111 protein-coding genes, 4 tRNA genes and 2 pseudogenes (2 of these 117 only partly in view) are annotated in these 112,190 nt (G+C 64.0%); 70 read left to right on the top strand and 47 right to left on the bottom strand.

Translation table 11 applies throughout. From position 1 onward, the window contains the following. The 8 genes from BLS52_RS10140 to rpmH form a co-directional block, all read right to left on the bottom strand. Positions 1 to 1,431, bottom strand: the 5' portion of a protein-coding gene (locus BLS52_RS10140) for a ParB/RepB/Spo0J family partition protein (protein ID WP_175460143.1). It extends 3 nt beyond the left edge of the window; only the first 1,431 of its 1,434 coding nucleotides appear in the window; its start codon is at positions 1,429 to 1,431; its stop codon lies beyond the left edge, outside the window. 94 nt (positions 1,432 to 1,525) lie between these two features. Beyond that, positions 1,526 to 2,650 (bottom strand): ParA family protein, encoded by a 1,125-nt coding sequence (locus BLS52_RS10135; protein ID WP_245702788.1) that lies wholly within the window; start codon positions 2,648 to 2,650, stop codon positions 1,526 to 1,528. Positions 2,651 to 2,767: 117 nt separating this feature from the next. After that, the gene (gene rsmG / locus BLS52_RS10130; RefSeq protein WP_425425034.1) at positions 2,768 to 3,406 is read right to left on the bottom strand and encodes a 16S rRNA (guanine(527)-N(7))-methyltransferase RsmG; all 639 of its coding nucleotides are present in this window, start codon (positions 3,404 to 3,406) and stop codon (positions 2,768 to 2,770) included. Positions 3,407 to 3,444: 38 nt separating this feature from the next. Next, positions 3,445 to 3,984 carry a Jag family protein gene (locus BLS52_RS10125; protein ID WP_090586452.1) on the bottom strand — a complete coding sequence of 180 codons (540 nt, stop codon included), beginning with the start codon at positions 3,982 to 3,984 and terminating at the stop codon, positions 3,445 to 3,447. Next, positions 3,981 to 4,943 (bottom strand): membrane protein insertase YidC, encoded by a 963-nt coding sequence (yidC, locus tag BLS52_RS10120; RefSeq protein WP_090586451.1) that lies wholly within the window; start codon positions 4,941 to 4,943, stop codon positions 3,981 to 3,983. Before yidC ends, BLS52_RS10125 begins: the two co-directional genes overlap by 4 nt. Positions 4,944 to 4,956: 13 nt before the next feature. Continuing rightward, positions 4,957 to 5,310, bottom strand: a complete 354-nt coding sequence (gene yidD, locus BLS52_RS10115; protein ID WP_090586450.1) for a membrane protein insertion efficiency factor YidD — start codon at positions 5,308 to 5,310, stop codon at positions 4,957 to 4,959. Next, entirely contained in the window at positions 5,307 to 5,678 is a 372-nt protein-coding gene (gene rnpA, locus BLS52_RS10110; protein WP_090586448.1) for a ribonuclease P protein component, read from the bottom strand. The genes yidD and rnpA overlap by 4 nt, the downstream gene beginning before the upstream one ends. Before the next feature lie 63 nt (positions 5,679 to 5,741). Further along, complete coding sequence (gene rpmH, locus BLS52_RS10105) at positions 5,742 to 5,879, bottom strand: 50S ribosomal protein L34 (RefSeq protein WP_055854070.1); 138 nt, start codon at positions 5,877 to 5,879, stop codon at positions 5,742 to 5,744. 452 nt (positions 5,880 to 6,331) lie between these two features. Between rpmH and dnaA the strand changes: the two genes are divergently transcribed. The 11 genes from dnaA (at position 6,332) to BLS52_RS10055 (ending at position 18,024) form a co-directional block, all read left to right on the top strand. After that, positions 6,332 to 7,735 carry a chromosomal replication initiator protein DnaA gene (gene dnaA / locus BLS52_RS10100; RefSeq protein WP_245702787.1) on the top strand — a complete coding sequence of 468 codons (1,404 nt, stop codon included), beginning with the start codon at positions 6,332 to 6,334 and terminating at the stop codon, positions 7,733 to 7,735. Positions 7,736 to 8,190: 455 nt separating this feature from the next. Beyond that, on the top strand, positions 8,191 to 9,315 hold the full coding sequence (gene dnaN / locus BLS52_RS10095; RefSeq protein ID WP_090586443.1) for a DNA polymerase III subunit beta: 1,125 nt from the start codon (positions 8,191 to 8,193) through the stop codon (positions 9,313 to 9,315). A 41-nt stretch (positions 9,316 to 9,356) separates the two neighbouring features. Beyond that, entirely contained in the window at positions 9,357 to 10,250 is an 894-nt protein-coding gene (gnd, locus tag BLS52_RS10090) for a phosphogluconate dehydrogenase (NAD(+)-dependent, decarboxylating) (protein ID WP_090586439.1), read from the top strand. Between the two features lie 10 nt (positions 10,251 to 10,260). Next, positions 10,261 to 11,442, top strand: coding sequence for a DNA replication/repair protein RecF (recF, locus tag BLS52_RS10085; protein WP_090586437.1), 1,182 nt, complete (start codon positions 10,261 to 10,263; stop codon positions 11,440 to 11,442). After that, a complete protein-coding gene (locus tag BLS52_RS10080; RefSeq protein ID WP_425425033.1) occupies positions 11,426 to 12,019 on the top strand; it encodes a DciA family protein in 594 nt (197 codons plus the stop codon). The genes recF and BLS52_RS10080 overlap by 17 nt, the downstream gene beginning before the upstream one ends. A gap of 248 nt (positions 12,020 to 12,267) precedes the next feature. Further along, on the top strand, positions 12,268 to 14,322 hold the full coding sequence (gene gyrB, locus BLS52_RS10075) for a DNA topoisomerase (ATP-hydrolyzing) subunit B (protein WP_090586436.1): 2,055 nt from the start codon (positions 12,268 to 12,270) through the stop codon (positions 14,320 to 14,322). An 81-nt stretch (positions 14,323 to 14,403) separates the two neighbouring features. Beyond that, complete coding sequence (gene gyrA, locus BLS52_RS10070; RefSeq protein ID WP_090586434.1) at positions 14,404 to 17,049, top strand: DNA gyrase subunit A; 2,646 nt, start codon at positions 14,404 to 14,406, stop codon at positions 17,047 to 17,049. Continuing rightward, positions 17,046 to 17,600: a DUF3566 domain-containing protein gene (locus BLS52_RS10065; protein ID WP_090586433.1), complete on the top strand. Its 555-nt coding sequence runs from the start codon at positions 17,046 to 17,048 to the stop codon at positions 17,598 to 17,600. Before gyrA ends, BLS52_RS10065 begins: the two co-directional genes overlap by 4 nt. Before the next feature lie 74 nt (positions 17,601 to 17,674). After that, positions 17,675 to 17,748, top strand: a tRNA-Ile gene (locus BLS52_RS10060). 41 nt (positions 17,749 to 17,789) lie between these two features. Further along, positions 17,790 to 17,906, top strand: coding sequence for a DLW-39 family protein (locus tag BLS52_RS18680; RefSeq protein ID WP_217636741.1), 117 nt, complete (start codon positions 17,790 to 17,792; stop codon positions 17,904 to 17,906). Positions 17,907 to 17,951: 45 nt separating this feature from the next. Continuing rightward, a tRNA-Ala gene (locus BLS52_RS10055) sits at positions 17,952 to 18,024 on the top strand. Positions 18,025 to 18,081: 57 nt separating this feature from the next. Here BLS52_RS10055 and BLS52_RS10050 read toward each other — a convergent pair. Both BLS52_RS10050 and BLS52_RS10045 read right to left on the bottom strand, forming a co-directional pair. Continuing rightward, positions 18,082 to 18,918, bottom strand: a complete 837-nt coding sequence (locus tag BLS52_RS10050) for a glycosyltransferase family 2 protein (RefSeq protein ID WP_090586430.1) — start codon at positions 18,916 to 18,918, stop codon at positions 18,082 to 18,084. A gap of 109 nt (positions 18,919 to 19,027) precedes the next feature. Continuing rightward, on the bottom strand, positions 19,028 to 19,831 hold the full coding sequence (locus BLS52_RS10045) for a hypothetical protein (RefSeq protein WP_090586427.1): 804 nt from the start codon (positions 19,829 to 19,831) through the stop codon (positions 19,028 to 19,030). Positions 19,832 to 19,984: 153 nt separating this feature from the next. On the opposite strand from BLS52_RS10045, the gene BLS52_RS10040 reads away from it, so the two are divergent. Together BLS52_RS10040 and BLS52_RS10035 are read left to right on the top strand one after the other, a co-directional pair. After that, positions 19,985 to 20,527, top strand: a complete 543-nt coding sequence (locus BLS52_RS10040) for a peptidylprolyl isomerase (RefSeq protein ID WP_090586424.1) — start codon at positions 19,985 to 19,987, stop codon at positions 20,525 to 20,527. A gap of 6 nt (positions 20,528 to 20,533) precedes the next feature. Further along, positions 20,534 to 21,400, top strand: a complete 867-nt coding sequence (locus BLS52_RS10035; protein ID WP_090586422.1) for a rhomboid family intramembrane serine protease — start codon at positions 20,534 to 20,536, stop codon at positions 21,398 to 21,400. Positions 21,401 to 21,576: 176 nt separating this feature from the next. On the opposite strand, the gene BLS52_RS10030 is transcribed toward BLS52_RS10035, so the two are convergent. Next, the gene (locus BLS52_RS10030; RefSeq protein ID WP_342707443.1) at positions 21,577 to 22,287 is read right to left on the bottom strand and encodes a FadR/GntR family transcriptional regulator; all 711 of its coding nucleotides are present in this window, start codon (positions 22,285 to 22,287) and stop codon (positions 21,577 to 21,579) included. Positions 22,288 to 22,446: 159 nt separating this feature from the next. Between BLS52_RS10030 and BLS52_RS10025 the strand changes: the two genes are divergently transcribed. Continuing rightward, on the top strand, positions 22,447 to 22,959 hold the full coding sequence (locus BLS52_RS10025; RefSeq protein WP_090586421.1) for a gluconokinase: 513 nt from the start codon (positions 22,447 to 22,449) through the stop codon (positions 22,957 to 22,959). Positions 22,960 to 22,989: 30 nt separating this feature from the next. Next, positions 22,990 to 24,390, top strand: a complete 1,401-nt coding sequence (locus tag BLS52_RS10020; protein ID WP_026545278.1) for a GntP family permease — start codon at positions 22,990 to 22,992, stop codon at positions 24,388 to 24,390. 137 nt (positions 24,391 to 24,527) lie between these two features. Here BLS52_RS10020 and BLS52_RS10015 read toward each other — a convergent pair whose 3' ends face one another. Further along, a complete protein-coding gene (locus BLS52_RS10015) occupies positions 24,528 to 24,773 on the bottom strand; it encodes a cell division protein CrgA (RefSeq protein ID WP_026545277.1) in 246 nt (81 codons plus the stop codon). Between the two features lie 278 nt (positions 24,774 to 25,051). On the opposite strand from BLS52_RS10015, the gene BLS52_RS10010 reads away from it, so the two are divergent. Together BLS52_RS10010 and BLS52_RS10005 are read left to right on the top strand one after the other, a co-directional pair. Further along, positions 25,052 to 25,774 (top strand): class E sortase, encoded by a 723-nt coding sequence (locus tag BLS52_RS10010; protein ID WP_245702792.1) that lies wholly within the window; start codon positions 25,052 to 25,054, stop codon positions 25,772 to 25,774. Between the two features lie 160 nt (positions 25,775 to 25,934). Continuing rightward, a complete protein-coding gene (locus BLS52_RS10005; protein WP_026545274.1) occupies positions 25,935 to 26,588 on the top strand; it encodes an anthranilate synthase component II in 654 nt (217 codons plus the stop codon). On the opposite strand, the gene pknB is transcribed toward BLS52_RS10005, so the two are convergent. The 7 genes from pknB to BLS52_RS09970 are packed head-to-tail and all read right to left on the bottom strand — an operon-like array spanning position 26,577 to position 35,879. Then, a complete protein-coding gene (gene pknB / locus BLS52_RS10000) occupies positions 26,577 to 28,487 on the bottom strand; it encodes a Stk1 family PASTA domain-containing Ser/Thr kinase (protein WP_090586416.1) in 1,911 nt (636 codons plus the stop codon). The genes BLS52_RS10005 and pknB overlap by 12 nt on opposite strands. Positions 28,488 to 28,509: 22 nt before the next feature. Further along, entirely contained in the window at positions 28,510 to 30,255 is a 1,746-nt protein-coding gene (locus tag BLS52_RS09995) for a protein kinase domain-containing protein (protein WP_090586414.1), read from the bottom strand. Next, positions 30,252 to 31,694 carry a peptidoglycan D,D-transpeptidase FtsI family protein gene (locus tag BLS52_RS09990; RefSeq protein ID WP_090586411.1) on the bottom strand — a complete coding sequence of 481 codons (1,443 nt, stop codon included), beginning with the start codon at positions 31,692 to 31,694 and terminating at the stop codon, positions 30,252 to 30,254. The genes BLS52_RS09995 and BLS52_RS09990 overlap by 4 nt, the downstream gene beginning before the upstream one ends. Beyond that, positions 31,691 to 33,103, bottom strand: coding sequence for an FtsW/RodA/SpoVE family cell cycle protein (locus BLS52_RS09985; protein WP_175460142.1), 1,413 nt, complete (start codon positions 33,101 to 33,103; stop codon positions 31,691 to 31,693). The genes BLS52_RS09990 and BLS52_RS09985 overlap by 4 nt, the downstream gene beginning before the upstream one ends. Next, entirely contained in the window at positions 33,100 to 34,671 is a 1,572-nt protein-coding gene (locus BLS52_RS09980) for a PP2C family protein-serine/threonine phosphatase (protein WP_090586502.1), read from the bottom strand. The genes BLS52_RS09985 and BLS52_RS09980 overlap by 4 nt, the downstream gene beginning before the upstream one ends. A 3-nt stretch (positions 34,672 to 34,674) precedes the next feature. Continuing rightward, positions 34,675 to 35,151 carry an FHA domain-containing protein FhaB/FipA gene (locus BLS52_RS09975; protein WP_026545271.1) on the bottom strand — a complete coding sequence of 159 codons (477 nt, stop codon included), beginning with the start codon at positions 35,149 to 35,151 and terminating at the stop codon, positions 34,675 to 34,677. Continuing rightward, positions 35,148 to 35,879, bottom strand: coding sequence for an FHA domain-containing protein (locus BLS52_RS09970; RefSeq protein WP_026545270.1), 732 nt, complete (start codon positions 35,877 to 35,879; stop codon positions 35,148 to 35,150). Before BLS52_RS09970 ends, BLS52_RS09975 begins: the two co-directional genes overlap by 4 nt. 277 nt (positions 35,880 to 36,156) lie before the next feature. Here BLS52_RS09970 and BLS52_RS09965 point away from each other — a divergent pair. After that, a tRNA-Leu gene (locus BLS52_RS09965) sits at positions 36,157 to 36,239 on the top strand. An 89-nt stretch (positions 36,240 to 36,328) separates the two neighbouring features. Here BLS52_RS09965 and BLS52_RS09960 read toward each other — a convergent pair. From BLS52_RS09960 to BLS52_RS09950, 3 genes are read right to left on the bottom strand one after another with little or no spacing between them, the layout of a single operon-like run. Further along, entirely contained in the window at positions 36,329 to 39,736 is a 3,408-nt protein-coding gene (locus BLS52_RS09960) for an error-prone DNA polymerase (protein ID WP_090586500.1), read from the bottom strand. A gap of 44 nt (positions 39,737 to 39,780) precedes the next feature. Continuing rightward, positions 39,781 to 41,382 carry a DNA polymerase Y family protein gene (locus tag BLS52_RS09955; protein WP_026545268.1) on the bottom strand — a complete coding sequence of 534 codons (1,602 nt, stop codon included), beginning with the start codon at positions 41,380 to 41,382 and terminating at the stop codon, positions 39,781 to 39,783. Beyond that, positions 41,379 to 42,179, bottom strand: a complete 801-nt coding sequence (locus BLS52_RS09950) for a hypothetical protein (RefSeq protein ID WP_175460141.1) — start codon at positions 42,177 to 42,179, stop codon at positions 41,379 to 41,381. Before BLS52_RS09950 ends, BLS52_RS09955 begins: the two co-directional genes overlap by 4 nt. Positions 42,180 to 42,272: 93 nt before the next feature. On the opposite strand from BLS52_RS09950, the gene BLS52_RS09945 reads away from it, so the two are divergent. Next, positions 42,273 to 42,974, top strand: coding sequence for an SOS response-associated peptidase (locus BLS52_RS09945; protein ID WP_090586407.1), 702 nt, complete (start codon positions 42,273 to 42,275; stop codon positions 42,972 to 42,974). A gap of 3 nt (positions 42,975 to 42,977) precedes the next feature. Here the strand turns inward: BLS52_RS09945 and BLS52_RS09940 are convergent, their stop codons facing one another. After that, the gene (locus tag BLS52_RS09940) at positions 42,978 to 43,358 is read right to left on the bottom strand and encodes a DUF5997 family protein (protein WP_026545266.1); all 381 of its coding nucleotides are present in this window, start codon (positions 43,356 to 43,358) and stop codon (positions 42,978 to 42,980) included. Between the two features lie 37 nt (positions 43,359 to 43,395). Here BLS52_RS09940 and BLS52_RS09935 point away from each other — a divergent pair, with 37 nt between their 5' ends. Next, positions 43,396 to 44,106, top strand: a complete 711-nt coding sequence (locus BLS52_RS09935; protein WP_175460140.1) for a LysR family substrate-binding domain-containing protein — start codon at positions 43,396 to 43,398, stop codon at positions 44,104 to 44,106. An 8-nt stretch (positions 44,107 to 44,114) separates the two neighbouring features. Here the strand turns inward: BLS52_RS09935 and BLS52_RS09930 are convergent, their stop codons facing one another. Beyond that, on the bottom strand, positions 44,115 to 45,497 hold the full coding sequence (locus BLS52_RS09930) for a GH1 family beta-glucosidase (RefSeq protein ID WP_051470711.1): 1,383 nt from the start codon (positions 45,495 to 45,497) through the stop codon (positions 44,115 to 44,117). A gap of 105 nt (positions 45,498 to 45,602) precedes the next feature. Between BLS52_RS09930 and BLS52_RS09925 the strand changes: the two genes are divergently transcribed. Beyond that, positions 45,603 to 46,469 (top strand): CPBP family intramembrane glutamic endopeptidase, encoded by an 867-nt coding sequence (locus BLS52_RS09925; protein ID WP_026545264.1) that lies wholly within the window; start codon positions 45,603 to 45,605, stop codon positions 46,467 to 46,469. Here the strand turns inward: BLS52_RS09925 and BLS52_RS09920 are convergent, their stop codons facing one another. Continuing rightward, on the bottom strand, positions 46,470 to 46,991 hold the full coding sequence (locus BLS52_RS09920; RefSeq protein WP_090586402.1) for a DUF4262 domain-containing protein: 522 nt from the start codon (positions 46,989 to 46,991) through the stop codon (positions 46,470 to 46,472). 140 nt (positions 46,992 to 47,131) lie between these two features. Here BLS52_RS09920 and BLS52_RS09915 point away from each other — a divergent pair, with 140 nt between their 5' ends. From BLS52_RS09915 to BLS52_RS09905, 3 genes are read left to right on the top strand one after another with little or no spacing between them, the layout of a single operon-like run. Next, positions 47,132 to 47,944: an enoyl-CoA hydratase/isomerase family protein gene (locus BLS52_RS09915; RefSeq protein WP_026545263.1), complete on the top strand. Its 813-nt coding sequence runs from the start codon at positions 47,132 to 47,134 to the stop codon at positions 47,942 to 47,944. Between the two features lie 53 nt (positions 47,945 to 47,997). Next, on the top strand, positions 47,998 to 48,477 hold the full coding sequence (locus BLS52_RS09910; RefSeq protein WP_035778762.1) for a transporter substrate-binding domain-containing protein: 480 nt from the start codon (positions 47,998 to 48,000) through the stop codon (positions 48,475 to 48,477). Beyond that, positions 48,474 to 49,490: a cation diffusion facilitator family transporter gene (locus BLS52_RS09905; RefSeq protein WP_026545261.1), complete on the top strand. Its 1,017-nt coding sequence runs from the start codon at positions 48,474 to 48,476 to the stop codon at positions 49,488 to 49,490. Before BLS52_RS09910 ends, BLS52_RS09905 begins: the two co-directional genes overlap by 4 nt. Before the next feature lie 53 nt (positions 49,491 to 49,543). Here BLS52_RS09905 and BLS52_RS09900 read toward each other — a convergent pair whose 3' ends face one another. Continuing rightward, complete coding sequence (locus BLS52_RS09900; protein ID WP_026545260.1) at positions 49,544 to 50,023, bottom strand: Dps family protein; 480 nt, start codon at positions 50,021 to 50,023, stop codon at positions 49,544 to 49,546. A gap of 208 nt (positions 50,024 to 50,231) precedes the next feature. On the opposite strand from BLS52_RS09900, the pseudogene BLS52_RS09895 reads away from it, so the two are divergent. Next, positions 50,232 to 50,681: pseudogene (locus BLS52_RS09895) on the top strand (SRPBCC family protein); the annotation flags it as partial. A 185-nt stretch (positions 50,682 to 50,866) separates the two neighbouring features. Here the strand turns inward: BLS52_RS09895 and pstS are convergent. Both pstS and BLS52_RS09885 read right to left on the bottom strand, forming a co-directional pair. Next, positions 50,867 to 51,979, bottom strand: a complete 1,113-nt coding sequence (gene pstS, locus BLS52_RS09890; protein ID WP_090586399.1) for a phosphate ABC transporter substrate-binding protein PstS — start codon at positions 51,977 to 51,979, stop codon at positions 50,867 to 50,869. Positions 51,980 to 52,038: 59 nt separating this feature from the next. Next, positions 52,039 to 53,526, bottom strand: coding sequence for an FAD-dependent oxidoreductase (locus tag BLS52_RS09885; RefSeq protein WP_090586398.1), 1,488 nt, complete (start codon positions 53,524 to 53,526; stop codon positions 52,039 to 52,041). 127 nt (positions 53,527 to 53,653) lie between these two features. Here BLS52_RS09885 and BLS52_RS09880 point away from each other — a divergent pair, with 127 nt between their 5' ends. Genes BLS52_RS09880 through BLS52_RS09865 form a run of 4 tightly spaced genes read left to right on the top strand, consistent with a single transcriptional unit; the run spans position 53,654 to position 57,274 of the window. Further along, entirely contained in the window at positions 53,654 to 54,217 is a 564-nt protein-coding gene (locus BLS52_RS09880; protein ID WP_245702786.1) for a cysteine hydrolase family protein, read from the top strand. Continuing rightward, entirely contained in the window at positions 54,214 to 55,233 is a 1,020-nt protein-coding gene (locus BLS52_RS09875; RefSeq protein WP_090586394.1) for an acyl-CoA dehydrogenase family protein, read from the top strand. The genes BLS52_RS09880 and BLS52_RS09875 overlap by 4 nt, the downstream gene beginning before the upstream one ends. Beyond that, positions 55,230 to 56,585 (top strand): bifunctional PIG-L family deacetylase/class I SAM-dependent methyltransferase, encoded by a 1,356-nt coding sequence (locus tag BLS52_RS09870; protein WP_090586393.1) that lies wholly within the window; start codon positions 55,230 to 55,232, stop codon positions 56,583 to 56,585. The genes BLS52_RS09875 and BLS52_RS09870 overlap by 4 nt, the downstream gene beginning before the upstream one ends. A gap of 11 nt (positions 56,586 to 56,596) precedes the next feature. Further along, positions 56,597 to 57,274 carry a glycosyltransferase family 2 protein gene (locus BLS52_RS09865; protein WP_090586390.1) on the top strand — a complete coding sequence of 226 codons (678 nt, stop codon included), beginning with the start codon at positions 56,597 to 56,599 and terminating at the stop codon, positions 57,272 to 57,274. Here BLS52_RS09865 and BLS52_RS09860 read toward each other — a convergent pair whose 3' ends face one another. Next, on the bottom strand, positions 57,275 to 57,478 hold the full coding sequence (locus tag BLS52_RS09860) for a hypothetical protein (protein WP_090586388.1): 204 nt from the start codon (positions 57,476 to 57,478) through the stop codon (positions 57,275 to 57,277). Between the two features lie 271 nt (positions 57,479 to 57,749). Between BLS52_RS09860 and BLS52_RS09855 the strand changes: the two genes are divergently transcribed. Beyond that, positions 57,750 to 58,211 carry a DUF4383 domain-containing protein gene (locus BLS52_RS09855; RefSeq protein ID WP_090586386.1) on the top strand — a complete coding sequence of 154 codons (462 nt, stop codon included), beginning with the start codon at positions 57,750 to 57,752 and terminating at the stop codon, positions 58,209 to 58,211. A gap of 79 nt (positions 58,212 to 58,290) precedes the next feature. On the opposite strand, the gene BLS52_RS09850 is transcribed toward BLS52_RS09855, so the two are convergent. Together BLS52_RS09850 and BLS52_RS09845 are read right to left on the bottom strand one after the other, a co-directional pair. After that, positions 58,291 to 58,731: an Hsp20/alpha crystallin family protein gene (locus BLS52_RS09850; RefSeq protein ID WP_090586384.1), complete on the bottom strand. Its 441-nt coding sequence runs from the start codon at positions 58,729 to 58,731 to the stop codon at positions 58,291 to 58,293. A gap of 177 nt (positions 58,732 to 58,908) precedes the next feature. Continuing rightward, a tRNA-Val gene (locus BLS52_RS09845) sits at positions 58,909 to 58,982 on the bottom strand. A 204-nt stretch (positions 58,983 to 59,186) separates the two neighbouring features. Between BLS52_RS09845 and BLS52_RS09840 the strand changes: the two genes are divergently transcribed. Further along, a complete protein-coding gene (locus BLS52_RS09840; protein WP_090586381.1) occupies positions 59,187 to 59,795 on the top strand; it encodes a flavodoxin family protein in 609 nt (202 codons plus the stop codon). An 87-nt stretch (positions 59,796 to 59,882) separates the two neighbouring features. Continuing rightward, positions 59,883 to 60,710, top strand: a complete 828-nt coding sequence (locus BLS52_RS09835; protein WP_090586380.1) for a formate/nitrite transporter family protein — start codon at positions 59,883 to 59,885, stop codon at positions 60,708 to 60,710. 67 nt (positions 60,711 to 60,777) lie between these two features. Here BLS52_RS09835 and BLS52_RS09830 read toward each other — a convergent pair whose 3' ends face one another. Next, complete coding sequence (locus tag BLS52_RS09830; protein ID WP_026544483.1) at positions 60,778 to 61,029, bottom strand: hypothetical protein; 252 nt, start codon at positions 61,027 to 61,029, stop codon at positions 60,778 to 60,780. Beyond that, positions 61,026 to 61,868: a non-homologous end joining protein Ku gene (gene ku / locus BLS52_RS09825; protein ID WP_090586378.1), complete on the bottom strand. Its 843-nt coding sequence runs from the start codon at positions 61,866 to 61,868 to the stop codon at positions 61,026 to 61,028. Before ku ends, BLS52_RS09830 begins: the two co-directional genes overlap by 4 nt. Before the next feature lie 47 nt (positions 61,869 to 61,915). Here ku and BLS52_RS09820 point away from each other — a divergent pair, with 47 nt between their 5' ends. The 4 genes from BLS52_RS09820 (at position 61,916) to BLS52_RS09805 (ending at position 66,767) form a co-directional block, all read left to right on the top strand. Next, positions 61,916 to 62,395, top strand: a complete 480-nt coding sequence (locus BLS52_RS09820) for an SRPBCC domain-containing protein (protein WP_090586376.1) — start codon at positions 61,916 to 61,918, stop codon at positions 62,393 to 62,395. A 40-nt stretch (positions 62,396 to 62,435) separates the two neighbouring features. Continuing rightward, on the top strand, positions 62,436 to 64,889 hold the full coding sequence (locus BLS52_RS09815) for an ATP-dependent DNA ligase (RefSeq protein WP_090586373.1): 2,454 nt from the start codon (positions 62,436 to 62,438) through the stop codon (positions 64,887 to 64,889). 56 nt (positions 64,890 to 64,945) lie between these two features. Next, the gene (locus BLS52_RS09810) at positions 64,946 to 65,146 is read left to right on the top strand and encodes a hypothetical protein (protein WP_090586372.1); all 201 of its coding nucleotides are present in this window, start codon (positions 64,946 to 64,948) and stop codon (positions 65,144 to 65,146) included. A 139-nt stretch (positions 65,147 to 65,285) separates the two neighbouring features. Continuing rightward, a complete protein-coding gene (locus tag BLS52_RS09805; protein WP_090586369.1) occupies positions 65,286 to 66,767 on the top strand; it encodes a flotillin family protein in 1,482 nt (493 codons plus the stop codon). Between the two features lie 44 nt (positions 66,768 to 66,811). Here the strand turns inward: BLS52_RS09805 and BLS52_RS09800 are convergent, their stop codons facing one another. Continuing rightward, on the bottom strand, positions 66,812 to 68,059 hold the full coding sequence (locus tag BLS52_RS09800; RefSeq protein WP_090586367.1) for an MFS transporter: 1,248 nt from the start codon (positions 68,057 to 68,059) through the stop codon (positions 66,812 to 66,814). Positions 68,060 to 68,350: 291 nt separating this feature from the next. On the opposite strand from BLS52_RS09800, the gene BLS52_RS09795 reads away from it, so the two are divergent. The 7 genes from BLS52_RS09795 (at position 68,351) to BLS52_RS09765 (ending at position 76,489) form a co-directional block, all read left to right on the top strand. After that, the gene (locus tag BLS52_RS09795) at positions 68,351 to 69,127 is read left to right on the top strand and encodes an electron transfer flavoprotein subunit beta/FixA family protein (RefSeq protein WP_090586365.1); all 777 of its coding nucleotides are present in this window, start codon (positions 68,351 to 68,353) and stop codon (positions 69,125 to 69,127) included. Between the two features lie 10 nt (positions 69,128 to 69,137). Further along, positions 69,138 to 70,124, top strand: a complete 987-nt coding sequence (locus BLS52_RS09790) for an electron transfer flavoprotein subunit alpha/FixB family protein (protein WP_090586363.1) — start codon at positions 69,138 to 69,140, stop codon at positions 70,122 to 70,124. A 3-nt stretch (positions 70,125 to 70,127) separates the two neighbouring features. Next, on the top strand, positions 70,128 to 71,771 hold the full coding sequence (locus BLS52_RS09785; protein ID WP_090586498.1) for a cytochrome b/b6 domain-containing protein: 1,644 nt from the start codon (positions 70,128 to 70,130) through the stop codon (positions 71,769 to 71,771). A gap of 233 nt (positions 71,772 to 72,004) precedes the next feature. After that, positions 72,005 to 72,949: a phosphate/phosphite/phosphonate ABC transporter substrate-binding protein gene (locus BLS52_RS09780; RefSeq protein WP_245702785.1), complete on the top strand. Its 945-nt coding sequence runs from the start codon at positions 72,005 to 72,007 to the stop codon at positions 72,947 to 72,949. An 88-nt stretch (positions 72,950 to 73,037) separates the two neighbouring features. Continuing rightward, positions 73,038 to 73,880 carry a phosphonate ABC transporter ATP-binding protein gene (gene phnC / locus BLS52_RS09775; protein ID WP_090586359.1) on the top strand — a complete coding sequence of 281 codons (843 nt, stop codon included), beginning with the start codon at positions 73,038 to 73,040 and terminating at the stop codon, positions 73,878 to 73,880. Between the two features lie 18 nt (positions 73,881 to 73,898). Next, positions 73,899 to 75,629 (top strand): phosphonate ABC transporter, permease protein PhnE, encoded by a 1,731-nt coding sequence (phnE, locus tag BLS52_RS09770; RefSeq protein WP_090586356.1) that lies wholly within the window; start codon positions 73,899 to 73,901, stop codon positions 75,627 to 75,629. A gap of 122 nt (positions 75,630 to 75,751) precedes the next feature. Next, positions 75,752 to 76,489: a GntR family transcriptional regulator gene (locus BLS52_RS09765; RefSeq protein WP_175460139.1), complete on the top strand. Its 738-nt coding sequence runs from the start codon at positions 75,752 to 75,754 to the stop codon at positions 76,487 to 76,489. A 64-nt stretch (positions 76,490 to 76,553) separates the two neighbouring features. Here the strand turns inward: BLS52_RS09765 and phnF are convergent, their stop codons facing one another. Further along, a complete protein-coding gene (gene phnF / locus BLS52_RS09760; RefSeq protein ID WP_090586353.1) occupies positions 76,554 to 77,306 on the bottom strand; it encodes a phosphonate metabolism transcriptional regulator PhnF in 753 nt (250 codons plus the stop codon). A 155-nt stretch (positions 77,307 to 77,461) separates the two neighbouring features. Between phnF and phnG the strand changes: the two genes are divergently transcribed. Genes phnG through phnN form a run of 9 tightly spaced genes read left to right on the top strand, consistent with a single transcriptional unit; the run spans position 77,462 to position 84,616 of the window. Then, complete coding sequence (gene phnG / locus BLS52_RS09755) at positions 77,462 to 77,950, top strand: phosphonate C-P lyase system protein PhnG (protein WP_090586350.1); 489 nt, start codon at positions 77,462 to 77,464, stop codon at positions 77,948 to 77,950. Next, positions 77,947 to 78,612: a phosphonate C-P lyase system protein PhnH gene (phnH, locus tag BLS52_RS09750; RefSeq protein ID WP_090586347.1), complete on the top strand. Its 666-nt coding sequence runs from the start codon at positions 77,947 to 77,949 to the stop codon at positions 78,610 to 78,612. Before phnG ends, phnH begins: the two co-directional genes overlap by 4 nt. Next, on the top strand, positions 78,612 to 79,748 hold the full coding sequence (locus BLS52_RS09745) for a carbon-phosphorus lyase complex subunit (RefSeq protein WP_090586345.1): 1,137 nt from the start codon (positions 78,612 to 78,614) through the stop codon (positions 79,746 to 79,748). Before phnH ends, BLS52_RS09745 begins: the two co-directional genes overlap by 1 nt. Then, positions 79,745 to 80,626, top strand: coding sequence for an alpha-D-ribose 1-methylphosphonate 5-phosphate C-P-lyase PhnJ (locus BLS52_RS09740; protein WP_090586344.1), 882 nt, complete (start codon positions 79,745 to 79,747; stop codon positions 80,624 to 80,626). The genes BLS52_RS09745 and BLS52_RS09740 overlap by 4 nt, the downstream gene beginning before the upstream one ends. Next, positions 80,623 to 81,435 (top strand): phosphonate C-P lyase system protein PhnK, encoded by an 813-nt coding sequence (phnK, locus tag BLS52_RS09735; protein ID WP_090586341.1) that lies wholly within the window; start codon positions 80,623 to 80,625, stop codon positions 81,433 to 81,435. Before BLS52_RS09740 ends, phnK begins: the two co-directional genes overlap by 4 nt. Before the next feature lie 4 nt (positions 81,436 to 81,439). After that, complete coding sequence (phnL, locus tag BLS52_RS09730; RefSeq protein ID WP_245702784.1) at positions 81,440 to 82,207, top strand: phosphonate C-P lyase system protein PhnL; 768 nt, start codon at positions 81,440 to 81,442, stop codon at positions 82,205 to 82,207. After that, a complete protein-coding gene (locus BLS52_RS09725; RefSeq protein ID WP_090586340.1) occupies positions 82,204 to 82,881 on the top strand; it encodes a DUF1045 domain-containing protein in 678 nt (225 codons plus the stop codon). The genes phnL and BLS52_RS09725 overlap by 4 nt, the downstream gene beginning before the upstream one ends. Next, complete coding sequence (locus BLS52_RS09720; protein ID WP_090586337.1) at positions 82,881 to 84,059, top strand: alpha-D-ribose 1-methylphosphonate 5-triphosphate diphosphatase; 1,179 nt, start codon at positions 82,881 to 82,883, stop codon at positions 84,057 to 84,059. The genes BLS52_RS09725 and BLS52_RS09720 overlap by 1 nt, the downstream gene beginning before the upstream one ends. Continuing rightward, positions 84,056 to 84,616 carry a phosphonate metabolism protein/1,5-bisphosphokinase (PRPP-forming) PhnN gene (gene phnN, locus BLS52_RS09715; RefSeq protein ID WP_090586335.1) on the top strand — a complete coding sequence of 187 codons (561 nt, stop codon included), beginning with the start codon at positions 84,056 to 84,058 and terminating at the stop codon, positions 84,614 to 84,616. The genes BLS52_RS09720 and phnN overlap by 4 nt, the downstream gene beginning before the upstream one ends. 37 nt (positions 84,617 to 84,653) lie before the next feature. Here the strand turns inward: phnN and BLS52_RS09710 are convergent, their stop codons facing one another. Continuing rightward, positions 84,654 to 85,793, bottom strand: coding sequence for a TIGR03364 family FAD-dependent oxidoreductase (locus BLS52_RS09710; RefSeq protein ID WP_245702782.1), 1,140 nt, complete (start codon positions 85,791 to 85,793; stop codon positions 84,654 to 84,656). Positions 85,794 to 85,957: 164 nt separating this feature from the next. On the opposite strand from BLS52_RS09710, the gene BLS52_RS09705 reads away from it, so the two are divergent. Both BLS52_RS09705 and BLS52_RS09700 read left to right on the top strand, forming a co-directional pair. After that, positions 85,958 to 86,713 carry a GntR family transcriptional regulator gene (locus tag BLS52_RS09705; RefSeq protein ID WP_245702781.1) on the top strand — a complete coding sequence of 252 codons (756 nt, stop codon included), beginning with the start codon at positions 85,958 to 85,960 and terminating at the stop codon, positions 86,711 to 86,713. Between the two features lie 9 nt (positions 86,714 to 86,722). Next, positions 86,723 to 87,448, top strand: a complete 726-nt coding sequence (locus BLS52_RS09700; RefSeq protein ID WP_090586333.1) for a phosphonatase-like hydrolase — start codon at positions 86,723 to 86,725, stop codon at positions 87,446 to 87,448. On the opposite strand, the pseudogene BLS52_RS09695 reads toward BLS52_RS09700, so the two are convergent. Together BLS52_RS09695 and BLS52_RS09690 are read right to left on the bottom strand one after the other, a co-directional pair. Next, a pseudogene (locus BLS52_RS09695) lies at positions 87,423 to 87,647 on the bottom strand ((p)ppGpp synthetase); the annotation flags it as partial. The gene BLS52_RS09700 and the pseudogene BLS52_RS09695 sit on opposite strands and share 26 nt — an antisense overlap. A gap of 471 nt (positions 87,648 to 88,118) precedes the next feature. Further along, positions 88,119 to 88,796 carry an LbetaH domain-containing protein gene (locus BLS52_RS09690; protein WP_245702780.1) on the bottom strand — a complete coding sequence of 226 codons (678 nt, stop codon included), beginning with the start codon at positions 88,794 to 88,796 and terminating at the stop codon, positions 88,119 to 88,121. Between the two features lie 294 nt (positions 88,797 to 89,090). On the opposite strand from BLS52_RS09690, the gene BLS52_RS18305 reads away from it, so the two are divergent. Beyond that, positions 89,091 to 89,243, top strand: coding sequence for a hypothetical protein (locus BLS52_RS18305; protein WP_245702779.1), 153 nt, complete (start codon positions 89,091 to 89,093; stop codon positions 89,241 to 89,243). Between the two features lie 84 nt (positions 89,244 to 89,327). Here BLS52_RS18305 and BLS52_RS09685 read toward each other — a convergent pair whose 3' ends face one another. Beyond that, a complete protein-coding gene (locus BLS52_RS09685; protein WP_090586329.1) occupies positions 89,328 to 91,229 on the bottom strand; it encodes a metallophosphoesterase family protein in 1,902 nt (633 codons plus the stop codon). A gap of 146 nt (positions 91,230 to 91,375) precedes the next feature. After that, positions 91,376 to 92,461 (bottom strand): GTP pyrophosphokinase, encoded by a 1,086-nt coding sequence (locus tag BLS52_RS09680; RefSeq protein ID WP_090586327.1) that lies wholly within the window; start codon positions 92,459 to 92,461, stop codon positions 91,376 to 91,378. A 178-nt stretch (positions 92,462 to 92,639) separates the two neighbouring features. Between BLS52_RS09680 and BLS52_RS09675 the strand changes: the two genes are divergently transcribed. The 9 genes from BLS52_RS09675 to BLS52_RS09635 all read left to right on the top strand — a co-directional run bounded on the left by BLS52_RS09675 (position 92,640) and on the right by BLS52_RS09635 (position 98,017). After that, positions 92,640 to 93,392, top strand: coding sequence for an alpha/beta hydrolase family protein (locus tag BLS52_RS09675; RefSeq protein ID WP_090586326.1), 753 nt, complete (start codon positions 92,640 to 92,642; stop codon positions 93,390 to 93,392). Positions 93,393 to 93,436: 44 nt separating this feature from the next. Further along, positions 93,437 to 93,871 (top strand): PGPGW domain-containing protein, encoded by a 435-nt coding sequence (locus BLS52_RS09670; protein ID WP_090586324.1) that lies wholly within the window; start codon positions 93,437 to 93,439, stop codon positions 93,869 to 93,871. Between the two features lie 45 nt (positions 93,872 to 93,916). Next, positions 93,917 to 94,846: a carbohydrate kinase family protein gene (locus BLS52_RS09665; protein WP_090586323.1), complete on the top strand. Its 930-nt coding sequence runs from the start codon at positions 93,917 to 93,919 to the stop codon at positions 94,844 to 94,846. Beyond that, the gene (locus tag BLS52_RS09660) at positions 94,843 to 95,370 is read left to right on the top strand and encodes a YbhB/YbcL family Raf kinase inhibitor-like protein (protein WP_090586320.1); all 528 of its coding nucleotides are present in this window, start codon (positions 94,843 to 94,845) and stop codon (positions 95,368 to 95,370) included. The genes BLS52_RS09665 and BLS52_RS09660 overlap by 4 nt, the downstream gene beginning before the upstream one ends. Positions 95,371 to 95,393: 23 nt before the next feature. Beyond that, a complete protein-coding gene (locus tag BLS52_RS09655) occupies positions 95,394 to 95,621 on the top strand; it encodes a zinc-ribbon domain-containing protein (protein WP_090586318.1) in 228 nt (75 codons plus the stop codon). A 66-nt stretch (positions 95,622 to 95,687) separates the two neighbouring features. Continuing rightward, entirely contained in the window at positions 95,688 to 96,494 is an 807-nt protein-coding gene (locus BLS52_RS09650) for an HAD family hydrolase (RefSeq protein ID WP_090586316.1), read from the top strand. Positions 96,495 to 96,500: 6 nt separating this feature from the next. Then, positions 96,501 to 97,274: a glycerophosphodiester phosphodiesterase family protein gene (locus BLS52_RS09645; protein ID WP_090586314.1), complete on the top strand. Its 774-nt coding sequence runs from the start codon at positions 96,501 to 96,503 to the stop codon at positions 97,272 to 97,274. Positions 97,275 to 97,340: 66 nt separating this feature from the next. Continuing rightward, entirely contained in the window at positions 97,341 to 97,565 is a 225-nt protein-coding gene (locus BLS52_RS09640) for a hypothetical protein (RefSeq protein WP_090586312.1), read from the top strand. Continuing rightward, positions 97,562 to 98,017, top strand: a complete 456-nt coding sequence (locus BLS52_RS09635) for a MarR family winged helix-turn-helix transcriptional regulator (RefSeq protein ID WP_090586310.1) — start codon at positions 97,562 to 97,564, stop codon at positions 98,015 to 98,017. Before BLS52_RS09640 ends, BLS52_RS09635 begins: the two co-directional genes overlap by 4 nt. Positions 98,018 to 98,019: 2 nt before the next feature. Here the strand turns inward: BLS52_RS09635 and BLS52_RS09630 are convergent, their stop codons facing one another. The 5 genes from BLS52_RS09630 to pgm form a co-directional block, all read right to left on the bottom strand. Then, positions 98,020 to 99,027 (bottom strand): phosphotransferase, encoded by a 1,008-nt coding sequence (locus BLS52_RS09630; RefSeq protein ID WP_090586307.1) that lies wholly within the window; start codon positions 99,025 to 99,027, stop codon positions 98,020 to 98,022. A 4-nt stretch (positions 99,028 to 99,031) separates the two neighbouring features. Further along, positions 99,032 to 99,760 carry an aspartate/glutamate racemase family protein gene (locus tag BLS52_RS09625; protein WP_090586305.1) on the bottom strand — a complete coding sequence of 243 codons (729 nt, stop codon included), beginning with the start codon at positions 99,758 to 99,760 and terminating at the stop codon, positions 99,032 to 99,034. A 106-nt stretch (positions 99,761 to 99,866) separates the two neighbouring features. Beyond that, positions 99,867 to 100,658: a DUF2382 domain-containing protein gene (locus tag BLS52_RS09620; protein WP_090586302.1), complete on the bottom strand. Its 792-nt coding sequence runs from the start codon at positions 100,656 to 100,658 to the stop codon at positions 99,867 to 99,869. Between the two features lie 346 nt (positions 100,659 to 101,004). Then, positions 101,005 to 102,333, bottom strand: coding sequence for a uracil-xanthine permease family protein (locus BLS52_RS09615; protein ID WP_090586299.1), 1,329 nt, complete (start codon positions 102,331 to 102,333; stop codon positions 101,005 to 101,007). 117 nt (positions 102,334 to 102,450) lie between these two features. Further along, positions 102,451 to 104,082: a phosphoglucomutase (alpha-D-glucose-1,6-bisphosphate-dependent) gene (pgm, locus tag BLS52_RS09610; RefSeq protein WP_217636740.1), complete on the bottom strand. Its 1,632-nt coding sequence runs from the start codon at positions 104,080 to 104,082 to the stop codon at positions 102,451 to 102,453. A 142-nt stretch (positions 104,083 to 104,224) separates the two neighbouring features. Between pgm and BLS52_RS09605 the strand changes: the two genes are divergently transcribed. Genes BLS52_RS09605 through BLS52_RS09590 form a run of 4 tightly spaced genes read left to right on the top strand, consistent with a single transcriptional unit; the run spans position 104,225 to position 108,799 of the window. Further along, complete coding sequence (locus tag BLS52_RS09605; protein WP_175460138.1) at positions 104,225 to 105,667, top strand: extracellular solute-binding protein; 1,443 nt, start codon at positions 104,225 to 104,227, stop codon at positions 105,665 to 105,667. Beyond that, positions 105,667 to 106,626, top strand: a complete 960-nt coding sequence (locus BLS52_RS09600; protein ID WP_090586292.1) for a carbohydrate ABC transporter permease — start codon at positions 105,667 to 105,669, stop codon at positions 106,624 to 106,626. Before BLS52_RS09605 ends, BLS52_RS09600 begins: the two co-directional genes overlap by 1 nt. An 11-nt stretch (positions 106,627 to 106,637) precedes the next feature. Then, entirely contained in the window at positions 106,638 to 107,489 is an 852-nt protein-coding gene (locus tag BLS52_RS09595) for a carbohydrate ABC transporter permease (RefSeq protein ID WP_425425032.1), read from the top strand. Positions 107,490 to 107,512: 23 nt separating this feature from the next. Further along, positions 107,513 to 108,799, top strand: coding sequence for a glycoside hydrolase family 32 protein (locus BLS52_RS09590; RefSeq protein ID WP_090586289.1), 1,287 nt, complete (start codon positions 107,513 to 107,515; stop codon positions 108,797 to 108,799). A gap of 54 nt (positions 108,800 to 108,853) precedes the next feature. On the opposite strand, the gene BLS52_RS09585 is transcribed toward BLS52_RS09590, so the two are convergent. After that, positions 108,854 to 109,873: a LacI family DNA-binding transcriptional regulator gene (locus BLS52_RS09585; RefSeq protein WP_090586287.1), complete on the bottom strand. Its 1,020-nt coding sequence runs from the start codon at positions 109,871 to 109,873 to the stop codon at positions 108,854 to 108,856. Positions 109,874 to 110,711: 838 nt separating this feature from the next. Between BLS52_RS09585 and BLS52_RS09580 the strand changes: the two genes are divergently transcribed. Beyond that, positions 110,712 to 111,056: a DUF559 domain-containing protein gene (locus tag BLS52_RS09580; RefSeq protein ID WP_090586285.1), complete on the top strand. Its 345-nt coding sequence runs from the start codon at positions 110,712 to 110,714 to the stop codon at positions 111,054 to 111,056. Positions 111,057 to 111,179: 123 nt separating this feature from the next. After that, a complete protein-coding gene (locus BLS52_RS18510; RefSeq protein ID WP_175460137.1) occupies positions 111,180 to 111,335 on the top strand; it encodes a hypothetical protein in 156 nt (51 codons plus the stop codon). Here the strand turns inward: BLS52_RS18510 and BLS52_RS09575 are convergent. Further along, a protein-coding gene (locus BLS52_RS09575; RefSeq protein ID WP_090586283.1) for an amidase crosses the window boundary here: on the bottom strand, positions 111,332 to 112,190 show its 3' portion. 548 nt of this gene lie beyond the right edge of the window; 859 of the gene's 1,407 nt are visible here — the last part of the coding sequence; its start codon lies off the right edge, out of view — the gene reads right to left on this strand; the stop codon is at positions 111,332 to 111,334. The genes BLS52_RS18510 and BLS52_RS09575 overlap by 4 nt on opposite strands.

The following is a 112,190-nucleotide window of genomic DNA, read 5'->3' as shown; positions in this document are numbered from 1 at the left end:
AGAGTTGGGCGTCAGCACTCCCATAATTCGGTTGAGGTCGTCTACGCTGGCGAATTCGATGCTCACTCGCCCCTTCTTGGCACCCAGGGTGATCTTGACGTTGGTGTCCAGGCGGTCAGACAAGGATGTGGCGAGGTAGTCAAGACGCTCATGACGTGCACCGGCCCGTGGTGTTGCGGGCTTACTGGGTCGCCGCAGGCCATCACTCATCGCAACGATCTCCTCCGTGGACCGAACCGATAGTCCTTCCGCAACTATCCGTTGCGCCAGCTTCTCCATTTCCCCGGGATCCTGGAGACCCAGCAGCGCCCGAGCGTGGCCGGCACTCAACACGCCCGCAGCAAGGCGGCGTTGTACGAGGGGAGGCAGCTTCATGAGGCGCAGCGTATTTGATATCTGAGGGCGTGATCGACCGATCCGCGCCGCCAGCTCCTCCTGTGAACACCCAAAGTCCTCGAGGAGTTGCTGGTACGCCGCCGCTTCCTCAAGCGGATTCAGTTGACTGCGGTGCAAGTTCTCCAGGAGTGCATCCCGCAGAAGGTCATCATCGGTGGTATCCCGAATAATCGCCGGAACGGTCTCGAGTCCCGCTTCCCTCGAAGCACGCCACCGTCGCTCACCCATGACGAGCTCATACTGGTATTCGCCACCCTCCGGCGATGCACGAACCACAATGGGCTGAAGAACACCGACCTCGCGGACTGAATGGACGAGCTCAGCCATCTCGTCTTCGTCGAATACAGTTCGCGGTTGCTTCCGGTTGGCGTGGATCGAGCCCACTGGTACTTCGGCGAACCGGGCACCCGGTACTTCACGGAGGGTTTCACGTGAAACAGGGTCCTCGGCGGCCGTCGCTTCGGAACTGTCCTCAGCGTAAGCATCGCTCACATTTTGTTTGGCCTGCCGTTCTTCGTCACCAGGCTGGGAAAGAGCAGCGCCGCCAGCTTCTTCAGCAGTTCCATCTGCCATGGGTGCAGTATCCGCGACCTGCTCCTGCTCGTTCGAAGCGCCTTCAACAGGGGCCGATACCGGCGCAGTGGATGGTTTTTTGGCGGACCCTGCCGCGGGCTCAACAGCATCCGGCACGTCGCCGCTTACCGGTTCCTTCGGAGCTGGAGCCGAGGTACGGGGCTTCCGTGAGACGGGTTTCTTTGAAGCTCCCTGATTGCGGCCATTGGTCCGCTTTGAGGGGGCGGTGAGAGCGTCCTTGTTGATCGAGGACTTGCCGGCACTGCGGAGTGCGCCCTCCTGTACACCATTGCCGTCCTCAGATGAGGAGCCATTGGACACCGAGGAGGGGAAGAACAGATCTACTGGCCGTCCGCGCTCAGCAGAGCGTGTGCTGACACCTGCGGCGCCACCTTCCTGCTCCGCGCTACTCGGAATGAGCGCGCCCAGTCCTCGGCCTAGGCCTCTACGCTTCTCGGGCATTGGAACGGTTCCTCTCGAAGGAGAGCAGACAAACTGCAACGATTGATAATGCGTCCAGTCTACTGTGGGACTCGCGCCGAACCGCGCAGGCGCTCTAGGAGGACTTCTCGGTGTTAGCCCGCTCTGCGATCTCCGTCGCGGCCTCAAGGTAGGACAGGGCTCCGCTCGAGGACGGATCGTAGGTCAGCACCGTCTGTTGATAACTCGGAGCCTCGGAAATGCGCACTGACCGCGGTACAACCGCCTTCAAGACCTGGTCAGGGAAATGTTCCCGGACCTCAGCAGCAACCTGAGCGGCGAGATTCGTCCGGCCGTCATACATGGTGAGAAGGATGGTGGACACCACCAGGTCTGCATTCAGGTGCTTCTGAATCATCTCGATGTTCTTGAGGAGTTGGCTCAGCCCCTCCAGTGCGTAGTACTCACACTGGATCGGTATAAGGACCTCCCGGGCAGCGACGAATGCGTTGACTGTAAGCAGTCCGAGACTCGGCGGGCAATCGATGAAAATGTAATCGAGCCGTTCCTCGCCGTTGGACTCACGCTCTTTCGCATAGAGGTCGATCGCGCGTCGAAGACGCTGTTCGCGCGCGACCAGTGAGACCAACTCGATCTCTGCGCCAGCGAGATGAATAGTGGCGGGCGCGCAGATCAGGTTAGGCACATCAGGGCAGGGGGCCACCACATTCGCAAGCGGAAGATCGTCAATGAGAACGTCATAAATACTGTCAACTTCAGCATGATGCTCAATGCCAAGTGCGGTAGAGGCGTTGCCTTGCGGATCGATGTCGATGACCAGGACGTTGAGCCCTGCCGACGCAAGGGCGGCTGCGAGGTTTACCGTAGTGGTGGTCTTGCCCACGCCCCCCTTCTGGTTGCTGACGGTCAGAACCCGGGTGGCAGCAGGGCGGGGCAGTTTGCGACCGAGCAACTTCTCCCTACGCCGGTTTTCCGACGCCAGTTCGCGTGCTAGCGGGGTACTGTCATCGAGCACGTCCATAACGCTCTTGCTCCCATTGGACTTGCCGGCGCTTGCCTGGTTGGTGGTGCTAACGGTGTTCCGTCCGTTCGTTTCACGTGAAACGATGCCGGTATTGATCGGGTTTGAAAACACTTCCGGTTGAATATCAGCAATAGTGATCGCCAAGGACGAACCCATCATCGACGTAGGCTGATCACGTCGCGTGGCAGAATCTTTCGTCACAAGCGTCTCGCTCACTTTCAGGTGCGTATGGACCTCTCTAGGTTATCCGCTGCAACCCCAATACTCCTGCAGACAATCCGCAGTGTGCCGAACTTCCCGCGAAGCGCTGCGCTCAGCGAGCAACAACACCGCTCAGCGGGCAACGACAATACGTACCACGGTGGTGGGTTCCTCAAGCAGGGCACCACCCACCGTCTCCACACTGGTGGCAACCCCACCCAGCCGGCGGATAATCTTGGCAGCCTTAGTCACTTCCTCGCCCGCGCTCCGGCCCTTGATGGCCAATACCTCGCCCGAACCCTTCAGAAGGGGAATGGTGAGTGCCGCGAGACCGGAGAGGGCAGAGACGGCACGGGCCGTTACAACATCCACCTGGAACTTGCCTACCGCCTGTTCAGCACGACCACGGAATATCTCGACATTCTCCAACCCGAGATCATCGGTAACTTCCCTCAACCAATTGACCCGCCTCTCCAGCGGTTCAATGAGCACAAACATTGCATCGGGCCGCGCGATAGCCAACGCGAGCCCGGGCAGGCCCGCACCACTCCCTACATCAGCAACACGCGCCTTCTCAGGAATCAGCTCGGCAATTACCGCACAGTTCAGCACGTGGCGGTCCCATAACCGGGGCACCTCACGCGGCCCCAACAGCCCGCGATCGATCCCGGACGACGCCAGGTGCTCGACAAAACGCTCGGCGAGCGGCAGCCGGTCACCGAAAATCCGGCGCGCAGCCTCAAGCTCTTTGATACCGATATCAAGAGTCAAGACGATCCCTCCTTCGGGAAAGGCAGACCGACCGTCAGTCAGGAACCGGCTGACACTACGATGTGACGGCGAGACCCTTCGCCCTCGGATTCGCTGACCATGCCGAGGTCAGCGACGATGTCATGCACAATCTTGCGCTCATAGGCAGACATCGGCGCGAGTGCAACATCGGCGCCGCTCTCCTTCACCTTGTCGACAGCCTCCTCCGCAATCTCACGCAACTCCTTGTTACGGGCTTCGCGGAAGCCGTCGATATCCAGGACAAGACGCGAACGGTGCTCGGTAGAAGTGAGCACCGACAGGCGCGCAAGCTCCTGGAGCGCTTCGAGCACTTCGCCGTCGCGGCCCACAAGCGCCTGTAGTCCCTGGGAGTCACTGCCTTCGGAGACGATAGAAATGTAGGTGCGGCCGTTACGGACCTCGATGTCGATGTCGCCGTCGATGTCTGCAATGTCCAGGAGTTCTTCGAGGTAGTCCGCAGCGACGTCGCCTTCGTCTTCCGAAGAGACGACGGCGTCCTCCGCTTCCTCTTCGTTCACGGTTCCGAGCGATTCTTCCTGCATGTTGTCAGTACTCATTTGCGTTTCCTGTTCTTGCGCTGAGGCTGTACTCGTTGTCCTTTGGCTGGTTCGACAGCTTCCACTGCCGGCTCCGCCTTCTTTTCACCGAGCAACGGAACCATGGGTAGCCCCTTTTTGGCGCGGCGCTCGGCGAGCGCTTTCGCCGCGGGTGAACCGGGAGTGGGCATCCGCCTGATGACGTAAAACTGCTGCACCATCGTCCACAGGTTGGTGGTGGTCCAGTAGATCAGCACACCGATCGGGAAGTTGATGCCACCCACACCGAATACCAGCGGGAGGATGTAGAGCATCATTTTCTGCTGGCGCATGAAGGGGCTCTGCATAGCCTCTTCCGACATGTTCTTGGCCATGATCTGCTTCTGCGTGATGAACTGCGAAGCCGTCATGGCGATGATCATGATGATCGAAAGCACCGCCACGGCGCCGTGGCCCTCAGTACCCCAACCATGCAGCAGTGAAGAGGAGAGTGGCGCTCCAAAGATCTCGGCCGCGTCAAACTGTCGAACGTCCTCGACGGTGAGAGCACCGATGCCTTCACCGTTGTCGCTCGCTTTCGACACACCGTTCAGCACCGTGAACAGGGCAAAGAAGAACGGCATCTGGATCAGAATCGGCAGGCAGGCTGCAAACGGGTTTGTTCCGTGCTTCTTGTAGAGGGCCATCTGCTCCTGCGTCATGGCCTGGCGCGAGAGCTGGTCAGTCTTTCCCTTGTACTTCTGCTGGAGCTTCCTCAGATCCGGTTGGAGCGCCTGCATGCCCCGCTGGGCTTTGATCTGCTTGACGAAGACAGGAATCAGCGCGGCCCGGATAACCACAACCAGACCGACGATGGACAGCGTCCAGGTCCAACCCGACGCCGCATCCATTCCGAGGAAAGTGAATCCCTCGTGGAAAGCCCACATGACCCAGGACACCAGCCACCGGAAAGGCAGGAGAATCGTCTCGAAGAAATCCATAATCTGTTGCTCCTCAGGCCGCGGGGCGGCTTTCCTCGTCTGCAGGAATCACCGGGTGATTCAGCACTACAATCTGTGGCTCTTCTCCAGGTGCAAAACGCTTTCCTCCGGGTGGGACGTGATCCACGCCTCCGTCATTCCAGGGATGGCAGCGGCACATACGTTTGGTGGCCAACCATGTTCCCTTGAATGCGCCATGAACCGTGACTGCCTCCAGCGCATACGCCGAGCAGGAAGGAAAGAAGCGGCAGACCGGACCATACAAGGGGGAGATCAGCCGGCGGTAGATCATGAGCAGTCCGATCAGACCGGCGCGGAGAAACAGCGAGAGTCGCGAAAAGACCGACGACGTATCCTTCGCTGTCATCTCCCGCCACCTCTTCTGCCGTCCCTGCCGAAACGCTTCACACTCGAAGCAAGACATTTCTCAAAATCAGAACTGAGCTCGGACCAGCTCGCCGCAGCAGCTGGAGGTAGTGCGCGCACCACCACATCGAGACCAACCGGACGCTGAACCAGCGCCGACGCAGCGGCTTCTCTCAGTCTCCTCTTAACGAGGTTACGGGTGACAGCGTTCCCTACACTCTTCGACACAATGAAGCCGAACCGGGAAGGCTCGGAGAGCCCGGTTCGGACTGCATATAGCACCACGTTCCGGCACCCCGACCGGGTACCGGAACGAACGGTGTGTGAAAAATCTGTGGCCGTCCGAACTCGATGGGCGGTAGACAGCACCTTGAGCTCCGAAACGGTCGGGGCGTTGCAGTACAGCAACGCCGGCGGACGGATTAGGTGGCGCTACGCCGACAGTTCGGTGCGTCCCTTGCTACGGCGCGCAGACAGGATGGCCCGGCCGGCGCGGGTCCGCATGCGGAGGCGGAAACCATGCTTTTTGGCACGACGGCGGTTATTCGGCTGAAAGGTCCGCTTGCTCACTGTGATACTCCAGAACGTTCTTGACATGCGCTGCCGTTGCAACAAGGGGGAAGAACGGGCCGGCGCAATGAAGTTGTAGTACATCTACCCCGCGCACGTCATCACACTGATCAGCTTCTGGCCGACGGTATGGAGGCATGCGAAAATGCAGACATAAAGGACTACCTAACGTTAGGGCACCGGGTGTCACAGGGTCAAACCCGCCTATCCGGCTGGACTCGGTTCCCCGTGTACACACACTGTGGACAACCGTCGGGGAGAGGGTCTGCGACAGGCAGGAAGCTGTCGTCTCAGTGATCTTATCCACAGGCGCTGCCCCAGCTATCCCCTGCACTTTCGATCGTCTAGTGTTGCCGGGTGGTGCATTTATCCACGTACTGTGTATAAGTCTGTGGATGGGTGGCCTGCAAAGGCCCCGGAAGCGGTCTTTGAACTTCCACCTGAGGACGCGCGTGAGTACCGACGAGATCAATGATGTAGGCAGCTCCTGGCGAAAGGTCATCCGGACCCTGGAGCGGGACGACAGAATCTCCCCGCGACAGCGGGGCTTCGTGGTGCTCGCCCAGGCACAGGGCCTGATCGGAACCACGCTGCTTGTCGCTGTTCCCAATGAGCTCACCCGCGAGGTTCTCCAGAGTCAGCTCAAGAGCCCCCTCAACGATGCTCTCCAGGACGTCTTCCGTGAAGAGATCCAATGCGCGTTCGTCATTGATCCGGATCTCACCCCGATCATGGAAGAGGAGCCGGAGGAGAATCCGGAGGAAACCGTACAGCGCGAGCAGGCGCCGTCGCCCACGCCGCCAAGTAACTCACATGAGTTCGGACGGTTGAACCCGAAGTACATCTTCGACACCTTCGTTATCGGCTCATCCAACCGATTTGCCCACGCAGCCGCAGTGGCCGTTGCCGAGGCGCCCGCGAAAGCGTACAACCCCCTGTTCATCTACGGGGACTCCGGTCTGGGAAAGACCCACCTTCTCCATGCCATCGGCCACTATGCGCGCCACCTCTACACCGGTATCCGGGTTCGGTACGTGAACTCTGAAGAGTTCACGAACGACTTCATCAACTCGATTCGCGATGATGAAGGCACCAGCTTCAAGCAGACGTACCGAAACGTCGACATCCTCCTGATCGATGACATCCAGTTCCTATCCGGGAAGGACCGCACCCAGGAGGAGTTCTTCCACACCTTCAACGCCCTCCACAACCACAACAAACAGGTGGTTATCACCTCGGATCTTCCACCGAAACAGCTGTCCGGATTCGAGGAGCGCATGCGATCCCGTTTCGAGTGGGGACTCCTGACCGATATCCAGCCGCCGGAGCTGGAAACCCGCATTGCCATCCTGCGGAAAAAGGCGATCAGCGAGGGCATGAGCGCACCCGACGAGGTTCTTGAATACATCGCGTCGAAGATTTCCACCAACATCCGCGAACTGGAGGGCGCGCTGATCCGGGTTACCGCATTCGCGAGCCTGAACCGCCAGGCAGTCGACGAAAACCTGGCTGAAATAGTGCTCAAGGACCTCATCACGGATGATGGCGCACAGGAAATAACGTCGTCGCTGATCATGGCCCAGACCGCCGAGTACTTCAACATCACCCTTGATGACCTCTGCAGCAAGTCCCGCACACGCACCCTGGTTACCGCACGCCAGATCGCCATGTACCTGTGCCGGGAACTCACTGATATGTCGCTACCGAAAATCGGACAGGAACTGGGAGGCAGGGACCATACAACGGTGATCCACGCAGACCGCAAGATCCGCGAACTCATGGCAGAGCGCCGGGCCATCTACAACCAGGTGACTGAGCTGACTAACCGCATCAAACACCACAGGAAAGACTCCTGACCTCGACAGACGCCTCCACTGAAATTAACAGCTGTGGAAAAGAATGTGGATAAGGGCCCGTATCCGTGGACGTTAATGAGGACAAACCTCGTCAGGGCTGTGGACCCGCAGAATCACAGGGTTCTCGTACACAGCCATGGGCAGATCGCGGCGGGCTGGATGCACATGCTGTCAACAGGGACGACTCCCGGAATTGCACCAACCAGGCCGGTTATCCACAGTATCCACAGTAGTTATTAACACTACTGATCCTTAATCCACTCTTCTCTTCCAAATAACATTTCCCCGTTCACCCCTCCCCGTCCAGGGGTACAAACCCGGTCCAACGAGCGGACCACGCCACGCTAAGCTGTCACTCAGTAGAGTTGACCCTTGCCCGCCTGTCCTCCTCTTGCCTGCGAAGGCAAGGGACAAGTTGGCTTCACCGATGTACTCGCGAAAGGCGGCACCCTTCAGTGAAATTCCGAGTCGAGCGCGATGTCCTGGCCGAAGCCGTAACCTGGACCGCTCGTTCCCTCTCGCCACGTCCCCCCGTACCGGTGCTTTCAGGATTGCTGATCAAGGCCGGTGCCGGAACCCTGAGCCTCGCGAGCTTTGACTATGAGATTTCGGCCCGCCTGGAGATCGCAGCCGATGTTGCTGAAGAAGGAACCATCCTTGTATCCGGACGGCTGCTTGCCGACATCTGCCGGAGCCTGCCCTCGGCGCCCGTAGAAGTGGAAACTGATGGATCCAAGGTCACGCTGACCTGCCGCAACAGCCGATTCAACCTCGCTACGATGCCTGAGGCGGAGTATCCGGAACTTCCCGCGCTGCCCGACGTCAGCGGTGTCGTTGACGGAGACGCCTTCGCCGAAGCGGTCTCCCAGGTGATCATCGCCGCCAGTCGTGATGACACACTCCCCATCCTCACCGGTGTGCGTATGGAGATAGAAGAAGACCTGATCACCTTCCTCGCCACCGACCGCTACCGCCTCGCTCTCCGGGAGCTGTCCTGGAAACCCACCAATCCGGGAATTTCGACCAGCGCGCTGGTCAAGGCCAAGACTCTCAGCGAGGTGGCCAAGACCCTGGGAGGCTCCGGGGATCTCAAAATCGCCCTTTCCGACAACAGCGAACTCATCGGATTCGAGAGCGGCGGCAGGCGCACCACCTCCCTCCTGGTCGACGGCGATTACCCCAAGATCCGTTCCCTCTTCCCGGATAACACGCCCATTCATGCAACGGTGGAAACCAGCCAACTCGTCGAGGCTGTGCGCCGCGTGGCGCTGGTAGCCGAGCGGAATACACCGGTACGCCTTGCCTTCAGTGCAGGCCAGGTAGTCCTCGATGCCGGCACCGGCGAGGACGCCCAGGCTTCCGAAGCAATCGAAGCAACTCTCGACGGCGATGACATCACGGTGGCGTTCAACCCCCACTACCTCAGCGAAGGGCTTGGCGCATTCAGCAGCCGCTTTGTACGGTTCTCCTTCACCACTCCGCCCAAGCCGGCCGTCATTTCGGCACAGGAAGAAGCAACCGGCGAAGACCGCGAAGACTACAGGTACCTGCTCATGCCGGTAAGGCTCCCCAACCAGTAGCAGGGCGGCACACATCCCACCGACACCCCATGGAGGACACAATGCACATCGGTCTGATCGGACTTGGGAAAATGGGATACAACATGCGGGAGCGGCTCCGCTTCAAAGGCATTGAGGTCACCGGCTATGACCGGAACCCCGAGGTGACGGATGTTGCGAGCCTCGATGAACTGATTGCCGCAATCCCAGCTCCCCGAGTGGTCTGGATTATGGTTCCTGCCGGGAAGGTCACGGACGAGGTGATCACCGAGCTCGGCGGGAAACTATCCCAGGGTGACCTCGTCATAGACGGTGGTAACACCAAATTCAGCTCCGATCAGGAGCACAGCGAAGCACTTGCTGCGAAGGGGATCTCCTTCCTTGACTGCGGCGTTTCCGGCGGAGTCTGGGGCCTCGAGAATGGTTACGGCCTCATGGTCGGAGGAGCTGAGGCCGACGTCGAGCGGGTCATGCCGGTCTTCGATGCACTGCGGCCCGAGGGTGCCCGCGAGGAAAGCTTTGTCCACGTAGGTGAGACCGGCGCCGGACACTACGCCAAGATGGTTCACAACGGAATCGAATACGGCCTGATGCAGGCATATGCCGAAGGCTATGAGTTGCTTGAGGCGAAAGACATCATCAAGGATGTTCCGGGCACCTTCCGCGCGTGGCAGAAAGGCACGGTTGTCCGGTCCTGGCTGCTGGATCTGCTGGTCAAAGCCCTCGAGGAAGACCCCAAGCTCAGCAACATCGGAGCCTATATCGAGGATTCGGGTGAGGGCCGCTGGACCGTTGAACAGGCAATAGCCAATGAAGTGGCAGCGCCGGCGATCACGGCCGCGCTGTTCGCCCGATTCAGTTCGCGCCAGGAGGATGCCCCGTCGCTGAAGATGGTAGCCGCCCTGCGCAATCAGTTCGGCGGCCACGCGGTGCGCCCACCACGCACCTCCCCATAGTTGAGCCCCGGTGTACGTCCAGCATCTGTCACTGACCGATTTCCGCAGCTATTCCCAGCTTGAGGTTGCCCTTGAACCCGGCGTAACGGTCTTCGTCGGACCCAACGGTGTGGGGAAAACGAATATCGTCGAGGCCATCGGCTACCTGGGGTCGCTATCGTCCCACCGCGTCAGCACGGATCGTCCGCTGATCGCGTTCGACGCCGATCGCGCACTGGTACGGGGCCGATTGGTGCGCGGCGCGCAGGCAACCAGCGTCGAACTGGAGATCAACGGGGAACGGGCAAACCGCGCGCGGATCAACCGGGCCAATCCGGTTCGCGCGCGGGACGCCGCAGGAATCCTGAGAAGTGTCCTGTTTGCACCCGAGGATCTCGCCCTGGTGAAGGGTGATCCTTCCCATCGACGGCGCTTTCTGGATGAGCTGATGGTGCTGCTGGTTCCTCATCATGCGGGCATACGTGCTGACTACGAACGGGTGCTGAAGCAACGCAACGCATTGCTGAAGTCACTGCGCGGAAGCCGGTTGACCACCGCCCATGAAACGACGCTCGAGGTGTGGGACCAGCACCTGGCTGCGGTGGGATCACAACTCCTCCATGCCCGGCTCGCAGTCCTGACCAGGCTGCTCCCGCATATGCAGAAGGCCTACCGGGAGCTGACGGACGGCTCAAAACTCGCTGTCGCTGCGTATCGCTCATCGGTTGCCGGTTCCCTTCCCGAGGACGACGACGGCCCTGCTGCTTCCAGCGCCGAAGACCTCGCCGCGCTCTCAGTCGAGGAACTGACTGCGAAGTTCCTGGCGAGGATTGCCGAACAGCGGCGGAAAGAAACCGAGCGCGGGATCTCGCTGGTCGGGCCGCACCGCGATGAAGTGGAGCTGCTGCTCGGGCGTGCACAGGTCAAGGGTTATGCCTCGCACGGTGAGACCTGGTCCATGGCCCTTGCCCTGCGTCTTGGATCGTATTATCTGTTGACCGATGATGATCAGACGCCCGGGTCTTCGCCCGTATTGATCCTCGATGACGTCTTCGCCGAGTTGGACTCTGACCGGCGGGAACGGCTGGCGTCGGTAGTAGCGGGCGCAGAGCAGGTTCTCGTAACCGCCGCGGTCGGCGATGACGTGCCGGCTGCGTTGGACGGACGCCAGTTCACGGTGATTCCCGGAGGCTTCCGTGAAATACCGGCCTGAGGAAAGACCGGCACAACAGGGGACGGGGCCGGAAACCAACGGCGGCGACGGAGTAATCCCGCCGGACGCGGAGAAGTCCGTCGAACAGGACGCGCCCGGCCTGTTGCTGAACCGTCTCCGAAATGCATCGGCAGCCCGGGGTGACCTCCGGGCGCCGGCCGCGCGCCGCCGTCGTTCTGGATCCGGTAGCGGATATTCTCCGGTGCAGGCTTCCTATTCCGGCAGGGACCCGCAGGGTGTCGGGGCCGTCTTCGGGCGGCTGCTGAGCGAGCGGGGCTGGAATTCGCCGGTAGCGGTAGGCTCGGTCATGGCCCGTTGGGCAGAACTGGTTGGGCCCGAGATAGCAGCACACTGCACCCCCGAGAGCTTCAACGAAACCACCGTCTTTGTACGGTGTGACTCCACGGCCTGGGCAACGCAGCTCAGGCTGATCAGCCCGGACCTCCTCCGGCGCTTTGAACATGAGCTGGGCAGCGGCGTGGTCACCGCCATGAAGATTGTCGGACCGTCCGCCCCGTCCTGGCGCAAGGGGGGCCGCACGGTCAGGGGCCGAGGCCCGCGGGATACCTACGGGTAGCCTTGATGAAGGTGTTCTCCGGTTGTCGGAGGAACGGCGTACAGCGCCGAGTGAACCCCTGAGGACGTATACGCCCCCACGCAGGCCCCCGCTGAGAGCTTAAATAGCGGTTTATTCGGCGCTAGGGGGCAATTGCGGCGCCCTTGTGCCGCGCTGCACGGTAGAATAAGAGGTGTCGGCATTCCTTCCGGGGATGCCTTCATTTTGAGACCGGGCAACACTAGGACAACGAGGAGTCGACAGCGTCCGTGGCTAACGACAACGAAGTGGAATCTGCCGGACTGCCGGAGAGCGGCGCCGACGCACCCAGGGGTTACGGCGCAAGTGACATTACGGTCCTTGAGGGACTCGAGGCAGTACGCAAACGGCCCGGTATGTACATCGGCTCCACCGGTCCCCGCGGTCTCCATCACCTCGTATACGAGGTTGTGGATAACTCTGTGGATGAGGCCCTCGCCGGCTACTGTGACCACATCCAGGTGACATTGCTTGCCGACGGCGGGGTGCGCGTCATCGATAACGGCCGCGGCATTCCGGTTGACATGCACCCGACAGAGGGAAAGCCCACCGTCGAGGTCGTAATGACCATCCTGCACGCGGGCGGCAAATTCGGTGGCGGCGGATATGCCGTTTCAGGTGGCCTCCACGGTGTAGGTATCTCGGTGGTGAATGCGCTTTCCTCCCGCGTTGATACGGAAATTCGCCGGCAGGGCCATGTCTGGCGACAGGCCTTCGCCGATGGCGGGAAGCCGGTTGGGCAACTCGAAAAGGGTGAGGAAACTTCCGATACCGGGACCACCCAGACCTTCTACCCGGATGACTCCATTTTCGAATCGGTGGAGTTCGACTTCGAAACGCTCCGTGCGCGTTTCCAGCAGATGGCCTTCCTCAACAAGGGCCTGCGGATCACCCTTGTGGATGAACGTGTTCCCGAGGTCGCAACCGAGGAAATCACGGACGCGGCGCACCTCGAGGCCGAAAAGGCAGAAGAGAACAAACACCGGCATGTGGAGTATCTCTATGAGAACGGCCTGCTGGACTACGTCAAGCACCTGAACTCCTCGAAGCGCGTCGATGTCATTCATGAAGACGTCATCGCCTTTGAGACTGAGGATTCCGATCGCTCGATCGCCGTAGAGGTCGCCATGCAGTGGACCACCGCGTACTCGGAGAGCGTGCACACCTACGCGAACACGATCAACACCCATGAGGGTGGAACCCATGAAGAGGGTTTCCGCGCCGCGATGACATCGCTGATCAACCGCTATGCCCGCGAGAAAAACATCATCAAGGAAAAGGACGACAACCTCACCGGTGATGACATCCGTGAAGGTCTTACCGCCGTCATCTCCGTGAAGCTTTCGGAGCCCCAGTTCGAAGGGCAGACCAAGACGAAGCTCGGTAATTCGGAGGCCAAGGGATTTGTGCAGCGCGTCGTCACCGACCAGCTGGGTGACTGGCTGGAGCGCAATCCCGGCCCGGCCCGTGATGTCATCCGCAAGTCCATCCAGGCAGCCCAGGCAAGGCTCGCCGCGCGGAAGGCCCGGGAATCCACACGCCGCAAGGGGCTTCTGGAATCCGGCGGCATGCCGGGCAAGCTGAAGGACTGCCAGTCGAAGGATCCGTCCAAGTCTGAGATCTACATTGTGGAGGGCGATTCCGCCGGTGGTTCGGCCGTCCGGGGGCGCAATCCGGAGACGCAGGCCATTCTTCCCCTGCGAGGCAAGATCCTGAATGTGGAACGCGCCAGGCTTGACCGCGCGTTAAGCAATACGGAAGTGCAGGCCATGATCACCGCCTTCGGGGCGGGCATCGGCGAGGATTTCGACGTCGCGAAGGCCCGGTACCACAAGATCGTCCTGATGGCAGATGCTGACGTCGATGGCCAGCACATCACCACGCTGCTGCTGACGCTGCTGTTCCGCTACATGCGCCCGCTCATCGAGAACGGGTTCGTCTATCTGGCACAGCCTCCGCTGTACCGGATCAAGTGGTCCAACGCGCCGCACTCCTATGTCTACAGCGACCGCGAGCGAGATGAAACCATCAAAATGGGGCTGGCCAACAATCAGCGGCTTCCCAAGGAGAACGGGATCCAGCGCTACAAGGGTCTCGGCGAGATGGACTACACGGAGCTGTGGGAAACCACCATGGACCCGGATCACCGGACCCTCCTTCAGGTCACCATGGATGATGCGGCCGCAGCAGACCAGATCTTCTCCGTACTGATGGGTGAGGATGTGGAGTCCCGCCGCAACTTCATTCAGCAGAACGCCAAAGACGTACGGTTCCTCGACATCTGACCGATGGCGGGCAAACCTCGCCGCTTGTGGAGAGCCTCAACCACGGCTCCTGACACGCATTCACGAAATGGAACGAACTAGATGAGTGACGAAGTAGCTCCTGAGGTTCCGGGCGACGAAACTCCCCTCGAGGGAGCCGTGCTGACGGACCGTATTGAGCAGGTCGACCTGCAGACAGAGATGCAGCGGTCCTACCTGGACTATGCAATGGCGGTTATTGTCGGCAGGGCGCTGCCTGATGTCCGGGACGGCCTGAAGCCGGTCCATCGCCGGGTGTTGTATGCGATGTTCGACGGCGGTTACCGCCCGGACCGTTCCTTCAACAAATGCGCCCGCGTGGTGGGCGAGGTCATGGGCCAGTACCACCCTCACGGTGACAGCGCGATCTACGATGCACTCGTCCGTCTCATCCAGGACTGGACCATGCGTTACCCGCTTGCGCTGGGTCAGGGAAACTTCGGCTCGCCCGGCAACGACGGCGCGGCCGCCCCCCGGTACACCGAAACCAAGATGGCGCCGCTGGCCATGGAAATGGTCCGGGACATCGACGAGGAAACAGTCGATTTCCAGGACAACTACGACGGCAAGAATCAGGAACCGACTATCCTGCCGTCCCGTTTCCCGAACCTGCTTGTCAACGGATCCTCGGGTATCGCTGTCGGCATGGCAACGAACATCCCTCCCCACAATCTGCGGGAAGTGGCCGACGGCGTGCAGTGGTATCTGCAGAACCCGGAAGCCAGCAAGGAGGAACTCCTCGAAGCGCTCATTCAGCGCATCAAGGGTCCCGATTTCCCCACCGGCGCCCAGATCCTCGGACACAAGGGCATCGAGGATGCCTACCGGACCGGGCGCGGATCGATCACCATGCGTGCCGTGGTCAACGTGGAGGAGATCCAGGGCCGGACCTGCCTGGTCGTGACAGAACTGCCGTACCAGGCCAATCCGGACAACCTGGCGATCAAGATCGCCGACCTGGTGAAGGACGGCAAGGTTTCGGGGATAGCCGATCTGCGCGACGAAACCTCGGGCCGCACCGGGCAGCGCCTGGTGATTGTCCTGAAGCGGGACGCCGTGGCGAAGGTGGTGCTCAACAACCTCTACAAGCACACCCAGCTCCAGGACAACTTCAGCGCCAACATGCTCGCGATCGTCGATGACGTTCCCCGGACCCTCAGCCTTGACGCCTTTATCCGTCACTGGGTCATCCACCAGCTTGAAGTGATTGTCCGTAGGACCCAATACCGGCTGCGGAAGGCTGAGGAAGCTGCGCACATCCTGCGCGGGCTGCTGAAGGCGCTCGACGCTCTCGATGAAGTGATTGCCCTCATCCGCCGGTCCTCGACCGTTGAGGATGCCCGCACCGGATTGATGGGCCTGCTGGAGATCGACGAGATCCAGGCACAGGCCATCCTGGATATGCAGCTGCGCCGCCTCGCTGCCCTCGAGCGCCAAAAAATCCAGGACCAGCACGCCAAACTGGAAGCAGAGATCACCGAATACAGGAAGATCCTCGCTTCCGAGGTCCAGCAGCGCGAGATTGTCTCAACTGAACTGCAGGAAATCGTCGACAAGCACGGCGATGACCGACGCACGGAAATTCTTCTGGGTTACGACGCCGACATGAGCATGGAAGACCTCATCCCCGAAGAGGAGATGGTGGTGACCATAACGCGGGGCGGTTACGTCAAGCGGACCCGAAGCGACAACTATCGTCAGCAGGCGCGGGGCGGAAAGGGCATCCGGGGAGCCCAGCTTCGCGGAGACGATGTGGTGGAGCACTTCTTTGTGACCACTACACACCATTGGCTGCTGTTCTTCACCAACCTCGGGCGCGTCTACCGGGCGAAAGCGTATGAGCTGGTCGAAGCAGCGCGGGACGCCAAGGGCCAGCATGTAGCGAACCTGCTGGCCTTCCAGCCCGACGAGAAAATAGCCCAGGTCCTCGATCTGCGCGACTACCAGCAATCGCCCTACCTGGTGCTGGCAACCAAGCGTGGCCTCATCAAGAAGACCCGGCTTGAGGACTACGACACCAACCGCTCCGCAGGTGTCATTGCCATCAACCTGCGCGACGGAGATGAGCTGGTTTCGGCACAGCTCGTGTCGGAGAATGACGACATGATGCTGGTCTCCCGCAAGGGGCAGTCGCTGCGCTTCAGTGCCACAGATGAAGCCCTGCGGCCCATGGGTAGGGCCACCTCCGGCGTCACCGGCATGAAATTCCGTGCCGATGATGAATTGCTCGCAGCGAACGTCGTGAGCGATGACTCCTACGTCTTTATTGTGACCGAAGGCGGGTTCGCCAAGCGCACGAAGGTGGACGAGTACCGCGTTCAGGGCCGCGGAGGCCTTGGTATCAAGGTGGCCAAGCTCGCTGAAATCCGCGGGGATCTTGTCGGTGCGCTCATTGTCCAGGAAGAGGATGAGGTCCTCGTGGTGATGGGCGGCGGCAAGGTTGTCCGCTCGGCGGTGGCGGGCGTGCCGGCCAAGGGACGCGACACCATGGGCGTGATTTTTGCCAAGCCGGATAAGTCAGACCGGATCATCGCCGTCGCCCGCAATTCCGAGCGCGGGCTCACGGGCCTCACCGTGGACGGAGAGGTTCCGGTCATGGGAGTCGATGACGCTGCATCTGCGCCGGACGCTGGAGATGAAGTACCGTTGTCGTCAGGAGAAACGGCTGAGCCAGAGGCTGAGTCAAGCGATATTGGAGGTTCCGAGTGAGTTCTGCCAACTCAAATCCGCGCGCGACTGCGGGTAGCTCCGTGCGGTCGTCCGGCGGAGGACCTCGGGTGAATCCACCTGCGCGGCCAACCCAGCGTCCTGCATCGTCGGGCGCACGCCCGGCCTCGGCCAACGCGCGGCCGGCCGGGAACCGGCCGGGCCTCGTGAAGCCCGCCCCCAAAGCCAAGGCCCGCAAGGCCCGGCTCCTCGTCAGCAAGATTGATCCGTGGTCCGTCCTCAAAATGTCGTTCCTGCTTTCTGTGGCACTGGGAATCGTGACGGTGGTTGCGGCGATCGTTATCTGGACCGTCCTCGATCTGACAGGGATTTTTGACCGGGTCAACCAGCTGCTCGGTGAAATCGCAGGATCGGAGGGCGCAGGTTTCGACCTCCGGCAGTTCGCTTCCCTTGGACAGGTTGTCTCCTTCGCCACGATCATCGCCGTCGTCAATGTGGTGCTGCTGACCGCTCTGGCGATGCTCTCCGCCGTGCTTTACAACATCTCCTCCACCCTGGTGGGCGGCATCGGAGTCACCCTCACCGATGACTGATTTGGTGCCCGGTTCTCAATTTGTTGATTGCTGAGGGCCTGCTGTAAAGTCGTATCTCGGCCCGAGAGGTACGGGGGCGTATAGCTCAGGCGGTTAGAGCGCTTCGCTGATAACGAAGAGGTCCCAGGTTCAAGTCCTGGTACGCCCACGGATCCTGAAACCCGCAGGAAACTGCAGAGAAGGAGCACTGTGAAGAAGTTGCTGGTAGCGGCAGCTGCGGTCGCAGGAGTCTTCGTCTTCAAGCGGTGGCAGGAGTCCGAGAAAGAGAAGGAAGTGTGGAGCAAAGCGACCGATCCGGTCGAGTGAGGTTTCACCAACTGGTCGGGGTATACTGATCAGGTTCCGTTTTACGGGGGCATGGCGCAATTGGTAGCGCACCTGCTTTGCAAGCAGGGGGTTCGGGGTTCGAGTCCCCGTGCCTCCACCGAAGGACAGAGGGTTCCAGCCAAACGGCTGGGACCCTCTGGCTGTTAAGCCATGATCACCGTGGAATTGTTGAGGCCCTGGCAGTTCGGGCGGTGTGGACGGCGCGCATGATCTTCGCCGGATAGTAGATCGACATAAAGATCAGCATCGGAATCTTCAGTACCCGCTTGTCTATCTGGTGTGCGCGGTAGGTCCGGTCGAAGCGCGTGACGTAATACCGGTAGTCCTTCGGTGAGTTCTCAAGGCGCCGCGCAGACATACCGCTGACCATCGTTGGGATGTAACGGATCACCAGATCCTGTTCGGCAAGATGCAGGGATATATCGATGTCCTCATGCATCTCGTCCTTCTCGTCAAGGCAGGTGTGGTCCCGGATCTGTTCCCAGGCGGTCCGTCGCAATGCCATGTTGGAACCGAACAGGAAGTGGTACTGGTTGCGGGCGAGTTTGAGGACAAGCTGGCGCATTTTGTCATCAGCCTTCAGCCCCCAGCGGCGCATCGGCATGTCGTAGTACACCACCGGACCTGTGGCCGCTGCGACCTCCGGGTCGCTGAAGCCTGCCTGCACAGTCTCAACCCAGTCGGGTTCGAGGACGGAGTCGGCATCGATTCTTCCCAGGACATCACCCGTGGCATGGTCGAGACCGAAGTTCCGGGTGGGGATGAGGCCCTGCACCTGGTTCTGTTCGAGCAGATGGATGGCACTCTCGGGATACTCAAGCTGCATCTGCCGGACTATGTCGGCGGTGCGGTCTGTGGAGCGGTTGTTCACGACCAGAATCTCGTGGGCAGGCATGGACTGGTAGATGGCCGCGATGAGGCACTGGCGGATCACGCTTTCCTCGTTGTACGCCGGAATCACAATCGACACTGAGGGCTTCGCAGGGTGCACGGCCGTAAATCTATCACCGGGGACTGCCGTCCGGGCGAGGACATCAAAAAAGCGGGGAAGATCCTCCCAAGGGTGGATCTTCCCCGCTCGAAAGTGGGCTCAGACTGGACTAGACGGCTGTACCTTTCGGTCCGCCGTCGTCGCCATTTGATTTCTCCGCGGCGCGGTCTGCGGCTTCCTTGATGTCATTGACGGCCTGCTTGGCCTCGTCATTGTGCGCAACATCCGCCACCGGCTTCGGTTCCACCGGGGCCGGAGTCTTCCAGGGATCCTCCACCGGCTGTGAAGCGCGCCAGACAGCAACCCCTGCGGTGATCGCGGCAGCGATGATGCCGCAGATCAGCCAGCCCTTGTTGCTCTTGCGCTGCTGCTTCCGCCTCAGATCCTTCGCAGCGCGCTGCGCGGCTTCAACGGCGGCCTTCTGTGCCTTCTTTACGGCTTTCTTGTCACCGGTTACCTTGGTGACGACGCCGGCAACACCGGCAGGAATGGTGGCGGCGGCGAGGGTGCGTGAGGCTGAGTCCGCAACATCACCCAGGCGGTAGGACACGGCCGGGATGTACTCCGACACCACGCGGTCCCGGGCGGAATTGATCGCCGGAGTGGCACGATCAAGGGTTTCCTGAATGCGGGGCGCGGTTTCGTCAACAATGTGGTTGATGCGGGGACCTACCCGGTCGAGGCCCTCCTGAATACGCGGAGTGACAACGGCGATGCCGTCGGACAGGCCCTGTGCCGCCCGGTTGACGCCGTGCTGGATCCGCGGCGCGGCCGTTTCAATGCCGCGTTCGAAGCGCGGAGCAACCCAGCCCTTTGCGGCATCCACCCGCGGAGCGGCCCAACCCCGTGCCGTGCCGACGCCCATCAGAACGTTGTTCTCGATGGTGCGGACAACGCGTTCGGATTTCTTCACAACTACCTCCCATGGATAGTGACTGTTGTTAGTCAGCCTACGTGCTATCCGGAGGTCCATGCTATCCGCCGGTTTATTTCACAGCATTTTCACTGTGCGCGGAACCCGCTGCATCCAGGCATTGCGCCGGACCTGCATGGGAGAATGGAGCGCATGACAGCTATCGCAACAGCACACGCAACCATCCACACAAGCCTCGGCGACATCAAGGTGGAGCTCTACGGCAACCATGCCCCCAAGACGGTCAAGAACTTCATCGGCCTCGCAACCGGTGAGATCGCATGGACCCATCCCGGTACGGGCGAGGAAACCACGGCGCCGCTCTACGACGGAACCGTCTTCCACCGTGTCATCCAGGACTTCATGATTCAGGGCGGAGATCCCCTGGGCCAGGGCATCGGCGGCCCGGGCTACAAGTTCGACGACGAAATCAACCCGGACCTCGACTTCACCGCCCCGTACAAGCTGGCAATGGCGAACGCCGGCCTGCAGAACGGACGTGGAACCAACGGCTCACAGTTCTTCATCACCTCGGTGCCCACCACCTGGCTGCAGGGAAAGCACACCATTTTCGGTGAAGTGAAGGATGAGGCATCCCGCGCCGTTGTCGACCAGCTGAACGCCATCCCCACCGATGGCCGTGACCGTCCCCTTGAGGACGTCGTCATCCGCAGCATCTCGGTTGAGCAGGTCTAGCGTTCCATGACATATGGAGTCCCGGCAGGCGAGCCGGACCAGGACATTCCCGTGTGCCCGCGTCATCCCGACCGGATGAGCTATGTGCGGTGTCAACGGTGCGGCAGGCCCGCCTGCCCTGAATGTCAGCGTCCGGCCGCCGTCGGGATCCAGTGCGTGGACTGTGTGCGGGAAGCCCAGCGGAACGCTCCCGCCACCCGAACCATCTTCGGCGGGACCGTCCGGCAGGGCAAGCCCCTGGTGACGTTCACGCTCATCGGTGCCTGCGTGGCGCTCTTCCTTGCCCAGATGGCGATCCCCGGGGTCACCGACGCCCTGGCCTATGCAGGAATCTACACCTCGCAGTTCATTGCTCCGGAACCGTGGCGCATGATTACCGCCGCTTTCCTCCACTCGACGGGCTTCCTCCTCCACATCGGTTTCAACATGTACGCACTGTGGATCATCGGGCAGGCCCTTGAACCTCTCCTGGGCAGGGGAAGGTTCCTTGCTCTGTACCTGATCGCCGCCTTTGGCGGGTCAGTCGCCGTCCTACTCCTGACCAACCCCCTCCAGGGCGTTGTTGGAGCATCCGGTGCCGTGTTCGGGCTCTTCGGCGCCATGCTGATCGTGCAGCGGCGGCGGGGCGGAGACGTCCGGCAACTGGTAGTGCTGATCGCCATCAACACGGTATTGGGATTTGTGGTTGCCGGAATCTCCTGGCAGGCGCACCTCGGCGGGCTCCTGGCCGGAAGTGCTGCGGCTGCCATCATCGCGTACACACCGCGCGGCCCGAAGCGTTCACTGATCCAGTGGTCCGCTCTGGGCGGCCTGGCGCTCCTCCTCGGCGTGCTGGCATTCATCGGCGCTACCCTGGTGACACTTCCCGGATAGTTATCCACAGGGTTTATCAACAACGGGGAAAACTTACACACATGTAATTCCACAGCTGTGGATAAGCTGGATGCCCAATTTCTGCGGAAATCGCATTGGTCCCACCTAGAGTTACGCACACCTGTGGATAACTCGGTGCACAACGTGTGCATGAACGAGATCCGATGGGTGGACGGTCAGGTAATCGCCTCGCGCACCTCGGCGAGCAGGTCGCGCATCGCCGCCTCGGCAGAATGTGGATCGGCGCGCGCAATGGCCGCCGCAACAGCTTCATGGCTGGCGAGGGCGTGTTCGCGGGGAGTCCGCGGCATGAGGCCCTGATTGGTCCGGCCCCGCAGGACCTCCGTGACGACGTCGTCGAGTGCGGAGAACATTTCGTTCCCGCTGGCGCTCAACAACAGCGCGTGGAACTCGATATCCACGGCCAGGAACTCTTCCAGGCGGCCCGCTTCACCGAGCGCGCGCAGTTGACCGGCCAGCCGGAGCGCGGCAGCGCGCTGCTCTTCGGTGGCATGGCGGGCGGCGCCGGCAGCGGCAAGTGGCTCCACGGCGCAGCGCAGTTCCGTGAGGCTCCTGAACTGCCGCGCGCGGGAGGTCCCTTCAAGCCGCCATCGGATAATCCGTGCGTCATACACGTTCCAGTGACCCGGTGACTGGACCACGATTCCCACTCGGCGTTTGCTGAATACAAGATTCATGGACTCCAGAATCCGCATGCAATCCCGGATGACTGTGCGCGAGACACCGAAACGGTTCTGGAGTTCCTCAATAGTGAGACGTTCCCCGGGGCCAAGTTCGCCACCGACAATACTGCGCCCGAGCTCTTCGATGATGCTGCTGTACATCACTGCAGCTGCCGGAGCAGGGTCTTGCAGGGGCTGCGCCACAGGAGACCTTTCCGACGGTGGGGGTGGTGAGATCAGGATAGGCCGGGATGGCTGCATTTCAAAGGTGGTATCTTTCATGGACCAAAGGTGCTACCTTTATCGTCGAGTACGAGCGATGCGTCACACCGGCGCGAGCGACAACGGAGTCGAGGAGACACGATGGAATCACCAATGCATCTCGTCATCATGGGTGTGTCGGGATCGGGCAAGACCACGATCGCCACGGCTCTTTCAGATCGGCTGGGGTGGACCTATGCGGAAGCTGACGAGTTCCATTCCCCCGCGAACATTGAGCGGATGACCCAGGGAATCCCCCTGACCGACGAGGACCGCAAGCCCTGGCTGGAGTCCATTGCAGGCTGGATCAGCGAAAAAAGCGCTCACGGAGAATCAACAATTGTGACCTGCTCAGCCCTGAAAAAGGCATACCGCGATGTGCTGGCCGCAGCCGACGGCGATTTGCGCTTTGTTCACCTGCTGGGCGACGTCGAACTCATCCGTTCCCGTATGAAAACACGGACCGGCCACTTCATGCCGGAGTCGCTGCTCCCCTCACAGGTCAGCACCCTCGAACCCCTTCAGGAAGACGAACGCGGGCTCACTGTCGAGAATGTCCGCCCGCCCGCCGCGGTCCTTGACCGCATCATGGCCGAACTCGGCCTGAACGCCTGAAATCCACACAACGCAACGGAGAAGTAAATCATGGTCATCGAAGGTTGGACCCAGGCGCTCGGCGCTGGGCCGCTACTCCTTATAGCGGCCGCCGCCATCGCGGTACTGCTCGTCCTCATCATCAAGCTGCGCGTTCACGCCTTCGTGGCGCTCATTCTTGTCAGCCTCCTTACCGCCTTTGCAACCGGCATCCCGGCCAACCAGGTGGTTCCCGCGCTGACAAGCGGCTTCGGATCAACACTTGCATCGGTCGCGCTGCTCGTGGGCCTGGGCGCGATGCTCGGAAGACTGGTTGAGACAAGCGGCGGCGCCAAAGTGCTCGCGGATTTCCTGATTGGAAAGTTCGGTGAAAAGAGGGCCCCGCTTGCGCTCGGTGTGGCCTCGCTGATCTTCGGATTCCCCATCTTCTTCGACGCCGGACTGGTTGTCATGCTGCCCGTTGTGTTCTCCGTGGCACGCCGTCTCGGCGGCGGCGTCCTCATTTACGGGCTGCCCGCAGCCGGCGCGTTCTCGGTCATGCACATCTTCGTTCCTCCCCATCCCGGGCCAGTGGCCGCATCCGAATTCTTCGGCGCCAACGTAGGTCTCGTTGTCCTCGTGGGGCTCATCACCGCCATCCCCACCTGGTACATCACCTGCTATCTCTATGGGTTGTGGATGGGCAAGCGCTTTGTCCTTCCGGTACCGGCGCTTCTCGGTCAGGCAGATGAAGAGCACGAGAGCAACCCGCCCTCCTTCGGCACCGTCGTCGCAATCCTGCTGCTTCCGCTGATCCTCATTTTTCTCAATACCGGTCTCAATGCGCTGAACGTGGGAGGGGCACTTCCGGAGGGAACGGCGGACCAGGTCTGGTTCCAGGTCCTGCGGACCATCGGTGAAACTCCGGTTGCCCTGCTCATTGCGCTGCTGGTTGCGGCCTACGTACTGGGTCGGCGCCGCGGAGTCGAAAAGACAGCGCTCGAAAAGGTCCTCGAATCCTCCCTCGGCCCGGTCTGCTCGGTCATCCTCATTACCGGTGCCGGCGGCATGTTCGGCGGTGTCCTGCGGACTTCAGGGATCGGCGCGGCCCTGGAAAGCGCGCTCGGCAACCTCGGCATTCCAGTCATCGTTGCGGGATTCCTCATTGCCGCGATCCTGCGCATTGCCCAGGGTTCGGCCACTGTTGCCCTCACCACGGCGGCGGGCCTGATCAGCCCGGCCATCGCATCGGCCGACTACAGCGGCCTTCAGCTCGCCGCGCTGGTCATAGCGGTCGCCGCAGGGTCAGTTGTGGTCAGCCACGTCAATGACTCGGGATTCTGGCTGGTGGGCAGGTTCTTCGACATGGATGTGAAGACCACGCTCAAGACCTGGACCGTCATGGAAACCGCTATTGGCGTCATGGGTTTCGGCATCGCTGCAGCCGTCTTTGGACTCGCATCGCTCGGCTGAACACAGCGGACTTCGGCAAAGACCGCAGGAGACGCCCCCGTCGGGGGGCGTCTCCTGTCATATCCGGTGGGACCAGGGTCCGGCTGAACCTTGTTTCCGGTTGGACCTTGTTCCGGTTAAACCTGGGCCCGGCTGGGCTAACGCCAGCGGGTAGTCATCAGGAACCCGACAATCGCGATTCCAAAGCCGATCAGGATATTCCACGAAGCGATGTCCGGGATGGGGAAGCGTCCCTCGGAGATGTAGTAAACAAGGATCCAGAGGAGTCCGAGAACCATCAGCCCGAACATCACGGGCTTGTACCAGACCGGGTTGGGCTTCGGTTCCGAAGCGGCGCGCGTCCTCGACTCCACCGGCTTCTTGCGGGACTTCGACTCGGGCACGGATCCTCCTAGACGGTGGCTGATCTTCCAGCCGCTGTGTTTACGGTCATACAGGCTCGGAAAGCGGCGACAACACCAGTTATCCTAATCAGGCACTATCATCATCGGCGCACGGTTCTAGCTGTCCATTCTAGCTAATGAACCGGGGACGTCACGCCCGGCAGCATATCCTTAGGCAGGGAGAAGGTTTGAGCAACGTTGGCGGCGGCATCGCGGTGGCCCGCCGTGACCGTTCCAGACGGCAGCCTGCCCCCCGCCGCCGTCGTGGTTTCCTGCAGATGGCGGCCCAGATTGTCGGTGAGATACTCATCACTGCGGGGGTGATTCTCCTGCTGTTTGTCGCCTGGCAGCTGTGGTGGACCAATGTGGAATCCAACGCGAAACAGGATCAGGCTGTGGAAGAGTTCTTCGCGGATCTGGGTGAAGTACCGGCACCCCAGGAGGCGGCAGAAAACCCCCCGCCGTCCGCACCGGACGAGGTTCCGGTACTGGGACCGCGGGCAACCGGCGAAACCTTTGCTGTCCTCTATATCCCCCGCTTCGGGGAAAACTACACCCGTCCGGTGACGGGCGGTGTCACCACAGCGGTCCTCGACAACCTGGGGCTCGGGCATTACCCGGAGACCGGCATGCCGGGCGCGGTGGGCAACTTTGCACTGGCCGGCCACCGGCAGACCAACGGGGCCGTCCTCGACAACATTCACACTCTGGTTCCGGGCGACCGCATCCATGTGCAGACCCAGGACGGCTTCTACACCTACGTCTACCGCAACACGCAGATCGTGCTGCCTGACCGGGTCGATGTCCTCGCGCCCGTCCCCACCCAACCCGGCGCAGAGCCCCAGGAACGGATCCTTACCCTGACAAGCTGCAACCCGCGGTTCGGTGCGCAGGAGAGAATCATCGCCTACGCCGTCATGGAGTCGTTCCGGCCGCTCGCGGCAGGGCCGCCGGAAGAAATTGCCGCACAGGTCGGCGGCATAGCGGAAGGAACTGCCTGATGTACGCCTTGATCTTCCGATCCCTCCCGGGGCCGCTCTGGCTACGGATCATCTGGGCGATCCTGCTCATCGCGGCCGCGCTTGCTGTCCTGGTGACCTGGGTATTCCCATGGCTCTCACAATTCAGTCCCCTGACAGATTCAACGATTGGCGCCTCAGCATGAGCAATCCCACCCGCATCCTTGTTGTGGATAACTACGACAGCTTCGTCTATACCCTCGTCGGCTACCTGCAGGAGCTCGGGGCGGAAACCACCGTTGTCCGGAACGACGACGTCACGCTTGAGGAGGCGGTGGCCCTCGCCGAGGCACGCGACGGAGTCCTCATCTCCCCCGGTCCAGGCGCGCCCGCGGAGGCCGGTGTCTGTATCGACCTGATCCGGTGGTGCGGCGAGCACGCGAAACCGATGCTCGGCGTATGTCTCGGACACCAGGCGCTGGCGGAAGCGTACGGCGGATCAGTGACCCACGCACCGGAACTCATGCACGGAAAGACCTCCCTGGTGGAACACGACTCCACGAACGTTTTCGAGGGCCTGAACTCGCCGCTCACCGCCACCCGGTACCATTCGCTCGCGGCTGTCGGCGATGTGCCTGACGAACTGCGGGTGACTGCGCGGACGGCCAGTGGAGTAATCATGGGACTCGAGCACCGTTCGGCGCCGTTGTGCGGGGTGCAGTTCCACCCGGAGTCCGTGCTGACGGAAGGCGGCTACCGGATGCTGGGCAACTGGCTGGAGCACCTGGGCCTTGCGGGTGCGGCTGAGCGTTCAGCGTCGCTGAGTCCGCTGATCCACCACGAATCAGCCTCCTAGGCCGTCCAGAACGTCTCCCACTACTCCGCTGTTGCCCTGCCCGCGGCCCCGCCCCTCATTGCCGGGCTCTTCTTCCGCGGCGGGGCTTGGCTCCGGTTCCGGACTGGGGGTCGGTTCCGGCTCTTCCGGTGGGGCGGCAACGTAAACCACTACCTCGCTGCCTGGCGCAATATTGGAATCAGGCGCTGGTTCCTGCCGTGTGACCAGACCGGGCTCGACGACGGCGTTCTCCTCCTCCACTATCCGCGGCGCCAGCGCCCTGGCAGGATCCTCAAGAATGGCCACGGCCTCCTCACGCGGCAGTCCGATGAGCCGGGGAACGGTCACTTGACCGGTGGAGAGCACCAGGTTCACTTCCGAGTCCGCAGGAACGGATGAGCCCAGCGCCGGTTCAGTGGCGATGACGCGGCCAACCGGGACCGTTGCACTGTTAGCTTCGCTCACGCTCCCACCGCGCAGGCCGACGGACTCCAGCGCATCCCGCGCCGAGGACTCCGTCATCTGGAAGATGTCCTCCGGGATAGTGCGGTTAGCCGGACCTTCCGAGATCCGCAGAGTCACCAGGGAATCCGGCTCCACCTCGCTGCCGGCTTCCGGATCAGTACCGATGGCGACGCCGGCCTCCACTTCATCGTGGAAGGTCCGCTCCACCTGTGGTCGGAGCCCGACGGCGGTGAGAGCGTTGCTTGCCTCGGTTTCAGTCATGGAGTCCACAGCGGGCACGGATGTGAGGACGGGTTCCTCCGGTTGGGCGTTGAGGATCCCGAAGAGCGCCACGCCGCCGGCGGACAACACCAGGGCGAGCAGTACGAGAAGCACGGAGATCCAGCCGCGCCGCCGGGAACGCCGCCGGTCTTCGGCATCGTTGCGGTTTCGGGCCGCATGCACGATGGGGAGCGAACCGGTTTCCCGATCCTCCGCCAATGCGCCGGCAGGAATACTTCCACCGGCAAGCACCTTCGCCATAGCGCGGGTCTGCGGTGCATCGTCGTCGTCCGGCTGCGGCGCCACGGCAATCGCCTCAGTGGGAGCGTGAGCGCCGGGCCGGATGCCTTTGCCTGCATCAATCAGGGCAGCCCGGAAGTCGGCTGCGCTCTGGAAGCGCCTTGCCCGGTCCTTTTCGAGCGCGATATGGAGAACCGACTCAATCTCAGCCGGGATGCTGTCATTCAGTTCCCGCGCCGGGACGGGCGCTTCCCGGACATGCTGGTACGCAACGGACACCGGGCTGTCCCCAATAAAGGGTGGTCTGCCGGTCAGCAGTTCATACAGCAGGCATCCCGCGGAGTACAGGTCGCTGCGCGCATCGACGGTTTCACCGCGTGCCTGTTCAGGAGACAGGTATTGGGCAGTTCCGATCACCGCCTGGGTCTGGGTCATGGTGGCTGCGGAGTCGGCGATCGCGCGTGCGATCCCAAAGTCCATCACCTTGACCTGCCCCTCGGGAGTGATCATGACGTTGGCGGGCTTGATGTCCCGGTGCACGATTCCGGCGCGGTGGCTGTATTCAAGGGCCGAGAGCACGCCCACGATGTATTCAACCGAGGTCTCATGCGTCAGCTCGCCGGCCTTCAGGAGGTCCCGAAGGGTGCGCCCGGCCACATATTCCATGACGATGAACGGAACGCGGACATCGTCATGGTGCTGTCCTTCGATCTCCTCCTCGCCGGTGTCGTAGACGGACACGATGGTTGGGTGGTTCAGCCCAGCCACAGCCTGGGCTTCCCGGCGAAAACGGGACTGGAACAGCGGATCCCGGGCAAGGTCCTGGCGCAGCACCTTGATCGCCACGGTGCGGCCAAGCCGGATGTCGCGGCCAAGGTGGACGTCGGCCATGCCGCCACGGCCGATCAGCTCACCGATCTCGTAGCGTCCGTTGAGGATTCTCTCGCTGCTCACCTGTTGCCCCCTCACATGCTTCTCAGGGCTGGTCCTGGCCAGGCGGAGTCTGGCCCGGTCCTACTGCCGGAGGTGCCTCGGTTTCATCGGGCTCGGGGCCCGAAGACACGACGTACTCCACGGTGCTCCCCGGCTCCACCTCGGTACCCTCCGCGGGATCAACGGAAAGAACGGTTCCCGCTTCCTCATCGGAAGGCTCGGTACCTGTGCGGGAGCCGGTCAGACCAAGTTCCTGAAGCGTCTGCTGCAGTTCCTCCTCGGTGCTGCCCTCCAGATCCGAGGGAAGGGTGACCAGCTCAGGGCCTTCCACGAACGTCACGTCGATGGTCGAGCCGGGCTGGACTGTACCGACGGGGTTGACGTCAAGGACGATTCCGGTTTCCGCCTCATTGGACCTTACGGGGACGCGGTTCACGGCGAGGCCCAGAGCCGAAAGTTCGGCTGTGACCTGGTCAACGGGACGGCCCGCGAACTGGGCGGCATCGATCTCGATGCCCTCCGGAGTAGTCGGGGCGGCAGTGGTGGGCTCTGGTGTGGTTTCCTCCGGCGTCGGACTCTCACTCTCCGATGGTGACGGCGATGCTGAGGTAGTGCTCGGCGCGGCGGAGGGTTCGTCGTCGTCGCCGGCAAGCAGCGGACCCAGCAGGAACGCGGCCAGGGCCAGCGCCGCCAGGATGAGCAGGACGATCAGCGCAATCAGCCACGGGCTGCGTCCACGGGACTCCTCTTCGCGGGGAGGGTCCTCGTCGATGTCCTCTTCCGACCATTCCCGGGAGGCTGCCACCGCTCCGGCGCCGACGCCGGCCCCAGCCACCGTGGGCAGGGCAGACGTGCTCGGTGCGGGAACCGCCCGGGTGGCACTGGTGGGTGCCGGAACCGGCGTGGTGAGCGGTCCCGTGGGGTCGGCAAAAAGCAGCATCCCGGGGACAGCGGCCTCGGCAGCCCGGATATCGTTCCGGCGGATGGCCGCGACAGCCTCTGCAAGGGCTTCAGCGTTCGGCGGGCGGTCCGCCGGATCCTTCGCGAGCATGCTGGCGATGAGTGCGCGGATGGGGTGCGGGATGGTTTCAGGCAGGTCGGGCGGCGCGTCGTTGACCTGCGCGAGCGCGATGGCAATCTGGGACTCCCCGGAGAACGGCCTGCGGCCGGCGAGCAGTTCATAACCGATCACACCGAGGGCGTAGATGTCACTGGAGCCCGTGGCCGTCTGTCCGGTGGCCTGCTCGGGTGCCAGGTACTGTGCGGTACCCATCACCTGACCGGTGGCGGTGAGTGGCACCTGGTCCGCGAGGCGGGCGATGCCGAAGTCTGTGATCTTGACCCGGCCGTCGGGCATGATCAGGAGGTTCCCCGGCTTGACGTCCCGGTGCACGAGTCCCTGACGGTGCGCCACGCTGAGGGCGGTGGCAGTCTGCCCGATGATGGAAAGCGCACGGTCCGGGGAAAGGATCTGCTCCCGCTCGATGATCGTGGACAGGGGCTGCCCGGGAACGAGTTCCATCACCAGATACGCCGAGCCGCCCTCCTCACCGTAGTCGAAGACGTTCGCGATGCCCTCGTGATTGAGCAGGGCGGTATGACGAGCCTCGGCGCGGAACCGATTGAGGAAGCCGGGGTCACCGGTGTATTCCTCTTTCAGTATTTTGATGGCCACGATGCGCCCGAGCACCTGGTCACGCGCCTTCCAAACCTCACCCATGCCTCCGATGGCGATGCGATCAGTGAGCTGGAACCTGCCGCCTAATGTGATACCTGAAGTAGGTCTCACCTATTCAACACCGCCTCTATGAGTCTCTTAGCGTTTGGACTGGTCAATTGGGCACCCGTTGCGATGTCGACGTCCTGCATGACGATGGAAACCACTACTTCGGGGTTATCCGCGGGAGCGAAGCCGGTGAACCAGGCGTTGTCGCCCTGCTCCGGAACTTCCGCCGTTCCGGTCTTGCCCGCCACCTGCACTCCGGGAACCGCCGCGTTGCGGGCGGTGCCGTTTTCCACCACGTTGACCATCCATTCGGTGATCTGGTTCGCGTTATCGGCGCTGAGGGATTCGCGGAAGACCTCGGGTTCGGGTTCAGTGATGATGGAGAGATCCGGCGCACGCACGGCCTTCACCAGGTTCGGCTTCATCAGCACTCCATCATTGGCGATCGCCGCGCTCACCATGGCCATCTGCAGCGGCGTGACCGCAACACTGAACTGGCCGATGGCTGACTGCGCGAGCTGCGCTTCGCTGAGTTGGGTGGGAAACTGGCTGGCCGCTACGTCCACGGGGATGTTGAAGTTCTCACCGAACCCGAATTCCTGGGCCTGCTCAAGGACTGCCTGTTCCCCGAGGTCCCAGGCGATCTGGCCGAACGGGGTGTTGCAGGACTGCTCCAGCGCGAATTCCAGGTCGGCTGTGTCCCGCGCCGCGCACCCGCCGGTCGCGAAATTGGGAAGACCGGCATCCGTACCAGGCAGGTCCAGCACTGGCGGATTGGGGATGGTCGATTCGGCGTCGAACTCACCGGATTCAAGGGCCGCCGCAGCAACCACCAGCTTGAAGACGGAACCTGGCGCGACCAGGGACTGGGTGGCCGGATTGAAGTAGATGGACAGGCCGGGCACCTGGGCGAGCTGTTCGATGTTCTGCACCACCACTGAGGTGTCATGCGCCGCCAGCAGGTTGGGGTCATAGGAGGGCTTCGATGCCATGGCAAGAACGTTTCCGGTGTCCGGCTCCATCACCACTATGGACCCTGTCTGACCCTCCGGGATCATGTCCCACGCCATCTGCTGAAGCTGGGGATCGATCGTCAGTTCGACCGATGCACCCTGTGCCTGGGCGCCTGAGAAAAGCCGCACCATCTGGTCAATGAAAAGATCATCACTACTGCCGGACAGCTCCTCGTTCATGACGTTTTCGAGCTGCGTCGAACCGTTGACCAGGGAGAAGAAGCCGGTGAGGTGGGCGTACATTTCCGGTTCGTTGTAGACGCGCTGGTAATTGAACTGATCATCCGACGGCACCGATTCGGCGACCGGACGCCCGTCCACAAGGATGGCGCCGCGGTTCTTGCCGTAGTCCTGCAGGATCTGCCGCGTATTCCAGTCATTGTTCTGCAGTGCGCTCGCCTCAAAGAACTGCACGTAGGTGAGCGATCCGAGGACCAGCGCAAACATGCTGATCGCCACGATCCAGGAGCGTCGAATGGCCTGGTTCATGCGCTGACCTCCCTGGTGGTGCCCGTTGCCGGGGAATTCCGGTTCTGCTTTCCGTCCGGGAACGCTTCCCGGACGGGACCCTTGACAGCCGGCCGCCGGGCATTCTCCGAGATCAGGAGCAGCAGGGCGACGATGATCCAGTTCGCCAGGAGGGACGAGCCACCGGCGGACATAAAAGGCGTAGTGAGACCAGTGAGCGGGATAAGCCGAGTGACACCGCCGATCACCACAAAGCACTGCAGGGCAATCGTGAATGACAGGCCGCAGGCGAGTAGCTTGCCGAACCCGTCGCGGGTTCCCAGAGCCGCGCGGAAACCGCGCGAGATCAGCAGAATGTAGAGAAGGACTATCGCGAACAGCCCGATGAGACCGAGCTCCTCACCGAGGGCGGTGATGATCATGTCGCTATTGGCATACGTCACGAGGTCCGGCCTCCCCTGACCGAGGCCTGTGCCCGCAAGGCCACCGTTGGCCAATCCGAAAAGGCCCTGGACAACCTGCCCGCTGCCGCCCGGGTTTCGGTTGAATACTTCGGGCTCGAAAGCGTTGATCCAGCTATCAATGCGCAAGGCAACGTGACTGAACAGTTGAAGTGCCGCGTAGCCGCCCACTGCGATCATCGCCAGTCCGATCAGCACCCAGCTCACCCTCGAGGTCGCCACGTAGATCATCGCCATGAACAGGCCGAAGAACAGGATCGAAGAGCCGAGGTCGCGCTGGAAGATCAGGACCCCGATGCTGACCAGCCAGGCAGCCACCATGGGCGCCAGATCCCGGAAGCGGGGCAGCTGTAGCGGTCCGAGCTTCTTGCCGGCGAGCAGGATGAGATCACGGTTGGTGGAAAGATACCCCGCGAAGAATATGGCGAGAGTGATCTTGGCTACCTCGCCCGGCTGGAACGTCCCGACGCCCACGTTGATCCAGATGCGTGCGCCGTTAATTTCGACGCCCAGGGGTGTGAGCGGAAGCATCAGCAGCACGGCGCTTACGATCAGCGATATGTAGGTGAATCGGCGCAGGATGCGATGGTCGCGAATGACCAGCAGGGTGCCGATGGACGCCGCCATGGCAACAGTGGTCCATAGGAACTGGCTCGGCGCAACCGGCTGTGAGCTCGCCGGCAGCGCGAGATCAAGGCGGTAGATCATGGCCAGTCCGATGCCATTGAGAGCGATCACGATCGGAAGTATGACTGGATCGGCATACTTTGCGCGGAAGCGCAGCAGCACGTGGAAAATCAGCGCAAGGGCAGCGAGTGTTCCGCCCTGCAGCCAAAAGGCGGAGTCAAAGGGATTCTCCTTGTCCAGACCCACGAGCCAGTTGGCACCGATGGCCACGGTCAGCGCGACGATCAGCAGGAGGGCCTCTACATTGCGCCGCGGTCTGGGGACGGTGAAGACATCGCTCACTGGATTATGCCTCCACATACGGCGGGTTCCCCCGGCTCGGCATTCTCGCTGGCGGAGGCACTTGCACTCGGCTCCGCCGTCGCGCTCGGGCTGGGCTCAGCCGATGCGCGTCCGGACGGTGAGGCTGACGGCTCGGGCGAAGCGGACTCGGTTGCGGAGCTGCTCGGCGACGGGCTGGCGGAGGGGCTGGGGTCGCTTTCCGGCGGGCAGGGTAGTGCCCGGAGCGACCGGCGGAGGTCCTGGACGATGTTCTGGGCATGTTCGAGGTCACGGGCGGCGAGCGTGTTTTCCAGGCGGTTCCGCTGGAACTGAGGGAGGCTGGAGACCGGGATATCGGTGGTCTGGTCCACATGGCTCAGGGGTATTGGCCCCAGGGTTTGCGCCACGCCGTTGTAGATGGCCACCCGGTTGTCGAAGGTGGCAACGTAGTACCGCGTCTGGGTCCAGACGTACCCGAGCGCCAGGACAGCCGCGAGAATGAGTGCCATGAGCGCCAGCGCGGCGGGGAACAGCCAGCGCCGGCGCGGTCGGGGGGAGTCGTCGTCTGCCTCGTCATCTGCTGTGTCAGCAGGGGGTGCCTTGTGGGTGAGCATCACCGCCGCCCGGCGTTCAGTGGACCGCTGGGTGACGATCGGTATCTGGCCTGTTTCGGTGGCCAGTGCAGCGGATCCAACCAGGGTGTGAGGTCGTGATGACAGGTCTTCGCGAATCACGTCGGCTCTGATCGCAGCTCCTGGTGCATCCCCGTCCGCATCTCCGGCGGGCGCGCCGTCTCCTTTTTCTCCGGCTGCCTGACGGGCAGGCGGGAGAGCTGTCAGAGCGGCGGTGCGGAGGTCCTCAGGTGTGGCGGTATCAACGTCCACCACCACGATTGTGACGTTGTCCGGTGAACCGCCGGCCAGGGTCAGATCGACGAGCGTATTGACGCAGGCAGAAAGATCAGCGGTTTCGCGGACAACCCGCTCGATTGCGGCGTCATCCAGCACAGCGTTCAAGCCATCCGAGCACAGCAGCCACCGCTCACCCGGTGCGGCGTCGAACGTTGAAAGATCAAGCTCAGGACTGGCATCAACGTCCCCAAGCACGCGCATCAGCACGTTCTTGTGCGGATGAATCTCCGCTTCCTCCGGCTTGAGCCGGCCCTCTTCGATCAGCCGTTGCACGAAAGTGTGGTCAACGCTGATCTGCTCGAAGACGCCGTCCTTCAGCCGGTACGCCCGGGAATCGCCGATATGCGCAAAGGAGATCTGCTCGCCGTTCAGGAGCATCGCAGTGACTGTCGTTCCCATGCCGGCAAGCTGTGGATTGCTGCTGACAAGCTCCGAGAGGAGCGAGTTGGCGGTCTGGATTTCGTCGGCCAGATGGGTGCCGGCGTCGCCGTCGTAATCCTTGCGGTCCAGGTGGACAAGATCGAGGACAGTTGATGCGGAGGCGATGTTGCCGCCGGCGTGCCCGCCCATGCCGTCAGCTACAACGGCGAGGTAACGGCCCGCATACGCGGAGTCATCATTCTTGGAGCGGACTTTCCCCACATCGGAGCGGGCCGCGAAACGGAAGACCAGAGCCATGCGCTACGGCCTCAATTCAATGACCGTCTTACCGATCCGAATTGGTACACCGGGCTCCACCGGTAGCGCACGAGTGAGCTGATTCCCGCCGAGGTAGGTTCCGTTGGTTGAACCCAGATCCTCGATGAACCACCTGCTGCCCTGCGGAAACAGACGGGCATGGCGGCCCGAGGCATAGTCGTCCTCAAGGACAAGTGTTGCTTCCTGGGCCCGCCCCAGAAGGATGGGGCTGGACGCCAGATCCAGCGAGGTGCCTTTCAGCGGCCCTTCGGTGACTACGAGGCGCCGCGCCTGCGCACGTGCAGGCGGTTCCTCAGCCAGCTCCGGGTGCCTGCGGGCCTGACGGGCAGACGGCGCACCGGTCCGGTTGCGCCGCCCGACAACGAGGTCACGCCGGAGCGCGCTGACAACGCTCAGCACGAGGATCCAGATCAGGAGCAGGAAGCCGTATCTCAGCAGCGTTACGGTCAGATCACTCATGCCTGGCGGCCACCGTTCTGCGCGGGAACAAGTCGGAAGGTCATGCGGGTGCGGCCCATGGTGATTGTCGATCCGTCTGTCAGTTCGGCTTCGCCCTGAACGCGCTGCCCATTGACATAGCTGCCGTTGGTGGACCCGAGGTCCACGGCACGCGACCTTCCATGGGCCGTATGGATTTCAAGGTGACGGCGGGATACGCCGGTGTCGTCGATGAGTATGTCCGCTTCAGAGGAGCGACCAAGCAGTACGGAGCCGGCATTAAGTGAATAACGCTGGCCATCGAGTTCCAGGATGGCCTGATAGCGGGTCGGTTGACGGTTGGGAACGCTCGGAGCCGGGCGACGCTGCTGCGCCGACTGCTTTTCCGTTGCCGAGTCGATCTCGAACGTCCCCGGCTTCAGGTCGGAGTCCCGGGTGAAGGACACGCGGACCGGGCCCTGGAGGGTGTAGTTCTGGCTGTTGACGTGCTTGATGACGACGTCGCACAGTTCCTCGGCGAGCGGCGCGCCCCATTCCTGAGCCAGTGCAAAGTCCGGGTCCGAGAGCCGCGCAGTGAAGACGTTCGGGGCCAGGGTGCGTCCCTGGGCAAGGGTCAGGGACTTGTTGTCCAGTTCGCGACGGAGTGCGCTGGCGATCTCGACGGGCTGCACCTGGGAGCGCGAACCGGTGGAGAAGGCGCCACGAACCATTTTCTCAAGTCCGCGCTCGACGTTATCCAGAATGCCCATGTTCCACCTCCTCACCTGCATCTTTGGTTGCCCTGTTGTGCCCACGCGAAAGCGCGCGGAGTCGGGACGGGCCGCTGCTGTCTTGTGTCGATACTACTGGGGCGTCTCTCAAATGGCCTTAACCGGGCATGTTGCCCCGTCGATTACCTTCAACGATTCCGCGGGCCTCAGAGTTGCCTGACGTGCCGGAGTTCACCCGTTTAGGTGTTTTCGCGGGGCCTCCGTTATGCTTATTTCTGCTGTTCTAGAGATTCTTTTGAACGTGTCTTTTGACTTTGCGCGAGTGGCGGAACGGCAGACGCGCTGGCTTCAGGTGCCAGTATCCGAAAGGGTGTGGGGGTTCAAATCCCCCCTCGCGCACTTTTGGAAAAGCCCCGGCCTCAGGTCGGGGCTTTTCTTTTGCCCCGGTCTCCCCTTTTTCCCCGGTGGCCCGGTCTGATTGGGGAGACTCAACGGAAGTCCCGGGACCTGGTGGCGGCCTTGAGCCGGAGTACCTCGAATTTGTCAGCGATCAGGTTCACCACGCCTTCATTTGACCGTTCCAGTACCCCCCGAACAAGCACGCTGCTGGCTTCCCTGGCGATCCGCCGGTACCGCTGCCATACGCCCACTGAGCAGATGACATTGACCAGGCCGGTCTCGTCTTCAAGGTTCATGAAAGTAATGCCGCTGGCGGTGGCCGGACGCTGCCTGTGGGTAACCACTCCACCGACCTCAACACGCCTGCCGGCCTCCGCGGAAAGAAGGTCAGCGGCTGACAGCGCACCCCGGCGCCGTAGAGTCTGGCGGACGTGGCGCACCGGGTGGTCATCAGTGGTGATTCCGGTGGACCAGAGATCCGCCGCCACACGCTCGACGTCGGTCAGGCCGGCAAACAGGGGCGGTTGGATGTACACCGTGGTGCCCTTGATCTGGCCTTCACGCTCTGTGGAGGCCGGACCGGCATGCCAGAGGGCTTCCCGCTGGGAAAGCCCCATCGAATCGAACGCTCCAGCCGCCGCGAGCGCTTCAAGCTGGTTGGAATTCAACTCGGTGCGTCGCGCGAGGTCACCCAGGTTCTCGAATGGACCGTTTGCTTCGCGTTCCTCGACGATCGACTGGGCGAGTTTCTTGCCGATTGACTGGACGCTGTCCAGACCCAGCCGGACAGCATGGTTGCCGTCCCGGCGATGGAGCGTTGAGTCAAACGGGATGGTGCGGTCAAACTTTCCGACCGGCGGCTGGTGGAATTCCAGGCAACTCTCCGCTCCTGTTGCTCCTGTTCCGCCGTCACCATGCAGCTCCAGATCCGCATGGGTTCCGGAAAGCAGGATGTCCGGACGCAGGACAGTGACACCGTGTCTGCGGGCATCAGCCACCAGGGTCTGGGGAGAGTAGAAACCCATGGGTTGGGCGCGCAGGAGCGAAGCCAGGAAAGCGCCCGGATAATGGAGGCGGAGCCAGGCGCTGGCGTATACCAGTAGGGCGAAGCTGATCGAGTGGCTTTCAGCGAATCCGAAGTTGGCGAACGCCTGGATTTTCCGGTACACGGAGTCGGCAACTTCACCGGTGATCCCGTTGGACTTCATGCCCGCGTAAAGCTTTTCCCTGAGCGTGTCGATGCGCTCGAGGCCGCGCTTGGATCCCATTGCACGGCGAAGCTGATCAGCGTCCGCGCCGGAGCAGTTGCCCACCACCATGGCCATCTGCATGAGCTGCTCCTGGAAGAGCGGCACACCGAGCGTGCGCTTGAGAACCGGTATGAGTTTGGGGTGAAGGTAGCTTTCTTCCTCCTCGCCCAGCTTCCGTTTAATGTACGGGTGCACGGCTCCGCCCTGGATGGGCCCGGGACGAACCAGGGCAACCTCAATGACAAGGTCATAGAAGCGCCGGGGCTGCAGCCGGGGCAGCATTCCCATCTGGGCGCGGCTCTCCACCTGGAACACGCCGATGGAATCTGCGAAACACAGCTGGTCATATACCCCCTGCTCTTCCCGGGGCAGGGTGTGCAGGGTCCATTCCTCACCGAAGTGCTTCCGGACGAGATCGAAGTTGTACTGGATGGCGGCCATGATGCCGAGTCCCAGCAGGTCGAACTTGACCAGCCCCATCCAGGCGCAGTCATCCTTGTCCCACTGCAGCACGGTACGGCCGTCCATGCGCCCGTGCTCGATGGGGCAGACCTCCCCGATGGGCCGGTCGGTGAGCACCATGCCTCCCGAGTGGATTCCCATGTGCCTGGGGAACTTCAGCACGCCCTGAGCCAGCTCCACGACTGCCTCGGGGATGTCATGGTCATCGCTGGACACCAGCGCACCCCACCGCTCCACTTGCTTTGACCAGGCGTCCTGTTGCCCGGGACTGTGTCCCAGCGCCTTGGCCATGTCGCGGACCGCGAACTTGGGGCGGTAGGTGATCACGTTGGCAACCTGCGCGGCGTTGAACCGACCGTACTTGTTGTACACGTACTGGATCACCTCCTCACGGCGGTCGGAATCGAAATCGACGTCGATATCCGGCTCCTCATCCCGCAGGCTGGAGAGGAAGCGTTCAAAGGGAAGGTCATAGAGGATGGAATCGACGGCGGTGATCTCCAGCAGATAACACACGGCGGAATTTGCCGCTGATCCGCGGCCCTGGCAGAGGATTCCCCTGCTGCGGGCGAACCTGACCAGGTCATGGACAATCAGGAAGTAGCCCGGAAAGTCCTTTTCCTCGATGACCCGCAGTTCCTTCTCGATGCGTTCGCGGACGTCACTGCGGCCGGCGTAAAACTTCGCGGCACCTTCCCAGACCAGTTTCCTCAGCCAGCTCATCTGGGTGTGGCCCCCCGGCAGGTCCAGTTTGGGCAGGCCGGGCTTGACGCTGCTGAGCCGGAACGCCAGATCATCGGCCAGTTCCACCGTCCGTTCGACTGCTCCGGGGTAGGCGGCAAAGCGGGCGGCCATTTCCGCGCCGCTGCGCAGGTGGGCAGAACCTGACGCCGGCAGCCACCCATCCATGTCATCCAGCGACCTCCGTGCCCGCACAGCAGCCACTGCAGTAGCGAGCCGGTGTTGCTCAGGCACGGCATAGTGCACGTTGTTGGTGGCCACGACGGGCAGCTTCAGCCGGGAAGCAATTTCCCAGAGGGCATCATTGTGCGTACTGTCCAGTGGGTTTCCATGGTCATAGAGCTCCACGGCGACATTGTCCGGACCGAACAGGTCTGTCAGGCGCCGGGTTTCCCGCTCCGCGTCCTGGAGATTGCCGTTGCGGAGCGCATGGCGGACGGCTCCTTTGCGGCACCCGGTCAGGATCATCCAGTTGTTGCCGGCCCTGTTAGCGAGCTCGGCAAGGGTGTACCGGGGTTTGCCTTTCTCGGCGTCCGGTTTCAGCTGGGCTTCGGTGATGGCTGCGGCCAGCCGGTGATAACCCTCCGTCCCGCGGGAAAGGATGAGGAGATGCCGGCCTTCCGGGTCCGGTTCACCGTTTTGGGGTTTGGTCAGTTCCAGGGATAACTCAGTGCCATAGACCGTGGACAGCCCTGGGTGTTTCTCTGCTGCTTCAGCCAGGTGGACCACTCCGTACAGACCGTCATGATCGGTCAGCGCCAGCCCGTGGAGGCGGAGACGGTGCGCCTCTTCCACCAGCTGCTCGGGACTGGCGGCACCGTCAAGGAAACTGAAGTTCGAATGCGCGTGCAGCTCCGCGTAGGGCACCACCGGACCGGCCGGGGCAGGCACCGGTTCTTTCGGCGGAGAATACGGATGCCGTTTCAGCGACCAGGCCGGACTGTCACCACCGTCCGCGCCCAGGGGAGGGGATCCCGGACGGCGACGATCGGAGAGGGTCCGCTCAAACTCCGACCAGGAAACAGGGGGATTGTTGAAGCCCATGTCAGTGCACACCATTCGCGGAGGCAATCCTGGAGGCGGAATGTTCAGTCATAACTGGCCTCAGCCCACCAGTGGTGGTCCTCAAGCAACAGCAGCCAGGCCCTCCCGGAGTCATCCACCACCTGGAACCGGTTGAGGGCACGGCCCTTCGAATCCCACCACCGCTCGACGATGGGCCACGGCCCTGCCCACGAAGCAATAGCCGATTGCCGGGGCGGCTCCGTCACAAGGACGGTGGGGACCCCTGTCAGCAGGCCGCGCTCATCCACGTCCACAGAGCCTCCCGCACAGTCCAGCACCTGGACGGGGCGGGGTTGGTCAAAAACGGTAGCCGGGGCAGGACCGGGGAGCTGGCCGGGCCACGGAAGATCCCGGCTTTTGGCCGCGGCTTCCGACGGTGGGTCTCCCCAGGGAATGAAGACGCGCCGGTCAGTGAGCATTCTTCCACCAGCCACCATGGCCGTCAGGACGGCGCCATGACCCAGCATGCTCTGTACCCGGGCAAGGCCGTGGTGAATGTTCTCATCAGGCCCCGTTCCCCACAGTCCATCCGCATGGTCGCTGAGATCTTCGACGGTCTCCGGTGCAAGCTGCACCCGGCTGATCCCGGCACGCAGCCCGTGCTCAACGTTTCCGCTGCCCTGCAGCTGCCAGCGGACACGGTCCAGCACATCATCGGCATCGAACCAGCGGGGGTGCCGCCAGGACCGAACCGATTCCTCACCCGACTCTGACTGCAGCCGCACCGACAGGACCGTGCACACCAACCCTGCCTCACGCAGCCGGTCCACGAATTTCTCTGCGGAGAGGCGCAGGGTGAACGTGAGCTCATCAATGCGTGCCAGCGGCGGTTCACAGTGCACGACGACGTCAAGTTCCGCCGGCGGTTTTCTTTCCACCACGCTGTGGTGGTCAAGTCCGCTTGCCTTGAGATGAGCCAACGCACCTTCCGCACCGAACCGGTTACGCACATCAGCCCGGGTGAGGGCAGCAAAATCACCCAGGGTGCGGATTCCCAGCCGCCGCAGGATCACCGCAAGCGCCGGCTCCTCCAGAACCTCCAGGGGAAAGCTGCTGAGGAAGGCGGGTGATTCTCCGGGCGGGATGATCCACACGGAGTCACTCTCCGGTTCATCCAGGAACTCAGTTGAACGGGCGGCGTGCTCAGCGGCAAAGGGACTGTCAGCAACCCCCACCCGTGCGGCGGTGAGGCCAATGGCGGCGAGTGCCTTGAGCAGGACAGCTGCAGCGTGGTTCTCGCTGCCGTAATACCTTGCGGGACCTTTGGCATGAAGAGCGCATAACCCGGGGCGGATCAGCTGCACGCCGGGCATTATTTTCTCCACGGCGGCCAGAACGGGTTCGAAGGACCTTGCATCCTGCGCGGGCTCATAGGGGAGCACGGTCAGGCTGGTGCAGCGGGCCTGGGCCTCCCGCAGGCGGAGGCCGCGTTTGACTCCCTGCTCCCGTGCAGCGGGAGAGCAGGCAAAAACCTCGCCCTTCTCGATCAGTGCCACAGGGTGTTCCGCCGGCAGGAGGTGTTCGCGGAGCGCGGCGGTAATGGGCCAGTCGGGACACCAGAGAACCATGCTGCGGGTACTGACCGGAGCAGCCGGAGCAGCCTGGCCCGGCGGGGGAAGCTTCATGAGGCTGACCTTGAGAAGAATTCCTGCTGCTCCGTACCTCCATGCACCGCAGGTACGGAGTTGGACAGGGATGTGGACCAGGGCCCATGCTGCAGATCCGGGAGCCACAGATCAGCGGTACGGGAACGCCCGGTAGAAGCGTGAGCCGTGATTCTCATCCGGCGGCTTCGAAGGTGCCCGGTTCCCGAACCCAGACCCTGCCAGTTGCTTCCGGTCACGCTGAGCGTGGCCTCACTGTGCGGCCAGCGGCCCATGGTCACCAGTGCAGCACCGCGCTGGCGCAGCCGGGCCATGAGGCGGGAAGCGTCCGCCGGTGCGACATGCTGTGGAACGCAGGTCAGGACGATTGACACCACGTCCACCATGGCGGCGGTAACGGTGAGCCATTGGTCTCCGGGATGGGGTACCAGAACCAGTTTGTCCAGCGCTATCCCGAAGCCCGCAGCGGCCTCCACGCTGAAGGTCGGCATGCCGATGACACTGCACCACGCCCCGGCCCCTGAAGGTCCGGCCAGCAAAGCCATGGCAAGGGTGGTGGAGTTTGTGACCGAATAGGCGGCCCCCGCCTGCAGGCCGCCGCCCGGAAGAATACCCGCCAGCACCGGCACGGTGGGCAGCCGCCGGGAAGAAGGCCGGCTTTTCTGTATGCCGTTGATCCTGGATTGAAGTTCTGCCTTGAGCCTTGCCCTGGAATCAGCCGCTCCTGCAGGATCCACAGCGGACAGCCCCCGGCGGGCACCCTGCAGGGAATGCCCCGGGGATGCGGCCTGAAAGACGGCTGCAGCTGATGAATTCACACTTAATATTCGAACGCATGTTCGATTAAGTCAATTGATCCATCCGGTTGTGGAGAACCTCTGGAAAGGACCGATCTCCAGTACCCTGTCTCCATGTGCGGACGCTTTGTAGTGGCGGGGTCGAACAAGGACCTGGTGGACCTTTTCGATGTCGATACGGTGGGTGAAAACCTGCCCCAACCCTCATGGAATATCAGTCCCACCGACCCCATCCGGGTGGTTCTGGAGTCGCTCAAGGACGGCCACGTCACCCGCCGTCTGGAGGCAGCGCGGTGGTGGCTGACGCCGTCGTTCTCCAGGGAACTGAAAACGAAGGGCCCGACCTTCAATGCCCGGGCGGAAACTGTGGGCAGCAAACCCACTTTCAAGCCGTCCCTCGAGAGCCGCCGGGCACTCATTCCGGCCAGCGGCTACTACGAGTGGCGCACCGAAGGAAAAACCAAGATCCCGTTCTACATCCATCTACCCGGTGAGCAGGTGGTGTTCGCGGGGCTGTACGCGTGGTGGCGCAATCGCGAGTTGCCCGATGACCACCCCAACCGGTGGGTACTTTCCTCCACCATCCTGACCCGCGAGGCGGTGGGGGGAGTGGCGGAAATCCACGACCGCACGCCGGTGACCCTGCCCCGAGACTTCTGGAACGAGTGGCTGAACCCCACGACGAAGGGGACGCAGGAGCTGGCTGATGAGGCGGTCGCCGCGGCCACCCCCGTTGCCGAACGGCTGCAGTTCCATGAGGTGGGACCGGTACGTGAGGACAGCCCGCTACTCATCGAGCCGCTGAATCCGGCGTAGAACCTAGCTCTTCGCGCGCCGTTCTTCCTTGATTCTCTTCTCCTCGGCGCGCACCTGTGCCATCGTCGAGCGCTCCGCAACCAGCCACTCCGGCGGCGCCTGCAGGAGGGCGGTGATTTCCGCCGTCGTCAGCGGATCTGAAATGCCGCCGCGTGCCAGGCCGCTGATCGAAACACCAAGCTTCTGCGCTACTACGGGACGCGGGTGCGGACCGGTCCGGCGCAGCTCCGCGAGCCACTCCGGCGGGTTCTCCTGGAGCTCGTTGAATTCTCCGCGGGAGATGTCCCTGTCCTGGAACTCCTGGGGTGCTGCGGGCAGGTAGATGCCAAGTTTCTTCGCGGCTGTGGCCGGTTTCATGGTCTGCGGGGACTTCGCTGGGGTCATCCTCTCAGGGTAGCGCTGACTGGGTTACTGTGAGGACGTGCCTGAGACCCAGCCTCCCGTCCTGAGGATCGGATTCGTGACCGGGGTGACGCCCGGCAAATGGGTGGGACGCTGGCGCGAACGGAACCCGCATCTCCCGATTGAAGCAAACGGGTACGACGACGGCGGGCTGGTTTCAGCGCTCCGGGACGGTTCGGTGGATATCGCCTTTGTCCGGCTGCCCGTGGACCGCGACGCACTCAGTGTGATCCCGCTCTATGAGGAGCTGGCCGTGGTGGTCGTCTCAAAGGAAAACGAACTCTCCCTGCTCGATGAGGTTGAGCCCGCCGAGCTGGCCGGCGAGAACCTCCTCGATGTCCAGGAGTGCGGTGGAGCACGCATGGCTATTGAGGTTGCGGCGTCCGGTGCCGGCGTCGTGGTGCTCCCCATGTCCGTGGCGCGGCACTACAACCGGCGGGATGTGGAAATCCGGCCCGTGCAGGACGCGCCGGTAACCACCATCGCGGTCGCCTGGGTGGCGGACAACACCACGGATGAGATCGAGGAGTTCATCGGCATAGTCCGTGGACGGACCGCCCGGAGTTCGCGGCAGCCGTCAGCGCAGAAGGACGCGGCCTCGGAACCGAAGAAGACCGCCAAGCCGGCGAAAACCCCACAGGGCAAACCGGCTTCCGGCAGGACCACCCGGCGCAAACCGGGCACCACCAAAGGCGCCCCGGGTGCCCGGGGGCGCGGCCGGCGTCGTTAGCGGGCCGTTCAGGACGCCTCGGCGGCCAACGGAGCCGGAGCAGGTCCGGCATCGGTTTCCGGAACGGAATGCTCGGCGATGATCTGCGCATACCGGTGGAAGGAAGCACGCGGCACCCGGTCCAGCGTTGCCGGTTCCATCCGGATCAGACCGAACTTCTTTGTGTAGCCTTCCTGCCACTCCCAGTTGTCCATCAGGGTCCAGTGGAAATACCCGCGTACGTCCACACCGTCCGCGATCGCATCGCCGACCGCCGCCAGATGCTTCTCCAGGAACTCGATCCGCCGGGTGTCCGTGACGTCTCCGCCGGGGCCGTCGTTGTAGGCGCAGCCGTTTTCGGTGATGTAGATCGGCGGAATATTGGGGTACTGCTCCTTGAGTTGCTTGAGGATGGTGGTCAGGCCGCTCGGAATCACGGGCCAGTCGAAGTCGGTCTTCGGGACGTCGGAATACTCGCGCGGCATGAATGGAACCGGAAACAGCGGCGGTGCTGCCCCGACCTTCGTGGGGAAGTAGTAGTTGATGCCGTAGAAATCCAGGGGGGTGGAGATGATCTCCATGTCCCCCTCCCGGATCACCTCGAAGGACATACCCTCAATCTCGGCAAGGTCGGCCGGATACTCACCGGTCAGCAGCGGTCCCGCGAACTGGCCGTTGTGGTAGTGATCGTAGAGCAGCGCGAGGTTCCGCTCCTTCTCGGAGCCGCTCGCCGGTTCCACGGGCGAGTGGTTGTTGACCACGCCGATGGGCGTATCCAGCGTTTCACGCAGCACGCGCACGGCACGCCCGTGCGCAAGCAGCAGGTGATGCGCCACCGAGAATGCACTGCCCAGCAGCATGAGCCCCGGCGCAGCCCGTCCGATCGCGTGCCCGACGCCGGTGTGCACCACCGGCTCGTTGACGGTCATCCAGGCGGAAACCTTTCCTCCGAACTCGTCGCGGAGAATCCGCGTGTAGTCGGCGAAGGCATCGATGGTTTCCCTGTTCTGCCACCCGCCGGCGTCCTGCAGGGCCAGTGGAAGATCCCAGTGGTACAGCGTGACCCACGGTTCGATCCCGCGGTCCAGCAGGGCGTCAAGGAGCCGATGGTAGAAAGCGATACCCTCAGGATTCGCGGGCCCCCGGCCCGTTGGCTGGATGCGTGGCCACGCGATCGACATCCGGTATGCCTTGCCGCCCAGCTGCTTGAGGAGATCGAAGTCCTCCTCATACCGGTTGTAGTGGTCGCATGCAATGGCCGGGCTGGAAGCGTCGAGGATGTTGCTGTGCTGGCTCGCGTAGTCATCCCAGATGCTGGGCCCGCGGCCGCCTTCATTGACCGCGCCCTCAATCTGCGCTGCCGCGGTTGAGGTCCCGAACACAAACCCTGCCGGCAATCCGAACTCACTCATCGGCACTCCCTGATCGTGATGTCCCTTCACTAAAGAACTCCCTACCCCCAGCCGTCAACTGCCCGGACCCGGTTTCTTTCCTGGAAGGGCAGATAGGGTGCTTGCATGCCCCGATCGTTTCCCCCACCTGCAGCGCAGGGCACTCCGTTCCGCCTGGCGAACCCCACCCAGCTGACCCCCGAAGGGCCCCTCGCACCCCGGTGGGGTGCAGGCCTTGCCTTGGCGGGCCTGGTGATTGTGGTGCTGGTGCCGCTGCTTGGCACCCTTGCCCTGGCGGAGGTACTGCCGTTCGGTCCGGAGCTGATTTTTGCATCGCTGCTGCTGACCTGGACGGCGATGTTCGGCGTGACCTTCTACGCTTCCCGCCGCCACGGATTCCGCTCCCTCGCCCTCGATTTCGGCCTGCGGTTCCAATGGATCGACCTCGCCGTAGGCCTGGGCGCCGGCATTGCCGCGAGGGTGGTGCTGGCCATAATCCTCGCGGTTCTTACGCTCCTGTGGCCTCTGCAGGACGGTGAAGTCATCCAGGGCAACGCGGAACTGTTCCTGACCGGTGATACCGTCTGGCTGCTCATCAACGGCGTACTCGGGGGAGTGCTGATCGCGCCTTTCCTTGAGGAGTTGTTCAACCGCGGCCTGGTGCTGCGCGGCGTGCAGAATGCGCTCTGGCTCCGACGCACGGGCAACCGTGGCGACGCCGTGACGCCCGCCGTCCAGAGACGGTCCATCGTGGCATCCACGGTCATGGCGCTGCTGGTGAGTTCCCTCGCCTTCGGCCTGCTGCATACCGGTGCCGTTCCGGACCTCCGTTCATCCATCTACCTGCTGCTCAGCACATTCACTGTTGGGCTTGTGTGCGGGGTGCTGACAGTGTTCACCGGCCGCCTCGGCGCGGCAATAGTGACTCACATAGTGTTCAACGGCACCGGCGTGGCCCTGCTGCTCCTTGTTCCGCCGGAACTGCTGCCCTGATCAGGCGTTGTTCCTCCCGTCGATCAGGTCACCGAGGGTTCCTTCGCCGAGGAAGGGCTGCGCCGCGAGGTACCGGATTTCCCACTGTTGCGGCAGGTGGTTCCCGGAGCCGACCATCCAATAGACCTGCAGGGCGCTGAATCCGTCCCGGCCATACAGCGCGAAGGCATCCCGGAGCCGGTGCAGCGACGCCCTCCGGACGCGGACGGTCTGCCCGTCGAACTGTCCATGGAAAACCCTCCTTCCGGCCTCCGCGAGACGGCCCAGTTCCGGTTCGATGAGCGACCAGGCATGACGCAGATGACCGGGGCTCCGGCCATACAGGATGAGCTCCGGTAGCCCCCGGCCGGTAAGGCCCACCGTGTAGGCACAGGGCAGCTCTCCGCTGCCTTCGCTGAAGCGCAGGATGACCCCTTCCTGCGCCAGCTGCGATTCGAGGTGTTCGCGGTTGAAACCCACATTCCGCCGCAGCCCCGAAAATTCGAGGAATGAGCAGGGTGGGTGAAAGATGAGGTCGGTCATGGATGCACTCCTTCAGTGTGACTGAGTCAAAGATGGCATCCCGTTCTGACATTTCCGGGCCCCTCGGTCGGTACGCGCGCAGCGGCCTCCCAGGGCTCGCTTCGCTCACTCCGGGTCCCTCGGTCGCTACGCTTGGGCTCATGCAGCTTCCTGTCTACCCAACCCTCCTGACCGACATCCGTGATGGCGTCCTCACCATCACGGTGAACCGCCCGGACGCCCTGAATGCCCTGTCCACAAGGGTGGTCCAGGACCTTGAACACTGCATCAGCGCGGTTTCGGAGGTGTTGGCGAACGACGACGGCGCGTGGCCGGTTCGCGGCGTCATCATCACCGGTACGGGGAAGGCTTTCGTCGCCGGCGCGGATATCCGCGAAATGGAGGGCATGACGCCGGACGAAGCGCATGCTCACAGCTCCCGCATGCACCAGGTGACCCTTGCGGTCGAGCAGCTTCCCGTGCCGGTCATCGCTGCGGTGAACGGCTTCGCGCTCGGCGGGGGCTGCGAGCTCGCGATGGCGTGCGACCTGATCTACGCCGCATCATCGGCATCCTTCGGCCAGCCCGAAGTCGGTTTGGGGCTCGTTCCCGGCTTCGGTGGGTCCGTCCGGCTGCCCCGTTACGTGGGGCCCGGGCTGGCACGCGAACTTCTCTTCACCGGCCGCCGCCTGAAGGCTGACGAAGCACACCGCGCCGGTCTCGTCACAGCGCTTTTCGATTCCGCCGAGGAACTGCTCGACGGTGCCCACAGCACTTTGGCCGCAGTGGCACGCCAGTCTCCCACCGCCGTCGCACTCGTTAAAAGAACGCTGTCGGAAATCGAGGGCAAGCCCACTGCTGAAGGCCTTGCCCTCGAGGCGGAATCCTTCCGGACCGCGTTCACCACCCAGGACAAGGCGGAGGGTACCCGCGCCTTCCTCGCCAAGGAGCGCCCAAGCTTCCCCGGACGCTGAACCGATGCCCGCCTGACCTGCGGAAACAGCAGGGAAGGGGTAAATTACGAAGCATGCTGAACATTCGTGGCGCAGCGGCAGGGTTGGTGCTTCTTCTCGGCCTGACGTCCTGTGGCATCACCATTCCGCAGGACCCCGACGGAACCCTGGAGCGGGTTTCCGGAGCGACACTCCGGGTTGGCGTGACGGAGAACGCCGAGTGGGTTCAACTGCCCCGGGCCGGAGATCCGGCAGGTATTGAACCCGGTCTGGTCGAGGAGTTCGCGGAGACCCTGGACGCCACCATTGAGTGGGTGCCCGGGTCCGAACACGAACTTGCCCAGGACCTGTCCCACGGCCAACTGGACATGGCTATCGGAGGATTCGCGGCGGACACTCCGTGGATCAAGGAAGCCGGCATCACCCGCCCCTACGCTGAAACCAGAGATGAGCGCGGCAAGACGGTCAAGCACGTCATGCTCGTTCCCATGGGTGAGAATGCATTCCTCCTGAAGCTCGACCAGTTCCTTCAGGCGCAGGAGGTGGAACTGTGAGCAGCAACGGAGAAGAGGAAGCAGCACGCTTCGGCCATACCGAACTGCCGGAAGAGCAACGCCGGGCACTGCACAAAGCCGTGAAATGGGAATGGATCACCATAGTGTTCCTGGCGGTTTCGACCTTCCTGGTCTACCTGGTGCTGGGAAACTCGCAGGCCATGAAGGCCGCCTGGATCGAGGACCTGCTCTCCTTCCTTCCACCCATCTCCTTCCTCATTGCGGCTCGCATCATCCGCCGTCGTCCCACTGAATCCCACCCTTACGGATACCACCGCGCGGTCGGCGTGGCTCACCTGGTGGCGGCGGTCGCGCTGGTGGTGATGGGGGCGTATCTGCTGGTCGATTCGGGGATAGGGCTTGTTACTGCGGAACACCCCACCATCGGCGGGGTCACCCTCCTGGGAAACACGTTCTGGCTGGGATGGCTCATGGTGCTCGCCATGCTGTTTACTGCCGGGCCCCCGGTAGTTCTGGGCATCATCAAGATGAAGCTCGCAAAGACGCTGCACGACAAGGTGCTCTACGCAGACGCCGATATGAACAAGGCCGACTGGATGACGGCGCTCTCCGCGGCGGTGGGTGTTCTGGGCATCGGCGTGGGGCTGTGGTGGGCGGATTATGCGGCCGCGATCCTCATCTCCACGAGCATCCTCCACGATGGGATCAAGAACCTGCGCGCTGCCATTGGCGGGCTGACCGACACGCGGGCACGGACCTACGACGATTCCCGGCCGGACCCGGTGGGGGAGCGGATTGACTCCTACCTGCAGAGCCTGAGCTGGGTACGCGAGGCCAGGTCGCGGGTGCGCGATGAAGGGCACGTCTTCCACATCGAATCATTTGTGGTTCCGCGGGGCTGGCCGGGTGCAACCCTGCAGCGCATCGAGAAAGCCCGTGAGGCGTGCGTGGAGATGGACTGGAAGGTGCAGGACATGGTGATTGTTCCGGTATCAGAACTTCCGGAGGAGTTCCTGCCCGGCCTGACCCAGGGCGGCGGCGAGTACCGCTAGACATGGCAGAAGGGCGGCAGTCCGGTGACTGCCGCCCTTCTGCCATGAACCGGTTACTTCTTGCTCGGCGTGACCACGTTGGCTGTCGGCTGCATATTTTCTGCATTCACCATCCACGCGTACTGCTCGAACTTCTCGATCATGCCGTGCAGGATGTCCGCAGTGGTGGGATCTTCCTCATCCACCTGGTCATGAACCTCGCGCATCCGGCCGACGGCAGATTCCAGCATGGCAACAACCATGGCGACGGTGTCCTTGGTGTCCACGAGGCCGGCGGGGAACTCGTCCAGTGACGTTCCCTTGGCGACGATGGCGCTCCGCCCGTCCGGGACGGCGTGCAGGGCGCGCATGCGCTCCGCCATCTGATCAGCGAACAGCCGCGCATCCTCGATGATCTCGTCCAGTTGCAGGTGCAGGTCGCGGAAGTTCTTGCCGACCACGTTCCAGTGAGCCTGCTTGCCCTGCAGATGCAGTTCCACCAGATCCACCAGCACCAGCTGCATGTTGTCGGTCAGGGTTTTTGACGCCTTCATAAATCCTCCACTCGTGACGGAATTCCGGCCGCTTGACGCTGCCAGCATCAGCCTCCAGCCTAGACCCGGACTTTCGCCGCGATCCAGTAGCTGGGAAAACTCTAAGTAAACTTAGCATTTTATTGATCCGTGATGAACCGTGGGTTAGCGTGACGAACAAGCGGTCAGTTGATCCGTGGGAAGTTCCAGCAAACAGGAGGAACAGACAATGGCAACAGTTCAGGAATTCATCGACGTTTCAGTGCCGGTGTCCACCGCCTACAACCAGTGGACCCAGTTCGAGGCCTTCCCCGAGTTCATGGGTGGAGTGGAGTCCATCACCCAAATCTCGGACACCCGTAACCACTGGGTCACCAAGATCGGCGGCGTCGAGCGTGAGTTCGACACCGAGATCACGGAGCAGCACCCCGATGAGCGTATTGCCTGGAAGAGCACGGACGGAAAATCCCATGCCGGCGTCGTGACCTTCCACAGGTTGGATGACGCACAGACCCGGGTGACCGTCCAGCTGGACTGGGATCCGGAGAATTTCACCGAGAAAGTCGGCGCAGCGGTAGGCGCCGATGACCGGCAGGTGAAGGCAGACCTCGCCCGGTTCAAGGAGTTCATCGAGAACACAGGCAATGAGACAGGCGCCTGGCGGGGCAACGTTGACGCCCCGGGCTCGGGTTCGGCTACGGCCAGCCGGTCGGCCGATCCACTGGCAGACGGCCCGGGTCTCGCCGATCCGTCGCTGGACGATCCTGAGTCCGGCGGACCGCGAGCTGCCAACCCGGCCTAAAGCAGAACGCGAAACGGAGGGTCCTCTCTCGGGAGGATCCTCCGTCTTTGCGTGGACGTGTTTTAGTTCTCGACGTCGATCGTGCTGATCGCTTCCGCTGCGCGCTTCGACAGGCTTGCTGAAATCGGTGCGCTGCCGACGGCCTCCGCTGCTGCCTGCTGGCCCTCCTCGCTCACCACGAAGGTGCCGAAGGTCCTGACGAGGTTCGCGGTCTCCTCGTCTCCATAGGTGGAGCAGTAGACGTGGTAGGAAACGAGAACCAGGGGATAGGCGCCCGGTGCCGTGGTCTTCCGGTCCAGGTTCAGGGCAATATCGAACTCGGCGCGGCCTTCCACCGGTTCAGCGACATCCACGGCGGCGGCCGCAGCCTCCGGGCTCACCGCTACGTACTCATCGCCTACCAGCAGGTTCGCCTTGCCCAGGGGCGGTCCGACGGCGGAATCATCTGCGTAGGTGACCGCTCCCTCGGTGCCGGAAACAGTACTGACGACGCCGGCATTGCCCTTGGCGTTCTCTCCGGCCAGGCCCGACGGGAACGTGCCGTCAGCCTCGTCGGTCCAGATATCCGGCACCACAGCGTGCAGGTAGTCCGTGAAGTTTTCCGTGGTGCCGGAGTCATCCGAGCGGCTCACCGGGGTGATCGGGAGATCCGGGAGCTCGATGTCCTCATTCTGGCCGGCGATGGCCGGATCATCCCAGCGCGTCACCTCACCGCGGAAAATGCCGGCGATGGTCGCGGCGTCGAGGTTGAGCTCCTCGATGCCGGGCAGGTTGAAGGCAATACTGATCGGCGCCACATAAGCGGGAATGTTGAACGCTCCGTCGGGACCGCACACCTTCCGTGATTCCTCGAGCTCGTCCTCATTGAGGGACGCATCGGAGCCGGCGAAATCCACGGCTCCGGCGAGAAGCGCACCACGGCCTGCGCCCGAACCATCGGGTGAGTACTGCACGCGAACATCCGGGTGGATGGTGGCGAACTCCGCCTGCCAGGCATTCATGGCGGGGCCCTGGGCCGATGAACCGGCTCCGGTGATGGTTCCGCTCAGGCTGGAGCTGGCGTTTTCCGCTGCAGCTTCCTGCGCCGGACCCAGCGGGTAGTCCGAGCCGCAGGAGGCGACTGACAGGCCTGCAGCGCAGGTGACGGCGAGGGTAAGTACACGGCGCAAAATCACACGCCCACGATACAGGTGAATACTGGGTGAACCCGCGGCGAACGCAAAGGAAACTGTTTCTAGGGAGCCTGCAGATCCCGGGTGGCCGGACCCTCAAGCCGCACTCCGTCATGGGTGAAACGGGACCCGTGCAGCGGGCAGTCCCAGGACCGTTCAGCGTCATTCCAGCTCAACACACCGCCGAGGTGGGGGCACACAGCGGATACGCGGTGGGTGATGCCTTCGATCTGGCAGATGCCCACCGGTCGCGCACCCTCCCGTACAACCACGCCCTCGCCCTCGGGGGGATGGGATCGTGGGGTTCGTGCCAGGCCGCCCAGCCACCCTGTCACCATCTCAAGGCCGACGCCGGCGTTCGCCTTCACTGTGCTCAGCGCGTCCTGCCTGCCTACCCGGGTCTTGTACAGCTCCCTAGCCCACGGCATGTTTCCCCCCAGAATCCCGGCGGACAGGGCAAGGCTTGCAGCAACACCGTTGGTGAAACCCCACTTATTGAAGCCGGTGGCGGTATAGATGGACTGCCCGCTGATGGGCATTTTGCCCACGTAGGGAACGGACGACGTCGGCCGGTAGTCCTGAGCGGACCAACTGAAGGCGGGCTGGGCCGTGGGAAAGAGCTCCTGAGTCCAGCGGATAATGTCATCAACGAGCGACTGGGTGTGCGCCTGGCGCCCGACCGTATGCCCGTTGCCGCCCACGATGAGGTACTGCCTGCCCTCAACGGTGGCACTCCGCAGGGTACGGGAGGGCGAGTCAACCGACAGGTACATGCCGCTGGGGATCACATCCTGCACCGTGAAAGCGACTGCATAGGAGCGGAGCGGCTCAAGCACGGAGAAGTGCCCGCCGCGGTCCAGGATGGGAGTGCCGGTGGCAATCACCACGTTGGCCGCCGTCACTTCACCCAGAGAGGTCTGGATTGTGGTCCGCTCACCCTTTGTGCTGCCCGCCTTCACCCCTGTCACCCGCACGCCTTCAACAAGAAGGCCGGAGTGCTGCCGGAAGTCGGCGGCGAGGGCGGCAAGCACTTCGAGTGGGTGTACCTGCGCCTGGCCGGGCACCCGCAGGGTGCGCTTCACGGGGAAGGGCAGTTCCGTGGACTCCTCCAGCAGGGCCGTGAGCCCGGAGTTGGCGCAGGCGTCCCGTTCGGCACTGAGGAGGCGGGCGCCGTCGTCGGTTATTGCGTAGTTGACAGCGTCCCGGATGTCATAGCTGACGCCGTGCTCATCGCAGAACCTCAGAAGCCAGCTTTGGCCCTCCCGGTTCCCGGTGACGTAGTGGCGCGCCAGGGCAGCGCCGTGATGGTCGATGATGGAGGACAGTTGTGTCCCCTGGAGCAGCGACACCTTCGCTGTGCTGTTTCCGGTAGTGACAGCACCGACAGTGCGTGCTTCCAGGACAGCCACCCGCTGGCCCGACCGCGCGAGCAGTGTGGCCGTGGTCAGCCCGGTGATGCCGGCTCCGACCACCACGGAATCATACTGTCCGCCCTCCTGGAAAGCATTGGCGGGAATGTGCGGTGCTGATTCGAGCCACAGGGAATTCACGGCATTTCTCCTTTGAGGACGGCCTTCGTAGGACCAACGCTAGACCCCGCCGGGACGCGCCTCAAGGAAAATTCGTAAGTATGCTGTCCAAGAGATGCGCGAGGTCCCCCGCGGAAAGGACATACACGTGGCAGTTGCGTTGCTGATTATCGACATGCAGAAAGCATTCTTCGAGGACGGCGCCCTTGGAAGCCGGCAGGAAGCGCTGGTGGCAGCGTGTAACTCGGTCATCAGGGATGCGCGGGAAGCCGGGGTTGCCGCTTATGTGATCCGCACCGAACACCAGCGGGACAGGTCCACCTGGACCCTCAGCATGCTCGACGACGACCAGGGCTTCCTGTTCAGCGGTACTGAGCAGGCCGAGCCGGTCGACGGCCTGGAAATCGAGGGCCTCCCGGAGCTGGTGAAGACGCGCGACAGCGCCTTCTTTGGAACCGATCTGCTGCAGCGCCTGCGGAACCTCAGTGTGGATACCGTGGTGCTGGCGGGAGTCGCGACGCACAACTGCGTCGCCCAGACCTCAGCGGATGCGTACGCGAATAACGTGCGGGTTGTGTACGCGAAGGACGCTGTCGCCTCAACCAACGAGGAATATGCGCGACAGGTGTTGACCGTCCTGACGGACGAGTACCGCCAGCAGGCGATGGGTGCCGGTGAAGTCCGGAACCTGTTCAACCACGGGCACGCATGACAGGGGTTTTTCTGGGTGCGGCAGACGCGTTGGATCTGGACGGACTGTACCGGGAAGCGCACGCTTCGGGTGGATCACCGGCTGATGCGCTGGTCCTCGCCGGGCGCGTAGGTTTGTTCGCTCCACGGCCGGGATCCGGGTCAACCCTGGCGCTATGGGAATGCCTGGCCACCCTGGCGGCGGCGGACCTCACCGTAGCGCGCGTCATAGAGCCCCACCTCGACGCACTGGCGATCCTTGCCGAAGCCCGGGTGCCGGACCCCGAAGGCACCTGGGGAGTTTTCGCGGCTGAGAGCCCCGGTACGCGCCTGCAGGCAGAGTACGACGACGGAGGCTGGGTTCTCAGTGGTCGCAAACCATGGTGCTCGCTCGGGACACGGCTGGACCGGGCACTCATCACTGCCCACGTTCCGACCGGTGGACGGCGGGCGTTTGCGGTGGATCTCAGCCGTGACAGTGTGCGGCCGGTCGCCGGTACCTGGGTGAGCAGGGGCCTGGCCGCGGTGGACAGCGGCCCGCTGGATCTATTGCGGGTGCCGGCCGAACCGGTGGGGGATGAGAACTGGTACCTGGCACGGGACGGTTTCGCGTGGGGCGGCATGGGTGTTGCGGCCTGCTGGTACGGAGGCGCCGTAGGTCTGGCGAGGCGGGTGATGGAAACTGCGCGCGAGCGGGAGCCGGATCAGATCGGACTGATGCACCTGGGCGCGATCGACGTGGCACTGCACCGGGCGGCAGCTGTCCTGAAGGATGCCGCGCAGGCGGTGGATAACGGCGAGGCCAAGGGGAAGGAAGGCGCCCGGTTGGCAGCACGCGTCCGTTCAGTTGTGGTGCAGTCCGCTGAGGAGATCCTGTCCGTTGCCGCGCATGCAATGGGGCCGGGACCGCTGGTTCACGAGGAGGAGCACGCCAGGCGGGTTGCTGATCTGCAGGTCTATATCCGCCAGCATCACGCCGAACGCGATTCCGCGTCCCTTGGTGCTGCGGTACTCTCCCTGGATCCGGTGCCCTGGTGACGTTCACGCATCAGGATGACAGCACGCCGGAGCGGCTGTGGCGCTCCGAGTGGCGCGCCAACCGTCCGCTGGATCTCGAATCGTTCTTCGACGGCAGGCCACCGGAACGTTTGATCCTGCTCTCAGCCCACCCGGATGATGAAACCCTCGCGGCCGGCGGCTTGCTCACCCGTCTGAAGAACGATTTCCACCTTTCGGTTGACATAGTGGTGGCGACGGCCGGCGAAGCCTCTCACCCCGCTTCGACGACGCACTCCCGGGATGTGCTTGCGCGCCGGAGAAAGTCCGAGCTGCGCGAGGCGGTACAGCTTCTCGCCGCGGACTCCCGTGTCCACTTCCTCGATCTTCCTGACGGAGCAGTGACCGCGTTGCCGGTTGCCAGGGCACTGCAGACACTGCTTGGTCCGCAACCGTCTGAACGCACGTTGCTCGTGGCGCCGTGGCATCGCGATGGGCATCCCGACCACGATGCGGCGGGGGATGCCGCCCGATCAGTGGCTGAAGAACATGGGATGGCGCTTCTTGAATATCCGGTGTGGCTCTGGCATTGGGCAGAGCCGTCGTCGTCCAGTGTTCCGTGGGACACGATGAGAATTCTGCCGCTTACTGAGGCGGAGCTGGAACTGAAGACGGCGGCCCAGAGGATGCATGTCACGCAGATCGAACCGCTGTCGGAAGAACCGGGAGACGAAGTCCTCCTCGGCCCTGCAATCATTGAGCATTTCGCACGGCCATTCGAGGCCTTCGCCGTCACTCCGCCTCTGAGTGCCTTCGAGCGTCTGCACGCCGGGTGCAAGGACCCCTGGGGGTATGAGGACCGTTTCTATGAGCGCCGCAAACGGGCGGTATCCCTGGCCCTCCTGCCACGGGAACGGTATTCCCACGGGTTGGAACTCGGGTGTTCAGTGGGTGTGCTCTCCGCCGAGCTGGCTGCGCGGTGCGATTCCCTGGTGGCAGTGGATGTCAGCCCGAGCGCGGTGGGGCAGGCCGCGAACCGGCTGGCCGGCTATAAGGGTGCCGAAGCACGGGTCATGCGCATCCCCGAGGAATGGCCGGAGGGAATTTTCGACCTGATCGTCCTGTCCGAGACCGGTTACTACCTGAGCGCGGCCCAGCTGGAAGAGGTCATCAGCCGCTGTCTTGGCTCCCTTGGGCGGGACGGGGTGGTGATGTTATGCCACTGGCGGCATCCCGTTGACGGGTGGCCGTTGAATGGCGACGCCGTGCACGAGGCATTCCGTGCCTGCCGCGGGCTCAAGTTGTTCGCAGAGCACCAGGAGGAGGACTTCCGTATCGATATCCTGACCCACCCGGGGGCTGTTTCGGTAGCCCGGGGAAGCGGACTGCTGTGATCCCGGAACGAATGGCCGTCATTATTCCGGTGAGGGACGAGGAAGCTCTTCTGCCCGACTGCCTCCGGGCTGTCTTTCGAGCCGCTGACGCTTTCCGGAACCTGCACCCGGCTGTGCAGGTGGATGTGACTGTCGTTCTCGACGACTGCCGGGATGCTTCGGCGCAGGTGGCCGCCGAATGGGCGGGCGTGAAGGTTGTGCAGACCGAGCACAGGTCGGTTGGTCGTGCCCGGCAGGCCGGCGTGACAGCGTCGATCGGATCCGGTGATCCGGCAGGATTCTGGGTGGCAAACACTGACGCTGACACCACCGTTCCGGCAAACTGGTTGACTGAGCAGTATCGGCTCGCTTCATGCGGCTACAGCCTGGTGCTCGGAACGGTTGAGCCGGGGCCCGGACTCGACCCCTGGCTCAGGAAGGCCTGGGCCGAGCGGAATACGCTGGGCGAGCACCACCGGCAGGTCCACGGCGCAAACCTCGGGGTGGCTGGCGAAGCGCTCCTGGCCGCAGGGGGGTTCCCGCCGCTGCGGGTGCATGAGGACACACGACTGGTCCACCGCGTGAAGACGGCTGGGTACTCCTGGATTGCCGTCGACACCATCCGGGCTGTTACTTCCGCGCGTTCTGATGGACGGACGCTCGGGGGTTTCGCTACCTATCTGGCCCAGCTTCCCGGCCGCATAGCGTAATCAGCCGCCGACCACGTAGCCGTCCTCATGGTGGAAGAGGCGGCGGCCCGCGCCGTCGTCGAGACGAATCCATACCACCGAGGCATCATCGGCCCGGTCCTCCAGGACCCCGGAGAACTGGTTGCCGGTGTGGTGGCGCAGGGTAATCTGCTGGCCGCGCTCCAGGGCTGAGAAGTCAGTGAGGGCGGATTGTTGGGAGGTCATGGAGAAAGCCTTTCTGTAGTGTGACTGACGCCACAGTATTCCGCTTTCCTGAAAGTTTAATGAATGCCTCCTGAATGCACGCTTCACGCTTCATGGCGCTGATCCATTGCTGTCGAAGAGGTAAAAGGGTTATCCAAAAGTTAACTAAGCTTGCTTTCTATTGCCGCTCACATGTGTCACTCTGGCATCACCAGTGGCGGGCAGGTGGTCCTACCAGTCGTAATTCACCCAGCCGACGCCCCGCCGGCCGGCATTGAAAGGGGATAGTGCAATGGCATCAACACATTCACCGGGTCGAGGTGTCGCCAGCCGCACCAACAGCCAGAAGGCTGCACTCGCCGTCGGGGCCGTCTTCCTGTTGGTGGGCGTCCTGGGTTTCATACCCGGCGTGACCACCGACTTCGGCGAGCTGTCCTTCGCGGGCCCCGAGTCGCACGCGCACCTACTCGGTATCTTCCAGGTCTCCATACTGCACAACATCGTGCACCTGCTGTTCGGTGTAGCTGGTGTGACCATGGCGAAAACAGCTGCGGGCGCCTACAACTTCCTGTTGTGGGGCGGGATCATCTACGCCGTCCTGTTTGTCTACGGCCTCGTTGTACCGGAGGAGTCCTCGGCCAACTTCGTGCCGCTCAACCTGGCGGACGACCTGCTTCACCTGGTCCTTGCCCTCGGGATGATTGGGCTGGCATTCGCACTGAAGGACAAGCACCGAACCGCACGCGGTCGGTAACCGGCGTAGAAACGGAGCGACGGCGGCGGGCCGCAGCCCGCCGCCGTCGTTCTTCTTGACGACCCAAGGGATGGAAGATTTAGGCTTCCACGGCCTTGTCGCCCCGGACGGCCTGTGCGTCCTCGCCGGACATGATCTCGATCTTGCGCGGCTTAGCCCGCTCGCTTACCGGGATGGTGACGCTCAGGACGCCGTTTTCATACCGTGCGGAGATTGCGTCGACGTCGATGCCCTGGCCGAGGTTCAGTTGTCGGAGGAAGGAGCCGCTCTCGCGCTCCCGGGTGAGCCACTTAACACCCTCCGCGTTGCGCAGCGTTCGCTCCGCGCGGATAGTGAGCAGCTGGCCGTCAACGTCGATGTCGACGGATCCCGGGTCAATGCCGGGAAGGTCTGCGCTCAGGATGTAGTGGTCCCCCTCACGGTAAAGGTCAATAGGCATCAGGCGCAGACCCTGGCGGGTATCCAGAAGTGCGCCGGCCACACGGTCCAGTTCACGGAATGGGTCGAATTTCATAGCCATGATGGTTCACTCCCTGTGGATTTATTGGTCTCTCAAGGTTGAGTCACCTGTGCTCAACCCGAAGATAGATTAGCACTCGGCGACATAGAGTGCTAACGGTTTTTGTTCGCTAGGAGCGAAATCTTCCAGGCACGAAAAAACCCGCCCCACCGTGCGGCGGGACGGGCTTTCAAACAGTGCCTGCGCGGGGCCTCGATCCCCGGGCCTTCCGCGTGTGAAGCGGATGCTCTACCAGACTGAGCTACACAGGCGAATAGTTCCCAGCCAGTTTAGGGCATTCCCGGACAGAACCTGCAAACGCCGAAATTGATGGATATTCAGCCGGACAGTAAGTAGCCTGACAAACCCGGACAGTTCCACACGGAGCACCACCCTCTGGTCTGGGGTACCGCCAGTAAGTCCCGTCCAGGGACCCAACGGTGACGAAGATCGTAGACAGACAGCGAAAGGAAACCATGGCAAACCTGAAGGCATTCGCGCTCATTTGTACTTTGACACCGTCACCGGCCGAGTCCAGCAGCGATCTGATGGCCAACCGCATTCTTGGCCGGCTTGAGGAGCAGGGCGTCGAGACGTCGTCTGCCCGGGTAGTGGACCACAACGTCGCCCCGGGCGTTGAGGTGGACATGGGCAACGGCGATGAATGGCCGGAACTCCGCCGGCGGATTCTTGAGGCGGACATCTTGCTGCTGGCTGCCCCCATCTGGGTGGGACACATGAGCAGCCTCGGGCAGCGCGTATTCGAGCGGCTGGACGCGGACCTGTCCTCCACGGATGACGAGGGCCGGCCCATCATGTACAACAAGGTGGCTCTCACCGCCGTCGTTGGAAATGAGGACGGCGCGCACCACGTGACCGCGGAAATGCACCAGGGCCTGAACGACATCGGCTTCACCGTGCCGGCGCAGGGCGGCGTGTACTGGGTGGGCGAGGCGATGCAGACCGTCGACTTCAAGGACCTGGACCAGATTCCTGATCCGGTTGCCTCGACCATTTCCTCCATGACCGCCAATGCGGTGCACCTGGCCCAGTCGCTGAAGTCGGCCCCCTACCCGGCGCCCTAACATCCATTTGGCAGGACACGCCGCTTTGCCTCACGCATAAGGGGTGTGTCCTGCCAACTCACGGTTCAAATTGAGGCAGGCAAACGCTTGAGTGATCACACCAAGGACGATGATGCGCGGCGGCGGGAACTGGGCGACAATGCCGGGCCTGTCGAGGAAGAGATCGAGGAGTCGTTTGACCGGACGGTGGATGAGGGTGCCCAACGCCTGCACCGCACCTTCCCGGACGTTCTGATCACCGGCTTTTTCGGAGGCATCGAGATAGGCATCGGTGTGATTGCTTATCTTGCGGTGCTCCACCAGACCGATAATCACCTGCTGGCGGGACTGGCGTTCGGCGCCGGCCTCATAGCGCTGCTGCTTGCCAAGAGCGAACTCTTCACCGAAGGATTCCTCGTTCCGATCGCTGCGGTGACCGCGAAGCAGGCAAGTCTGGCCCAGCTCGGCAAACTGTGGGGCGGAACCCTCGTAGCGAACCTGGCCGGCGGCTGGATCTTCATGCTGATCGCGATGACGGCGTTCCCACAGTGGGCGGAAACGGTCGCCGGTGCTGCTGAGCATTACGTCGGTGCAGGATTCAGCTGGCAGACCGTTTGCCTCGCGCTCCTCGGGGGCAGCACCATCACCCTGATGACCCGGATGCAGCACGGTACGGAGGCAATGAGCGGAAAGCTGGCTGCCGCCGTCGTCGGGGGTTTTGTGCTTTCCGGGCTGCAGCTGTTCCACTCGATCCTGGATTCGCTGCTCATCTTCGGCGCCATCCAGTCCGGCGCCCCCATCAGCTACTCCGACTGGCTGGGCTGGTTCGGCTACACCGTGGTGTTCAACATCCTCGGCGGGATACTGCTGGTCACCGCGCTCCGGCTGGTCCGGGACCGCAAGCTTGTGGAGCGCGAACGGGAAAAGGCGAACTGAACCGTTGGTTTGGCAGGACACGCCGTGAATGACGACGCATTAGGGGTGTGTCCTGACAACTCAACGGTCAGCGGCGCCGGGCAAGCCAGCCCAGGGTCAGGCTGCCCATCATCCGCCGGAACCCGCTCTCACCGCGCGTAACCTCCAGCGCCGCCCACAGCATCAGGCACGCCGTGCTGGCTGCTGACAAAGCCCGCCGGTTTTTCTCCTCAAGCGCCATCATGGACGCGGCGCCCAACAGCGCCCACCCGATGATGGGGGCGTTGGGAGGTTGCGCGACCGTCTGCTCCCCGCGGTCATTCCGGATGAAACCCATCATGCGCCCTTCTTCGACGTGGCCTTCGATGCCTTCTTCGGCGCTGCTGCGCCCTTCTTCTCGCGGTTCTTCTCCACGCTGCGACGGAGGGCTTCCATGAGGTCGAGAACGTTTCCGCCCTCCTCTTCTCCGGTTTCGCCGAACGTCTCCTCGGTGTCCAGGGCCTCGCCCTTTTCGAGTTTCGCCTCGATCAGCGTCCGCAGCTGTTCCTGGTAGTCATCCTTGAAGTTCTCGGGATCGAAGTCGGAGGAGAACGATTCCACGAGGGCCGCCGACATCTCCTTTTCCTTGGCGGAGATCCGCACCTTCTCGTCGAGGGAGGGGAAGGTGGCCTCGCGGACCTCGTCCTGCCAGAGGAGGGTCTGGATCATGAGGACGTCACCGCGTACGCGCAGGGCTGCCAACCGTGACTTCTGCCGCAGCGAGAACTGCACGATGGCGGTCCGGTCCGTCTCCTCCAGGGTACGCCTGAGCAGTACGTAGGCCTTCGTGGATTTGGAGTCCGGCTCGAGGTAGTAGGCCCGGTCGAACATGATCGGGTCGATCTGGTCGCTCGGCACAAACTCGACCACCTCGATCTCGCGGCTCTTTTCCACCGGGAGTGAGGCGAGGTCTTCACTGGTGAGCACAACGGTGCGCTCGCCGTCGTCGTACGCCTTGTCAATGTTCTTGTACTCAACGATCTCGCCGCAGATCTCGCAACGACGCTGGTAGCGGATGCGACCGCCGTCCTTGTCATGGACCTGATGGAGGCTGATGTCATGGTCCTCCGTGGCGCTGTAAACCTTGACGGGCACGTTGACCAGCCCAAACGCTACTGCGCCCTTCCAGATGGCTCTCATGTTCCTAGTGAACCAGTGAAGACGCGCGCCGGTCTACGATTGCTTAGGTGAACTCCGAACCGATGGTTACCAAGACGCTTGCCGATGGAGAACCTGCCCTCTGGTTCGAGATGCGCTTCAACGCACCCGCCAGGGTGCTGTGGAAGCACCTCACCGAGCCGGACAAGCTCAGGTACTGGTTCCCGTGCCAGCTCGATATCCTCCCGCGTACCGGCGCCGTGGTCACCTTCAAGTTCCCCGGCCAGAAGGCCATGGAAGGCACCGTCCTGGAAGCGGAGAAGCCCCGGCTTCTCGCCTACACCTGGGATGAGGAAGTCCTGCGCTGGGAGATCGAGGACGACGACGACGGCGGCAGCCTCCTCACGCTCACCAACACCCTCTCGGAGGGCCAGGACCTCGCCCGCACTGCGGCCGGCTGGCACCTCACCCTGATGGGCCTGGACGATTACCTGAATGAACGCCCGCTGGGGCAGGACCCGGCGCTGTGGGACGAATACGTCGCACGGTACGAGGACCAGCTCGGGTAGCCCACTGGCGTAAAGCGCGCATCCCTACAAGACTGGGGAAATGGCTCCAGGCAGCGCGCAGCAGACGGTCACCGTCGATGGGCGCCGTCTGAAGCTGACCAGCCTCGACCGCGTGATGTATCCGGAGACGGGCACCACCAAGGCAGACGTGCTGGCCTATTACGCCGCCGTTGCCGACTGCCTTATTCCGCACGCGCGAAACCGGCCGGTCACCCGGAAGCGATGGGTGAACGGTGTCGGCACGGAGGATAAGCCGGGAGAGGTGTTCTTCCAGAAGAACCTGGACAAGTCCGCGCCGTCGTGGATTGAGCGCCACGGGATCGAGCACAGCGACCACACCAACGTCTACCCGATGCTCAACAACCTGGCCACGCTGACCTGGCTGGGACAGATTTCCGCACTCGAAATCCACGTCCCGCAGTGGCAGTTCGGGCCGAACGGTGAGATTAACAATCCGGACCGGATGGTGCTGGACCTCGACCCCGGTCCCGGAGCCACGCTGCTCGAATGCGCCGAGGTGGCCCGGCTGGCCCGGAGCATCCTCACCGACATGGGCCTGGACCCGCGGCCGGTCACCAGCGGCTCCAAGGGCATCCACCTGTACGCGGCGCTGGACCGCAAGCAGACCTCGGACGAGGTGTCCGCCGTCGCGAAGGAACTGGCCCGCGTCCTGGAGGCGGACCATCCGGACCTGGTGGTCAGCGACATGAAGAAGTCGCTGCGCGGCGGAAAAGTACTGCTGGACTGGAGCCAGAACAACCGGAACAAGACCACCATCACCCCGTACTCCCTGCGCGGGAAGGTCCACCCCACGGTTGCGGCACCACGGACCTGGGAGGAACTCGACAGCCCGGACCTGGACCACCTCGACTACCACCAGGTCATTGAACGCATTGCCGGGCACGGTGATCTGCTGGCGGACATGGACACCGGCCGCGCAGATCCCGCCGCGGTCCCCTCAACCGACCAGCACGACGACGGCGCCCGCGACCGGCTGCACACGTACCGTTCCATGCGGGACGCCTCCAAGACGCCGGAACCGGTCCCGGACACGGTGGGGGAGGCCGGCGGCAACAGCTTTGTCATCCAGGAGCACCACGCCCGCCGCCTGCACTACGACTTCCGGCTGGAACGCGACGGCGTCCTGGTCTCCTGGGCCATCCCCAAGGGCCCGCCCACGTCCAGCGGCGTGAACCATCTCGCAGTGCAGACCGAGGACCATCCACTGGATTACGGATCGTTCGAGGGCACCATCCCGAGGGGTGAGTACGGTGCCGGCGAGGTGTACATCTGGGACGCGGGTACCTATGAAGCGGAGAAGTGGCGGCCGGGCAAGGAAGTCATCTGCACGCTGCACGGCCGCGAGGACGGCGGACTGGCCAAGGGCGGAAACGTCGTGCGCAGGTTTGCCCTGATCCACACGGGCGGCGCCACGGATTCGGCGGAGAAGAACTGGCTGATCCACCTCATGAAGGAACAACCCGGCCAGCCGTCACCGCCCGCGTTCACGCAGCGGACTATAGAGGATCTGCCCACCCTGAAACCCATGCTGGCGACCACGGGTTCCCCGGGAATCGTGCGGTCCGGGGATGACTGGGCGTTCGAGATGAAGTGGGACGGCATCCGGGCCGTCGCAACGGTGACGCCGGAGGGAACCCGGCTGCTGAGCCGCAACGGAAATGACCTGACCAAGGCGTACCCGGAACTGGCGGACCTTGGCAGCTACGTCAATGGTGAACAGGCAGTGCTCGACGGTGAAATCGTCGCCATCAACAAGGCCGGCCGCCCGGACTTCGGCCTGCTGCAGGGACGGATGAACCTGACCAAGAAGTCCGACATCGACGCGGCCAGGAAGCGGACTCCCGTGCATTTCCTCCTGTTCGACCTCCTCCACCTGGACGGGAACTCCCTGCTGGACCTCGGGTATTCACAGCGCCGGGAGGTCCTCGAACAGGCAGTGGATGCGCCCGGCGACGGCCATATCCAGGTGCCGCCCGCCCTCGACGCGACACTCGACGAGGCCATCGACGCCAGCAAGGAACTTGGCCTTGAGGGGATCATGGCAAAGCGGGTGAACAGCACGTATTCACCGGGACGCCGGTCGGAGTCATGGGTGAAGATCAAGCATTCGCTGACCCAGGAGGTCGTCGTCGTCGGCTGGCGGCCCGGCAAGGGCAGCCGCGCGCACAAGGTGGGGTCGCTGCTGGTGGCGATCCCGGACGGCGTGGACCTGAAGTACATCGGGCGGGTCGGCTCCGGCCTGACGGAGCGGGAGCTCGCGGAGATCGGATCACGGCTGAAGAAAATGGCCCGTAAGACCGCCCCGCTGGATGACGTGCCGGCCCCCGACGCCGCCGATGCCCGGTGGGTTCGGCCCGCCCTGGTCGGTGAGGTGCAGTTCAGCGAACGCACGTCCGGCGGCAAGCTGCGCCACCCGGTCTGGCGGGGGTGGCGGCCGGACAAGAAACCGTCCGACGTCGTCGTCGCGATTTAAGGCCGTTTATCGGATTACACAGAAATCCCAAGGTCCCGCGGGTACGAATAGGTGTTATGAGCACCATCCAGGTAACCCAGACCGCTCCGGCGGATGATTCAACCATTCTGGCTGCTGCCCGCCGCGCTGTCTCGGACGCACTCTTCGATCTCGAGCAGGCCTGGCGGAATCCACGGCCGGACGCAGTGGTCGCTGCTGCCCGCAGGCAGCTTGCCGCGGCCGAAAGCTGGGCAGATGCCCGGCGCGAAGGCGCCTGACTAGCCAGTGCCCGACGACGGCGCTTGCCCCCTGCGCGGCCGTCGCCTGCGCACCCGGGCTGTGGATAGTCCGAATTGCTGATGGCCGCCGGGAATCTTTGGTGTAGCGTCCGATATGGCGCACAGGAGCGTGCGCGGGATGAGTCTACCTGGGGGAATTGTGGATATTGGTCTGTTGATCACGCTTGCGGTGATCGTCGGCGCGGTGGTGATTCTGGGGTTGATTGCCGCAGTCATTGCGCGCATGGCCCTGCGCATCGCGAGCCCGTCGGAAGCTCTCATCATCACGGGCAAGGGCAATCAGGAAAGCCAGCGGGTGGTGTTCGGGCGCACCTTCATCAACCCGTTCACCCAGCGTGCGTTCTCGATCTCGCTGGCATCGCGGCAGGTGACCCTCCAGATCGAGGGCATTTCCAAGAACGGGATCAAGCTGCACCTGACCGGCGTGGCCCAGATCAAGGTGGGAGGGGACGAGGAAGCCGTCCGCCGCGCGGCTCAGCGCTTCCTGAACCAGCAGGACCAGATTGACCACTACACGCAGGAGACCCTGTCCGGATCACTGCGTTCCATCGTGGGTACCCTCACCGTTGACTCGATCATCAAGGATCGTGCGTCCTTCGCGAAGAGTGTGAAGGAAGAGGCCGAGCACTCCATGCACAACCAGGGCCTGGTGATCGACACCTTCCAGATCCAGTCCGTCAACGATGATTCCAGTTATCTCACCAACCTCGGCCGCCCCGAGGCCGCGCTGGCCGAGAAGCTCGCCAAGATCGCCGAGGCGAACGCGGCCCAGGAAGCAGCTGAGGCCGCCGCCATCGCCGACGAGCAGGTAGCGCTCGCCGAACAGCGCCTGGCCATCCGCCGGGCCGAGCTGAAGGAAGTGGCCGACGCCCGCCAGGCGCAGGCCGACGCCGCCGGGCCGCTCGCCGCTGCTGAGCAGAAGGAAGCGATCCTGCTCAAGGAGCAACAGGTGACCTCCCGCCAGGCGGAGCTGCGTGAACGGGAACTCGACATCGAGATCCGCAAGCCGGCGGATGCGGACAAGTACCGCGTGGAGCAGGAAGCGGCAGCAAAGCTCGAGCAGCGCAAACGCCAGTCGGAAGCCGACCAGGTCGAGGCCGAGGTCCTGTTGACCAAGCGCCGGCTGACTGCCGAGGGTGACAAGGTGGCTGCCGAAGCCGAGGCTGCAGCCAGCACCGCCCGCGGCAACGCCGCCGCCGCTGTGACCCGCGCCAACGGTGCTGCCGAGGCTGAGATCATCAAGGTCCGTGGTGAGGCTGAGGCCGACGTCGTGCGCCAGAAGGGCATCGCGGAAGCACAGGGTATCGAAGCGCAGGCACGTGCCTACGAGCAGTTCAACGACGCCGCCGTCCTCAACAAGGTCATGGAGATGCTGCCGCTGGTGGCCCGCGAGATCGCCGCACCCATGTCCGCCGTCGACAACATGACCGTCATTTCCAGCGACGGTGCAAGCCAGCTCAGCAGGAACGTCAGCAGCGGGCTGCACCAGACATTCCAGCTGCTGAAGGACACCACCGGGCTGGACGCCGTCGAAATGCTCCGCAACTGGGGGAACAACGGCACAAAGCCCACAGCCGCACCGTCGGAAGCCAAACCGTAGAGCGCACTTTCCAACCTCATCGGGAAAGCCGTGGCGCCGGATAGCTAGATAGAAGCGGTCGGCGCCAGCTGCTTTGTTGCTGTCTCCCCGGCCTTACGTGTCCGAGGGTGGAGAAACATCAGCAAGGTGGTCAGCATGAAAGCCAGGAGCGCAAAAACACCGAGAACCACCAAGGTGTTTCTGTGGCCTACGTTTTCAATGAGCAGTGACCCTACGATTGGTGCCGTTGCCTGAGCCAGGAGGGACGGCAGGGCGATGCGGCCCATGATTCGCGCGTACTGGTCTTGGCCGAACATGGCCAGCGGCACGGTTCCGTTGGCGATGGAAATCAACCCGATGCCTACCCCGTAGACGACGAGGAGGATCGCCGGCGCCAGAAGCCCGGCGCCGAGGAAATTGATGGACACCGCCAAGGCGAGGGTCGCAGCCAGCAGGGTCCAGAGCGGGTGATGCTTACGCGCGACGACCAATTCGACAAATCTGGCACCCACCTGTGAGGGACCGATGGTTGCTGCCATGACCACGGCCGCCGTGCCTGCGATTCCAATGCCTGCCAGCAATGAAAACATGTGCACCGATATCACAGTGGCAGTAGCCATACCCAGGGTCGAGATGGTCGCGATCAGGATTATCAGGGACCAGTGAGGTGCAGCGGACCGCTGAACCTCGGTACTGGGGCGGACGGGTACTTCGTTGTGGGCCGGTGTGTAGGGTCGGCGGGGGATGGTGAACGCGTATAGGGGCGCGGTGACCAGCAGGTGCGCTCCCGCATAGGCGAGGGCGGTCCAGCGCCACCCGATCTCGTTAACCAGCAAGGCGCTGAGCGGCCAGCAGATTGTGCTGGCGAATCCGCCGAAAAGCGTCAGAAGGGTGATGGCCGAGCGTGCGGCGGGCCCGTAAGTATGTCCCAGAACTGCGAACGCCGCGCTGTAGAGTCCTCCGCTCATGCCAAGCCCAAGGATCACCCAGGCGCCCAAGTACCACCATAGGGTGGGGGCTAAACCCAGCACCGCCAGACCCAGGGCCAGCAGCAGGGCGCTGGCGATCAGGACGGTGCGTCCGTGGTTGCCTGCTACGAGGGCGCCCACCCGTGGTGACCCGAGCCCCGCTATCACGAGCCCCAACGAAACGCCCGCTACCACCAGGGAACTTGACCACCCGGTATCGGTGACGATGGGTTCGGCGAGAACCGCCAACAGGTAGAAGGTCGATCCAAACGACAGGATCTGCCCGATGCCGAGACCGGTGACGACGTAGCCCCGCTTGGTTGTGAACCTTTGGGTGAGGCCCACTGTCAGCCCACCCGGGCAGTCATGGCGGTCATCCCGGACAGGGGGATTTGTCTGCTGCGGAATCCCTGTGGGTTGTTGGCAACTGAATTAGGCATCAGCTAAGCGCCCGCTTTCGCTCGGCCCTCATGTGGGAAATTGACAAGTATCGATATATGTCAACAGTACCCCAGTCGCGGTATCCTCGGTGCAGACGGTTTTCGGTTAATGCTCCTTCACTCAGTTTGTCGGGGCGTGCTGGAGAGAATCGTGGCGCATGGGGCTGGCGACGACTGCAGACACCGAGGAGGGTCAATGAAGATCATTGTTCTGATGAAAGAGGTGCCGGATACTTACGGCGAGCGCAAACTGAACCTCGAGACAGGACTTGCCGAGCGCGGTGAAAGCGAGACCGTGCTCGACGAGATCGGAGAACGTGCGCTTGAACTGGCGGTGGCGCAGGCGGGCCAGATCGACGATGTGGAAATCACCGTCGTCTCCATGGGCCCAACAACAGCCACGGCCACGCTGCGCAAGGCGTTAGCCATGGGCGCTGACAGGCTCGTCCATATTGCCGATGAGAAACTGGCGGGCGCTGACCTGGGACTGACCGCCGAAATCCTGTCGGCAGCGATCCGCCGTGCCGGTTTCGATCTCATCATCGCCGGCAACGTTTCTACCGACGGGCTTGGAGGAGTGATGCCGGCAATGATCGCCGAATTGCTCGGGGTACCGCACGCAAGCACCCTGAGTTCCGTCGACATTTCCGACGGCCGGGTCAGCGGAATCCGAGAAACCGATAGCGGGAGCATGAGGGTAACGGCCGAACTGCCAGCAGTGATTTCAATTACCGACCGGTTTCCGGCCGCGCGGTTTCCCAACTTCAAGGGGATCATGGCGGCGAAGAAGAAGCCGGTCGAGACGTTGACAGCCGCGGACCTGGGAATCGACCCCGAGGCGCTCGACACCCCGCGGTCCATCATGCTCGCCGTCTCCCAACGCCCCCCACGCGCCGCCGGGACAAAGATTGTTGACGAGGGTGACGGTGGCGAGAAACTCGCCGAGTTCCTCGTCCAGAACCGACTCGCCTAAGGGGCCGATGATGACAGCCTTTCCTGCAGACGCGATCCTCGTACTCATCGAAGTGATGCCGTCGGGCGCCCTGGCGAGAAGTGCGGCAGGTCTGCTGGGTGCGGCCTCGGACGTCGGAACCCCGGTTGCCTTGATCGTGACCGGTGCCGACAGAGCAGCCAGTGCTGCACAGGCAGCAGGAGAACTCGGCGCCGCTTTCGCGCTCACTGCGGATCCCGGCACCGACTCCTCCTCGCTGGCTGTGCCTACGGTCGATGCTTTGTCCGCCGCCGCGGACCTGGTCCGCCCCGATGCGATCCTGGTCTCCAACTCGATTGACGGACGTGACATCGCCGGACGGTTCGCCGCACGGTCCCGCCTGGCGCTCGCCGTCGACGCCGTCGGAATCGCACGCGACGAGGAGGGCATCGTGGCGCATCACTCCGTTTATGGCGGCGCCTACACGGTGGACTGCGCACCCACCTTCGGTCCACCGGTGGTCACGGTCCGCGAAGGCGCGGTCGAAGTACGGGCGGAAGCCACAACGCCGCAGGTTGAATTGCTGTCCGTGACGCCGTCGGGCGCTGCCGCAGCAACCATCGAGTCTTTTGAGGAACGCGCCGTGACGTCGTCCCGCCCTGAACTCCGCGGTGCGGCACGCGTTGTGGCCGGAGGCCGCGGGCTTGCCTCGCAGGAGCAGTTTGCTCTCGTGGAGGAGTTGGCCGATGTGCTCGGAGCGGCCGTCGGAGCCTCCCGCGCAGCGGTGGACGCCGGGTGGGTGCCGAACAGCTACCAGATCGGCCAGACCGGCATTTCCGTCTCGCCGCAACTGTACGTCGGGATAGGGATCTCCGGGGCCATCCAGCACCGGGCCGGCATGCAGACGGCGAAAACCATTGTCGCCATCAACAAGGACCCGGACGCGCCGATCTTCGATATTGCAGATTTCGGCGTCGTCGGGGATGTTTTTACGGTAGTGCCCCAGCTGATCGCTGCCCTGTCTGCGCGGAAGGCATAGGTGATGGCGACGTACGGTCGCACAGTGCGCCGGGGGCTTCCCCGCCGGAGCGGCGGAGAAGCCTGGCCGCCTGCGGACGCAGTCCCGACCACCCTGCACCACGCTGACGCCGACGCCGGTCAGTCTCTCCCCGATCCGGTGCCGGAGAGGACGACGGCACCTCCCGGTGGGCAGGCCGGGCCCGGTGCGATTCCTGAGGTCTCTCCCGAAAAGGGTGAGCCGGTTGCGAGTGAAGTGCAGCAGCCGGCAGCACACTCTCCGGTTCGTTCGATGCGCCGGGGGCTTCCCCGGGTGCCCGGAGGGGAACCGTGGCCGCTTCTCGCAGGCGGGCCGGCGGCGCTGCCAGGCGCGGCACCTGACGCGGGAGCGGGCACGGAAGCCGCTTCCTCCGCTGATTCCGTTCCATCCGCCGGAGCCGGTCCAGCAGCAGCTGCCGCTCCGGCCCCCGCTTCCGCTCCGGCTGCTTCTCCGGAACCTGTCGGCGCCATGCGACTGCAGCGGCGCGGTTTGCCCCGCGTTCCGGGAGGCGAGCCGTGGCCGCCGCCGACCGCCGTCGTCGAAAGATCCCCGGAGCGAATGGCGGCGGCCTCGGCGCTGATGAGCAAGCGTGCGCCGGTTGCCATCGAGTCTGTGCCGCCCGTTGGCGCGCCTGCACCGCCCGTTAGGGAGCCAGTGCCTGAAGGGACAGGACCACTCGACCAGACGCCGGTCCATCAGGACGCGGAGGATGTCAGGGGGAACGTCGCGAAAACGGTCGGGCGGCGGAGCCGCACCACCCGCCTGCTGCTTGGCTCCGCAGGTCTGTTGGCGGTCGCGCTTTCCGCCGTGTTACTTACGCGCTGGCTCGTAACCTTTGGATTCATGCAGGACTTCCTGAGCACCTACCCGGGCGAAACCGAACTGCCCGGGGGCGCTGAGCCCGGGTTCCCCGCGTGGGTGCAGTGGCAGCACTTCTTCAACTTCTTCCTGATTGTCCTGATTATCCGGTCGGGGCTGCAGGTCCGGCGTGAAACCCGACCGCCCGGTTACTGGACGCCGAAAAAGTCTTCGGGCAACGGGAAGATTAGCCTCACTCTGTGGTTTCATCTGGCCCTCGACATCCTCTGGCTCCTGAATGGGCTGGTGTTTGTGGTGCTGATCTTCGCCACCGGTCACTGGATGCGGCTGGTCCCGACCACGTGGGAGGTCCTCCCCAACGCCCTGTCCGCATTGATCCAATACATTTCCCTGGACTGGCCAACCGAGAACGGCTGGGTGAACTACAACAGCCTGCAGATGCTCGCCTACTTCGTCACCATCTTCATCGCGGCCCCGCTCGCTGCGGTCTCCGGTGCGCGGATGTCCGGGCTCTGGCCCCGCGAGGCCGCGACGCTCAACCGGATCTACCCGGTCGAATGGGCGCGGGCCGTGCACTTCCCGGTGATGCTCTATTTCATCGCTTTCATTATCGGTCACGTGGCCCTCGTGTTCGCCACGGGTGCGCTGCGCAACCTCAACCATATTTACGGTGGCCAGGACGCTGTGAACTGGGTGGGCTTCGGAATTTTCTTCGCCTCGCTGTTGCTGGTTGTCGGTGCGTGGATAGCAGCACGGCCCGTCGTACTGGCACCCATTGCGGGGATTTTCGGGCGGGTCAGTTCACGCTGACGGCTGACTCAGGCGGGAACGGGAGCCGGAGGGCAGTTCAAAGCCGTATATACAGGTTCCAACGCCTGGATCAATAGGTTCGGTGGAGTTGTTGGCGAGGATAGCCAAACCGTTCATGCGTTTTTCCCTTCTGTTCAGGTTCCCGTGGGACCGGCGAAGCTGGCGGCGTCTTCAATGGAAGGCGTCACGAGAAGACGCCAACAACTCAGAAGAGAGAAACGATGTCCCGTTCCATGAGTCGCACCGCGACTGGTTTGCTAGCTGCCGCGTCCCTGTTCCTGGTCGCAGCGTGCGGCGAAAGCGCGGCGGAACCTGCAGGCAATGCATCCGCAGCAGGCGGCGACGACACGATTGTGTTTGCCGCAGTTCCCTCCGAGGAGTCCGAGAGCCTTCAGAGCCAGTACGAGGTCATCATCGAGCTGCTGGAGCAGGAGACCGGCAAAACGGTCGAATTCCAGGACGCCACTGATTACAGTGCGGTCATCGAGGGCCAGCGTGCCGGGCAGATCGACCTTGCCGGGTACGGCCCCTTCTCCTACAAGATCGCCAAGGACAGTGGAGTGCCTATCGATCCGGTCGCCTCCCTGGTTGACGCTCCGGACGAGGAGCCCGGCTACAAGTCGCACGCCTGGGCACCGGCAGGCTCCGACATCAAAAGCCTGGAGGATTTCAAGGGCAAGAAGATCTGCTTCGTGGATCCGGCCTCCACCTCCGGCTACCTCTACCCCTCGGCCGGCCTGCTCGAAGCGGGTATCGACCCGGAGGCAGATATCGAGCCCATCATGGCCGGTGGACACGACGCCTCCGCCATCGCGATCGACAGCGGCCAGTGCGACGCCGGCTTCGCATATGACGCCATCCCGTCGATCCTGGTCGAGAGCGGCCAGCTCAAGGAGGGGGCCCTGGAGAGCGTGTGGGAATCCGAGATGATCATGGGTTCACCCCTGGCCATGAACACGGAGAGCCTTGACACCGAAACGCAGGAGGCCATCCGCACCGCGCTGACCGAGAAGGCCAACGTGGAGTACCTCGTCGAGTCCGGGATCTGTGAGAACGAGGAGTCCTGCGTGCTCCCCGAGGAATCCACCTGGGGCTTTGTTCCCGTCACCGATGAAGACTACGACGGCGTACGCAAGGTCTGCGAGACGACCGAAGCAGAAGCCTGCAACGCGGCCTGACCGTCGTTCTTCCCCATGACCGGGTCGGTGGTGCCTGTGGCACCACCGACCCGGAACCAGCTTTCAATTCAGCCAACCTGAGGTAAACATGTCTTCTTTTGTGCAGTCGCGTGAAGCACAGGCACCGGTCCGGAGTGAAGAGCCGCGCTATGACGTGGAGCTGAAAAACGTCACCAAGCGTTTCAGTCCCACCGTCCTGGGCCTCGACGGCGTGAGCGCCGGCTTCGAAGCGGGAAAGGTGACAGTCCTGCTCGGGTTGTCCGGCTCCGGCAAGTCCACCCTGCTGCGGCACATCAACGGCCTCCAGCGCCCCACCGAAGGGGAGATTTCCGTCCTGGGCCAGCGGATTGAAAACGCCGGCGATGCCGAACTGCGCAGTATCCGGCGTCGTATTGGTTTCATTTTCCAGAACTTCCATCTCGTCGGTCCCATGTCTGTCCTCGAAAATGTCTGCACGGGAAAGCTGGGAAGCCTCAGGGGCCCCCGGCTCAGCCTGTTGATGTATCCGCGGTCCGTGCGCGTGGAAGCCATGGAGCAGCTGGAACGGGTAGGCCTGGCCGACCGGGCGTTCCAGCGTGCTGACACCCTCTCCGGCGGCCAGCAGCAGCGCGTGGGCATTGCCCGGGCACTGATCCAGAAACCGGACGTCCTGCTCGCTGATGAACCCGTCGCGTCCCTGGACCCTGTCTCCAGTGCGCAGGTGATCGAACTCATCAAGCGCATCAGCCGGGAAGAGAACCTGACGGTGATCTGCAGCCTCCACCAGGTGGAACTCGCCCTGGAATTCTCCGACCGTATTCTCGGTCTCCAGGCCGGGCGCGTGGTGCTGGACCGTGCCAGTGCATCCATCGACCAGCGCGAAGCGCTCCAGATCTACTCGAAGGTAGCGACGCCGTCGCCGGAGGCTTCCATGAAGTCCCTGGCCGGTTAGCGCAGACTGCGGAACCCCATGTCTATCATTACCTCCATACCCCGTCCTGACGGCGCATCCGAGCGTTCCCTTCCGAGGAAACCGCCACCCACGCCGAACTCGATCGCAGTGGCTGTCACGCTGTTGCTCCTGCTCTGCGCGGCCGTGTGGTCCACCGTTGAGCTCCGGATCAACCTCGCCACCATGATGGACAGCATCAGTAATGCGACAAACTTCCTGGCGCGAATGTTTCCGCTGGATTTTCCGCCTGCCGGTGAATTGGCCGCCCTGATCTTCGAGACACTCGCCATTGTGGTGCTCGCCACCGTGCTTGCCGTCCTCATCTCCGTCCCGGTTGCCCTGTTCGCTGCCTGGAACACCACATCCGGGAAGTACAGCCGTACCGGCGCCCGGGTGATCATCGTGCTTGCGCGCGCAGTCCCCGACCTGATTCTGGCGATCATCTTTCTCCGGATTTTCGGTCTCGGTGCGCTTCCCGGGATTCTGGCGATGGGCCTTCACTCGGTGGGCATGATCGGCAAGCTTTACGCAGACGCGGTGGAAGAACTGGACAATGGGCCGCAGGAAGCGATCCGGGCTGCCGGCGGCGGCCGGGTGCAGCAGATCGTATCGGGCATACTGATCCCGCTGATGCCCCAGATCATTGCGACCGCACTTCACCGGTTCGACATCAACCTTCGGATCTCGGTGATCCTGGGCTACGTCGGAATCGGCGGTATCGGGCTGGCAATCGCGACCGCCCTGAGAAGCCTGAATTATCAGCGCGGTATGGCTCTGGCCCTCGTGGTCCTGCTGCTGTGCATCGCCGTCGAACTCATATCAGGAGCCATCCGTGCCGCGCTGCTGGGAGGGGACCGCTCACGTAGCCGCAACCGTACAGTTTCCTGGGCCGACAGGGTGTCGGAGAACTGGGTCTCCCGAGGCCAGAAGAAAACTGGCACGTCAGAAGGGCTCGACGCCGGTGCGAGGCCAATTGCGCCGCCCTGGAACGCTGACCGCGTACGCCGGTTCCTCTCGATGAGTGCGGTTCTGGCCATTGTCTTCCTGTCCCTGATCGGAGCGGAGTTCTCTTGGGAGGCTCTCGGTTATGGTCTCGCTAATGCGCCGACCACCCTGGGTGCGTTCTTCCCGCCGGCGGGCGGAGACCTCCTTCCGGTGCTGCTCAGCGAGATGCTCGTGACCGTGCAGATCGCACTGGCCGCCACCCTCCTGGGATCGATCCTGGCAGTGCCCATCGGCATCTTCGCTGCCCGCAATGTGGTGACAAACCGGGCCGTGCAGACCTTCTTCCGCGTACTGATTGTTTTCATCCGCGGCCTGCCGGAACTCATCGTGGCGATCATCTTTGTGGTGATCACCGGACTGGGCGGCGTGGCCGGTGCCCTGGCGCTGGCGATCGGCGCCGTCGGGCTGCTCAGCAAGCTGGTAGCCGACTCCCTAGAGGAAACTGATGTACGGGTTCAGCAGGCCGTGCAGGCGCACGGTGCCTCGCGAACCCAGGTGTTCTTCGCGGCAACAGTTCGGCAGTCGGCCCCGGCGTTCGTTGCGCACATCATGTACCTGCTGGACAGCAACATCCGGGCGGCGACACTGCTCGGCATCGTCGGCGCCGGCGGTATCGGCTTCCTGCTGCTGAACGCCTCCCGGGTCATGCAGTTCGACGTCGTCACCACGATCGTGATGCTGGTGCTGGTAGTGGTGCTCACCGTTGAAGCGATATCCCTGTGGATCCGGAAGGCGGTTCACTAGCGGCACCGTCAATAGTTGGAACGGCATAGGCCGGGGAGATTTTCCGGATGTTGGGCTCGTGTTCACCGTTCGGTCACCCGGCGGCGGTGCGGCATGCCTTCCGGTCATTTAATCTAGCGGTCATGGGCTCCATCGAAAGCAGGGACGTGGCTGCGCAGATCGCCGCGGAGATACAGTCCTTGCAGACCGGGTCACAAATTCCCAGTGAAAACAGGATTGCATCCCGTTTCGGAGTGAGCCGTTCCGTCGCCCGCCAGGCGATCGTTGAGCTGGAGGCCCGGTTCCTGGTCCGGCGCGTACAAGGTTCCGGCACCTACGTGAATAGGCGGATCGACTATGTGATCTCGCATTCCCGGCGCCCCTCCCTGCACCAGACTGTCCGGGATGCGGGCGGTGAAGCACGTACTTCCCTGATCTCGGGCGGGCCGCAGCCGGTGCCGGAACGCATAGCCCACTACTTCGGCTGCGCTGCCGGCACCACACTGACGCGCCTCGAGCGGCTGGGCAGGATCAACGGACGCATAGCAGTCTATTTCGATGAATGGATCAACACCGGCGTCATGGAGGACATCGAGGTGGCGCTCCCGGTCATTGAGTCGGTGGAGGAAATCCTGCGCGCCAAAGGCCATCATCCCATCCGGGCCCTGACCCGGGGCATGCTGGATGTGCCTCCGGACACTATTGCGGAACAACTGGATCTGCCGTACGGCGGCCAGGCCTGGAGCGTGGAGAGCCTTACCGACGACGGCGACACCCATCAGCCTTTGATGTTCAGTTCGGCCTGGACCCGGCCGGACGTGGTCCGGATGATCTTTGAACTTGATGCCGTCCCCGGTGGCAGGCCCCTCGCGCAGCTCTGAGCAGCTCCGGTCCGGGCCGTCCCGGTTCCGCCCGTCCCGGTTCCGGAGATACGTTCTGACCAGGTCAGTCGATTCGCGGATGCTCAATGTCGAGACGCACGCGCTGGGCTGCGAAGCGCGAGACGAGGTACTGCAGCGGGGTGCCGTCGGGCAGGCTGTCGAGCGCCTCGGTCACCAGCACAATCGCGCCGGGACCGAGCGAGAGCAGGGAAGCTTCCAGCGCCGTAGCGTGCCTGGCCCCCACGGAGGTGGAGGTCCGCACGTAGTCCTTGATCCCGCTGGCGGCGAGCGCGGCGGTGACAGAGCCGGTGCGCTCTATGTCAGCGGCGATGCCCGGTACGCGCTCCGCGTCGAACCAGTGAGTGCCGACAGAGATCGCCTGCCCGCCGGTGAAGCGTGAGGTCTCGACCCGGACCGCCTTCCCGCCGTTAATCCTGAGCCGCTCGGCGATGTCCGCCGGAGGATTCTCGAGCTCGCTGTGCAGTACACGGCCGGTCGCTGATGCACTCGGCTGTTCATGAAGACTGTTGGAGAGGCGGGTGCGCAGCCCGATCCGGTGTACGCGGACCGCATCGCCAAGCACAAAGGTTCCGCTGCCGCGCCGCGACTCGACAAGCCGTTCTTCCGCGAGGGCTGCGATGGCCTGGCGCGCAGTGTGCCGGTTCACCTTGAAGCGCTCGGCCAGGGTTTTTCCCGTGGGGATGCGGTCACCCGGTGAGAGCCTGCCGTCGCCGATCTCAACCCGCAATTCCTCGGCGATCAGGCGCCACGCGGAGTATCCGTTACTCACCCGTGTGCCGGGCAGGCGATCCGTCATGCGGTTCCTCCTGGGTGGTTCACCGGAAGTTCATTCAGTGGTGACCTCGGCGTCGGTCTGTAGTCCTTTCCATTGGACCATACGCTGTTACGCTACAAGTTGTCTAGAAAAATAGACAACTTTGGAGGGGGTTCGGGTGTGGAGGAGAACGAAACGTGAGCGAGCAGGGCAGACCGTTGAATAAGCGCGCGATCTACGAGCGCCGCCGCGCAGCGCGGGCACTCGCCGGCGCCTCACACGACGAGCTGGCCGAATTGTGGGACGCGTGGGAGAACCGGCCCGAGGTCACGTACCTGCGCGGCCCCGAAGCCGGCCTGGTCATGGTGCAGGGCCGGATCGGCGGCACGGGGGACCGCTTCAACCTTGGCGAGGCAACCGTCACGCGGGCCACCGTGATGCTTCACGGTTGCGGGCTCGACGACGGCGCCAGCGGCACCTCCTACATTCTGGGCAGCCATCCCGGCCACGCCGGCCTCGCCGCCGTCTTCGATGCCCTGCTCGCAGTTCCCGCGCAGCACGACCGCGTGCTTGCCGAGGTGATCGAGCCGCTTGAGCGCCGTCAGGCGGAGCGCGACGCCGCCGCCCACTCCGATGCGCGAAGCACCGTCGTCGATTTCTTTACTGTCTCAAGGGAGCACGAATGAGCACGCCGACCACCGAGAACCATAGGCCCGGCTTTGCCCAGCCGGTACGCGATGCGCAGAAAGTGTTCCGTGCAGTGCTGAAGGCGCTCGCCGGCCCCACTGCACCGCAGCGGATCGACGTGGAAATCCACCCGCCGGCCCCGCTTGGGGCCGCCGCCGGAGCGATCGTTCTGGCGCTGTGCGATGACCAGACACCGGTCTGGCTGGACCCGGCGCTCCGGGCGAGCGGCGACGTCGTCCCCTGGATTTCCTTCCATACGGGTGCGCGGTTCGTTGACCATGTCGGGGAGGCGCTGTTTGTCGTCGCCTCGCCCGCAAACGCGCCGCGCCTGGCCGAGCTTGGGCAGGGTAGTGACGAAGAACCGCACCGCTCGGCGACGCTCATCCTGGATGCCCAGGAAACCCGGGGCGGAACCACGCTCACGGCGAGCGGCCCCGGCATCCGGGACACCGCTGAATGGGACGGAGCAGGGCTGCCCGCGGGGTTTCTTCTGCAGTGGCAGGAGAACCGCGCGCTCTTCCCCCGTGGAGTGGACGTAATCGTGGCAGCCGGGAGCACCGTGCGGGGCCTGCCCCGCACCACGGCGCTGATCAGTGCCGATACAACCGGCGCAGACACAACCGGCACTAACCCGGACGCAGACGAGAAGAGGAACAGCTGATGTATGTTGCCGTCAAGGGAGGCGAAAAGGCGATCGCCAACGCGCATGCGCTGCTCGCCAAACGGGGCCGCGGCACCGCCGATTCCCCCCGGATCGGGTACGAGCAAGTGCGCGACCAGATGGGTGTCCTGGTCTCACGGGTCATGGCTGAAGGCTCGCTCTATGACCCGGACCTGGCGGCCAAGGCGCTTCTGCAGGCCCAGGGGGACGTGCTTGAAGCGGTCACCCTGCTGCGCTCCTACCGCACCACGCTCCCGCGTTTCGGGATCACCCCTGCCGTCGATACCGCGGGCCTGCCTTCAGAACGCCGGGTGTCGGCAACCTTCAAGGACATACCCGGGGGCCAGCAGCTCGGCGCGACCTTTGACTACACGCACCGCCTGCTCGTGGACGAACTCGAAACCACGGACGTCCCGCCCCCGGATGTGCCGGTGGACGAGCCGATGCCGCGCGTGGCTGCCCTGCTCGGCGTCGACGCCCTGATCGAGAGCGACCGGCCTGCCGAGGGATGGACCGACCCTGACCCGGGCGACCTTACCCGCGAACCGACCGTCTTCCCGATGACCCGGGCGGAGCGGCTCCAGGCGCTCAGCCGGGGCGACGAAGGATTCCTGCTCTCGCTGGGCTACTCCACGCAGCGCGGCTTCGGCAACAACCACCCGTTCGTCGGCGAGGTTCGGGTCGGTGAGGTCGAGGTGGAGTTCGAGGTTCCGGAGATCGGGCACGCCATGCCGATCGGACGTATCGAGGTGACCGAGTGCGAGATGGTCAACCAGTTCGTCGGCAGTGCCGACGTGGCGCCGCAGTTCACCCGCGGGTACGGCCTGGTGTTCGGCCGGGCGGAGCGCAAGGCCATGTCGATGTCCCTGGTGGACCGGGCGCTGCGGCGCGACGAATTCGGTGAGCGCAGCGTCTCACCGGCCCAGGACGAGGAATTCGTGATCGCTCACTCCGACAATGTCCAGGCCACTGGCTTCGTGGAGCACCTCAAGCTGCCGCACTATGTCGATTTCCAGGCTGAGCTGGTGCTGATCCGCAAACTCCGGCGCGAATTCCAGGAGCGGCAGGCTACCCGGGAATCCGCAGCGCATGACAGCACACGTGAGGACACCAACAGGCTTGAGGAGAACGCATGAGCGCCCCCCGCATTGTCTACAACGAGGGCTACCTCGACGAGCAGACCAAGCGGGTTGTCCGCCGGGCACTGCTGAAAGGCGTAGCCATCCCGGGCTTCCAGGTGCCGTTCGCCTCGCGTGAAGTCCCGATGCCGCGTGGCTGGGGTACCGGGGGCGTGCAGGTGACAGCCTCCGTGATCGGCCCGGAGGACACCCTGAAAGTGATCGACCAGGGTGCCGACGACACCACCAACGCTGTCTCGATCCGGGCCTTCTTCGAAAAAGTCGCTGGGGCCGCGAGCACAACCCGCACCGACCAGGCGACGATCATCCAGACCCGGCACCGGATTCCCGAGACACCGCTCGTGGAGAACCAGATCCTCGTTTACCAGGTGCCGATCCCCGAACCCCTGCGCATGCTCGAACCCCGCGAAACCGAGACCCGTCGGCTCCACGCCCTCGAGGAATACGGCCTGATGTACGTCAAGCTCTATGAGGACATCGCCAAATACGGCCACATCGCCAGGACGTACGACTACCCGGTGCTGGTGAACGGCCGCTATGTGATGGCGCCCTCGCCGACTCCGAGCTTCGACAACCCGAAGATGCACCAGAGCCCGGCACTGCAGCTGTTCGGCGCCGGTCGCGAGAAGCGCATTTATGCGATCCCGCCGTACACCGACGTGGAGAGCCTGGGATTCGAGGACTACCCCTTCGAACCCCAGCGCTTCGACCGGCCCTGCGAGATCTGCGGATCCACCGGTGTGTACCTCGATGAAATCATCATCGACGACCGGGGCGGTGCCATGTTTGCCTGCTCCGACACCGATTACTGCGAACGCACCGCACAACAGCGCACCGAACAGCAGAGCACCGATACCAAAGAGGTAACCGCATGAACGACGACAGGCCCCTGCTGAGTGTGACAGATGCCGGTCACCGCTACGGAGACCGCTTCGGCTGCCGCAATGTGAGCTTCGACCTGTGGCCCGGCGAGGTACTTGCCGTCGTGGGTGAATCCGGTTCCGGCAAGTCAACCCTGCTGGGCATCCTGTCCCAGCGGCTGCGTGTCGACGAAGGATCCATCCGGTACCGCACGGCCCGCGCCGACGGATCCGGCGGCCGGGAGGGCTCAGCCGAGGAGCTGCTCGAACTGTCAACCCTGAGCGAGCGGGAAGTGCGGCGGCTGTGGCGCACCGACTGGGGCTTCGTGCACCAGAACGCCGCCGAAGGACTGCGTATGCATGTCAGCGCAGGCGGCAACGTCGGCGAACCGCTCATGGCCAACGGATGGCGCCACTACGGGCAGATTCGGGCCAAAGCCGAGGAGTGGTTGCGGCGGGTGGAAATCCCGGCCGAGCGCATCGACGACACCCCGGCCACCTTCTCGGGCGGCATGCGCCAGCGGGTGCAGATTGCGCGCAACCTTGTCTTTGAACCGCGCCTGGTCTTCATGGATGAGCCGACCAGCGGCCTGGACGTTTCTGTACAGGCGCGACTGCTGGACCTGATCCGCTCCCTAGTCGCCGAACTCGGGCTCGCCGTCGTCATTGTGACCCATGACCTCGCCGTCGCCCGGCTCATCTCGCACCGCACTCTGGTGATGAAGGACGGCGCCGTCATCGAATCCGGACTGACCGACCGTGTTCTCGACGACCCGCAGGCCGCCTACACGCAACTGCTCGTTTCCTCGATCCTCCAGGGCTGATCACATGACCTACGACATGACGCATGACCTGACCCACGACATGGGCACCGGCATGCCCCCGGACACAATGCTCTCGGTGCAGGACGTCCGGAAGACGTTCACCCTGCACTTGCAGCAATCGCAGCGGCTCCCGGTGCTCAGCGGGCTGACATTCGACGTCCCGCGCGGCCGCTGCGTGGTACTGGGCGGTGAGTCCGGGTCCGGCAAGAGCACCGTGATGAAGATGGTGTACGGAAACTACGGTGCAGACTCCGGCCGGATCCTGCTCAGCCACCAGGGCGGTGTCCTTGATCTCGTCACGGCGCAGCCGCGGGAAGTCCTGGCCGCCCGACGTTCCACGGTGGGGTACGTGAGCCAGTTCCTGCGCGCCGTTCCCCGCGTGCCGGCGCTCGACGTCGTCGCCGAACCACTGGTCGAACGCGGAGCCGACAGGGAGGAAGCCCGCGAGCGTGCCGGCGTCATGCTCGCCCGCCTGAGCATCCCCGAGCGGCTGTGGGCCTTGCCCCCCGCCACGTTCTCCGGTGGCGAGCAGCAGCGGGTGAACATCGCCCGCGGCTTCGTGACTGAACGGCCGCTGCTGCTGCTCGACGAGCCCACGGCCTCACTCGATGCACGGAACCGCGGCGTGGTGATCGAACTGATCCGCGAACGCCTTGCCGAAGGCGTGGGGATGCTGGGGATCTTCCACGACGCCGACGTCCGCGAAGCCGTCGCCGACGCCACCGTCGACGTGCACTCCTTCACGGCGGCACGGCAGGGGAGCCTCGCATGAGCCGTTACGCCGTGTACGCGGTACCCGGAGCGGGTGACGGCGATGCCCCCGAAGCGGTCCGCCTGGCCCGGGCTGTTGACGCCTGGTATACCCGCGACGACGTGCAGGACCTTACGGTGGATGCCCGCCGCTACGGGTTCCATGCGACGCTCAAGGCACCGTTCCGCCTCGCTGCGGGCCGCACGGAAGCGGAGCTCCGCCAGGCTGCGGACGATTTCGCTGCCGCGCGGAACCCGGTGATGATCCCCAGGATCCGTGCTGCGGCAATCGGGGGCTTCCGCGCGCTGCTGCCCTACGGGGAGGATCCGGGGCTGGACAGCCTGGCCGCCGACGTCGTGCGCCGGTTCGAGGAGTTCCGTGCCCCGCTCGGAGAAGCGGACATCCGCCGTCGTCGTCCGGAGCGGCTCACCCAGCGCCAGCGTGAGCTGCTGGAACGGTGGGGCTACCCGTACGTGCTCGACGAGTTCCGCTTCCACCTCACGCTCACTGACAACGTGCCCGCCGAGCGGGCGCCGGAGATCGACGCCGCACTCGGCGAGCACTTCGCCGAGGTTGCCGGTGCGGACGTGCCGGTCACGTCAATCGTGATCAGCGTCGAGCCGGAACCCGGCGCCGCCTTCCGGATCCTTTCCGTCCACCCCTTCGTCCCCTCACCGAGCCTGGAGACTGCCTGATGTTCCTCGTCCTGCATAATGCCCACATGGTCCTTGAGGATCAGGTCCTGCACGGTTCAGTGCGCATTGAAAACGGTGCCATCGTCCACATTTCCGATGATCCGTACTTACCGGCCGACGGCGCGACGGTCGAGGACCTGGGCGCCGACTACCTCATGCCGGGCCTGGTTGAGCTGCACACCGATCAGGTCGAAGCACACTACCAGCCGCGGCCCAAGCGGTTCTGGGACCCGATTCCCGCCGTGATCGCGCACGACGCGCAGATGGCCGCCTCCGGTATGACGACAGTGCTGGATGCCATGCGGATCGGCAGCGGCCCGGGGGAGAACCGGCTGGCCGGCAACGCGCGCACCCTGGTCAACGCGGTGGTCCACGCCGCCGACTCCGGCCTGTTGCGCGCCGACCACTATGTCCACCTGCGCTGCGAGGTCGCCACCGCCGACGTCGTCGACGTGTTCGACGAGGTGGGCGGGCACCAGCGCGTGCGCATGGTGTCCCTGATGGACCACACGCCGGGGCAGCGCCAGTACGCCAACGTCGAGGCGTTCCGCACCTACATGGTGGGCAAGCACAACATGAGCAACGTCCAGTTCGAGCAGCATGTCGCTGAACTGCATGTGCTCTCCTCCCAGTACTCGGTGGAGAACCGGAAACTGATGGCCAAGCGTGCCGCGCAGCGCGGAATCATGATCGCCGCGCACGACGACGCTACCCAGGCCCACGTCGATGAGTCCGTCGAGGCCGGCGTCATGATTTCGGAATTCCCGACGACGCTTGAGGCGGCCCGTGCCGCCCGGGCCGCCGGACAGCTCATTGTGATGGGCGCACCGAACATCGTGCGCGGCGGGTCGCACTCGGGCAACGTCTCCGCAGGTGAACTGCTGAGCCTCGGGCTGCTGGACATCTTGTCGAGCGATTACGTTCCCGCCAGCCCCATCCAGGCGGTGTTCCTGCTTTTCGGACGCGGGGACATCACCCTGCCGCAGGGTGCCGCACTGGTCAGCGCCAATCCGGCCCGCGCCGTCGGGCTTGATGACCGGGGCGTGATCGCAGTCGGCAAACGTGCCGACGTCCTGCGCGTCCACTCTTATGAAGGGGCATCCTCCGAGCAGCACCCGCTGGGATCACCGGTACCCATCGTGCGCGGAGTGTGGCGTGAGGGCAGGCGGGTGGCGTGAGCGGCGGTTTCGTCGCCGTCGTCGGGCCCAGCGGATCGGGGAAGGACTCGGTCATTGAGTGGGCCCGCGCCGCGCTGGAAGGTCACGGCGGGGTGGTTTTCCCCCGGCGCCGGATCACCCGCCCTGCAGGCGGCGGTGAGGACCACCATCCGGTGAGCGAAGCGGACTTCGCGTCCGCCGAGGCCCGGGGCGACTTCGCGCTGACATGGCGGGCACACGGGCTCGCGTACGGTCTTCCCTCCGCGGTGTCCGACGCCGTCGCCGCCGGCGAGGTGGTGGTCGCCAACGTTTCGCGAGAGGTGCTCACCCGCCTGCCGGGCCTGTTTGCGAAGGTGTGGGTGGTACGGGTCACGGTATCGGATGAGGTCCGGCGGGCCCGGATCATTGCGCGGGGCCGCGAGGATGCAGCGGGCGCCGCCGCCCGTGTGGCCCGGCCCGATCCCGCACCGGACCATCCGGCAGACCTCGAGATCGTCAATGACGGAACACTCGAGCAGGCAGGAGAGGCGCTGGCCGGGTTCCTCGCCCGGGTGCATGGAGACTTGAAGGCCCCGTAAGCCGGTATCGCCTGTAGCCGGGTGGTTGCCGGGGCCGTCAGCCGGCAGGAAAGAGCGTGTCGAGCGTGCGTTCGGCGAGCCCGAAGGAGACCGTCATGCCCACCCCGGACGTCACGGAGACGGCGGTGACTCCCGGCGCCACTTCCTTAACGAACAGCGCGCCGTTCGGGCTGGAGGCGTAGATCCCCTGCCAGCGCTCAACCACCTCCAGCGGCGTGCCCAGAATGCCGCTGATCTCAACGTTCAGCGTGTGCGTGGTCCTCTCCGCGAGGAACGGCGCCGCGGTGTGCTGGTAGGCGTGTGAGTCACCGAGGATCAGCGTGCCGTCGGGGCGCTGGGTGAACATGACGTTCGCCCCGATGTCGAGCAGGTCCTGGTCCACCGAGGCGCGCAGGGCATCGCTGGACGGCATGTCGGTGAAAGCGTCATAGCGCAGCATCGACGTCGCGGTGAGGACTGCCGGCTCCAGGTCCAGGCCCGCAGGCCGCGCCGCGCGGGACATCTGCAGGGTGCAGCGCCGGATCACGTGCTCGGCGGCGGCCGCCGGGAACAGGTAATCGACGTCGTGCCCGACGCATACGATCGTCCGTCCGCCGTAAACGGGCCCGCGGCTGGTGTGCACCACGCCGTCGTCGAAACTCAGCGCACTGGTCTTCCACAGAAAGCGGACCCCCTGCTGCTGGAGCCACGCGGCCAGTGCGGCCACGGTGGTCCGCGGGTCTACCCGGAGGTCATCGCGCAGCAGGGCACCGCCCTGGATATCCGGATCGGGAGTGCCGTGGGTGGACCGCAACCGTGAGGTGACCTGGTGTGCATCGAGCAGTGTTACCTGTCCGGCTTCGCGGGCGCTTGCGAGTTCCTTGAGCACCTGAAGCTCGATACCGCTGCGTGCGACCACCAGCGCACCGGACTCAGCCGCCCAGAAACCGGCACGCTGCGCGTAATCCAGCCAGTGCCGCCGAGCGGCCTGCGCGAGGCCGTACAGTTCACCGCTCTGTGCAGTGACACAGCAGTGCCCGAAGTTCCGGATGGAGGCACCGACGGCACGCTCGTCGCGCTCGATGACGGTGACGGACAGTCCGCGATCAGCGGCCAGTGCAGCATGGGCGAGGCCCAGGATGCCCGCTCCGACAATGACGACGTCGGCGGGCCGGTCAGGGAAGGATTCGAGGTTCACGCTCTCGATACTGCAGTGCTGCCACCACCGGCTTCAAGCTGAAACGCCACTTGTTCATACAAGTTCACCTAAATGTGGCCCACATCGTAGACATTCATCTGCGGTTTACCGTGATGACAGACCAAAGGGTCAGGCGTATCACCGTCGTCTTGTATACTCAACTTGTGGAAACCATCCTCAAACTCCCGATTCATGAGCGCCTCAGCGAGGAATTCCGGAACCGGATCGCCCAGGGAATCTGGGCTCCGGGCTCCCAACTGCCAAGTGAAGCGGAGCTCTGCCGGGAGTTTGGCACCTCCCGCGGACCGGTGCGGCAGGCGCTCGCCGCACTGCGCGCAGAAGGCGTGTTGACCGGCGGCAGGGGCCGGCCCCCCAGGGTGTGCGGCCAGGTCCAGTCCCAGTCATTTTCCACCTTCCTGTCCTTCACAGAGTGGGCGCTCAGCGTCGGCAAGGTGCCCGGTCAGCGGACACAGGAGATCGCGCGCCGGACCGCGTCGGAGGAAGCGGCGTCGTACCTCTGCCTGCCCCACGGTGAGCCGGTGGTGGAGCTTCTTCGGCTGCGTTTGCTCGACGGCGTCCCGGCGATGATTGAGCGCACGTCTTTTGTCCTGCCGCTCGGTAACCGGCTCTTCGACTTCGATACCGATAGCGGTTCCATCTTCGCCTTCCTTTTGGAGCAGGGCGCCGATCTCTTCAGTGCCCGGCACACGATCGATGCGGTTGCCGCCGGTGAACAGGACGCAGCTCTGCTGGGACAGCCGGTCGGCACCCCGCTGCTGCGCGAGCGCCGGGTGACCAGTTCAAGCACCGGCTCTCCGCTGGAGTACTCGGACGACCGGTACCTGCCGACACTCACGAACTTCACCATCGAAAACAATGTCCAGCACCGGGCCGGTCTGGTCCGGGTCCATACTGCCTAGGGATTCACAGTGATCAAGCTCGTTGCCTTTGACATGGCCGGAACCACAATTGATGAACACGGGGACGTCTACGCCGCCCTCAGCCGGTGCGTTGAGGAGGCCGGCGTTCCCACGACGCCGCAGGCCGTCCAGCAGTGGATGGGGGCCGACAAGCGTGAAGCGATCGCCGCGCTGCTCGTCCGGGGCAGCGGCTCAGCTGCTCCAGAAACCGTCGACGCGGCGTTCAACCGGTTCCGCGAAATTCTCGCCTCGCTGTATGCCGAAAATCCGCCGGTTGCGCTGCCCGGGGTGGAGGACGCACTCTGCGAGCTCACAGTCCGCGGGGTGAAGGTGGCGCTGACTACCGGATTTTCACGCGATGTGGCGGAACCGTTGCTGAAGGGACTGGGGTGGCAGGATGTCCCCTTCATTGACGCGGTGGTGTGCTCGGATGAGGTCGCTCTGGGCCGGCCGGCGCCTTTCATGATCCACCGTGCAATGGAGCTGACAGGAGTGTTGTCAGTGACGGAGGTGCTGGCCGCGGGCGATACCGTCAATGACCTGTGGGCGGCCACCAACGCCGGAGTGGTCACCGTCGGTGTGCTGACAGGCAAGCTCACCCGCTCCGAGCTGGAAAGCCACCCGCATCACCACATCCTCGAGAGTGTGGCCAACGTGCCGGCGCTGCTCGAGGCCCAGTTCACGCTGACCTCGCCCGCACTACAGGGCCCTACGTACGGGCGCGGAATGTCTTGATCTGGCGGAACCGCCGCAACAGACTGTCGCGGCGGGAGGCACCGGACTCTGAGGACGGATCAGCCGTCAGCTCGATATGCCGTTCGCCGTAGTTCCACAGGAGGACGTCATCCAGCAGACGGTCCGGCCCCGGTGAATAGCGGTGGTCCAGGGTGCGACGCACGGACGTGACCGTGTCAGCCTTCAGCAGTGATGCCAGAGCTGCCCCGACCCCGCGCACAATGATGTCCAGGAGCGCTACCAACAAGGTCTATAAGAACTGCGTTTGTGTGAACCAAAATTAGACGTTAACCGGCCGCCCGGAGCACTTTAGCAGCTCCAGAAACGTTGCAGGCCATGCACCTGTGGACGGGTGGAGCCCGAAGGATTAAACTCAAAGCCGTCCACAGATGGATGAGCTGCTGTTCTCGGCTCAGGCGGTCGTGCGTGCCGTGGGGTTGCGGGCGTGCATTTCGGTCATGTCAATCCGATGACGCAGATCAAGGACCGGCTCCCCTGGTTCATCCCACCGCCGTACGTCGATGCGGACCGGCAACCAGTACTGGACCCTACGCTGACTCCAACCGCTCAGGCAGCACGGCTCCCCGTCCGCGCCTCGATGGTTACCGCACACAACTGCGGAGCTCGACTTTGCCAGCGACATGCTCGGGTTAGGTCCGCGAGGGAGTGCTCACGGCTCGTACCGGTCCAGGAATGCGACGATACTGAGCGATCGGAAGTGGTCGAGCCGGTCACGCAGCATGTCGTGGTCCCAGTCCCACCAGGCGAGCCGTTCGAGCCGCTCGACGATTTCGGGTGGCTGCCTGAACCGGATCACACGGGCTGGCACGCCCGCGACGATTGCGTACGGTGGCACCTCCTTCGTGACGATCGCGCCCGAAGCGATAACCGCGCCGTTGCTGACGGCCACGTCGGGCTTCACCTGAGCGCCGTGGCCGATCCATGTGTCGTGCCCGATCGTCGTCCGGCGGGAGCGGCGCTCCGCGAACCAGCCGGCATCGTCCGCTGCGTCGGGCCAGTACTTCGCGGACCGGTACATGAAATGGTGCAGGCTCGCACGGTCAAGCGGGTGGTCGGTCGCCCCGATCCGGACGAAGCTGGCGATGTTGGAGAACCGTCCAACGGTCGTGTTCGCGAAGTCGCAGTACCGGTCGCAGTAGCTGTAGTCGCCAAAGTCGACGTCGGCCAGGCGCGAACCCTGCCCAACCTCCGTGTACCGGCCAAGCACGCTGTCGACCACGGTGGACCCCTCATACACGGTCCCCGCCTCCGGCAGGTGGGCGCCCGGCGAGGCAGCAGCTTCGAGACCCACGGCATCGCCCGCCGCCATCACCCGCACCTTTTCCATGGTTGAAGCCTAGAGTTGCTGTGAAACCAGACCGACTGCATTGAGTGAACGAAGAATGAACCTTTCACCGGCAGTGTCGTAGACCGCGTGCACTGGGTCGTTCGCTGCAGGATGAGGAGCTTCCAGCTAGTGGTCTGTCCCAGCTGTTAGCGGCCATGAAAACTGCCCATAGGCGGCCACGAAAGTGCCCACTGACTGCCAGTGGAACTGCCCACCGGTGGCCATGAGATCTGCCCACTTCCTCAACTGTTCCTGCCGCGTGTTAAGCGGTGCGGGGCCTCTCCCCGGGGTTTGATGACGGTGTCGAATCGCATCAATCCTGACGCCGGAGTGGTCACCGTCGGTGTGCTGACAGGCAAGCTCACCCGCTCCGAGCTGGAAGCCCACCCGCATCACCACATCCTCGACAGCGTTGCCGATGTCCCGGCCCTGCTGGACAAGCTGTAACGGGGTGATTCTCCGGCCCATAAAGGAAGCAGGACCGCCACCTGAAGGGGCGGTCCTGCTTCCGGCAACGAGGTGGATGGTCGGTCAGCCCGCTACGGTGCCGTCTGCATCAACCTGCAGGGTCACGACGTCGTCGTAGACCCGGCGCTCGGTCTTGACCAGGTTGTAGTCCTCATCCAGCACCGGGAAGACGTAGACCGGACTGAGGGTGATTTCCGCTCCCGCGCCCTTCCGGTTGACATCGATCTGCAGGTGTCCGTAGTGCAGCCCGCCGTCAATAAGCTGCGGCTTGCCGTTGCTACCGGTTTCCCACAGCTCCGGCTGATCCGCAGCCGCACTCCACTGGGAACGGGTGTTGAACCGCAGCGGTTCAAAGGCGCCCTCGGCGTTTTCTACCAGCTGTTCGCCGCGCAGGCCGTCCGCGGCAACGCCGACGTCGTAGGAGTGGAATCCGGCGCCGTCGCCGTCCTCGTCGACGAAGGAGCGCTCGAACATCTCGTCATGGCCTGCGATCACCGCGGCAACCCCATACTTCTCGAACATGGGTGAGTACGCGCGCATGGCCGTTCCGGATTGGTTGTCCGCGAATTCGTGATTCGGGGGAGTGCCGTGAACCCCGTTCGAGTACGCCGCGTGGTGGAACTGTACGAGGACAATCCGGCCTTCCGCCCGGGCATCGGCGAGCTGCTTCTGTGCCCATTCCCACTGCGCAGACCCGGGGTTCATGTTCGGCAGATCCGAATCGCCGGTGCCGGTTCCGGGGAAGACCTTGGTGAAGGCGCTGTCGTAGTCCGCAGCGGTGAACTCGCCCTGCGTGTCGGTGGACAGGTTCTCTGCGGTCAGGTTGCTGTCGTCGCCGGAGAAGACCGGGTTGGAGAGGGTGCCGGTGCGGGTGTCCTCATCCGGGACGCCGTTGGTTGAGTCGAGGGTCAGAACCGTGACCGGTCCGTGATCGGTCCGGTAGTACGAGCCTTTGTACTGCGGATTGGCAGGATCGCCGTCGTTGTCGAAGTAGGCGAGGTACTTGTTCCGCGAGATCACGGCGGGGGAGCGGTCCGCTGCCGTCCCGTAGCCGCCGTTGATGGCGGCGTAGGTCTCCCAGTTTCCCAGCGCCGTGATCAGCGGGACGCTCGAGGCGAGTTCGCCGTGCTGCCCGGCAACGTAACCGAAGAATTCGTCCCAGGCGGGCTGATACCCGGCACCCTGGACGAGGTCTCCGGCGATCATCATCAGATCCGGGTCGGACTCCTCGATGGTTGCCATGTTCTGCTTCATTGCGGTGTCCTGGTTCATGGGATACTGGAGCGTGAACTCCCCGTAGCGGGTGGTGCTGCCGAACTTCTCCGCGAAGACGGAACCGGCGCCCGGCCTCTTCTCCGAGCCCTCCGCATAGCCGTTGACCGGGCTGAGCTCCCATTCCCGATGTTCGGTGCGGCCCTGCGGTTCGGTCTCCGAATCCGAGAACGCAACGATGCGGACGTGGTCCCAGGAATTCTGGTCCGGTGCCGTGGTGAAGGTGGACTCGTGCCGCTGCCCGTCCTGCTCAACCGTGTAGGTGTACTCCTTGCCGGGCTTGAGTCCTTCAACGGTGAGGGAGTGCTTGAAGTTGCTGCCCTGAATCAGCCAGGAGCCCTGATCGAGGCCGCGGATCACCTGCGACTTTTCCTTGTCGGTGTAGTCGAGGAGCGGCTGGTACTCGGGAGTGGACGTGAGGGTACGGACGTTACCCGCACCCTTGCCCTTGCCGTTGCCGATCCCCGGGCCGGTGAGCGTCAGCTTTCCCGGGGTCTCAGAGCTGCTGATCCAGTTGATTGTCATCGCGTCGCTTTTGGGGTTCTGCAGGTACGGCAGAACCCGGAAACCGTCCTGGCCCGGTGTCTCGGCAGCGCTGGCCCGGCTGGACGGAGAGTCGCCGGCGACCGGGAACACGATTGCCGGCGTTGCCAGTACGGCCGCGGCAAGAAAGGCAGGGAAAGCCTTGTTCATTGTGTGAATCCTTGAAAGCATTGGGGGTCCGTTAGCGCACATGGGTGCAGCCCCAAGCCTTCCTGAGTACGGTGAATGAGACGTGTACAGGGAGTAACGAGGCGAATGCGCAGGGGAAACCCTTGGGCCAAGGCCGGAAGGTGCGGTCAGCTCCGCGACCGGAACGTCCTGATCTGGCGGAACCGCCGCACCAGGCTGTCGCGGCGTGACGCCCCGGATTCCGACGAGGGATCAGCCGTGAGCTCGATGTGCCGCTCTCCGTAGTTCCACAGCAGCACGTCGTCGAGGAGACGGTCCGGCCCCGGCGAGTACCGATGATCGAGCGCCTTCCGGACCGAGGTGATGGTGTCCGCCTGCAGCAGCGAGGCGAGGGCCGTCGTCGTGATCAGTCCGTGCGCAGCCAGCAGCTCCGCGGCCCACCGCCAGTCGTCGTCGGACTTGCGGTCCACGTGCGGCAACAGGGTCTGCCACACCTCACGGATGCGGTCGGGGGTGAGTTCGACGCCGCCCTCGCCCTCCGGATCCCAGAACCCCGTGACCTTCTGGTAGCGGGAGTGCAGATCCGCGAAGGTTGACTCGACGCTCTCCAGCATGGCTGCCGTGGCGGTGAACTGGCGGTCGAAGTAGGGGCTCCACGCCTTCGGGTTGAAGGACTTGAACCGGATGTCGTGCTCAATCTCCGACCATGCGTGGGCCAGGACAGTGCGGATCTGTGTCTCGAACAGGTAGCTTCCGGAATCGGAGCCAAGCAGCTGCTGGTAGGCGCGGACGGCGTCGTTCTGGATAGTGCGCAGGATCAGGTGCCGGCTGGAATAGCCATAGGTGCCCGATTCAATGGAGCCGATGTCTTTCTCGCGGTCCCCGCGGCAATCGAACTCATGCCGCTGCCGCTTGATGAGGTTTGCTGCGATGTCCACCTCATGGGGGAGCGTGGTGATTACGCGGACCCCCACCAGATCCGTCAGGTTGCGCAGCGGATCCGGGAACACCAGGCTGGGTGGACCGTCACCGTCCACCAGCATCCGTGACGCCTTATCGCGGAAAGACTCGAGAGTCTTGGTCCGGGCTGTAACGAACAGAGGCCGCAGTTCCGTGCCCGTGAAGATGGCCTCGAGCCGCTCCCGCGCGTTGGCAGTGACGGCCTCGAGTGCAGGCCGCACACGCTCATATTCGCGGACGCTCTCTTCGACGGCGGGCCGCAGCCGCTCGTCCAACTCATCCCATGCACTCACCCACCCATCTAAACACCCGCCACCCCCACCGGCTACGCTGTCGAAGGTGACCTGCCTTCCGCGCCGCGCAGTTCTCAGCGGGGCACTGCTGGGTGCTGCCGGACTCGTGAGCTGCAGTGCCGGTAACCGGAGGAGCCCCGGGGAGGGGTCACCGAGTTTCGCCGACAGCAAGGAAGCCATGGCACCCCAGCGCTACACCTACGGCAGTGACCCGAGCCAGTTTGCCGACCTGTATCTGCCGGCGGGGGAGCCGCGGGCCGTCGTCGTTCTTATTCACGGCGGGTTCTGGCGCAGCCGGTACACCCTCGACCTCGGCGCCCCTCTCGCCGAAGATCTGATCTCCCGCGGCTTCGCCTGCTGGAACCTCGAGTACCGGCGCGTCGGCAACGGCGGCGGCTTTCCCGAGACGCTCGACGATGTCGCTGCCGGCATCGACCTGCTCGCCTCCGCGGCGACGGAACACGGATTCGACATCAGTACGACGACGGCGCTTGGCCACTCCGCCGGCGGGCACCTGGCGGTCTGGGCGGCCGGACGCTCACTGCTTCCGGAGGACGCGCCGGGAGGGGGCCGGCCCGCAGTGCCGGTGACCGGCGTCGTCAGTCAGGCCGGGGTCCTGAACCTGGAACGGGCGCATGCGGAGAGCCTTGGGAACGGAGCGATCCGGGACTTTCTCGGTGGCGCGTATGGAGAGAAGTACCGGTTCGCGGATCCCATGACGGTCATCCCGCTTGCTGTGCCGGTGATCGCGGTTCACGGCCGGGAGGACACCACCGTGCCGCTGAGCCAGTCGCAGTCCTATGTTGACGCTGCCCGGGCAGGGGGCGCCCAGACGGAGCTTGTGCAGGTCCCCGGAGACCACTTCGCCGTGATTACTCCCGGGACGGATGCGTGGGCCCAGGTTGTCGCCGCCATCGAAAGCCTGATTTGACCCGTGTTTAGGGAGCATTCAGGGAAGTGTGGGATCCTGCACCAATGAGCGCACGATCCCGGCTCCACCGGGCTGCCCACCGCACCGGCCTGGAAATCCTCGGCTGGACCCTTGTGGTGCTCGGTATTGCGGCGCTGGTGCTCCCCGGACCGGGGCTGCTGATGGTGGTCGGCGGCCTGGCCGTCCTGTCACAGCAGTACGAGTGGGCCGAACGTAAACTGCACCCCATCAAGCGGCAGGCGTACCGTGCAGCCAAAGTCGGAGTGAAGACCTGGCCGCGAATAGCCGTGAGCGCGCTGGGCGCCTTCTGGATTATGGCGCTCGGGATTCTCTGGATGATTCAGCCGCCGACGCCCGGCTGGTGGCCGCTCGAGGACAAGTGGTGGCTGTTCGGCGGATTCGGGACCGGGGTGAGCATGGTGCTCTCCGCGATCATCGCCCTCGTGCTGCTGGTCTACAGCATCCGCCGCTTCCGATAACGTCGTCAACGGGCCCGGCAGGCAGCAGAATGCTAGGTTGAGACAGTGCTCACAGTAATCGGCGAAGCCCTTATCGACGAAGTTCTCAGCGATACCGCGCCACTGCGCGCCCACGTCGGCGGCAGCCCGCTTAACGTGGCAGTTGGCCTCGCCCGGCTCGGACACCCGACGCAGTTCCTCGGGCGGTTCGGCGACGACGAATACGGGCGCCGGATCCACCAGCACCTTTCCGATAACGCCGTCCTGGCCCCGGTGCCGCCGGACGCACATCCCACGAGCGTGGCATCCGCGCGGCTCGACCCCGTGGGCGGAGCCCACTACACGTTCCAGCTCGCCTGGGATCTCCCGGACCTTGCCTCACGCGCTGAGCTGTTCAACGGATCCACCCTGGTGCACACGGGTTCCATCGCCTCGATGCTGGCACCGGGAGCACAGGACGTACTCGCTGCGATCCGTTCTGTACGCCCGGCCGCCACCGTCTCCTATGACCCGAACTGCCGGCCGACCATCATCCAGGACGTCGACTATGCACGGGAGCAGGCGGAAAAGTTCGTCGCACTGTCAGATGTGGTCAAGGCATCGGATGAAGACCTTGAGTGGCTGTATCCGGGACAGGATCACCGCGAGTCCGCGCGCCGGTGGCTGGGACTGGGTCCCGCCGTCGTCGTTGTGACCAGGGGTTCCAAGGGGCCGTGGGCCGTGGTTGAGCGCGGTGAGTGCGAGGTGCCCGCTACGGCGGCGCGCGTGGTCGATACCGTTGGTGCCGGCGACTCCTTCATGGCGGCACTGCTGAGCGCCCTGGTGGACCGCGAACTGGACGGAGGGCAGCGGCGGAATGAGTTGCGGGCGTTGTCCGTTGAACAGATGCAGGGCGTCCTGGCGTTCGCCTCAACCGCCGCGGCGGTAACGGTGTCCCGCGCAGGCGCCAACCCGCCAACCCGAAATGAACTGAGAACACAAGGAGTGTACGCATGACCCGCGATCCTTACGCAGACCTTCCCGATGTTCCGTCCTTCGAGCTGACCAGCTCCGACATCGCCGACAACCAGCCCCTCGACATCCGGCACGCCTCGGGGCGCATGGGGGCAGGCGGCCAGGACATCTCGCCGCAGCTGAGCTGGAGCGGCTTCCCGGAGGAAACCAGAAGCTTTGCAGTTACGGTTTATGATCCGGACGCGCCCACCGCGAGCGGGTTCTGGCACTGGGCGGTGTTCAACATTCCCGTAAACACCACTTCGCTGCCCTCCGGGGCCGGGACTGAAGACGGCGCCAGCCTGCCTGAGGGCGCGGTGCAGTTGAAGAACGACGCCGGTTTCCCCGGTTTTGTGGGCGCAGCACCCCCGGCCGGCCACGGTCCGCACCACTACCACGTGGCTGTCCACGCGGTGGATGTGGAGAAGCTGGAAATCCCCGCAGAAGCGTCCAACGCCTACCTCGGCTTCAATCTCTTCTCCCACAGCATCGGCCGCGCGCGTATCGTGGGCACCTACGAGCAGTAGTTCCCCGGAGCCGGAGGTATGTCATGTTGATCCTGTTTGGCTTCAAGACGGCGGTAAAGGAACTGTTCCGCCGGCAGACCGTCTGTCCCAACTGCGGCCAGAATGCCTCGCAGCGCATTGACGAACGCGCCTCGAAGTTCACCGTGTTCTTCATTCCCGTCTTCACGACCAGCCGGCGGTACTCGAGGACGTGCGCCTACTGCGGCATCACGAGTGAGCTGTCCCGGAGCGAGAAGAACGCGTTGGCCTGATCCTCCGCGCGCCTCCTTCCGCCCGCTTGGGTAGGCTGGATATCTAACCAGTCAAGGAGTTTGCGCATGCGTTTGGTCGCCAGCGACATGGACGGCACGATTGTCGGCCACGATGGCCGGATCTCCGAGCGGACGGTCCGTGCGTTCGAGGCCTGCCTGGACGCCGGCATCGAGGTGGTGTTCGTGACCGGACGCCCACCGCGCTGGCTGAAGCCGCTGCGCGACCTCGGATTCACCGGGACGGTCATCTGCTCCAACGGAGCGCTGACCTATGACCTCGGCCGTGAAGAGGTGCTTTCATCCCACTTGCTGGACGGTGAGAGCATCTTTGAAGCCCAGGACATCATTCGCGACCTGTACCCTGCCGTGACGTTCGCGGCGGAGACGGTGAGCAGCTTCCTCATCGAACCGGGTTTCGCGGACCCCGGTTCGGTCGAGTTGCTCGGAGCTGCCGAGCCGCGCCCGCTGCGGCACTCCCTCAACGGTTCCGGCGTCATCAAGTTCCTGGCGCGGGAGCGGGACATCACACCGGACGAATTCCTGCACGGGGTGGCTCCCGCCGTGGAGCACCTTGTCGCGACCACGCACTCGGCACCAAGCGTCCCGCTCCTGGAAATGAGCGTGCCCGGAATCAACAAGGCGGTCACCCTCGCACGATATGCGGCAGGGCTCGGAATCGAGCAGACGGACGTCATCGCTTTCGGCGACATGCCCAATGACATCCAGATGCTGGACTGGGCCGGCTACGGGTACGCCATGTCATCCGGTCACCCGGCCGCCCTCGCGGCTGCAAACCTCCGTGCGCCCGCGTTTGAGGACGACGGCGTCGCGAAGGTCCTTGAGAAACGGCTCGATGCCCTGAAGTCGGCCTGAGCCGCCATGCCGGGACCGTACCTCGCCACCGAAGGGCCGATCGCCTTCTCGCACCGCGGCTTTTCACCGGAGGGTCTGGAAAACACCCTGCCAGCCCTTGAAGCGGCTATCGGGCTCGGTTTCCGCTATCTGGAGATTGACGTGCGCACCACAAGGGACGGCGTCGTCATGGTTTTCCATGATGAGCGCCTGGAGCGGGTGACCAACGGGACGGGCCGGCTGGCCGATCATTCCCTGGCGGAACTGAGTGCCGTGCGGGTTCGCGGGAACGAGCGGATTCCTACCCTTGCCGAGGTCCTCCAGCGCTGGCCGGATGTCCGGTTGAACATCGACGTCAAGGATGACGCGTCGGTTCGGCCGATCGTTGAGGTGATTGAACAGTCCGGCGCACATGATCGGGTACTGGTTGCATCATTTTCCGACCGGCGGCGCCTGCGGGTGCTGAGGCAGCTGAGCCGGCCTACGGCGTCGTCCGCGGGTATGGCGGTGAGTGCCATTGTGAAAGCCGCCTCACCGCTTGGCCTTGCCCGGTGGGTTGCGCGGCTTGCGCGGGTGGACTGCCTTCAGGTGCCGAGGCATTTCCGGGGGTTCCCGGTAGTGACTCGAGGGTTTGTCCGGCGCTGCAACGCCGCCGGAATCCCGGTCCACGTATGGACCGTCAACGAGCGGCCGGTGATGGAAGAGCTGCTCGCGGAGGGAGTGGGCGGACTGGTCTCGGACCGCGCGGATGTTCTCGCGAGGGTTATGCGGGACCGGGGTCCGTGGCCGCAGATCATTTAGTGCGCTAACTATTCGTGCACTATGCTTGTGGGTGGGCTGATAGGGCCCTCGCGAGGAAGGTGTGTCATGGCGGAAAAGAAGCCGTGGTCCCATCGGTTCATGCAGGCCACAGGGAAGTTGAGGATGATTTTCGGCCCGGCCGATCAGGGCGGGCTGGACGGACCGGTCAAGTACGCCGACGGAGCCGCTCATCAGCAGCGCCAGCAGGAGCTTCAACAGTGGGACGTTGTACGCAACGCGGACGGTTCCACGTATCTGGTGAAGCGTGAGATTCCGGGGAGGGACGCGTGACTCAAACGTCGCAGCAATCTTTTACCGAGGACCTGCTCCTGGAGCGGCAACTGTGTTTCGCCCTTTCGGTGGCATCGCGGAGCGTTATCGGCGCCTACCGGCCGGTGCTGGAGGAATTGAACCTGACCCACCCGCAGTATCTGGTCATGCTGGCGCTTTGGGAACACAGCCCGCGGACGCTTCGGGGAATTGCCGAGGCGCTCGCAATGGAGCCGGCCACCCTTTCGCCGATGCTCAAGCGGCTTGAAGCGAATGGCCTGGTAACCCGGGAGCGTGTGGCCGGCAATGAGCGTGCCCTTGCCGTGGGACTGACCGGGGAGGGACGGGAGCTGCGCACCCGTGCGCTGTCCGTACCGGGCACCATGTTGGCCCGGCTTGGCCTGACCCGCGAGCAGGCGGAGGATCTCAACCGCATGATGCGTGAAGTGATCGCCGCTGCCCAGGGGGCCTGAAGTTACAGAACCGGGTCCGTAACTGTTTGCAGGTAGCTCAGGGCGTGCGGACCGTATTCCAGCATTGCGTCGTCGTCGGCGTGGATCAGAAGGCGCAGCCAGGAGGCATACCGGTTGAGCCGGCCGAGCTGCAGCGCCGGTTCCAGGGCCTCCCTCAGCTGGGGAAGCGGTGCGTAACCGCTCCACTGCTCAAGGTAGGCGGTGAGCACTCTCCGGATGCGGGCGTCGTCGGGCCCGGTTTCCCAGCTCTCCATCATGGCGCCGAGCGGAACGTACAGCGAGCTGAACGGGTGCGCCCAGTAGGAGTCGCCGAAGTCGAAGAACCGCAGCGGGTCCGTGCTTGAACCCGGGATGAAGGCGTTGTTCGGGTGGAGGTCATTGTGCTCCAGCGACAGCGGCACTCCGAGGGCTGACAGCTGCGCGGCGGCCTCCTCGATCGCCGGGACACTGGCGTAGATACGGTCCGCCTGTCCGGCGTCGAGGTGCAGCGGGTGCTCCTCGGGCAAACCCGTGTGCAGGAGGAGCTGGTTACTCACGAAGTTACCCGCGATACCCGGATCCAGCGAGGCGAGTCCGGCCTCCTTCAGTTTCTCCCCATAGGCAGCCGCCTGCTGTTGCAGGTCCGCGAAATCGGTGAGCACCCGGGACCACAGGGCGTAGTCCGTGGAGTTCAGGGTGGCGAGGGTTGCGCCATGGTCAGGGGCGATCATCCAACCCTTGGTTGGCTCGATGGCCAGCGGGGTGACCACGTGATCCGGCGCAATTTCGGCCAGCGCCGCGATGATGGACGCCTCCTGGAACTGGCCCGGGTTGTTCTCCTTGAACCACAGCTTCCCATGGTCGGTAGGGACGGTGAGCTGGACGGACCAGAACCGAATCCGGGGCTCGCTCACCGGACCCCTCTGTTCGATGTTGAAGGTGGCCAGGACCTGCGACACCCAGGATTCCACCCGGGACCGCCAGGCAGCGCTCTTCCACAGCTCGGAGGGGTGGGGGGCGGGCGAGGTCACCCGATTATTGTGTCACCGTCCTGCCGGGTGTGGTGCCCGATTGCCCTGCAAGCGCTGCGTCCACCGCCGCCTGCGCGTGGATCGCCGTCGTCGGGTAGAGCGGGATGTCCACATCGTGCTGCGAAAGGAGCAGCTCGATTTCGGTGCAGCCGAGTACTACACCCTCCGCACCGCGTGACGCCAGCCCGGCGATGATGCGTTGGCACTCCCTGCGGGATGCCTCCGAGAAGATCCCAAGGCACAGTTCCTCATAGATGATCCGGTGAACTGCCGCGCGGTCTTCCGCGCCGGGAACCAGCACCTCCAGCCCGTGGGCGGCCAGCCCATCCCGGTAGAAGTCCTGCTCCATGGTGAAGGACGTCCCTAACAGGCCCACCGTCGTCGTACCATCGGCGGTCACCGCCTCCGCTGCGGCATCGATGAGGTTGACGAACGGAATGTTCACGGCCTGCTCAATGGCCGGAGCCACTTTGTGCATGGTGTTGGTGCAGAGCACGAGAAGCTCGGCTCCGCCGCTTTCAAGTTCGACGGCGGCGGCAGCCAGTACTGCGCCGGCCTCGTCCCAGTGGCCCTGGGCCTGTAAAGCCTCTATGGGCGCAAAATCGACAGACCGCAGCAGGCAGTCCGCCGAGTGAAAACCGCCGAGGCGGTCCCGCACCATTTCATTGATGCGGCGGTAATACTCAGTGGTGCTTTCCCAGCTCATGCCGCCGAGCAGGCCGATGCGCAACATGGCCCCATCATGACAGGGCTCGGGCTCCAAGCCATCCACACCACGCAAAAGGCCCACCTCCCGGTTGGGAAGGTGGGCCGAATGCCAGTTTGCCGGAATCCGCTGGTTAGCGGCCTTCGCGGGTATCGACGTCGTCCGTGTCGATCTGCTCCTTGCGGACTTCCTCGTTGACGGTCTGCTGCTCCGTGACAGTTTCCTTGTCGAGGCGGACCCGCTCTACCGGCACGGCTTCCTTCTCGACCACGGCGCGCTCTTCATGGAGCGTGACCTCGTGTTCTTCCTCGCTGATGGCAGGGCCGGCGTGGGCTTCACCCCGGTTGGCGTCCGTGATCGGCTCGCGCTCGATGCGGACCTCTTCGCGCTGCACGGGAACCGTCTTGGTGACGTTTTCCGTGACGACGTACTTGCGAAGCCGTGCACGCCCGGCTTCGCGGCGCTCGGTACCGACGTGGAGCTGCTCCTCGGAGCGGGTCATCGCGTCGTCGGTGGTCGGCCCGGAGGTGTCGTGGCCCACGGTAGCTCGATCGGACTCATAGTTTCCCGTGGTTTCCATGGTGTCCTCGCCCGCGGCGTAGCCATTGGTGGAGATGCCGTAGTAACGGTAGAGCTCTGCCTCTTCCTGCTCGCTCAGGTGGCCATCAGGAGCAACGTTCGGGGCGTCCTTGATCTTGCCCTTGGAGTATCCGACGCGCACGTCATTGCCCTCGAGTGCTGCCCCCTCGAGCGGAGCGAAGGACTCGTTTGAGCCGAAGAGCCCGGTGTTGATGGTGACCCAGCTCGGGTTTCCGGTGTGGTCATCGACATAGATCTGGCCGACGGAGCCGATCTTGTCGCCGTCGTTGTCAATGACCTTGCCGCCGGATTCGAGGATCTGGGAAATGTGGTCCTGGGTAATCATGGTGTTCTCCTTTGTCGTGTTGCCTTGGTGGCACCGGGGGAGTTCCGGGTTGGACGCGGTGGAAGCGGGTTCCGTGAGCGCTCACCGGTTGGTGTTCACATAGCCTAAGCACAGATGGGGCAAGATAGAAAGCACGCTTACTACTAGCTGTCCTAGTTGAATAAGCGGCCAGCCCGTGAAAGCCCTTGTCCGGTATGGGTTCGTGGCCTCTGCCGGGCGTCCAAAAAATCTTTCGGGTTTACACCGGTTCCCGGCCCCGTTTGAAACGGATAACACCTGAGCGGACAGGTTCAGAAGGCAGCCGGCCGCGCCGGACGGCGCGGCGGCATGCCGCGAACCGCAGGATCTAGCCGAGCTTGGATGGGCGGCTCCCGCGGTCCTCCGGTTCCAGCTCGGCCGGTCCGGCGACATGCTCGCTCCCGCGTGCACGCGCGATGCTGCTCATGCCATGGAAGATGATGAGCGTGGCTGCGGTGCCGAGGGCGATCCCCTCGAAGCTGAGGTCTCCGACCGTCCAGGTGAAGTTGGCGATACCCACCACCAGGGCCACCCCCGCCGTGGAGAGGTTGATCGGGTTGGAGAAGTCCACCCGGTTCTGCACCCAGATGCGTACACCGAGAATGCCGATCATCCCGTAGAGAACGACGCCGGCGCCGCCCAGTACTCCCGCCGGCACAGTGGCGATGAGGGCGCCGAACTTCGGGAAGAGACTCAACAGCACGGCGATTCCCCCGGCCACCCAGTACGCGGCGGTGGAGTACACCCGGGAGGCCGCCATGACTCCGATGTTTTCTGCGTAGGTGGTGGTGCCGGATCCTCCGCCGGATCCGGCAAGGATGGTGGCCAGGCCGTCGGCCATGAGGGCGCGCCCGGTGACGGGATCGAGATCGCGGTTGGTCATGGCGGCGACCGACTTCACGTGACCGATGTTCTCGGCCACCAGCACCAGCACCACGGGGATAAACAGCCCGACCACGGAGAGGTGGAATTCAGGAGCCATGAAGGGAGGCAGCCCGAACCACGCGGCGTCGTTGACAGCGGCGAAGTCCACCTCACCCCGCAGAACCGCCAAGAGGTAGCCGGCGAGGACCCCCACCAGGATGGAAAGCCGGCCGAGGATTCCCCTGAAGAGCACTGTGACCAGCAGGATCGAGACTACGGTTACGAGCGCCGTCAGCGGTGCCTGCTCGAAGCTGGCCTTGGCGGTGGGGGCGAGGTTCAGCCCGATGAGGGCAACGATGGCGCCGGTGACCACGGGCGGCATCAGGACCTGGATCCAGCGGGCGCCGCCCCAGTGCACCACGAGACCGATCAGAGCCAATACTGCGCCGGCCATCACCACGCCGCCGAGCGCCCCAGCCGGACCGTGCTGGTTCTGCGCCGCAGCGATGGGCGCGATGAATGCGAAGCTCGACCCCAGGTAGCTGGGTACCCGACCGGCCGTGATGATGAGGAACAGCAGGGTGCCGACGCCCGAGAAAAGCAGGGTGGTGGACGGCGGGAAGCCGGTCAGCAGCGGCACCAGGAACGTGGCCCCGAACATCGCGACCACGTGCTGTGCGCCGATGCCGACGGTCCTGGGCCAGCTGAGCCGCTCATCGGGGGCGACGAACCGCCCAGGCCGGACGTTCCGCCCGTCTCCGTGCAGGGTCCAGTTCATTCCGAGTTTGCTCATGGCTGTGCCTTCCGGAGATGGGGGATCTCCGGAAATCTTACCCTGCACTTTTTGTCGCCTACCTGCTGTTAAAACCCCTCCAAAACAGCAGTTAGGCGACAAAAACTTTCAGGGGGGTTAGGCGATCACACCGTCCACGAGGGCCTTCGCCTCTTCCTGGACGCGCTTGAGGTGGTCCTCGCCGAGGAACGACTCGGCGTAGATCTTGTAGACGTCCTCGGTGCCGGACGGGCGGGCCGCGAACCAGGCGTTCTCAGTAGTGACCTTCAGCCCGCCGATCGGCGCCCCGTTACCGGGAGCCTCCGTGAGGCGGGCGGTGATGTCCTCGCCCGCCAGCGTGGTGGCGGTGACGTCCGACGGCGACAGCTTGCCCAGTGCCGATTTCTGCTCCCGCGTAGCTGCGGCGTCGATCCTCGCGTAGACCGGAGCGCCGAACCGTTGGGTCAGGCCCTCGTAGTGCTGCGAGGGAGTGCGGCCTGAAACCGCAGTGATCTCCGAGGCGAGCAGGGCCAGGAGGATGCCGTCCTTGTCGGTACTCCACGCGGATCCATCGTGCCGGAGGAAGGACGCGCCGGCGGACTCTTCCCCGCCGAACGCCACCTGACCGGACATCAGTCCGGGAACGAACCATTTGAAGCCCACGGGAACTTCTTCCAGGACCCGGCCGAGGTCGGCTGCCACCCGGTCAATGATCGACGACGATACGAGGGTCTTGCCCACCCGCGCATCCGAGCGCCACTGCGGCCGGTTCCGGTAGAGGTAGTCAATAGCGACGGCGAGATAGTGGTTTGGATTCATCAGCCCGGCATCGGGGGTGACAATTCCATGTCGGTCGGCGTCGGCGTCGTTCCCGGTGGAGATGTCATAGTCCCCGGCACGGGAGATCAGCGACGCCATCGCGCAAGGGGAGGAGCAGTCCATGCGGATTTTCTCGTCCCAGTCGAGCGTCATGAAGGCCCACTGTGGGTCGACGGCGGGGTTCACCACGGTGAGGTCGAGGTTGTGCCGCTCGCCGATCGCACCCCAGTAATCCACGGCCGCGCCTCCCATCGGGTCAGCACCGATGCGCACGCCGGCGCTGCGGATGGCCTCGATGTTGAGCACGTTGGGGAGGTCCTCGACGTAGTGCTGGAGGAAGTCGTAGGTGCTGACGGAGGATGCCTGCTGCGCCTGGGCGGTGGGAATCCGGTTCACTCCGCGGAGGCCGTTCTCCAGGAGTTCATTGGCCCGCGCGGCGATCCAATTGGTGGCGTCAGAGTCCGCCGGACCACCGTGGGGCGGGTTGTACTTGAAACCGCCGTCAGCCGGTGGGTTGTGGGACGGAGTGATGACAATGCCGTCCGCCTGGTCAGTCCGCGAGCCGTTGTAGGCGAGGATGGCGTGCGAGAGGGCGGGGGTAGGTGTGTACGCGCCGCGGGCGTCGATGCGGACTGCCACGTTGTTGGCGGCGAGCACTTCCAGCGCGGTGTTCTGTGCGGGTTCGGAGAGGGCGTGGGTGTCCCTGCCCATGAAGAGCGGCCCCGTGATTCCCTGCCCGGCCCGGTACTCGACGATTGCCTGGGTGATGGCGGCGATGTGCCCTTCATTGAAGGAGGATTTCAGCGAGGATCCACGGTGTCCGGAGGTTCCGAAGGCCACGCGCTGCGCAGGATCGGAGAGGTCCGGGGTGGAATCGAAATACGCGTCCAGGAGGGCGCTTACGTCAACGAGGTCGCTGGATTGGGCAACGGTGCCTGCTCGATTAGCCATGGGACCTAGCATGCCATCATGTGGCTCGGCGCAGCATCAATACGCCGTTCATTTCTCCGCCGGAGATGCACCCAGATGTAACTCTTGACACGTGTCAGGAGAGGAGCGTAGGCTTCCTGACACGTGTTAGAAAGGAATGACGATGAGGTCTACGCACCTTCCAGGACAGCGCAACCCGCTCAGTGCCCGCACAGGCGACCTGTCCCGCCGCACGCTTCTGGGGACGCTCGGCATCGGGGCTGTCGGCGCGACCGTAGGCGCCTGGCCGAGGCTCACCGGCGCTGATATCCCGGGCCGCAGCAGCACCGCACTCAATGTGGCCATTCTCGGTACCTCAGCCGACGCAGCAGCACGCCAGGCCCTGGTGGAGGAATTCACGAGCCTGCATCCGGATATCCCGGTCCGCATCCAGGCCATCCAGGGCGCCGACTGGCGCGATTTCTTCTCCAAGATCCTCACCATGGTCGCGGCCGGTAACCCTCCCGACGTCGTCTACGTTGCCACCGAGGGCGCCCAGCTCTTCGCCGAAAAGCTCGCCGAACCTCTCGATCCGTACCTGACCCGCGACGCCGCGGACATCCAGGAATACTTCCAGGACGTCCATCCGAGCCTTATCGAGGCGTTCATGTACCGGGGGAGCCTCTACCAGCTTCCCCTGGACTGGAACGCCGCCAACATGTACCTGAACACCAGCGCGCTGGAGCGCGCGGGGCTTGACCGCCCGGCGGATGACTGGAACCACGATGACTTCACCGCCACCATGCGCGCCATGAAGTCCACCACCGATGGCAGCTTCACCCCCTACTACTGGACCAACCGGCTCTTCGGCGGCGTGGTCCCGTGGCTCTACGCGAATGACACCAGTTTCCTCACCGAGGAAAAGGCTGCCGGCGGGGACTGGTTCTGGGACCGCTTCTATGGGCAGGATCCCACACGCGCCCAGCGCAGCGGCGGCTACCTCTGGGAGGCGCCGAATGCCGAGGACCCGCGCGTCATTGAAACCTTCGACTACCTCCGCGAACTCGTCGCCGAAGGCCTCGGGGTTCGTCCGGAGGGTGGCGGAGGCAACGCCCTGGTGGGCCTCTTCGCGAGCAGCCGCATCGGTGCAACCCCGGCCGGCGGGTACTGGGTGCAGGGGTTGCACGAGGCAGGTATGGGCGCCGACGACTTCGACGTCCAGTTCTTCCCCCGCTGGCGCACCCAGCGTCACCAGTTCGGCGCCGCCGGCTACGCCATCATGCGCACCGCCAGGGACAAGGACGCCGCCTGGGAATGGGTGAAGTTCTGCGCATCCAAACCGGCCATGGAACTTGCCATCCCTTCACCGAACACCACGCCCACCCGGCGTTCCATGGTGAACCAGTCCCTCTACGCAGCCACCGGGCCCGAGCACTGGAAGGTCTTCTACGACACCCTCGACCGCTTCCCCACCTCCGGTCCCATCCCAGCCCCACCGCAGCAGGCCGCCGTGGAAACCGCCCTCATGAAGAACGTGTCGGTTGCCGTCAGCGGCTCCTCCGCGCAGGTCCGCTCAGCGATGGGGAGCCTGCAGCGTGACCTCGAACTGGCCCTCAGGAGCAAATGATGAGCACTCCAACACTCAAAAACACCACAGGCACGACGACGCCGGCACCCCCCACCCGCTCCTCCGCCGCCGCCCGGCGGCAACGGTCCCTGGCTGAGCGACTCATTGCACCGCTGTTCCTCGCCCCCACGGTGGTCGGAATGGCGATCTTCACGATCGTGCCCATTCTCGGCTCGATCCTCCTGGCATTCTTCCGGTGGGACATCATCTCCGCACCGGAGTTTGTCGGATTCAGCAATTTCGCCGACATTGTCAACGACCCCACGGTCCGGGTTTCCTTCCTCAACACCATCGTCTTCGTGGTGGTGGCGGTGACCCTGCAGCTCGGCATTGCGATGGCCCTCGCCGTCGCAATCCAGGGCCGCATGCCCAACTGGCTGCGCGTGTTCTTCCGGTCAGCCTTCTTCTTCCCGCTGATCCTCTCCGCCGCCTCGGTTTCGATCTTCATGGGGTATCTGTTCAACGAACAGTTCGGCGTCGTGAACTGGATGCTCTCGCTGATCGGCATTCCCGCTGTGCCGTGGCTGACCACCTCAGGAGGTGCCGCCGCCGTCGTCGTCCTGGTCTATGTGTGGCAGAACTTCGGGTTTTCCTTCCTGCTCTTCATCGGCGGGCTGGCGTCCATTCCCAGGGAACTGCACGAGGCCTCCGCGTTGGACGGCGCCACCGGATGGCGGCAGTTCGTCAATGTCACGCTGCCGCTGCTCAGCCCCACCGTGCTGGTCGCCTCAGTCATGGCGATCGTCAGCGCGCTGCAGATCTTCGACCAGCCGTACGTCCTGACCCGCGGCGGGCCGGGCGACAGCACCCGGACCGCCGTGATGGTCATCTTCGAGTCGGCGTTCCAGCAGCTCGAGTTCGGGCGCGCCTCCGCCATCGGGCTGGTGCTCATGATGCTGATCATGGCCATCACCGCCCTTCAGTTCCGGCTCAGCCGCCGATTCGTTTTCTACCAGTGAGGTTCTTCAGAATGAGCACCCTTACCGCACCCCGCACAACCCGCACGCTGCGCCCCGGCATGGCCGCGCGGATCCTGGTCCTCCTGGTGGCCGCGGCGCTGACGCTCGGTCCCGTGCTGTGGACCCTGTCGACGTCGCTGAGGACACCCTCGGAATCGTTCAACCTTCCGCCGCAGTTCCTGCCGCTCAACCCCGACTTCACCTCCTACGTGGAGGTGTTCCAACAGGTGAACATGGTGCTCCTCGTGGTCAACAGTGCACTGGTCACGCTGCTGATCGCCGTCGGACAGATGGCGACGGCGGCGCTCGCCGGCTACGCCTTCGCCCGGTTGAGCTTCAAGGGCAAGAACGCGCTGTTCTCGGTGGTCCTGGCCACCATGATGGTCCCGGTGCAGGTCACGATCGTCCCGGTGTTCATGCTGATCCGCGGCATGGGCCTGTCCGATACCCTCCTCGCGCTGATCCTCCCCGCAATCCCCACCGCGTTCGGCACGTTCCTGATGCGCCAGTACTTCCTGGGCCTGCCGAATGACTTCGCGGAAGCCGCTGCGCTGGACGGCGCGTCGCCGTGGCGCACGTTCCGCTCGGTCTACGCGCCGCTGGCCGTGCCCGGAATGGCCATTGTGGGTATCCTCGCCTTCAACTTCCACTGGAACGAGTTCTTCAGGCCGCTGATCCTCACCATCTCGCAGGAGAACTACACCCTCCCGCTGGGCCTGGTCACGCTTCAGGGCAACCTCGGCACCGGCAGCATCTCCGTGGTCCTGGCCGGCGTCATCCTCTCCATGATCCCCGCCCTGGTGGTCTTCATCTTCGGCCAGCGCACCCTCCGCGAAGGCCTCACCGCCGGCGCAAGCAAGTAGCCGTCCCCTCTCCGAAGGAAACCGTGACTTCCCCAGAAACAGCCGCCGTCGTCGTCGACCGCGCCTTCCCCCTCCTGCACCCCCGCCCCAGCCAAGGCTGGCTGAACGACCCGAACGGGATCTGCTTCCGGAACGGGCGCTGGCACGTCTTCTTCCAGCACAACCCCGATTCCGCCCGGCATGACGCCATCACCTGGGGGCACGTCAGCTCTGCCGACCTGCTCCGCTGGGAAGCGGAACCGGTCGCGCTGAGGCCCCAGCCCGGCGGGCCGGATTCGGCGGGCTGCTGGTCGGGAGTGATGACCGACGACGGCGGCGTCCCCACCGCCGTCTACAGCGGAGTGCAGGACCACAGCGGCGCGTCACAGGTCACCCTTGCCCGCGGGTCCGCCGACCTGCGGCAGTGGCGCCAGGAGGGCGAGGTCGCCGCCGGCGTGCCGGCTGATCCGTCCGTGACCGCCGTCCGGGATCCCTTCCTCTTCACCTGGCACGGCACCCGCTACGCCATCCAGGGCGCGGGACTGGACGACGGACGCGGCGCGCTGCTCCTCTACGACGCCACGGGCCTCTCCGCCTGGAAGTACCTCGGGATCTGGCTGACCACGGCCCATCCCGCGGCCGCCGGCGCCCGGGCGAACATCTGGGAATGCCCGCAGCTGGTGGAGGTGGACGGCCGCTGGGTGCTGATCGTGTCCCTATGGAAGCACCGGGACAGCGCGCATCACCTCTCCGGTGTGGCCCACCTGATCGGATCAATGAACGACGACGGCGGCCGCCCGGTCTTCGCCCCGGAGGCCTGCGCGTCGACCGACGGCGGCCCCGATTTCTACGCACCGCAAGCCGTCCAGCTCGATGACCGGGTGATGCTGTGGGGCTGGTCCTGGGAGTCGCGGACGGAGGAGGAGTCCGATGCCGCCGGCTGGGCCGGCACGCTGACCTTCCCCCGCGAGCTCGGCGTCGTGAATGACGGGCTGGTGGTAAAGCCTGCGCGGGAACTGGTGGGTTACCGCCGTCGTGCCCTGGATTTCGGTGACGTCACTGCACTGCCGGCCGCCGCTGAAGCGGTGGTCACGCCGCGCGGTGAGGTGAGGGTGGTGCTTGCGCTGGTGTCGCCGTCGGGATCCCGCGAGGTGTATGCGGCGCAGTCATCGCGCGGTGTGCGAGTGCTGGTGGATGCGTCGATCGTCGAGGTCTACCGCGAGGGATCCACGGCGGTGACGCTGCGCGCGTATCCCGGACCGGACGAGACCTGGGAGCTGCGGGTTACCGGCGACGCCGCCGTCGAAGCCTGGGAACTCGGCTTGCCGTAAGGTTCCCGGCGCCGGCTGAGCCCCGCCCGCGCCTTGAAGCCGGTTCCCGGCTGCTCACGCCGCCGGCGCCGTGGACTGCCGGGTGATGAGGGGGCAGGGCACCAGCACGCGTTCGGTCCGGCGCTCGCCGCCCTCAAGTTCGTCGAGGACCCGGTTGACGGCGATGGCCCCGATCTCCGCGTGGGGGAGTGCGACCGTGGTCAGCGCCGGCACAAGGTTCGCGGCGACGTTCTGTTGATCGTCATAGCCGACCACCGAAAGCTGTTCCGGCACCCGGATCCCCGCGGATGCCGCGTACAGCAGGATGCCGGTGGCCACGCGGTCATTCGCGGCCAGGACCGCGGTGGGACGGTCCGGCTCCTGCAGGACAGATTCAGCTGCCTGGTAGCCCTGGTCGATGTCCCATCCGGTCACGACCACCTGCTGGTCGCGTGAGGACAGGCCAGCGTTCTCCATCGCCGCCCGGTAGCCCTGCTCGCGGAGCAGCGCGGCATGTTCATCGTCGCCGCCGAGAAGAGCGATCTGCCGGTGGCCGAGTTGCAAGAGCAGTTCGGTGGCGCGGCGGCTCCCGGTGACCTCGTCCGGTACGACGGCGGCGAGCCTGTCCTGCGGGTCGAAGCAGTTCGCCAGCGCTGCCGGCTGCGCCCGGAAGGGGTCGGTAGGGCTGTAGGGCTTGAGGCTGCCCGTGGCGTAGATCAACCCGTCCACCCGGCGGTGTTGGAGTGCGTCGATCGCCGGTTCATCACGTCCCGGGATGTGCTCGGTGTCAACCACCAGGATCATGTACCCGCGGGCAAGCGCCGCGTTGGTGGCACCACTGACAAGCCGTCCCGCGAAGGGGCTTGTCACGATTTCATCCGTGACGATACCCAGCGTTGCAGTCCGCTGATTGCGCAGGCTCACGGCCACCGGGTTGGGGAGGTAGTTGAGCTCCCTGGCGGCCGCGCGGATCCGTTCCTGGGCCTCCCTGGAAACGTTGCCCTTGATATTGCCGTTGAGGACCATGGACACCGCACTGCGGGAGACGCCGGCGACCTTCGCAACATCGAGTGCGGTTGCCTTGCGGGCTGTCATGGATCTCCCTCCGTCGACTCTCCGGCCAGTCTACCTAATACGTGTCAGTGCGACCCTTCCCGTTTCCGTCCCGCTTTCCCGCAGGCTTCGTGCATCGAGCGGGCACATATGACGCGCGCGCTTCACCAAAGGCGTCATAAGCGCCCGCTCGATCGAGGTTGGCGGGACCAATCAAGTCCACCTTGTGGATAAAAGAAGTTGCCGGCGTTTCGACGGCATGATGAAACAGGTGGAATCCTCATCCGTACCTCTTCCCAGTCGGTTCTCGTTCACGGTCGAGGAGGCTCTCGCGGGCGGATCGTCCTACAACCGCCTTCGCCGCTCCGACCTGACCACCCCGAGTCGGGGTGTCCGTCTGGTGAGGGCCTCAGGAGCCACGTTGCTGGACCGGGTTGCGCCACTGACCAGACTCGGCTGTCCTGACGCCGCGAGCCATACGACCGCGGCTCGGCTATGGGGGATCGTCCTGCCCTGGCGGGTTGAGAAGGATGACCGGCTGCACTTGAGTCGCTGGAGGGGAGACACTCGAGCCAGACGCCCAGCCGTTGTCGGGCATAGGACCCAACTCACCGCGCGTGACGTCGTCGAGGTCTACGGCGCCACGGTCACTTCCCCGGCATGGACGTGGACTGACTTGGCTCCCGCATTGTCGGTTGAGGAATTGGTAGCGGCGGGTGACTCCCTTTTGCGTCGTCCTGATGCTCCCCGGCGGTTGTGTGACCTCAACCTTCCCGATCCGTTATGCACGATGGCGGAGGTTGCCGAAGCAGTGGACCGGCGTCGCGGATCGCGGGGGGTAGTGCGCGCACGTGAAGCTCTGCCGTTGTTGAGGAGCGGAGTGGACTCCGGGCCTGAATCGCGGTTGCGTCTGCTGATCGTCGGTTCGGGTCTGCCGGAACCGGAGGTCAACCAGTGGATCCTGGACGCCAACGGACGGCGCGTTTCTCGGCCCGACTTGATGTACCGGGAGTTCTGCGTCGCTATCGAATATGAGGGAGAACATCATCTGGTCGACGCGAATCAGTGGCATAGCGACATAAACCGTGACGATCGGTTGCGGGTGATGGGCTGGACAGTCCTTCGGTTTACGAAAATGCACCTCCAGCCTGGTTCAGAGCGAGCGTCCATCGAACGGATCCGTGCGGCAATCCGGGCGTCTCAAGCATCGAGCGGGCACAAATAACAGTATTGGACGCTGGATTTGCGTCATAAGTGCCCACTCGATGATGGGTGGTGCAGGCCACCTCTTCCACTGGTCTTCGAGCACCGGTACGTTTGTTCGAACCCGTCAACGAAAGGTTGTGTCATGAGCGAGAACCCCACCAGCGACGAAATCGACGAGGGCGCGGAAGCTGACGCCAAACTGGAGCGCGACGCAGAGCAGAGCGCCGACGCCATCAAGGGAGACGGCTACGGCGGTCCCGCCCCCGAAAACGAGACAGGTGGGAACGAGCCGGACTAGCGAATGCGCCGGGGAAGCCGCAGTTGATCCTCAAGCTGCGCTGAGACCGTCAGGAGATTCGCCTCTGCGCTCGGCCTGCCGATGAGCTGGATGCTCATGGAGAGTCCGTCGGCGGTGGAGTACACCGGCACGGAGATGGCGGGGAGGCCGCATACGTTGACCATCGAGGTGTACGGCGAGTATTGGCACTGGCGCCGATAGTCGGTGTCCGCGTCAGCGTCCGTGTACCAGCCGATGGGGCGGGGCGTCATTCCGAGGGCGGGGGTGGCGATGAGATCGAAGGCGGAGTACTGCTCGATCGTGTCCTGTTCAAACTGCCGCAGAATGTCTACGGCGGTTGCCAGGTCCATTGCCGACCTGCCCTGGGCGCGACGCCGAAGGGTCCGCGCCAGCGGAGTGAGGCCGGCTTCCCGGGACGAGGGAATGCGCGCGGTGGCCAGCCCCGCGGTCCAGACCGTCTGGAACGCCTCGTGGTAGCGCGGATCGTAGCGGAGGTCTGCGCCCACAAGATCGTGCCCCACGTCGCCCAGGGCACGGAGGCCGGCATCGAAGGCTGCGCTTGCGTCGTGGTCGAGCCCGATGGGGAACGCCGCCGCGAAGGGTGACGCAGTGCTCACTCCGACGCGGAACCGCCCGGTTGCCCGGAGCGCCGCCTCAAGGAAAGGACCGTGGTCAGCAGCGCTGGTCGCATGGAAATTCGGTTCATCCACCATGGCGTCCAGCAAAAGGGCGGCATCCGCCGTGGTCCGGGCAAGGGGTCCAGCAACCACAAACTGGCCGAGATCGGTCTGCCCGGACCCGGAGGGAACCCGTCCCCGGTTTGGCTTGAGGCCGATGAGACCGGTGGCGGCAGCC

Source organism: Arthrobacter subterraneus (assembly GCF_900099735.1).
Classification (GTDB): Bacteria; Actinomycetota; Actinomycetes; order Actinomycetales; family Micrococcaceae; genus Arthrobacter_D; species Arthrobacter_D subterraneus.
Note: the sequence above shows the minus strand (reverse complement) of the source record. Positions and strands in the feature narration are given on the sequence as shown.

What these genes read in the sequence shown, in the direction of transcription:
- BLS52_RS10125 (WP_090586452.1), bottom strand. Translation starts at nt 3,984, where the DNA reads ATGAGTACTGACAACATGCAGGAAGAATCGCTCGGAACCGTGAACGAA.
- yidC (WP_090586451.1), bottom strand. Translation starts at nt 4,943, where the DNA reads ATGGATTTCTTCGAGACGATTCTCCTGCCTTTCCGGTGGCTGGTGTCC.
- yidD (WP_090586450.1), bottom strand. Translation starts at nt 5,310, where the DNA reads ATGACAGCGAAGGATACGTCGTCGGTCTTTTCGCGACTCTCGCTGTTT.
- gnd (WP_090586439.1), top strand. Translation starts at nt 9,357, where the DNA reads ATGCACATCGGTCTGATCGGACTTGGGAAAATGGGATACAACATGCGG.
- gyrA (WP_090586434.1), top strand. Translation starts at nt 14,404, where the DNA reads ATGAGTGACGAAGTAGCTCCTGAGGTTCCGGGCGACGAAACTCCCCTC.
- BLS52_RS10040 (WP_090586424.1), top strand. Translation starts at nt 19,985, where the DNA reads ATGACAGCTATCGCAACAGCACACGCAACCATCCACACAAGCCTCGGC.
- BLS52_RS10035 (WP_090586422.1), top strand. Translation starts at nt 20,534, where the DNA reads ATGACATATGGAGTCCCGGCAGGCGAGCCGGACCAGGACATTCCCGTG.
- BLS52_RS10025 (WP_090586421.1), top strand. Translation starts at nt 22,447, where the DNA reads ATGGAATCACCAATGCATCTCGTCATCATGGGTGTGTCGGGATCGGGC.
- BLS52_RS10020 (WP_026545278.1), top strand. Translation starts at nt 22,990, where the DNA reads ATGGTCATCGAAGGTTGGACCCAGGCGCTCGGCGCTGGGCCGCTACTC.
- BLS52_RS10010 (WP_245702792.1), top strand. Translation starts at nt 25,052, where the DNA reads ATGGCGGCCCAGATTGTCGGTGAGATACTCATCACTGCGGGGGTGATT.
- BLS52_RS10005 (WP_026545274.1), top strand. Translation starts at nt 25,935, where the DNA reads ATGAGCAATCCCACCCGCATCCTTGTTGTGGATAACTACGACAGCTTC.
- BLS52_RS09990 (WP_090586411.1), bottom strand. Translation starts at nt 31,694, where the DNA reads ATGAACCAGGCCATTCGACGCTCCTGGATCGTGGCGATCAGCATGTTT.
- BLS52_RS09980 (WP_090586502.1), bottom strand. Translation starts at nt 34,671, where the DNA reads ATGGCTCTGGTCTTCCGTTTCGCGGCCCGCTCCGATGTGGGGAAAGTC.
- BLS52_RS09975 (WP_026545271.1), bottom strand. Translation starts at nt 35,151, where the DNA reads ATGAGTGATCTGACCGTAACGCTGCTGAGATACGGCTTCCTGCTCCTG.
- BLS52_RS09970 (WP_026545270.1), bottom strand. Translation starts at nt 35,879, where the DNA reads ATGGGCATTCTGGATAACGTCGAGCGCGGACTTGAGAAAATGGTTCGT.
- BLS52_RS09960 (WP_090586500.1), bottom strand. Translation starts at nt 39,736, where the DNA reads ATGGGCTTCAACAATCCCCCTGTTTCCTGGTCGGAGTTTGAGCGGACC.
- BLS52_RS09955 (WP_026545268.1), bottom strand. Translation starts at nt 41,382, where the DNA reads ATGAAGCTTCCCCCGCCGGGCCAGGCTGCTCCGGCTGCTCCGGTCAGT.
- BLS52_RS09945 (WP_090586407.1), top strand. Translation starts at nt 42,273, where the DNA reads ATGTGCGGACGCTTTGTAGTGGCGGGGTCGAACAAGGACCTGGTGGAC.
- BLS52_RS09940 (WP_026545266.1), bottom strand. Translation starts at nt 43,358, where the DNA reads ATGACCCCAGCGAAGTCCCCGCAGACCATGAAACCGGCCACAGCCGCG.
- BLS52_RS09930 (WP_051470711.1), bottom strand. Translation starts at nt 45,497, where the DNA reads ATGAGTGAGTTCGGATTGCCGGCAGGGTTTGTGTTCGGGACCTCAACC.
- BLS52_RS09925 (WP_026545264.1), top strand. Translation starts at nt 45,603, where the DNA reads ATGCCCCGATCGTTTCCCCCACCTGCAGCGCAGGGCACTCCGTTCCGC.
- BLS52_RS09920 (WP_090586402.1), bottom strand. Translation starts at nt 46,991, where the DNA reads ATGACCGACCTCATCTTTCACCCACCCTGCTCATTCCTCGAATTTTCG.
- BLS52_RS09915 (WP_026545263.1), top strand. Translation starts at nt 47,132, where the DNA reads ATGCAGCTTCCTGTCTACCCAACCCTCCTGACCGACATCCGTGATGGC.
- BLS52_RS09910 (WP_035778762.1), top strand. Translation starts at nt 47,998, where the DNA reads ATGCTGAACATTCGTGGCGCAGCGGCAGGGTTGGTGCTTCTTCTCGGC.
- BLS52_RS09900 (WP_026545260.1), bottom strand. Translation starts at nt 50,023, where the DNA reads ATGAAGGCGTCAAAAACCCTGACCGACAACATGCAGCTGGTGCTGGTG.
- BLS52_RS09875 (WP_090586394.1), top strand. Translation starts at nt 54,214, where the DNA reads ATGACAGGGGTTTTTCTGGGTGCGGCAGACGCGTTGGATCTGGACGGA.
- BLS52_RS09865 (WP_090586390.1), top strand. Translation starts at nt 56,597, where the DNA reads ATGGCCGTCATTATTCCGGTGAGGGACGAGGAAGCTCTTCTGCCCGAC.
- BLS52_RS09860 (WP_090586388.1), bottom strand. Translation starts at nt 57,478, where the DNA reads ATGACCTCCCAACAATCCGCCCTCACTGACTTCTCAGCCCTGGAGCGC.
- BLS52_RS09855 (WP_090586386.1), top strand. Translation starts at nt 57,750, where the DNA reads ATGGCATCAACACATTCACCGGGTCGAGGTGTCGCCAGCCGCACCAAC.
- BLS52_RS09850 (WP_090586384.1), bottom strand. Translation starts at nt 58,731, where the DNA reads ATGGCTATGAAATTCGACCCATTCCGTGAACTGGACCGTGTGGCCGGC.
- BLS52_RS09840 (WP_090586381.1), top strand. Translation starts at nt 59,187, where the DNA reads ATGGCAAACCTGAAGGCATTCGCGCTCATTTGTACTTTGACACCGTCA.
- BLS52_RS09830 (WP_026544483.1), bottom strand. Translation starts at nt 61,029, where the DNA reads ATGATGGGTTTCATCCGGAATGACCGCGGGGAGCAGACGGTCGCGCAA.
- ku (WP_090586378.1), bottom strand. Translation starts at nt 61,868, where the DNA reads ATGAGAGCCATCTGGAAGGGCGCAGTAGCGTTTGGGCTGGTCAACGTG.
- BLS52_RS09815 (WP_090586373.1), top strand. Translation starts at nt 62,436, where the DNA reads ATGGCTCCAGGCAGCGCGCAGCAGACGGTCACCGTCGATGGGCGCCGT.
- BLS52_RS09810 (WP_090586372.1), top strand. Translation starts at nt 64,946, where the DNA reads ATGAGCACCATCCAGGTAACCCAGACCGCTCCGGCGGATGATTCAACC.
- BLS52_RS09805 (WP_090586369.1), top strand. Translation starts at nt 65,286, where the DNA reads ATGAGTCTACCTGGGGGAATTGTGGATATTGGTCTGTTGATCACGCTT.
- BLS52_RS09795 (WP_090586365.1), top strand. Translation starts at nt 68,351, where the DNA reads ATGAAGATCATTGTTCTGATGAAAGAGGTGCCGGATACTTACGGCGAG.
- BLS52_RS09790 (WP_090586363.1), top strand. Translation starts at nt 69,138, where the DNA reads ATGACAGCCTTTCCTGCAGACGCGATCCTCGTACTCATCGAAGTGATG.
- BLS52_RS09785 (WP_090586498.1), top strand. Translation starts at nt 70,128, where the DNA reads ATGGCGACGTACGGTCGCACAGTGCGCCGGGGGCTTCCCCGCCGGAGC.
- BLS52_RS09780 (WP_245702785.1), top strand. Translation starts at nt 72,005, where the DNA reads ATGAGTCGCACCGCGACTGGTTTGCTAGCTGCCGCGTCCCTGTTCCTG.
- phnC (WP_090586359.1), top strand. Translation starts at nt 73,038, where the DNA reads ATGTCTTCTTTTGTGCAGTCGCGTGAAGCACAGGCACCGGTCCGGAGT.
- phnE (WP_090586356.1), top strand. Translation starts at nt 73,899, where the DNA reads ATGTCTATCATTACCTCCATACCCCGTCCTGACGGCGCATCCGAGCGT.
- BLS52_RS09765 (WP_175460139.1), top strand. Translation starts at nt 75,752, where the DNA reads ATGGGCTCCATCGAAAGCAGGGACGTGGCTGCGCAGATCGCCGCGGAG.
- phnF (WP_090586353.1), bottom strand. Translation starts at nt 77,306, where the DNA reads ATGACGGATCGCCTGCCCGGCACACGGGTGAGTAACGGATACTCCGCG.
- phnH (WP_090586347.1), top strand. Translation starts at nt 77,947, where the DNA reads ATGAGCACGCCGACCACCGAGAACCATAGGCCCGGCTTTGCCCAGCCG.
- BLS52_RS09745 (WP_090586345.1), top strand. Translation starts at nt 78,612, where the DNA reads ATGTATGTTGCCGTCAAGGGAGGCGAAAAGGCGATCGCCAACGCGCAT.
- BLS52_RS09740 (WP_090586344.1), top strand. Translation starts at nt 79,745, where the DNA reads ATGAGCGCCCCCCGCATTGTCTACAACGAGGGCTACCTCGACGAGCAG.
- phnK (WP_090586341.1), top strand. Translation starts at nt 80,623, where the DNA reads ATGAACGACGACAGGCCCCTGCTGAGTGTGACAGATGCCGGTCACCGC.
- phnL (WP_245702784.1), top strand. Translation starts at nt 81,440, where the DNA reads ATGACCTACGACATGACGCATGACCTGACCCACGACATGGGCACCGGC.
- BLS52_RS09725 (WP_090586340.1), top strand. Translation starts at nt 82,204, where the DNA reads ATGAGCCGTTACGCCGTGTACGCGGTACCCGGAGCGGGTGACGGCGAT.
- BLS52_RS09720 (WP_090586337.1), top strand. Translation starts at nt 82,881, where the DNA reads ATGTTCCTCGTCCTGCATAATGCCCACATGGTCCTTGAGGATCAGGTC.
- BLS52_RS09690 (WP_245702780.1), bottom strand. Translation starts at nt 88,796, where the DNA reads ATGGAAAAGGTGCGGGTGATGGCGGCGGGCGATGCCGTGGGTCTCGAA.
- BLS52_RS18305 (WP_245702779.1), top strand. Translation starts at nt 89,091, where the DNA reads ATGACGGTGTCGAATCGCATCAATCCTGACGCCGGAGTGGTCACCGTC.
- BLS52_RS09685 (WP_090586329.1), bottom strand. Translation starts at nt 91,229, where the DNA reads ATGAACAAGGCTTTCCCTGCCTTTCTTGCCGCGGCCGTACTGGCAACG.
- BLS52_RS09675 (WP_090586326.1), top strand. Translation starts at nt 92,640, where the DNA reads ATGGCACCCCAGCGCTACACCTACGGCAGTGACCCGAGCCAGTTTGCC.
- BLS52_RS09670 (WP_090586324.1), top strand. Translation starts at nt 93,437, where the DNA reads ATGAGCGCACGATCCCGGCTCCACCGGGCTGCCCACCGCACCGGCCTG.
- BLS52_RS09660 (WP_090586320.1), top strand. Translation starts at nt 94,843, where the DNA reads ATGACCCGCGATCCTTACGCAGACCTTCCCGATGTTCCGTCCTTCGAG.
- BLS52_RS09655 (WP_090586318.1), top strand. Translation starts at nt 95,394, where the DNA reads ATGTTGATCCTGTTTGGCTTCAAGACGGCGGTAAAGGAACTGTTCCGC.
- BLS52_RS09650 (WP_090586316.1), top strand. Translation starts at nt 95,688, where the DNA reads ATGCGTTTGGTCGCCAGCGACATGGACGGCACGATTGTCGGCCACGAT.
- BLS52_RS09645 (WP_090586314.1), top strand. Translation starts at nt 96,501, where the DNA reads ATGCCGGGACCGTACCTCGCCACCGAAGGGCCGATCGCCTTCTCGCAC.
- BLS52_RS09640 (WP_090586312.1), top strand. Translation starts at nt 97,341, where the DNA reads ATGGCGGAAAAGAAGCCGTGGTCCCATCGGTTCATGCAGGCCACAGGG.
- BLS52_RS09625 (WP_090586305.1), bottom strand. Translation starts at nt 99,760, where the DNA reads ATGTTGCGCATCGGCCTGCTCGGCGGCATGAGCTGGGAAAGCACCACT.
- BLS52_RS09620 (WP_090586302.1), bottom strand. Translation starts at nt 100,658, where the DNA reads ATGATTACCCAGGACCACATTTCCCAGATCCTCGAATCCGGCGGCAAG.
- BLS52_RS09615 (WP_090586299.1), bottom strand. Translation starts at nt 102,333, where the DNA reads ATGAGCAAACTCGGAATGAACTGGACCCTGCACGGAGACGGGCGGAAC.
- pgm (WP_217636740.1), bottom strand. Translation starts at nt 104,082, where the DNA reads ATGGCTAATCGAGCAGGCACCGTTGCCCAATCCAGCGACCTCGTTGAC.
- BLS52_RS09605 (WP_175460138.1), top strand. Translation starts at nt 104,225, where the DNA reads ATGAGGTCTACGCACCTTCCAGGACAGCGCAACCCGCTCAGTGCCCGC.
- BLS52_RS09600 (WP_090586292.1), top strand. Translation starts at nt 105,667, where the DNA reads ATGAGCACTCCAACACTCAAAAACACCACAGGCACGACGACGCCGGCA.
- BLS52_RS09595 (WP_425425032.1), top strand. Translation starts at nt 106,638, where the DNA reads ATGAGCACCCTTACCGCACCCCGCACAACCCGCACGCTGCGCCCCGGC.
- BLS52_RS09585 (WP_090586287.1), bottom strand. Translation starts at nt 109,873, where the DNA reads ATGACAGCCCGCAAGGCAACCGCACTCGATGTTGCGAAGGTCGCCGGC.
- BLS52_RS18510 (WP_175460137.1), top strand. Translation starts at nt 111,180, where the DNA reads ATGAGCGAGAACCCCACCAGCGACGAAATCGACGAGGGCGCGGAAGCT.